This window comes from Entomomonas moraniae, assembly GCF_003991975.1.
GTDB classification, from domain to species: domain Bacteria; phylum Pseudomonadota; class Gammaproteobacteria; order Pseudomonadales; family Pseudomonadaceae; genus Entomomonas; species Entomomonas moraniae.
On sequence record NZ_CP029822.1, the window covers coordinates 1,955,816 to 2,071,158 of the forward strand.

The following is a 115,343-nucleotide window of genomic DNA, read 5'->3' on the forward strand; positions in this document are numbered from 1 at the left end:
AATATTAATACACCGCCCATCGTTGGCGTACCTGTTTTGGATAAATGCTCTTTAACGCCCTCTTCTCGCACAACCTGCCCAATTTGTAATTTTTTTAATGTCGTGATCATTTTAGGGCCTAAAAATAGGGCAAATAACAATGCTGTTAATACCGCCATAATTGCCCTAGTTGACTGGTACAAAAAGGCGCTAAATCCAGAGTGCACATTGTCTTGTAAAAAATTAAATAACCAAACGAGCATTAATGTATTCCTTCTTCAGAACCACAAAGACTACCAATAAGTGTTTCCATACTCATACTACGTGATCCTTTCAATAAAATAACGTTATTAACATCATCATGTCCAGCTAACGCCTTAGCTAATTCTTCTTTATTTTCAAAGTGATAAGCTTTTCTACCAAACGACTGAACCGTAAACTTTGTCAATGGTCCAATTGCATATAAAAAGTCAATTTTACCCTTGGCATATTGCCCTATCTCTGCATGTACTTCTTCAGCCCACTCACCCAACTCTCCCATATCACCTAAGACCAATATCTTACTACCTGAGAACTCAGATAGAACATTAATTGCCGCTTTTACAGAGGCAGGACTCGCGTTATAACTATCATCAATAACCCTTGCCCCACCTAGCGCTAAAAAGGTGTTGGTACGCCCTTTAACTGAGAGTAAAGCACTTAACCCATTAGCAATATTCTCTAAGGTACAGCCTAACGCATAACAAGCAGCTGCCGCAGCTGATGCATTACTGATGTTATGCCGTCCTAACAAGTTCAACTTTATATTGGTCGCCCCTATAGGCGTATGTAAAGTAAAAGACTGGCAACCGTTTCTATTTCGCTCAAATGCGGAACTATAAAAATCAGCTTGAGAATTTTCTTGGGAAAAACTAAGAACAGAACGAGCACCGGCACGCTTTTTCCATAAATCAAACGAAGAGTCGTCTAAATTTAAAACAGCAATTCCTTGCTCACTTAAGCCATCAATTATTTCACCTTTGGCTTGAATAATATTATCTAAACCACCAAATTTTCCCACATGCGCATTACTGGCATTGGTTAAAACACTCACATCTGGTTTTACCAAATTTACACTATAATCAATTTCACCAACGGCTGAGGCCCCCATCTCGATAACGGCAAACTCATGATCAGCATTAATTTTTAGCAACGTCAATGGAACACCAAGTTCATTATTTAAGTTCCCTTGAGTGGCATAAACCTTACCCTGATTACTTAAAATATTCGCAATAAACTCTTTAGTTGTTGTCTTTCCGCTAGAACCTGTAATAGCAACAACCTTGCCCTTAAAAGCTTGGCGGTTTAATGCACCTAACTGCCCTAATACTAAACGCGTATTCCCCACAACCAGTTGTGGAATACTCACCTGTGGCGATGCTAGTTCAACTAATGCAGCAATAGCACCTTTCTCTTGAGCAGCAAATATATAATCATGCCCATCAAAGTTTTCACCTGAAATAGCAACAAATAGCTCACCTTTATTAAGGGTGCGGGTATCAATAGACACCGCATCGAACTCTACCTCTACATTATCACCAACTAATGTAGCATCTAAGTGTTCTGCTAATGCTACCAGGGACATTGGTTTTATCATTTATTATTCTCCCATGCCTGTAGTGCTTTACTTACTTCTTCAAAATCTGAAAAATGGGTACGTTTCCCCATTACCTCTTGATAGTCTTCATGGCCTTTACCAGCCACCAATATTACATCGTTCGCAGCTGCTCGCTCCACCGTTTGCCAAATAGCCTGTTTTCTATCTGCCATGACATCCACTGCTTGCGGTATATTAAAACCCTGCAAAATATCTTCTATGATGCTAGCACTTGACTCTTCTCTTGGATTATCATCTGTAATCACAATATTGTCTGCTAGCCTTTCCGCTATTTCGGCCATTGCAACTCTTTTACCTTTGTCTCGACTACCACCACAACCAAAAACACACCATAGTTTATTTTTCACATGAGGTCTTAAGGCAGTTAATACTTGTTCCAAGGCATCGGGCGTATGAGCATAATCAATTACGACAGTTGGCTTACCATCGCCGCCTTCACGTTGCATTCTACCAGCAGGAGCACTGAGTTTTGGGATGGTCATTAATACTGTTGATAAGTCATAGCCTAACCCCAACAAGCTACCCACAACAGCCAATAGATTACTTAAATTAAAACGACCAACTAATTTAGATTGCAATAAGCCCTTACCTTGAGGGGAAACTAGACTCGCTTTTATGCCATACTCACTAAACTCTATATTTTCACAATACAAATCAGCGGTTTCATCTTCTAAACTAAATGTTAATAAGTCTTGCCCTTGGTTAAGTTGGATTAATTGTTGTCCAAAGGGGTCATCTTGATTAATTATTTTTCTATCTAAACTATCCCATGCAAATAATTGAGCTTTTGCTGCACCATAGTTTTCTAAGGTATGGTGATAATCTAAATGGTCTCTCGTTAAATTAGTAAACACAGCCACTTTGAAAGGAAGCGCTTCAACACGCCCTTGATCCAATCCATGAGAGGAAACTTCTAATGCAACTGCACGTGCTCCTTTCGCCAACAAATCCGCTAAGCTTTCTTGGGTCGTAATAGCATCAGGCGTGGTTTGTTTTGCTTGTTGTAAATCACTCCAAAATCCTGTACCCAAAGTACCTATAATGCCACAATGCTCTGATAACAAATCCAGCGCTTGTGCAATCAGCTGGGTCACCGTTGTTTTACCATTCGTTCCTGTGACACCAATCAAACGTAGGGAGTTGGCAGGCTCTTGATAAAAATGACCTGCAATACTGGATAATTGATGTTGTAAGTGTTCAACCGCTATAAACTCAGCACAAGGATGCTGACTAACTATTGTATCTGCTAACTGATAATCTTCAGGATCATACACAATAGCAAACGCACCTTGTTGTAGAGCTTGTTCAATGTAGTCTCTACCGTCTTGCTGAGAACCTTTAAACGCGAAAAACAAATCACCGTTGACCACTTTTCGGCTATCTATCTTTAGCCCCTTAATATCTAGGAAGCTTTGATTTTTTGGAAACAGTTGATTTAATAGCATCATTATCTCCCCTTAATTTGTTGTTCTTGCGATAGAACCATCTGCTGTCAGCAAGTTATCAGGGACTATATTCATCATACGCAAGGTCTCCGACATCACCTTACTAAAAACGGGAGCAGCTAAAAGTCCGCCGAAATAGCCAACTTTCGTTGGATCATCTATAACGACAACCATCACAAGCCGTGGATTACTCGCAGGCGCCATACCAGCAAAAAAAGCACGATAATGGTTTTCACCGTAGCCTTTATTCACAATCGTCTTTCTTGCAGTACCACTTTTACCTGCAATCAAATAGCCACTTACGCGGGCACGAAATACACCACCCTCATCTTCAACAACAGACTGTAACATTCGACGAACTGTTTTAGAAACTTCAGGATCAATAGCTTGTGTACCGTTTGGAACATCATTACGTTTAATAAGCGATAGCGGTAAACTCACTCCATTATTGGCTAGCGTCGCATAGGCATGCGCCAATTGTGTTGGCGTGACTGATATACCATAGCCATAAGATAAAGTTGCTGTTTCTGCAGCGCCCCACTTACGGTGTACAGGTAAGAAACCTGCACCTTCGCCGGGAAAACCTAAGCCCGTACTATCACCAAAGCCAACCTTTTTCATTACGTCATAAATAGGTTCAGCACCAATATCAAAGGCGATTTTACTCATACCGATATTACTCGATTTTTTTAAAACACCGGTTAAATCCAATATAGTCGCACGCGATACGTCGCTGATTGTATAATGACCTATTCTTAACTTCCCACCACGGACATCCACTGTATCAGTTGGCTTCCAACGCCCTGTTGCCAAAGCGGCAGACATTGAAAATGGTTTAACAGTTGATCCTGGTTCAAATGCATCTAACAAGGCTCTATTACGGATTTCCTCTGGCTTTAAAGCGGCACGATTATTGGGGTTATATGTGGGTTGATTTGCCATGGCTAAAATTTCGCCTGTTTTAACATCAATTAAAACGAGACTTGCAGACTTAGCGCCATACTCTTCAATAGCATTATGCAACTCACGACTAGCCAAATATTGTAACCGCAAATCAATTGATAATTGTATATCTTTACCGGGTTTGGCAGGTCTAATGACCTGAATATCTTTGATGAGGTGTCCACGTCTGTCTTTTAAAACTTCGCGTCTACCGGGGACTCCCGTTAACCAATTATTATAGGCAAGCTCAATCCCTTCTCTACCTTTATCATCAATATCAGTAAAACCAATCACTTGCGAGACACTATCACCGGCGGGATAAAAACGACGATACTCCTCAAGGGAGTATACGCCAATAATCTTTTGTTTTAAGATGCTTTCGCCCTTATCGGGATCAAGCCCTCGTGCTAAATAAATAAATTCTTTATCTTTATTGTTTTTTATTCTATCTGACAATACGCCAATGTCTTGCTCCAATGCCGTAGCTAACTTTGGCCACTCTTCTGGAATATTGATAAGTTCCTTAGGATTGCCCCATAGGCTAATAACAGGAGTGCTAACCGCTAAGTATCGACCATTACGGTCAGTAATCATGCCTCTATGAGCAGGAATAGGCATGTAACGTACGGATCTTAAATCTCCCTGCTCTTTTAAAAAAGTATTATTAAGTACATGACGATCAAACAACATCCAGACAATAACGCCCACCACCAGTGCTAAAAGTAATATCACAAATTTAAAGCGACCTGGATAATGCTCAATCTTACTACTCATTCTCCTATCATCCTCACTTCTTTAGGAGTAGGAACATGCATACCTAAATGATCAATAGCAATTTTTTCAACACGCCCATAAGCAGTCCACGTGCTATGTTCAAGGATTAAACGTCCCCAATCTGACTGTCCTTTGTTATAAACAGCCAAGTTCTGGTAAAGCTCGTTAAGTAATAACCTATTCTTATGACTTGTATAAATCACCATCACTGCTGAACAAAGCACAGCAATAAACAGCATCAACATCAATAGGCTGCCCTTAGGCATTGTTATTTGATTCTTTTCCATCATCTTAACTTCTCTGCAACCCTCAAAACGGCACTACGTGAGCGTGGGTTTAGTTTAACTTCTTGCTCACTAGCATAAATTGGTTTTCCAATCACTCGCAATCTGGGATCAAATGGCGTAACTTGAATCGGTAAATCTCTAGGTAGTTGATCGGCCTCACCTTTTACTTGCTTACGCATAAACTGCTTCACAATTCGATCTTCAAGTGAGTGAAAACTAATAACAACCAAACGCCCACCCACTGCTAACACATCAACAGCTGCTTCTAAACCTTTCTCTAAATCACCTAATTCATTATTGATGTGAATACGAATTGCTTGAAAAGCGCGTGTTGCAGGATTTTTACCTTTTTCCCATGCTGGATTAGCCACTGCAATCACTTCAGCTAAATCAAGCGTAGTTTCAAAAGGCTTTATTTCTCTTCTCGCAACAATGGCTTGTGCCATTCTTCTTGCAAAACGTTCTTCACCATACTCTTTCAAAACTCTGCTAATCTCATCGACTGTTGCTGTAGCAATCCAATCTTTAGCACTCATACCAATATCTGGATTCATCCGCATATCTAGAGGGCCTTCATGGGTAAAGCTAAATCCTCGACTGGCATCATCTAGCTGTGGAGAAGAAACACCTAAATCCAGTAAAACCCCAGAAACACAACCTTCCAAATTACGCTTCTCAAGCTCTGCTTTCATATTAGCAAATGAATTTTGTATAATAGAGAAGCGCGTATTCTCTTTTGCCAATAATAGGCCGGTATTGATTGCCAGAGGATCTTTATCAAAACCTATCAACTGACCTTTAGCCCCTAACTGGCTAAGTATTAATTGGCTATGACCACCACGCCCAAAAGTGCCATCGACGTAACAACCTTCATCAATCAATGCTAATTGTTCAACAGCTTCATTCAGTAATACTGTTGTATGCGCAAAATCTTGTCTTTTCATGGTTGCTATAAAATTAAATCGCGTAACTCTTCTGATAACCCACCGGTCTCTTTAATCGCTGCTATATCATCTAGCTCAACAGCGTTCCACGTATCCTCATCCCAGAGCTGAAACTTATTAAGTTGTCCAACTAACACAACTTTTTTATCTAAGCCAGCCCTTGTTCTTAAACGAGGTGGTATTAAAAAACGACCATTACTGTCTAACTCAATATCTTGAGCACTGCCTATTAAGGTGCGATATAAGCGACGTGTTTCTTCACGTAAGGAGGGCATTTGGCGTAACTTATTTTCTATCAACTCCCACTCAGGTAGCGGATAGATATTTAAACAAGGATCAACCGCATCGACGGTCACAATCATTTTTCCAGCGCAACGAACACTCAGTTCGTCACGATACCGACTAGGCATCGCTACACGACCTTTTGCATCCAAACTAACTGCACTAGCGCCACGAAACAATTGAAATGTCCTATCTATAAGTTATTAACTACTTAAAAACAATAAAGTACCACTTTTAGCCCTTTTTTACCACTTTCTACCACTTAGACACACTATAGAAACCATTGCAACATCAGTCAAGTAAAATCTAATTAAACACCAATAAATTCATCGTTTTTTTATAAATAATAATCATACCTATTATTTAGTTATAACCACTATTTATAGCTCATCTTAATCACGGTATTTCTTATAAGAAAAATGCACCAAAAAGACAAAACAATAAGACTTAATTTTATTTGCCCATCTCACTTTGAAAAACCTTGTGTTACAATGATAAAAATTGAGAGGAAAATAGAAGATGCGTAAGCTCTTAGTATTAGTATTTTTTTTAACATCAACACAAGTATTTGCATTTGGCGCTATTACCAATGCATTTAACAATATTGCCACTTCTGCTTCATCAGCGGGTGCCTCTGGGTCATCAGCCTCTACCGATACAACAAAGCGAGATAAAATTATTAAGCAAGCTCAAAATGATGCTGCAAGTTTTGTAGGAAGCGATGGAAAAATTAGAGGGATTTATCTAGAACAAGCACTAGAGCATCTCAGAGTACAATACCCTGATATAAGAAAAGCTTCTGATTTGGCACTAGCACAAGCTATTTTAGCCTATTAGTATTGTTTCTATAACTCTTCAAAATAATGACTTAACGCCATGCCCAAAGATACAAAAGCACTTAATTCAACACCATTAAGCCTTATTGCCCGACCGCTTGTAACAGTCGATATTGCAATATTTACTGTAAAGAATGAAAAACTGCAGGTACTTTTAGTTAAACGACCCAATAATGAACAAGAACACTTTACTGAAAAATGGGCTTTACCCGGTGGTTTTTTAGATATTGATATCGATAAAGATTTAAATAGTTGTGCTCTGCGCAAATTAAAAGAAAAAACAAATGTAAACAGCCCTTATCTTGAGCAAGTAGGCGCATGGGGAAGTAAAGATCGCGCACCTACAGAATGGTCGATTACTCATGTCTACTTTGCACTATTAAATTCTGATAAAGTTATCCTACAAAAAGGCGGTAACGCGGCTGAAGTAGCATGGTTTCCACTTATTGATAATCAAGTAAAAAAACAGCTCGCTTTTGATCATAATGAATTACTAGACCTCGCAACTCAAAGACTCCATGCGAAAGTAGAGTATACATCTCTACCTGCTTACTTATTACCCGATGAGTTTACATTACCGGACTTACAAAAAGTTTACGAAATAGTACTTAACCGCCCACTCGATAAAAGCTCATTTAGAACACGTATCTTATCAACAAATCTAATTGCCCCTATCCCTAATAAAATGAGGCCTGCTACGCACCGCCCTGCACAACTTTATCGCCTGACAAATCCTGATACATTAACGTATTTTCCACGTAGTTTTAAATACAATGAAAAAGCGTTAAAGTCTTAACTTTACTTTTTGCAAATAACTGACAAAAGACAAATGATCATGACTTCTCTTTTAGAACTTCTAAAGCTTACTGGCTTAGGGCTTATTATTATACTCCCGTTAGCCAACCCGATCACGACGGTAGCACTATTACTGGGGCTCTCGCAAGGAATGACAACCAAACAAATTAATCGTGAAGCACGCATGGCTTCTATCTATGTTTTTATCATTATGATGGTTGCTTTTTTCGGTGGACAGCTGGTTATGAATACCTTTGGTATTTCAATTCCTGGTTTACGTATTGCTGGGGGACTGATTGTAGCCTTGATTGGTTTTAAAATGCTCTTCCCTGTGAAAGAGCTCGTCCATGACATCACTAAAACAACAAATGATGACTTGCAAAATCAAAACAAAGAAAGCATTGCTTTTATCCCCTTAGCAATGCCAAGTACAGCGGGCCCTGGAACAATTGCACTCATCATCAGTACCGCATCGACAATACGTGACAATACTGAATACTCTGCACTTTTACTAAAAATAGCACCGGTCCTAACATTCTTTTTTGTTTCTCTTATTTTGTGGGGATGTTTACGCAGTGCTAATGCCATTATGAAACTATTAGGAAAAGGAGGCGTAGAAGCCCTTTCCAGACTCATGGGCTTCTTACTTATCTGTATGGGTGTGCAATTTATTATTAATGGTATTTTAGAAATTATTGCTACGCAAATCCATTAAAACTAAAAGACTCCATCCCAACGCTTCAAACTAATATCCTGCTGCTACACCATCCCCTCTAGGATCTGTAGCACCATACATCATGCCACTTTTAGGATCTATTAAAATGGCGGCAGCATGCCCCATTGTATCAGTATAATCTTCAACCTTTTTGATGGGCTGTCCTCGCCTTGCTAACTCATCAAACACTGATTGTGCAATACGCCCTTCCATTTTCAGATCATTTGATGATGCCCCCCAAGTTCGCCCCAATAGCCATCTCGGAGCATTAATCGCAGCTTGTGGAGAAAACCCAAAGTCAACAATACGTGTAACAATCGCAGCTTGTGTTTGAGGTTGCCCCTCCCCTCCCATTGTCCCATAGACCAAATAAGGCTTATTATTCTTTAATAACATCGCGGGGTTTAATGTATGAAAAGTACGCTTATTAGGCTCTAGTCGATTAACATGAGTCGGATCGAGTGAGAAAAAGCTTCCTCGATTTTGCAATAAAACCCCCGTACCCTTAGCGACAATCCCTGATCCAAAATCATAGTAAATACTTTGAATAATAGACACTGCATTGCCTTCAGCATCAACCACACCAAACCAAACAGTATCACCTTTTGGATCCAATGGCTTGATGTTGATGCTAGCCTTAGTCATATCAATTTGCGCTGCTTGATCTTTCCCATGCTGCTTTGATAATAGAAATTTTAAAGGTATTTTATTAAACTGTGGGTCAGTCAAATACTTATCACGATCAGCAAAAGACTGTTTCGTTGCTTCAACCAATAAATGATAATAATCTGCGCTACCTTCATCTAATTTTTTAATATCAAAATTGTTTAGAATATTTAAAATCTCTAAAGAAGCCATCCCTTGTGTATTCGGTGGTAAATTATAAGCAACATACTCACGATAGTTAACATGTATTGGCGCGACCCACGTCGCTTTATGTCTAGCAAAATCATCTAGTGTTAATACTCCACCATTGGCCTGTAAATCATTAACAATTTTTTTAGCAATTGATCCTTTATAAAAACCTGTTGCACCTTGATTAGCTATTGTTGCTAATGTTTTAGCTAAATCAGGTTGCTTCATCAGCTCACCGACCGGATAAACACTACCATCTGCCTTCAAAAATACTCGCTTAAACTCAGGAAATCGCTGCAGATTACGAAACTCTTGGTCACTCGTATCGATGTTTACGCTAGACCAATAGTTTAAACTTGGAGTAACAGGAAAACCTTTCTCAGCATAAAAGACAGCTCGTAAAAACAAATCTTTCCATGGGACAGAGTTCCCCATCGATCTAAACGCATAACGATAAGCCTCATCCCAACCAGAAACAACCCCAGGAACGGTATTCGCTGACAAATAACCTCGACTTGGTATTTTAGAAAATCCTTTTGTTTTATAAAATGCTCGCGTTACTTTCCCACCAGAATGCCCACTCGCATTTAACCCTGTAATAGTTCTTGTCTTTGCATTATAAATAATCCAAAAATTATCACCCCCTATGGTATTCATTTGGGGATACACAACCGATAAAGTAGAAGCGACAGCAATGGCTGCATCAACTGCATTACCCCCTTTTTGAAGAATTTCTACTCCAGCCTGTGTCGCCAAATAATTAGGCGAAACTACCATTCCATTTTGAGCTATTGGATTCAAACAACGCGAGGGTGTATCACAATATTTTCCTGTTACTTTGGGAGGTGTTTGAAAGCTATTTGCTTGCGCATTAACAAATAGCACACCTAAAAGGAGAGAAAGAAAAGAAACTAACTGTATTCGATACATTATGATGCCTCATTATAGCTATGTGGAAAACCATAATAAGCAAGTAATATACCAATTTTTTACAACATAAAAATAAGAAGCAAAAAGCTCTCCTTATTTAACCCCGATGTAAATTACGAAAATAATTAATTAGCCCTTGTGTTGAAGCATCTTCAGCTTTATCTGGCTGATACTCCGTTAGCCCTTTATAAACAGATACCCCTAACTCTTTTCCTAATTCAACGCCCCATTGATCAAATGCATTAATACCCCATATCACACTTTGTACAAATACCTTGTGCTCATATAGAGCAACCAATGCACCTAAACTACGCGGGCTAACACGATCAAGTACAATCGTATTTGAAGGACGATTCCCAGGAATTACCTTATGAGGAGCTAATCTTTCTATCTCATCAACCGAATACCCCTTGATGGCGAGCTCCTCTTCAACTTGTTGTCTAGTTTTTCCTAACATCAAGGCCTGGCTTTGACTCAAACAGTTTGCATAGAGCCATTGGTGATGATCATTAAGCGGGTTAGCACTTACCACTGGAACAATAAAATCAGCCGAAATAAAACGGGTTCCTTGATGTAATAATTGATGATAAGCATGCTGCCCATTACACCCAACACCACCCCATAAAACAGGACCGCTATTGATATCTAACACTGAACCATCTTGTCTAACTCTTTTACCATTAGACTCCATATCCAACTGCTGCAAATGACGCACAAAATCTCTTAAGTTATGGTCGTAAGGTAATACCGCATGGGTTTGTGCATTAAAAAAGTTACTATACCACACTCCTAGCAATGCCATTAACACGGGCATATTCTTCTCAAAAGGCGCCGTTAGAAAATGTTGATCCATCATATAAGCGCCAGCTAACAACTCTTTAAAATTAGACATTCCCACGCTTAAGGCAATGGGCAGGCCAATAGCAGACCATAAAGAGTAACGCCCTCCTACCCAATCCCAGATAGGGAAGATATTTTCCTCTGCGATACCAAACTCAACAGCAGCTTTCACATTAGAGGAAACCGCAATAAAATGCCTTGCCAAATCTTTCTCTTCACCACCTTTAGCTAAAAACCAGCCTCGGGCCGCTTGTGCATTTTTGAGTGTTTCTAATGTTCCAAATGATTTACTGGATACGATAAAAAGTGTGGTTTCTGCATTTAACTTATTAACTAACCCTTTAAACTCACTACCATCAATATTTGCTAAATAATGGCAAGTAACACCTTTCTGAGCAAAGGGAAGAAGCCCTTCAGAAACAAGCATAGGCCCTAAGAATGAGCCACCAATACCGATATTAACCACATCCGTAATGGCCTTTTCTGTATAGCCTCGCCACAGGTTATTATGAATACGGTTAACTAACTCTGTCATCTGATGTAAGACTTTATGCACCTCTGGCATAATATCAACACCGTCCATAAACACTTTATCACCATACGGCCGTCTCAAGGCAGTATGAAGCGCCGCTCTTTTTTCTGACGCATTAACTAATTTTCCAGAAAAAAGATCAGTTCTCGCCGCAGTAAGACCTACCTCTTTAGCTAATTCAACCAAAAGCTTTATCGTTTTATCAGTAATTAAATTTTTAGAATAATCAAAGAGTAAGCCGCACCCCTCTAATGAAAATGCATCAAAACGATTAGTATCATCAGCAAATGCTTGGCGCATATCAAAGCGCTGCATTTCCTGAAAATGGTCAGTCAATGCACTCCAACTGATTAATTGTGTGACATCTTTAGGCTTTAAATAATAAGGCTGCGACATGAAAATTCCTTGCCAACAAATAATTGAATGACCAATTATAATAAAACTTCTATCGACTTGTCTTAATAACTCTTTAATAAAAATTAAAAATATCTATAATAAAAATATTCAACAATCATTTTATTGTTGAATCCAATGAGGAGAACTATCATGCAACCATTCAATAATACAGGCTTTTTTCGAGCCAACTAGTAAACGCCGTAAAGGCTTCCCATCAGAAACACAAGTTAAACGAGGCCTTGTTCGCACCGTTAATGGCAAGGTTTTAGAAGAAAAACTCGGCAGAAATGATCCTTGCCCTTGTGGCTCGACACTAAGCTTTCAAGAAGTGCTGTCTTAAAACAGGTCGTTTTCGATGGAGCTAACCGTCATGATTACTACCGAGAATAAACTCAATCAATCTGTAACGCTTTAACAAAGCGTTACTTTTATTATATTTTTATCTACGATACTGGTTTACAATGATTCCATGACTAAACCTATGCTAAGAAAAATTATTCATGTTGATTGCGATTGCTTTTATGCGTCGATAGAAATGCGTGATGATCCATCGTTGCTAGGAAAACCTATTGCCGTAGGGGGAGCACCAAACAAACGTGGCGTTGTCGCCACTTGTAACTACGAGGCAAGAGCTTATGGGGTTCATTCAGCAATGTCCTCTCAAAGGGCTCAAAAACTTTGTCCAGATTTACTATTTATTCGACCTCGATTTGATGTCTATCGCGCTGTATCTAAAGAGATCCAACAAATATTTCAAGACTACACTTCACATATCGAACCACTTTCATTGGATGAAGCCTATTTAGATGTTACTGATAGTCCTTTATATAATAATAGTGCAACTTACATCGCTAAAATCATTCAACAACGTATCCATCAAGAAATAGGCATTACCGCTTCTGCGGGGGTTGCTCCTAATAAATTTCTGGCTAAGATTGCCAGTGACTGGAAAAAGCCAAGTGGCTTATTTGTTATAACTCCAGAACAAATAGATAGTTTTATTACCCATCTGCCCGTTCATAAACTGCATGGTGTGGGAAAAATAACAGCCTATAAATTAAATCGACTCGGCATTTATACTGGTTATGATTTAAAACAATGGGGGCGTGCTGAATTACTAAGAGCCTTTGGTAACTTTGGAGAAAAACTATGGCATCTTGCACGTGGCATTGATGAGCGCCCAGTAAAAACTCAAAGGCGTCAATCTGTTAGCGTAGAACGCACTTTCCAAGAGGATTTACCTAGCCTACAACATTGTCTTACAAAACTACCCGAGCTCATTGATGAGTTAAATAATAGAATAGCTCGCTTAGATGAAAACTATAAGACAGGAAAGCCCTTTGTAAAAGTTAAGTTTCACGACTTTACACAAACCACCATAGAACAACAAGGAGCCCCCCTTGATCTTGATAGTTATCAGACATTACTTAAGCAAGCCTTTGAGCGAGGTAATAAACCTGTTAGATTATTAGGTATCGGAACACGCGTTATTGATTTACAAGATATCATTGAACAACTCACCCTTTTTAACTAATCAAACCTCGCCATTCCCCTTAGCTACCCCTTAAATAAAACAATTCATTCACCGTGATTTTTGAGAAACATAATGAAAAATTTACAACTAAGCCGCTATAGCTTTTTTATTTTTTGTATTTTATTTACTGTTATTACAGCGCCTTTTACAATGACTTATCATTGGCTATGGATTTTTACTATTGCCACTGCAATCTTGTCACTAATTGGCATATATGATCTTACACAAACCAAACATTCTGTTTGTCGTAACTATCCTATCTTAGGTCATCTGCGTTTTCTCATCGAATATATTCGCCCTGAAATACGTCAATATTTAATCGAATCAGATACAGAAGCATTACCTTTTAGCCGACAAGAACGCTCCCTCGTTTACCGTAGAGCAAAAAATATTGATGCCAATAAAGCCTTCGGTACAGTGGAGGACATTTATAAAACAGGGTTTGAATTTATCAGCCACTCCATTCGACCAGCACCAATCCAAGACCCCGAATCATTTCGTGTTCAAATTGGAACTGAGCAGTGCTCACAACCCTATTCAGCATCCCTTCTAAATATCTCAGCGATGAGCTTTGGAGCATTAAGTGCTAATGCTATTCGTGCACTCAACAAAGGAGCCCAAAAAGGAAACTTTGCTCATGACTCAGGAGAGGGTGGACTTAGTTCTTACCATAAAGAAAATGGTGGTGATCTTATTTGGCAAATTGCTAGCGGTTACTTTGGCTGTCGTACCGAAGATGGTAAATTTAATCCCCAACGATTTGCAGAACAAGCGGCTAACCCGCAAATTAAAATGATTGAGGTAAAACTAAGCCAAGGAGCAAAACCAGGCCACGGTGGAATGTTACCCAAAGGTAAAGTTACTGCTGAGATTGCCTCTACACGTGAAGTACCCATGGGGCAGGACTGCATATCTCCACCGACTCATAGTGCATTCTCAACCCCTATAGAACTCATGGAGTTCATTGCACAATTAAGGGAACTGAGTGGTGGGAAGCCTGTTGGCTTTAAAATTTGTATTGGGCATCCTTGGGAGTTTGTCGCTATCGTTAAGGCCATGTTAAAAACTAAAATATTACCAGACTTTATTGTGGTTGACGGTAAGGAAGGTGGCACAGGTGATGCTCCTGTAGAGTTTAGTGACCATATTGGTCTCCCTTTGCGTCAAGGACTATTACTCGTACACAATATACTTGTGGGCACTAATTTAAGGGATAAAATTAAGATCGGTGCTAGTGGAAAAATTATTAGTGGGTTTGATATTGTAAGGGCTTTAGCTATGGGGGCTGACTGGGTTAATTCGGCACGTGGATTTATGTTTGCTATAGGCTGTATTCAATCACAAGCTTGCAACACGAACAAATGCCCAACAGGTGTTGCTACACAAGACCCTTTAAGACAATCAGCACTTATTGTGCCAGATAAGGCGGAGCGTGTTTACCATTTCCATAAAAATACATTAAAAGCATTTGCTGAAATGCTTGCTGCCACTGGTTTAAATCATCCAAAAGAATTAAAACCACATCATGTTGCTAGACGAATATCCGATAATGAAATTCGCCTTCTTTCAAATATAGATTACTACTTAAAACAAGGCGAACTACTGTCAGGGGAAATTGCTAGCCCATTTTACTCGGACATCTGGAAGATTGCCCAAGCAGAATCATTTGAATCTAACCACATTGCATAATTATCATTAAACATATCGGCAAATAGATCATACTTTTCACCTATTTGCCGATGATAATAATGGCAAACAACGTTATATTGGGATTGCTTCATAACTCACCTCCTTTAAATGTTTCTTTTTTGTCTTATTAATACGACACCACACTTTCTCATGGAAGTAAAAGCCAACTGCATTACATAAAGGTTCAACCAATGCAACTAAACCACCAACTGCAAGACTACCTGTCAATAAATAAGTTACACTAAACGCAATAATGAAATGCATACAGGTAAATGTAATTGTCTTAATCATTTTTTCACTCCTATTAAGAATGATTCACAATTACAGTATAATCTTACTAATAAATTAATATAGTTTATTGTTACTATAGTCATTATTAAAATAAACTATAAATAAACTAAGGTGTACAATAAAAACAGCCGTAAGAACATCGACCTTACTAGACAGGAAAGCATATAATGAACCCTCCTATTAATTTACTCAACTTAAATATACCGATTATTCAAGCACCCATGGCTGGAGTTCAAGGTAGCCAATTGGCAATTGCCGTCAGCAATACTGGCGCAATGGGTTCGTTACCCTGTGCAATGCTTACGCTTGAACAACTACACCAAGAGCTAATCACTATTGAACACGAGAGTAAAAATCCTATCAATCTAAACTTCTTCTGTCACAAAAAAACACAATTAGATGATTCAGAACAAGTAATTTGGTTCCAAAAACTACAACCCTTCTTTGATGAATACAAAATTGACACACACCATATCAACTTAGAAACTAATCGCCAACCATTTAGTCAAGCTCACGTTGATGTATTAGCTGAATTTAAACCCAAAGTCATTAGCTTTCATTTTGGATTACCTGAGCCCCATCTCATAGAACAACTCAAATCTTGGGGAGCAACTATTTTATCTTCAGCAACAACCTTAGAGGAAGCGCTTTACTTACAAAACCATCAAGTCGATATCATTATTGCACAGGGGTTAGAAGCTGGAGGACATCGCGGTATGTTTTTAACCGAAGATCTCACAACACAAGTAAGTACCTTGGCGTTAGTTCCGCAGATTGTAGAGGCAGTGACTGTTCCTGTTATTGCCGCTGGAGGTATCGCAAATGCACAGGGAATAAAAGCGGCAATGGCCTTAGGTGCATCTGGCGTACAAATAGGCACAAGTTATCTGCTGTGTCCTGAAACAAACACCAGCCTTTTACATCGGCAAGCGCTCCTTTCTGACGAAGCAAAACATACCGCTATTACCAATATCTTTACGGGAAGACCCGCCAGAGGTATCGTTAACAAAGCAATGAGACAGTTAGGTTTTATTAACTCATTTACTCCATCATTCCCTTACGCAACACCCACCATGTCTGCACTTAGAAAAGAGGCAGAAGCAAAAGGAAAAAATGATTTCACTCCGCTTTGGGCAGGCCAAAATACTTCTGGTTGCACTTTAATACCTGCTGCCGAACTAACCAAACTATTGGCTAAAGCGCTATAACTCTTTTAGATGAGTAGTAAATGTTAGTCCTTTTAACTCTTCTAAATATTCGTCCAGTGTGAGCAATCCCATACTGGACATAGCGCCAACACTGGAGAAGCAACCTGTCATCATTTTTCTCACCAACGCAACAGATGCTAAACAAGGAATATTGACACCATCATTATTTAAAGCAATTAACTCCCAACATAGTTGCAAAGGTTTCGCTTCGTGGTCAAGCCCACTTAATGTCACATGCATACCACTACGACCATCCCCAAAGAACTCTACAAGCGATGCTGCTTTATGCATCCATCTCGAATACCGTTGAGGCTTTCGTATAATTCCCAAACGAATAAGCCACGAAAAAAACCATGTCCCATAATGCGTTAGCTTTAAACCAGTACCTGCCGAAAAGCTCACCGTCTCCAGTGTTTTATACTGTCTTGGAAACAATGTTAAATCAGGAATATCGCATGCAGCAAGCGGTCTATAGCCTAAAGGCTCAGTAAATTTATGGTAGACAAGTTTTTGCCAACCGTAGCGTTTAACCCAATGCCCATCAATTAATTGATCAATCGGCTTACCGCAATAATCAAACAGACTATTAATTGTCGCCCGTCCTGGTGCTTTCTCTGATGTACTAATACCAATCATAACTTTTTTCAAAACAGAAAAACGTGGTAAAAACTCATTAACTACCGCACTACTTAATCCCGGTACAGAGCTCGCACCACTACAAACCAATACTCCCACATTTTTAGCTAATTCATTAAGCTGCGTTATACCACAAACAAATGCTTTACCATCAGCTAAGTCAATATAATGACATCCTGCAGCAATAGCTGACTCTGCCACATAATAATCTTGCCCTTGGAATGGCCCAGCCGTTGAAATCAGTACATCTATTTTCTGTTCTTTTAAGGTGCTAGCAATATTTTTTTGCTTCGCATCCAATAACATAGCATCTGCATTGATCTTTGAGGCAAATAGTTTTGCTTTATCAATATTTCTTCCTGCAATCACTAACTCAACAGATGCTATGCTCGACAAACGTTGCGCTATTATTTTCCCAAAATTTCCATAGCCACCTAGAATCAAAACACGCATATTTACTCCCATCTATTAAGTAATACTCGACGTCCCTGTAAACCACCCGTATGAAGCAACACAATTCTTGAACCTTCAGCAATTTCACCATTGATGACTTGCTGTTGTAAAAAATATAGAGTCTTTCCCGTATAAACAGGATCTAAGGGTAGCCCTGCTAACGCTTCAACATCATTAATAAAATGTAGTAAATCAGGATCGGCCTGCCCAAATCCTTCCCTTGCGGCTGGTTTTAATTGATAATTTGTAAAAGAAACAGGAATTTCATCTAACAATTCTTTAATTTGTACATCCACGCCATAACGTTCAGGCACAGCTAAACAACCTACAACTTGGTGATTTCCCCCAAGTCCCCACACTATACCTGCTAGTGTACTCCCAGTACCAACTCCCGTATAAATATAGTCGAAGTCATCCCAACCTATAGTAAATAACTGTTGTTTAATAAGCTCAGGAATCACTCTGCATCCTTTAGCACCTAAAATGCCACCACCGCCTTCAGGCACCAAATAAAAATCAGGGTAGCGCTCTGCCCACTCTTGCCAAAACTCTGCTTGGTAACGACGACGAAACTCTCCATAACTCAACCAATGCAAATGCATTCCCAACTTCTGTAAATCAACTACTGTAGGAGTTTCTATAGGTTGCCCACGTATTAAAGCAACTGTTGGTAACTCTAGTTTTTCCCCTGCTGCGGCAAGAGCATGTAGATGGTTAGAGTGCGCACCTCCGACACTTAATAATCCATTCGACTGTTGTAAATTTGCCTGAACTAAATGATAATGTAGCTTAAACCATTTATTACCTGAAATTAACTGATCTGTTTTATCTAATCTAAGCACAGCTAAACTTATATTTGCCCTATCAAATACGGGCAAAGACAAGGGGGTTAATGTAACTTTATCAGGTATAAAAAACTGTTTATCCATAACCAAAACATCGCAGTAAAAGTTTATACATCATATTATATTGATATATTTAATTTTTAATTATTATACACCCAATATTAATAAACTATTTTTTCTTATAAAATAGTGTTTTTATTCATTAATACGCTATATAGTATGACCATAACTTGAGTGGCAACTCTTAATAGGAAAATTTATGAAAAATACCGATAGCATTATTGTGGTTATTGACCCTAAACATGATAATCATCCTGTCATTAGGCGTGCTAAAGAGTTTGCAAAAGTAACAAACTCATCTTTGTATCTACTTGTTTGTAGCGAATCAAAAAAAGCAGCGAATCTGCTTAACGACGCAGTTAATTCTCTACAAGAAGCAGGTTTACAGGTTTCTTCAGAAATCGCATGGCATGAAAACTATCACAAAACCATTGTTACCGTTCAAAAACAACAAAATAGTATGTTAGTTATCAAGACACATTTACCTGATAATATCCTAAAACGTGCTATTATCACCCCCCAAGACTGGAAACTACTTCGAGTTTGCCCTTGTCCTATTTTAATTGTTAACCAAGACAAACCATGGGCTAACAGACCTGTATTAGCAGCTGTTGACTTAGGTACATCTGATAAAAGCCATATAGAACTGCATAATACCTTAGTTAATGTGGCTGAAACTTTAACTTATGTTGCTAAAGGAACCAGTCTACACCTTGTAAGCGTCTATCCTTCCCCTATTTTTGCAGAAATTCATCCTGACTCAAAAATACATGGGATGACATCAGAAATAAAACAGGTTTATATGAAAGCTCGGGACTCTTTTGAAAAAGATCACCCTCGCTTGAACAAAGAAAATATTCACCTATTAGCAGGTGCTACTGATGTTGTTATTCCTCAGGTTGCTAAAGACCTTGATGCTTCTGTTTGTGTCATTGGCAACATGGGGCGTACTGGGGCATCAGGAGCACTTATGGGGAATACCGCCGAAGCTATTTTAGATGACCTTGACTGTGATCTATTAATTATTAAACCAGACAGTATTACCGTGGCACTTGAAGAATTAATGAAGCAAATACTTGCATAAAAAAACAATTGCAGAGTGCTCTCATTGTACTCTGCAATTATAGACAGTGAAGCCCTACTCTTTATCTATTGAAGTTCTTTGATCTATCCCCCATAATTCAGCTAGCTTATACTTTAATTACTGTGAGGGATACATGACTGCAAAACACAATAAATTAGGCCGTATCTTTATTATATTATCTTTAATTACTTCATATACTTATGCAAATGTGCAAGTTTGTAAAACACAAGATATTATTGATAAAATGGAGCAGCGCTTAGATAAAATTACTGATTATCAAGTAACAATAAAGTCTATTGTAAACAATCAACAACCTGCCGAAATGGTTGTTGCCAGCAAGCGGCCTGACTTATTAAAAGCCACCATAAAAATATCTGATAATGACACATTAACGATTGTTTACGATCAACAATACCAATGGATTGAAGAGGCCAATATGGTTTATAAAGTTGATTTAAGCAAAATTAAACAACGTACCCCTGAGCGCCCCTTCAACACTGATTACTCCTTAGCAGGTGGACTATTAAGTGGTGAAGACTATGTAGGAACAATAAAGACTATCCTCTCTATCTATGATCTCAAAGCTTCTTGTAAAGGCAAAGAAATCACATTGAAAGGCAATATTAATATAGAGAAATTTACTAAGTATACTCAAATACGCCAGCTAAATATCCCACAAGATGACTTTGTTAAACAATTCGCCAATACATTAAAAACTGCAACTCTTTCCGTTAATAAAGACAGTTATTTAGTTAATAAATATAGCCTTGTTGGAACAGACCAATTTAAAGCATACTTTAGCCATTATGACTTTGCTCCACTAACGGCCGAGCAATTAAGCTTTAAACTCCCTAAAGGGCTCACCCCCATTGATATAACCCCAGGGGCTCCTGATGCTTTACCAGTGCCAGCAACAGATAATGACATAGCACCCGATAAAACCACCCCACATAATTAAAGGGTACCCCTATTAATGATATAAGACCTTAATTGCTAAAATTTTTGTCGCCCTTACTGTATCTTTCTGTTTGATAATAAAAAAGCCCCGATAATAAATTATCAGGGCTTTCTATTTGGTGGAGCCGGGGGGATTTGAACCCCCGTCCGCCAGCACTCCGCTATCGGTTCTACATGCTTAGCCTTATCTATTAAATTGACTCATCGCCGCCCGATAGGCAGGGTGCTTTGAGCTAGCTATATAAAGTTTAATCACGCCGTCTATAGCAAACTTTGTGACGATCCTGTTCTATTTGACAGATGTTTTGGGATTACAGGCAGCCCCTAACATCTGTTAGCTGACTAAGCAGCTAAAGCGTAGTTGTCTTCGTTTGCAACTATAATTTGTAGCAACTAATTTACGAGGTTTGCTACCAGCTCGACATGCCCCTCAAGTTTCATCACCAGCGTCGAATCCTAATCGACCCCAAAAGGGAAACTTATTAGGTGGCCGTATTATATGTTATTTTAAATAATAAATCGATAATATCTTTTATAAAAGACCTCTACCACTTTCGTATTTTACTTCTTAGCATATCTATGCTAAAAATTTAAAACCATTATCTTTACTTTATCTATGACTTCAAATAAATTAACCCCCATTTACAATGAAAACTTCATTATAATGATGCCATAATGTTTTCCCCAAACTCCTTTTATTAATAATTTAGACATATTCGATGACGTCTCTCTTCCATAATTTAAAAAATAAGTTAACTTCAACCCATTTATCTACTGTATTGTCAAATATTGGTTGGTTATTATTTGATAGACTGTTTCGTATGTCTATCAACCTGTTCGTTATCAGTTGGATTATACGATATTTAGGACCTGAACAATTTGGTATATTAAACTATGCTCAAGCCATCATTGCTTTTTTCTTTGCATTCATTGTATTTGGATTAAATAGTATTACTGTGAAGAATCTAGTAAGTCATCCCAAACAATCAGATGACATCCTTGGTAGTTGTTTTTTAATACAATCAACCTTAGCCTCTATATCTTTCTTAGTTTTATTACTTATCGCTACCTTTTTATATCAAGAATACACGCCTCAACTAGTTACAATCATTATTGGCCTATCAATTTTACTCAAACCCTCTGATACAATACGCTATTATTTTGAAGCCAATATACAATCAAAATATATTGTATGGTCAGAAAACTGCTCATTTATCATCTGTAGCTCATTAAAAATCATACTGATGCTCTACCAAGCTTCATTTATCGCAATTGTTTGTGTATTTCTACTAGAAGCCATATTATCATCTATATTTCTTTTAATTTTTTATACTTATAAAAAACAAAGTATTCTCAAATGGCGATTTAGTTTAACGCAAATAAAACAAGATCTAAAAGACTCTTGGCCTCTTATGTTTGCCAGTTTTACTATCATTATCTACATGCGTATTGATCAAATAATGCTTGGGCAAATGCTAGATTATAGCGCTGTAGGTATTTATACTGCTGCCATCAGAGTCAGTGAAATTTTTTACTTATTACCTGTTATAGTTGTAAGCTCCACCAACCCACTACTTATAAGGCTTAGAGAAAGTAATAAAGAACTTTATTATAAAAAAATATATCTCATCATGCTTTTCCTTGCATGGATAAGCATTCTTGTCGCGCTGACCATCACATATACCTCACCGTTTATTATCAATATCTTATTTGGATCTCAGTATACAGAAGCAACAGACATACTGATTATTCATATATGGACAGGTATTTTCGTTAGTATTGGCGTAATAAGTGGACAATGGTTTGTGATAGAAAATTTACAGAAGCTTTATATGTATCGATCTGTATTTGGTGCAATAATCAATATCGTGGCAAATATAGTTCTAATTCCTAAGTTAGGGATAAAGGGTGCTGCCATTGCTACGCTCTTTGCACAAATTTCTGCAACATTTTTATTTGATTTATTTAATGTGCAAACCCGTAGAATTTTTTGGTTAAAACTCAATACTATAAATCCATTTTATATTATAAAAAGCTTACAGAAAAATAAGTTATATAAGAATTAACTGGACTCTATCACTCTGGACACTTCATCCACTGTGATATCATTAATATCTAGTTGATTAATATACATGCGATCGTGACTAATTTCTTGATATACGTTTTTATTTTTGGCAATCTCTGGGTGACAAACAACCTTATAACCTTGATGCAATGATTCAGGATAAGGGGTAAATCTTCCAAAGTGACGTCCATTATAAAGAACAATTACTTTACTAACGCCTAATGCTACAGCAAAATGAACTGCGCTGGTTTCATTGCTAATGAGGAATTGGCTCTGTAGAATAACCGACATTAGTTCTAACAGTGTTGTTTTACCCACTAAATCAACATAATCATATTTAAAAAATTTCTTAAATAATTGTGCTTGTTCAATATCAGAGGGAGCACCACAAATAACTATTTCATAATGATATTTTTGCTTTAAAAAAATAGCAACTTCAGCAAAGTTTTTGGCTGACCATTTTCGATAAGGACGACTAGCCCCTAAAAATAATACAATAAAATGGCTTGGTAACATCTGATTAAATACTGGGAGTTTTCTTTTATCTATAGACATGTGTATTGATAGTGGTTTACCCAATAACTGTTCAAAAAACTGCTGATTACGATAAAACTCAAACATAACCTCTTTTGTATTCAAAAATAGCCTTGTATAAAAACTATCGGCTTTTTTCTTATCATGAGCAGAAATATTGCTATGATCCCCTTCACAGGTAATCTTTTCATGTGCTGATAAAGATTTAGTAATACTTTCAGAAATATAATATTCTCGAGAGTACATTGGGTTAAGAACAATATCAAAACCAAATGATGAAAGTTTACGAAGCATCATAAAACGATAGGAATACTTTCTATAAAATTTATTTCTATCCAAAAAGATAAAATCGTCTACATACTCACTATCTAGTGCTTCTGCTAATGCTTTCCATACTCCATTACCAATTAAGGTAATCTTGTAATCTTTATACTGATTAGACACTTTTAGTAAGGGTAAAAAATCTCTAAAAAGAATATAATCTCCAATAGCATCGACCCTAATTATTGCTAGACTTTTTTCTTTAATATTAGCCTTTCGTATTGCTGCCAAATCAATTATATTTAGCAAAAAACAATGAATGATTCGCTTAATTTTACTAATCAATTAAAACCTCTGGTTTTAAGTCTTAAATAAAAAAGGATGCCTAAGCATCCTTCTTCTAATGATGAAAATTAATTATCATGTTCTGTTTTAGAGGCTGATTCTAACGGTAACTGTGAACTTAATTCTTTTTTAGGTTCACTCACCACTTGTACAGGAGCATTGCTTTCTTCTTCGGTCTTCTGGCGACGGCGCATTTCTCTAGGATCGTTAGGTGCACGTCCAATAGTACGAGCAGGTGGCTCTATAGTTTCTTTCTCTTCAACAACATCATTTACGATATTATTAGCTCTATTAACCTCTTGAGAAGTTTTTTTGCTAGCCTCTGGCTTCTCTACTATATCTACATCAGGCTTTGGTTCAAAAACAACCTCAGCAACTTTTTCTAATTGAAAAGATACATGAGACTCTTCTACTGATTTATTTACTACAAGTTCTTTCGATGTACTAACGGACTCAACTACTTTATCCTTTGACTCAGAAAAATCTCTATCAATATCAACTCGTTCTTTTTTAATAGCTTCTGGCTCATTCGCTTTAGCAGGTGTTTGGTTAGCTGTTTCCAACAAATCTTGTTGTCCTACCTCTGCAGAGTCAGTAACTTCATTATTATTACGTGGTTCACGTGGACGGTCATTCCTTGTATTACGACGACGTTGCCCTCGAGTACGACGACGTGGACGCTCATCATTCTCACCGACATTGTTCTCAATACCTTTAACTAGGTCATCTTGTGTCTCAACAATGTCACTGTCAGTAACTTTATCTTTAACCTTTTCTTCAGTATTACGACGGCGATCAGGACGAGCTTGTGTTTTACGCTCCTCATCCTTCTCTCTACTATTTTGCTGATTGTCTCTACGGTTATTATTACGTCTGGGCTGATTACGTTGCTCGTTATTACGGCGATTATTATTACGCGCTATATTCTCAGTAGATCTTTCTGTTTTAGCAGCCTCTTCTGACTCTTCTTTAACAGAAAATAAGCTAACGAGTGATTTTACGAGTCCTCTTAAACCACCTATTTTTTTATCTACCTCTGGAGCTGGTTGCTTAGGAGCAATCGTCTTAACCTTTGCTTCCTGACGAATAAGCGCCTTAGAAGAGTTAGAATGATTAGTATCTTCCTCTACTTCTGCGTGCTGAATTTCATAACTTAATTCGTTAAATTGTGCATCTGGGCTATCTGTACGTAATCGTTGAACTTCAAAATTTGGTGTTTCTAAGTGATCATTTGGAATAATCACAATACGCACTTGGCTTCTTAGTTCTATTTTGGTAATTGCGTTTCTTTTTTCATTGAGCAAGAAAGCTGATACAGGAATTGGCACTTGTGCTCTTACTTCAGCTGTAGATTCTTTTAGTGTTTCTTCCTCAATTAAACGTAAAATAGCCAATGCAATCGACTCAACATCACGAATGGTTCCTTGACCATTACAGCGAGGACAAGTAACACCACTGGTTTCACGTAGAGAAGGTCTCAAACGTTGACGTGACATTTCTAATAGACCAAATTTAGAAATAGAACCCACTTGTATACGCGCTCTGTCTGCTTTTAAAGCTTCCATCACACAGTCTTCTACCGCACGACGATTTTTAGAAGGAGTCATGTCGATAAAATCAATAACAATAAGACCACCGATATCACGCAAACGGAGTTGGCGTGCAATTTCTTCAGCCGCTTCTAAGTTCGTTTGCAAAGCTGTTTCTTCAATATCACTGCCTCGGGTTGAACGAGCTGAGTTAATATCAATAGAAACCAATGCCTCTGTTGGGTCTATAACAATAGAACCGCCTGAAGGTAGACGTACCTCACGTTGGAATGCTGTCTCAATTTGGCTTTCTATTTGATAGCGATTAAATAAAGGAACTGCATCTTGATACAGTTTAACTTTATGTTTGTATTGCGGGATGACTTGGCTAATGAAGTTTAAAGCTTCTTCATAAGCATCCACTGTATCAATTAATACTTCACCAATATCTTGGCGTAAATAGTCGCGGATTGTACGAATAATCACATTACTTTCTTGATAAATCAAGAAAGGCGCGGGACCACTATCAGCCGCTTCTTTAATCGCTGACCATAATTGCAATAAATAATCTAAATCCCACTGCAACTCTTCAATACCACGGCCAAGACCTGCAGTTCTTACTATTAACCCCATATCAGCGGGAGCTTTCAATGCGCTTAATATTTCTTTTAACTCAACGCGTTCATCGCCTTCAATACGGCGTGAAATACCGCCCGCACTAGGATTATTAGGCATTAACACCAAATAACGCCCCGCAAGGCTAATAAATGTGGTTAAAGCTGCGCCTTTATTACCACGCTCTTCTTTTTCTACTTGAACAATAACTTCTTGGCCTTCTTGTATTAAATCTTTAATACTATGGCGACCACTATGGTTCTCTTGTCCATTGACAAAATATTCTCGTGAAATTTCTTTAAGCGGTAAAAAACCTTGTCGACCCGAACCAAAGTCAACAAAAGCGGCTTCTAAACTGGGTTGAATTGCGGCGATACGGCCTTTATAGATATTCGCTTTCTTTTGCTCACGGGCACCAGACTCAATATCTAAATCAAATAAACGTTGCCCATCAACAAGCGCTACACGCAACTCTTCAGGCTGAGTTGCATTTATTAGCATTCTTTTCATACTATACCAACTGTTTCCAAGCAAGCAGAAACAACAAAGCACACTCGATACACACGTTCAGTGTTTGGGGCGCGCCAAAGTGGTATACCACCTTCGTGTCTAGCATAACTAACTGACGAGTTAGTTCGCGACCGCGTCTCCTAGTCTTCTTCATACAAAGACATAAAAGGAGGAGGAATTTCTTTATAGTCGGCGGATGCTCTGGCATCTAATAATACTTACATGATACGCTCTGACTACTCAGTACATCTCCACCCAAAATGCTTCATGGATAATCGGGTGCCGCGTGTTTATCACTCGCGGGTTATAATTTATTAGGAACGACATACATTGTTGCCCTAACTCTACATTTTTTTTAGACTTTTTCCAGTTTTTCCTGAGACGGTAGCCTACACCATACATTTTTTTTACTTTTTACTCACTAATCATATTTCTATCCGTCATTGCTTTACTTTACAGGCAAATCTTATTAGATGTTTTAAATGTAAAAATCAACCTGTAGATCTAATTTTATCAATAGATATTTCTGCAATTGACTTAATGATTATAAATACGCTAGCAACATTATAAATCTAAGAAGTTCTCATATCGTATATTGAGAGGATTAACTTAACTATCCCTTTATAACCAGTTAAACTCATAATGTTGATAAACCTATAAATAGGTGTGCTGAATATAGCAGTTAATACAGACATCTTCAATGAAATAATTGACTGATTCATAACAAAACTTATAATCCATATCAAAGTTTTACTTTTTTACAGTTATTTAAAATAAACCACCCATGAAAATACTAAATTATAATTTTCAGATGTACAACGTACAGCAACCAAAACAACCAGTCTATTTGCATGCACTTAATTATATTATTAAACATCATCATAGCTCTATGAATAATCTAGACTTTTCGCATCAAAACAGCGCTTATTATGTTATTCTTGCTATACATTGGACATGATTTCTTATTCTTTACTATAAAAATAAAAAATAATGTATCGATTTATCCCTAGCCTATATACTGCCAAAATAAGTTATTTAGGTTAAAATATGCAACTTTCATTTATCCATTACTTGAGACTATCTGACAATGTTGACTCTGCGTGGTACTCCTGCTCTTTCTTCCTTCCGCCATGAAAAACTAATTAATCAACTGCAAGCCGCAGTGCCTCAAATTAAAGCAGTGTATGCTGAATATATCCATTTTGTGGATACAACAAATTTAACAAACGAACAACTACAAATATTAAATCGTTTACTTCAATATGGCCCCAATACAAAAACGGAAGAGCCTAAAGGAACACTATTCTTAGTTATACCACGTTTTGGCACTATTTCCCCTTGGTCAAGCAAAGCAACAGATATTGCGCATAACTGTGGGCTTCACGATATCACTCGTATTGAACGAGGTATTGCTTACTATATTGAGGGCAATTTATCAAGTACTGAACAACAAGCTGTCACAGCACTTATCCATGATCGAATGACCCAGCAAGTCTTAGCGGAAATGGAGCAAGCCAATAAATTATTCAATCATGCTAAACCTCAACCATTAACAACCGTTGATATTATCGGGCAAGGGCGTATCGCTTTAGAAAAAGCAAATCAACAGTTAGGTCTGGCATTAGCCGCTGATGAAATTGACTATTTACTCAATGCTTTTACTGAGCTAAAACGTAATCCTAATGATATAGAGCTGATGATGTTTGCCCAAGCAAACTCTGAACATTGCCGCCATAAAATATTCAATGCCAGTTGGGATATTGATGGCGAAGCTCAGCAAAAAAGTTTATTTGGGATGATTAAGAATACCTATGAAATGGGACATAAAGGTGTATTATCAGCTTATAAAGACAACGCATCTGTTATTGAAGGCTTTACCGCTGGTCGTTTTTACCCTAATCCAGAAACTAAAGCCTACCAAGCTAGCCAAGAACCTGTTCATATTTTAATGAAGGTTGAAACTCATAATCACCCAACAGCGATTGCTCCATTCCCGGGTGCAGCAACTGGCTCAGGTGGAGAAATTCGTGACGAAGGCGCAACTGGTCGCGGGGCTAAGCCTAAAGCTGGCCTAACAGGCTTTACCGTTTCAAACTTAAATATCCCCAACTTTATCCAACCTTGGGAAAAACCTTATGGCAAACCTGAGCGCATAGTAAGCGCCCTTGATATTATGATCGAAGGACCTCTTGGAGGTGCAGCATTTAATAATGAATTTGGCCGCCCTGCATTAAATGGTTACTTCCGTACTTTTGAACAAAGCATCAAAACGCCAGAAGGTGAGGAAGTACGTGGCTATCACAAACCTATTATGTTGGCAGGGGGCTTAGGAAATATTCGTGCTGATCACGTACAAAAAGGTGAAATTAGCGTAGGGGCTAAACTAATAGTATTAGGTGGCCCTGCCATGTTAATTGGTCTAGGCGGTGGTGCGGCCTCATCTATGGCAACAGGCGCAAGCTCAGCTGATTTAGATTTTGCGTCAGTACAACGAGATAATCCTGAAATGGAACGCCGCTGCCAAGAAGTGATTGATCGTTGCTGGCAATTAGGTGATGCTAACCCCATTAAATTTATCCATGACGTTGGTGCAGGGGGGCTTTCTAACGCTTTACCTGAACTCATCAATGATGGTGGTCGTGGTGGCCGTTTTGAACTACGTAACGTACCTAATGATGAACCCAACATGACACCCCTTGAAATATGGTGTAATGAATCACAAGAACGCTATGTACTTTCTGTCGATGCTAATGATTTCGAACAATTTAAAGCCATTTGTGAAAGAGAACGTTGCCCATTTGCCGTTGTAGGCGAAGCAATTGAACAAAAACAACTTACAGTGCACGATAAATACTTCAACAACAACCCTGTTGATATGCCTTTACAAGTATTACTAGGCAAACCACCAAAAATGCATCGCACTGCGAAACGCGAGACCATTCAAGGTGATAACTTCACAACCGACGGGATTGAGTTAAAAGAAGCAGTTACCCGTGTTTTACACCATCCAACAGTAGCCAGTAAGAGCTTCTTAATTGCTATTGGCGACCGTACCATTACTGGTTTAGTAGCACGCGACCAATTCGTTGGCCCTTGGCAAGTACCTGTGGCAGACTGCGCCGTAACAGCGACTAGTTTTGACGTTTATACAGGCGAAGCAATGGCAATGGGAGAAAGAACACCAATTGCACTACTCGATGCGCCGGCATCAGGACGCATGGCAGTCGCTGAAAGCATTACCAATATTGCAGCTGCTCGCATTGAAAAGATTTCAGATATTAAACTGTCAGCTAACTGGATGGCAGCAGCGGGTCATGCAGGAGAAGATGCTCGCTTATATGATACTGTACAAGCCGTTGGTATGGAGCTATGCCCTGAACTTGGCATTACCATCCCCGTGGGTAAAGACTCGATGTCGATGAAAACACGCTGGGCTGATAACGGACAAGAGAAGTCTGTAACATCTCCTCTATCACTTGTTATTTCTGCTTTTGCACCCGTGCAAGATATTCGCCAGACTCTAACGCCTGAATTACGCTTAGATCAAGGTAACACTGATCTAATCTTAATCGATCTAGGCCATGGCAAAAATCGTTTAGGTGGCTCAATCCTTACTCAAGTTTATAGCCAATTAGGACAAACAGCGCCTGATTTAGATGATGCAGAAGATCTAAAAGCATTCTTTGCTATCATTCAAGGGTTAAATGCCGATAATAAATTATTAGCCTACCATGACCGTTCAGATGGCGGCTTATTAGCGACCTTATTAGAAATGGCTTTTGCAGGACATTGCGGTTTAAACATTCAACTTGAACTACTTGCTGACAGTGCAGAAACCATTTTACCTGCCCTATTTAACGAAGAACTTGGGGCAGTTATTCAAGTACGTCAACAAGATACGGAAGAAATATTAGCACACTTAACGCAAGTTGGTTTAGGTGAAGCAGTTTCTGTGATTGGCCAACCTGCCCCACAACAAACCATCACCTTTAAATTTGCAGACAGTGTTATTTTTAATGAAACGCGTGCAACTTTACAGCAACAGTGGTCTGCAACCAGTTACCACATTCAACGCTTAAGAAACAACATTGAATGTGCTGACCAAGAATTTGCAAACATCGCAGATGATAATAATCCTGGATTAACGGTTGAGTTAACTTATGACCCTGAACAGCCTATTGTAGCGCCTTATATTAATAAAGGTATTCGCCCTCAAGTCGCTATTTTACGTGAGCAAGGGGTAAATGGCCAAGTTGAGATGGCAGCTGCCTTTGACCGTGCAGGATTCACCTCCATTGACGTCCATATGAGCGATATTTTAGCGGGCCGTGTTGATCTTAACGATTTTAAAGGAATGGCAGCCTGTGGCGGATTCTCTTATGGTGATGTATTGGGTGCAGGTGAAGGCTGGGCTAAATCAATTCTTTTTAATAGCCGAGCTCGCGAAGCTTTTACAGCCTTTTTCAACCGCCAAGACACCTTTACGTTAGGTGTGTGTAATGGTTGCCAGATGCTATCTAACCTTCATGAGCTAATTCCTGGCACAGAACTATGGCCACACTTTGTTCGTAATAAGTCAGAGCAGTTTGAAGCACGTGTCGCCATGGTAGAGGTTCAAAAGTCACCCGCTATCTTCTTGCAAGGAATGGAAGGCAGTAAAATGCCTATCGCGATTGCCCATGGTGAAGGGTATGCAGAGCTTAAAGATCAACAAGCTATTGCAAAAGCCGATCAGTCTGGTCTTGTTGCCTTACGCTACATTGATAATTATGGAAAAATAACTGAGCAATATCCAGCAAACCCCAACAGCTCACCACTTGGTATTACTGCATTAAGTAATACAGATGGTCGAGTGATGATTATGATGCCACACCCTGAGCGTGTTTTTAGAACAGTACAAAACTCTTGGTATACTGATAAATCAAAAGAAAATGCAGGCTGGATCAGAATGTTCCAAAATGCTCGCATTTGGATAGAGTAACTCATTGTAATCTAGTATAAAAAAACCACGTATTAACGTGGTTTTTTTATGTTGATTCAATCAATACAATGAGATTAATTATCAAGCTTAGGCGCATCTATGGATTGAGGTTGTTGTGGCTGAATCTTTGATAATAACTGAATAGCCTCTTGGTCGCCCTGTTTTGCTGCCTTTTGTAATAACTCAATAGCTTGTGTTGGATTCTTCTCTATGCCATCGACCCCTGCCATATAGAGAATAGCTAAGTAGTACTGCGCAGGTGCATAACCTTGATCAGCTGATTTTTTATACCAAACAGAGGCTTCTTTTTCGCTCTCTTTAAGCCCTGCTTTACCCTCTGTGTACATTTGCCCTAAATGATATTGCCCTTTGGCATCACCTAACTCAGCCGCTCTTTTAAACCATACTAATGCCGCCGCATCGTTTCTATTACCACCTAAACCAAAATAATAAACTTTTCCTAGATCCACTTGAGCGGGGGTGTAATCTAACTCTGCTGACTTAGTCAATAAATCCACTATTTTTGCTTGATTGGCTTTTGCATTTTTTGAATCGGTCATGTACTGAATAGCTTGCTCATAAAATGCTTTTGCTTGAGCATTATCGGCAGTTTGTGATTGTGTTGAAACCTTATTTGGCAGAGTTGCATCCATTTCATTTGCAACAGCCGTAGAAGCTACCCCAAAACAAATAAACCCTGTCACTAGGTACCGTACAACTTTCATGAGCAATATAACCTTTAATCATTAGATATAGATAGTTTAGTTTACCTTTTTTTATACTAATTATTTAGATTTTTTTAATAAAATATTTCAAAAAGTATGACTAAATAAATCATATTTAAAATTATTTATCATCATCGCATTTATACTTAAGTTTTTTTTAATTATCTAATTAATCATTGGCTAATGAAAAAGTACAATTTGGTTTATTTGATAGCGACTCGCATACGGTATGAAAAATCTATATTAAAATGATCGTCTTGCTCATAGATTTTTTTAATTTCTTTTTCAAAATCCCTCAAATCATCATCCAATAGGCTTGGGGCTTTCTTTATTATCGTCTGCAAACTTCCCTGACTAAAAATAATTTGTATAAAACGATCAATAGTACAAGGCTCTGTATTAGCAAATGAAATTTCTCTGGCATATCTAAAATAACCACTTTCTTTTATATTATTCAAATGCTTGCCTTTATCATACATTACATATGAATTATTTATTACTGGCAATTCTCTTTCTATTTTTTTTACCTTATCATAAAGTTTACTATAGGCTGCTTCTGCTTGCCATTTTGCGACAGGCGGCCAGTCACAGTCAACAGTAGCAAATACACCATTTTCTTTTAACAAACGATTAACTTCAGATAAAGTGGTTACTGGCTCCATCCAATGAAAAGACTGAGAGCAAATAACAACATCTGCACAATCATCCTCTAATCTCGTATCATAAGCATAACGATGAATAAAAGACATATGATCTGTTGTTTTTAGTTGAGCTACTGCTAGCATATCAATACTAGGCTCAACACCAATAACCTGTTGACAATAGCCTTTCCAAGCATTTGTGGAAAGACCTGTTCCACAGCCAAGATCAATAACTCTATCAGGTTTTTTGCCCAAATAACGGGTAATAATCTCTATGGGATAAGTTGGCATCGCAGGGCGTACATTGTCGTAAATCTCAGCGAATCCAGTGAATCGATCTACATTTTTCTGAATATCAACTTTCATCACTCACCCCTATTACTAAAAATAACAACCGCTATGAATAAAATGGCCTTATCACTAAGCTCACATTATGAAAACTCTTATAAAAAGTCTCTACTGACTATCTCTTGATTCATCAAGGATTTACTATTTATGTAACCAAGGTGGGAATAGAAATGTAAAAAACAATCCTAATAATGCAATGAAAATAAACAACATGCCCCTCAACTTGTAATCAAATAAGTGAAAATGATTCATTGTTAAAAAAGTAACAGATAGCACTAAAACAATGATCATCCCAATCCCCATTAGAGTCTTATATAACTGCTTATACGTTGATACTCGAAAGAACATAAACAATTGTAGAGAAACACAAACAGCAACAGTAGCGATAACTTTAGACTCAATTTGGGCAATTACATCATAAACAAGAATTGGCGACAGCAGTGTCTTCCCTATGGCTGGGAAGATAATCAACAAGCTGATCCAAACTCCCCCTACCCACAGTGATTGTAAAAACACCCACGCAAAACGTTCCGTGGGTGTTAAGTACTTATTAGACATGCCTTACTTCTGCAATTTCATATTCAACCTCACCACTAGGCACACGAATAAGTACTACATCACCTTCTTCTTTACCTACAATTGCTCTAGCAATAGGTGAGCTCACAGAAATCTTACTCAATTTGATATCAGCCTCATCATCACCCACTATCTGATAAGTGGTTGATTCATCATTTTCAAGATTAATTAAATCAACCGTACAACCAAAAATCACTCTACCTGTGTGAGGTAACGTCGTAATATCAATAATATGAGAATTCGATAGTTTCGCTTCAATATCTCTAATACGTGCTTCAACCATACCTTGCTGCTCGCGCGCCGCATGGTATTCGGCATTTTCTTTTAAATCACCTAGCTCTCGAGCTTCACCAATAGCCTTACTTAGCTCAGGGCGGCGGTCATTCTTTAAAAACTTTAATTCTTCTTCAAGAGCTTTCGCTCCTTTGACGGTCATTGGAAACTTTGTCATTTTCAAACTATTCCTGCATGTAAATCCTGCAAACGGCGCACACATTTTTCTGCACCAAATTTAAGTGCCTCACAAACAGCTCTTCCGCCTGCAATAGTAGTTGTAATACATATTTTTTGTTGTAATGCATTACGACGAATTGAATAGGAGTCAGCAATAGATTGACGCCCTTCTGTTGTATTCACAATTAAATTGATTTCGCCATTTTTAATCATGTCTACAATATGTGGTCGCCCTTCGGTCACCTTGTTAACTCGTTTAACAGGTATCCCCGCTTGCTCTATTACCTCGGCAGTACCAGTAGTTGAGACGATTTCAAACCCTAATTGGACTAAATCGCGCGCAACACTGGTCACAATGAGTTTGTCATCATCACGAACACTCAAGAATGCTCGGCCTCCTTTATCTGGAAGTGTTTCATTAGCGCCTGCCTGAGCTTTTGCAAAAGCTTCAGCAAAGCTATTACCTACCCCCATGACCTCTCCTGTCGATTTCATTTCTGGCCCAAGAATAGGATCAACTCCTGGGAATTTTGCAAATGGGAAAACAGCCTCTTTAACACTGTAGTAATTGGGAATTATTTCTTTGGTAAAACCAATCTTATCGAGTGATTTACCAACCATAACACAAGCCGCAATTTTAGCCAAAGAAACACCAATGCATTTTGAAACAAAAGGCACTGTTCGAGAGGCACGTGGATTAACTTCTAAAACGTAAATTTTACCATCTTGTAGGGCTAACTGTACATTCATTAAACCAATAACGCCTAATTCTAGAGCCATCACTTTGATTTGTTTGCGAATTTCATCTTTAACTTCTGGTGATAACGAATAAGGAGGTAAAGAACACGCTGAGTCACCAGAATGAATACCTGCCTGCTCAATATGCTGCATAATGGCACCAATCACCACCTCTTTACCATCACAAATAGCATCTACATCAATTTCAATGGCACTATTCAAGAAATGATCTAATAATACAGGGCTATCATTAGAAACTTTTACAGCCTCACGCATATAGCGTTTTAGTTCTTCCGTATCGTGGACAATTTCCATAGCACGGCCACCTAAAACATAAGAAGGACGAACCACTAGGGGATAACCAATTTTCTCTGCCTTATCGATTGCCTCTTGTTCACTACGAGCAGTTGCATTCGAGGGCTGTAATAAACCAAGTTTCTCAATCATTTTTTGGAAACGTTCACGGTCTTCTGCCAAATCAATAGAATCAGGGCTTGTTCCAATAATGGGGACTCCTTCCGCCTCTAAAGCACGGCAAATTTTTAGAGGTGTTTGCCCGCCATACTGCACAATAACTCCTTTAGGCTTTTCTATACGGACAATTTCCAATACATCTTCAAGAGTAACAGGTTCAAAATATAATCGATCAGACGTATCATAATCAGTAGAGACTGTTTCTGGGTTACAGTTAACCATAATGGTTTCATACCCTTCTTTGCGCATGGCTAAGGCTGCATGAACACAACAGTAATCAAACTCAATACCCTGCCCAATACGATTAGGTCCGCCCCCTAATATCATGATTTTAGGACGCGTTGTCGGACTTGCTTCGCACTCTTCTTCATACGTTGAATACATATACGCCGTATCCGTTGCAAATTCCGCAGCACAAGTATCGACTCGCTTATAAACAGGTAATATCTTTAGCTGATGACGATGCATACGCAGTGTTTTCTCATCAACACCTAATAATGCTGCCAAACGTGCATCGGCAAAGCCCTTACGCTTTAATTGACGTAATTGTTTATAATCCAACTCGGTTAATGTTTGAGACTTAACACGTTCTTCTAATTTTATAATTTCTTCAATTTGAATTAAAAACCAACGATCAATTTTAGTTAACTCAAAGAGCTTATCAATGGAATAACCTGCTCGAATCGCATCGGCAATATACCAAATGCGGTCGGCACTCGGAATAGTCAACTCACGTATTAAGATATTATTCAGCTCAATATCTTGTTGATCCAGTTTAGGATCAAATCCAGCAACCCCCACTTCTAAACCACGCAAAGCCTTTTGTAATGATTCTTGAAATGTACGCCCAATCGCCATCACCTCACCAACAGACTTCATTTGTGTTGTTAAACGTGCATCGGCTTTAGGAAACTTTTCAAATGCAAAGCGAGGAATTTTGGTAACAACATAATCAATTGCAGGCTCGAAAGAGGCAGGTGTTCTACCTCCCGTAATTTCATTTTGTAATTCATCCAAGGTATACCCCACTGCTAATTTCGCTGCCACTTTAGCAATCGGGAAGCCTGTTGCTTTTGAAGCAAGTGCAGAAGAGCGTGAAACCCGAGGGTTCATTTCAATTACGACCATACGGCCTGTATCGGGACAAATCCCAAATTGCACATTAGAACCGCCTGTTTCAACACCAATTTCACGTAATACTGCTAACGAGGCATTACGCATGATTTGATATTCTTTATCGGTTAATGTTTGCGCAGGGGCAACGGTGATCGAGTCCCCTGTATGAATCCCCATCGGATCAAAGTTTTCGATAGAGCAGACAATAATACAGTTATCTTTTTTATCGCGAACCACTTCCATTTCATACTCTTTCCAGCCGATCAATGATTCATCAATCAATAACTCATTAGTCGGTGAAAGGTCTAGTCCGCGAATGCAGATTTCTTCGAACTCTTCACGGTTATAAGCAATCCCACCACCTGTTCCACCCATGGTGAATGAAGGTCGAATAATGCAAGGGAAACCAACCTTATCTAATACCTGATAAGCCTCTTCTAACGTGTGAGCAATACCTGAACGTGGGCACTCTAAGCCAATAGAGCGCATCGCCTGATCAAAACGCGCGCGATCCTCTGCTTTATCAATAGTATCCGCGTTAGCACCAATCATTTCTACATTGTATTTAGCTAAGACACCATGTTTTTCCAAGTCTAAAGCACAATTTAGCGCTGTTTGCCCACCCATTGTGGGTAGTAGCGCATCGGGGCGTTCTTTCTCAATAATTTTTTCAACAGTCCGCCATTGAATAGGCTCAATATAGGTCGCATCTGCCATGGTGGGATCTGTCATAATCGTAGCGGGGTTAGAGTTAACTAAAATAACACGGTATCCCTCTTCTTTTAATGCTTTGCATGCTTGTGCGCCAGAGTAGTCAAACTCACAAGCTTGACCAATAACAATAGGACCAGCACCAAGGATAAGAATATTTTTTATATTTGTACGTTTTGGCATGATGTTCTCGTATCCGATAAGTTAATTGAGTGAGGCTGTGGCAAGTTTTATACCAAAGCCAACAAATAAAACGCCTACGCTCGCTGTAGCTAATGTTTCCAATCGTTTCCTTTTATGAAACCATAGTGCCAGTGATACGCCAGCAAAAATTAAAAAAGTTAAATAGATAAAACTTATGAACTCAAGGGTTAACCCCAAGATGAAAAAAGATAACGAAGGATGTACATAATTAGGGTCAACAAACTGAATAAAAAAGGCAACAAAAAATAAAATGGCTTTAGGGTTTGATAAACTTAAAAACAGAGCCTTTTTAAAAGGATTCTTAATACGTGTTTTACCAACAACCTCAATACCAATATTTTTATCAACAGGCTGTTTACTTTTCAACCATGCCCCTCTCAACAGGGTAAAACCTAAATAACATAAATAAAGTGCCCCGAAACCTTTGACAATCAAAAATAACATTGGCAAAGTTTTAAGTAACGACGCGACACCTAATGCCGATACCATCATCAAAATTGCATCGCCTAAAAATACGGCACAAGCAGCCTGATAACCCTTAACTACACCGCTTTGAGCGGCTGTTGTTAAAACAAATATCGAATTCGGACCAGGCACTAACACAATACCGATTACTGCCAATAAATAAGTCCAATAGTCTAGTACTCCAACACTTTCAAACATAATATTCTCTTAACAGCTTTCCCTAATCATATTTACAAAACGATCAAACAACGGAGCCACGTCATGAGGACCGGGGCTTGCCTCAGGGTGTCCTTGAAAACTGAACGCTTGTCTATCAATACGCTCAATTCCCTGTAATGTGCCATCAAACAATGATTTATGAGTTGCTTTCAAATGACTAGGTAATGTTCCCTCATCTACGGCGAAACCATGATTTTGGCTTGTCATCATCACCTCACCCGTTTTTAAATTTTGTACTGGATGATTTGCCCCATGGTGGCCATGTGGCATCTTCACCGTTTTAGCACCAGAAGCCAACGCCAATAATTGATGCCCTAAGCAAATGCCAAACATAGGGATCTCTTGAGAATGTGTCAATAACTCTTGAATTGTTTGAATAGCATAATCACAGGCAGCAGGATCGCCTGGGCCATTAGAAAGAAAAATACCATCTGGATTTAATGCCAATACTTCGGTGGCCGTTGTTTGTGCTGGTACAACGGTGACGCGACAACCACGAGCAGTCAACATTCTTAAAATATTGTATTTAACCCCATAATCAAAGGCCACAACATGATAAGGCAACTCACTATCGGGTATCTCTGAGCAAGCATCAGTATCTAAAGACCATACACTGCTACGCCACTGATAAGACTCTTTAACACTGACCACTTTAGCTAAGTCTACTCCCTGCAATCCTGGGAAAGAGCGAGCTAATGCTAATGCTTTTTCGGGAGTTGCATCAACGCCAGCTAAAATACAACCATTTTGAGAGCCTTTCTCACGCAAAATACGTGTTAAACGTCGAGTATCAATTTCAGCAATAGCCACCACATGATTTTCTTTTAAATAATCAGGTAACGATTGCTTATTTCTCCAACTACTAGCCAACAAAGGCAAATCACGGATAACTAAGCCAGAAGCCCATACTTGATTAGACTCCGCATCAACGGGGGTAGTACCTGTATTACCTACATGGGGGTAAGTCAGGGTAACAATTTGTTGTGCATAAGAAGGATCAGTTAGGATTTCTTGGTAACCCGTCATGGCTGTATTAAAAACGACTTCACCAATAGTTTGCCCTTCGGCACCTATTGATTCACCATAAAAAATACTACCATCGGAAAGCGCGAGAATAGCGGGGATAGACAATGGAACCTCCATAGAGTGAGGCACATAAAAAAACGAGATGCCAGTGTATACCGTCATCTCGTTTTCTATAAATATGTGCTAGTTTTTAGTGGATACACTAAAAGTACATTGTACGATAACCCGATAAAATAACCAAGTTAAAAAATCATCTAATTACCATTATCTCTATAAATTAGCATAAGCCTAATCCCTTAATCAACGTTCAAAAGTAATCGACATTAACTTATTATCTTTAAAGCGCAATACATGATAGCCTGATCCGACTGGCATAGAGTACACCCATTCCGCCATCAGCATTGTCGAACAAACGCCCAAGTTATAGGATCTAACCTCCCACTCTTTTTTTCTATCAGGCTCACCGCATGTTTTTCTTACTTGATCAAGACTATCCCCTTCAGTAACAAGTGAATTACCGCACCTTAATGCATAAGCATTGAGAGAGAAAAAACAAATGAATACAAAAGAAAAAAGTAACTTAAATACTTTCACTAAAAAATATTTCATTGTTATCTCCTTATAAGCCTTTATATAAGATATAAGATTCAAAAATCAACGGACTAGCTATTTCATTTTTTTTGCTTAATAATGATACCACTGTTTAAACAATAGAGTGACGACGTTTTTATTATGCATATTCATATTCTTGGTATCTGTGGTACATTCATGGGGTCATTAGCTGTACTGGCAAAAGAACTTGGCTACAAAGTAACAGGCAGTGATGCCAATGTCTATCCCCCCATGAGCACACAACTACAAGCACAAGGCATTGAGTTATTACAAGGCTATCTACCAGAAAATCTACAACCAGCACCTGATCTCATCATTGTTGGCAATGCGATGAAAAGAGGTATCCCCGCAGTTGAGTACATGCTTAATCAAAACATCCCCTATACGTCCGGTCCTCAATGGCTTGCTGAGCATATATTACAAAAACGCCATGTCTTGGCTGTCGCGGGGACACACGGCAAAACGACAACCAGCAGTATGCTCGCATGGGTATTAGAAGCAGCGAGATTAAATCCAGGTTTTCTTATTGGCGGTGTTCCACAAAATTTTGCTATTTCAGCACGCTTAGGTGACTCCCCTTACTTTGTGATTGAAGCCGATGAATACGACAGCGCTTTTTTCGATAAGCGTTCAAAATTCGTACACTACCACCCAAGAACAGCCATCTTAAATAATCTAGAATACGATCATGCCGACATTTTCGCCGATTTAGCAGCTATTGAAAAACAATTCCACCATCTCGTACGAACAATCCCCAGTGAAGGGCTTATCGTTTACCCTGCCATTGAAACTGCATTACAACGTGTGATTGAAATGGGTTGTTGGACTCCCACTCAAACCACAGGGCAAGGAGATTGGCAAGCTAAACTACTTGCAGCTGATGGTTCAAGTTTTGAAGTAAGCTTCCACAACAAACCTTGTGGCACAGTAAACTGGACATTAACAGGCATACATAATGTCAACAATGCCCTTGCTTGCATTGCCGCTGCTAATCATATTGGGGTTAACCCAGAAGTTGCTATTAACGCATTAAAACAATTCAAAAATGCAAAACGCCGTATGGAAAAAATTGCTGAGGTTAACGGTATCACTATTTATGATGACTTTGCTCATCACCCAACAGCTATTGCAACAACGATCGATGGTTTACGTAAACACATTGGTAATGATCAACTGATCGCTATTATTGAACCCCGCTCCAACTCTATGAAACTTGGAGCTCACCGTACAGGACTTGCCGAGAGTGTAGCACAAGCCGACCAAGCCATTTGGTATGCGCCTGACAACTTAGGTTGGGATTTAGCAGAGGCAGTTCAACAATCTACAACCCCTTCAACTGTTTGCCATACGCTAGATGCTATTATTGAAAAAGCCATGACTTTAGCAACCCCTAATACCCACATTGTTATTATGAGCAATGGTGGTTTTGGGGGCATTCATCAAAAGCTTGCCCAAGCATTTAGTCAATAATCCTAAAGGCGAGAGAGTCACTGCTTTCTTGCTTTTCTCACCTTCTAAATTTCTTGTTTCAACCAAAATAATAACATATCTCATCCCTTTAAATTACTTGCTCTTATTTAACAAAAAAGGAGCAAAAAATGGCTTATAATTTTAAAAATATAGTTTTTGAAGGCGGTGGTGTAAAAGGAATTGCATACCTTGGCGCGATGGAAGTTTTTAACGAAAAAGGTATTCTTTCCGCCATTGAGCGAGTAGGTGGTACTTCCGCAGGAGCAATCTATGCGGTAGCAACAGGACTAAACTACTCAGTCGAAGAAGTACAAGACATCATTTGGAATATGGATTTTAACAAATTCATGGATGATTCATGGGGTGTTATTCGTAACTCTAACCGACTACTTAATCAATTTGGTTGGTTTAAAGGAGATTTCTTTTTAAACTGGATGAAAGACATCATCAAGAAAAAAACAGGCAGTGCGACCACTACGTTTGCACAACTTGAATCAATGAAAAAAGACAAAGGCTTCAAATCCGTTTATTTGGTCGGCTGTAACCTATCCACAGGATTTTCAGAAGTATACTCTGCCGAAACAACGCCTGATATGGCAATTTGTGATGCCGTTCGAATCTCCATGTCGATTCCTGTTTTTTTTGCTTCTGTTAAGGCTAGCAACGGCGACATCTTAGTTGATGGTGGAACAGTACGTAACTATCCTGTAAAATTATTTGATCGCAAAAAATACCTTAGTAGCGATAATTTTGAAGAAACTGACTACTACAAAGCAGCCAACACAAAAAATGGCCAATATGAAGTGGATTATGTTTTCAATAAAGAAACCCTTGGTTTTAAACTGTCTTCAAAAGAAGAAATCGACGTATTCTGGTACAAACATGAACCTGCACATAGCAAAATCAATGACTTCTTTGACTACACAAAACGCCTTATCAGCACAGTAATTGACATGCAATCCGATGTTCACTTACACAGTGACGATTGGGCAAGAAGCATTTATATTGACTCACTTAACGTATCTGCTACTGATTTTGACTTAACAGATGATACTAAAACAAAGCTCATCAACTCAGGAAAAGAAGGTACATTACGCTATTTTGAATGGTACGATAAACAATAACCCTTAATACCTTATACAGTCACTTGGCTTAAACTTAAACTCCGTAAAGTGGCTGTATACTACAAGAGGTTAACAATAAAATAACTTAATAAGATACCAATTAATTCACCTCTCAGTTCTCGGTAAAACTACCCTTACTATAAAACATCCTCAAACTCGATCGTAATTAAAGTCCATCTCTAATCAACTTCACACGATTTTATACGGATAGAAAACGTTTACTAATAATAATATTGGATACTTGTTTAGCTTTTGTTACTCTTCTTCTAGTTTTCAAAAAGGCAATCAATTCTTTACAACATTACCATATACAAGGCTACACCCTAATGACACTGCACCAAAAATCAGAAACTCGATTGAGTTATTCTTTATGCTGGAGAGCTATAAGAGAAATGTAAATGACTATAAGCGCCAGTACAAGAGCCTCTATCACCAAAATGTATTTGAGCAGAAGAGCTAACACCAACTAAAAATACCGAAAGTAATAAATAATAACATTACTGACAAAATACTTGCTTGCCGATTAGGGTAGAGCTAAACTAAAAAAGTTGTAGCAAAATCTACTGTATGAGCTTGGTGGCTAATTTTAGTGGAAGACCTCAGTTTTAACTAACTTTGGTATTAGTAGGGTTCGTTTTTTATGGCGAACTGTGCATAGAACATTTAATACTACATCACAAAATACTAGTGAATCCGTTATTTACTATGACGCTAATGTCCCTCTATAAAATAACCACCACAAGAACACACGCGCTATTAGTCCACTGAAAAACCTCTACGAACTCAAAGTTTAAAAAAACTCAGTCTATATAGTGTCTAAATGTTTCAGCATTTTTATTAAACGATGGGGTAACTATATTAGATGCTCTTACCCCTATTGCGATTATGCTAAGAGATAAAAAAGCCAGTCATGCTAGTCTTTATTTTTATTTACACATTCCACAGCAACAAACAATATTAACGAGATCAAATGATAAACATTTATCTTTCTGCTCAACAAGATAATAATCAATTAGCTAAACTATCGAACTCTATCTTATACCGATCCCGAGTAATTTTAAATTATTTAAAGTATGTGACTTAAACTTTTAATAATTATTGATGAGTCCGACACTTATCATCCCAATACTCTATCAGTACTGGCATTGAAAAAAACTTTTAATGAGGCTTACCAATCTAAAATATGACTCACGAAAATTACTAAATATAAAGAGCAAAGCTAAACCATAGTATTAACCCCTACAATATTAGTCTGCCCTCTATCTAGGTTAGCTTATAAATAATGTTTTTGATTACAAATAAAAATCTTTATTAATAATCTCTTCAATATTACGCTCAGCCAATGCAGCGATGGTTAAACTAGGGTTAACTAGCCCTGTGCTTCCTGGTATTAATGCGCTATCTATTACATACAATCCCTTATAGCCTTTAACACGACCGTAGTTATCTGTAGCCTTACCAATAACGGCTCCGCCTAACGGATGCGCTGTAAAACTAGTTGTCACATCATTCACCACAAGAGGAACACCGGGAACACTAAGTGATTTCAAAGTAATTTTATTATTTAACTTACGTAATGCCTTTTCGCATTCATCATTACCTGTTTTTGGCCATAACAAATTGACTTTATCTTTCTTAGCATCATAAACAAATTTAGCACGATTTTTAGTATCAAACGCCATACCTAATGAACCAGCAATACCAATATTTACAGGAACACCTGGCGCATACCAGTTCTCTAAGGTTGCAGGAACACTAGACATCGTTTCATCATCTATTTTAGATGCACTTGGTGTAGCCTGCGTCAAACCCTCACTGATAGAAAATGATCTAACAACGATAGCGTCTCCATTAGTACCCCAGCCTTCACCAACATAACTATTGAGTTTAGCTAATTTTTTCAGATGCTTAGCCTTGACAAGTAATTCCGATGTACCAATAGAACCTGCCGCTAAAAATAATGAGTCACACGTTAAGGTATAGCTTTTTAATACTTTTCCTTCAGGATTTATTTTTTTCACATCAATCACATACTGCTTACCATCATGAGATATCGATTGAACCTCATGCCCTGGATATACTTTTGCTAAATTAGTTTCCTGTGCATATTTTAAGTAGTTTTGGGTTAAATCAAATTTGGCACCATTACTATTACCTAAATTAGACTCCCCAATCGTAGCTGACTTTCTAACTTTACAATTGATTTCATCACGGATAACATCCCAATTAAAAATAGAATCGATAGGATAAGGAGTATAACCTGCTTTCTTACTTTGCTCATCCCAAATCCTTGAATGCCCGAATGGTTTAGATTGATAAATATCATCAGGCATAGAGTTTAAATTTAACACCTTTCTGACCAACGGATAATATTTATCATTCATGCTTTTATAATCAACCGTCCCCTTAAACAAGGCGTCAAAATATTTTTGTTCTGGCTGAATCATAACCCCGGTAAAAATAACAGATCCCCCCCCCAACACAAGCTCCTCGCCAAACATCAATATGCTCATAGCTAGTAACATCCATTACCCCACCAAAGTCATCCACACAGGCATTAAATCCGTTCAATAACTTGATCTTTTTGTTATGCCAATAACCCCGGCCATCTGGAATAGTCTCATCTGAAAAAGTAGCTCTATCTTTTGAGATAGGCCAATATGAACCACGCTCTAATATAGTAGAAGGTATACCAGCTTGGGCTAAACGCCATGCACTAATAGCACCACCGAAACCAGAACCAATGATTAATACCTTAGAATGTGTGGGAACATCAGGTATTTCTTTGAAAATCTCTGGAACAATTTTTTTATATTTTATGACTGGATTTAAAAAAGTCATTGCGACCTCCTAATAATTAATAATATGTCCTTTATTCAAGAACATTTCGATATTAGGAAAAAAAAAGGAGTATGTATTTTTGTTATAACAAGAATTAGTAAACACTTTGCATTAACAAAAATAAAATATAAAAGGAATCTAAACTACTACACTTTTAGCTATCTCTACTAAATAAAAAGGCCGCTTAAAGCGACCTTATTTATCTTAAAAAAACAGGCTAACTTCACATCCGCCAGGTGGTTCCGCCCTTACTATCCTCGATAATCACGCTCATGTCTTTTAGTTCATCACGGATACGATCAGACGCAGCCCAATCTTTATTAGCACGGGCTTCTAAGCGTTCATTGATAAGGGCCTCAATTTTTGCCACATCAACTTCACTATTTCTGGCACTACCCTGTAGAAAATCATCGGGGTTTAGTTGTAAAACACCCAGTACACTCGCCAGTTGTTTTAGCTGTGTAGCTAAACCTGCCGCAGCAGTTTGGTCAGTTTCTTTAAGACGGTTAATTTCACGCACCATTTCAAAAAGTACCGCACAGGCCTCAGGCGTATTGAAGTCGTCATTCATTGCATCAGTAAAGCGCGTTACATACTCCTCACCACCTACTGCTTTTGCCTCAGGCAGGCCTTTAAGAGCAAGGTAAAAACGCTCTAATGCACCACGGGCTTCTTTTAGATTGTCTTCTGAGTAGTTAATTGGGCTACGGTAGTGGCTAGCCACTAATAAATAACGCACCACTTCCGCGGGGTACTTTTCTAACACTTCACGAATAGTAAAGAAGTTACCGAGGGATTTTGACATTTTTTCGCCATCAACCCTAACAGCTCCCGCATGCATCCATATTTCAGCATAGGTTTTACCTGTTGCTGCCTCACTTTGGGCAATTTCGTTTTCGTGGTGAGGGAATACTAAATCAGGCCCACCACCGTGAATATCAAAAGTTTCACCTAAGCAGCAGGTAGACATCACAGAACATTCGATATGCCAACCAGGGCGACCATTGCCCCAAGGGGATCTCCAAGAAGGCTCGCCCTCTTTAGCGCCTTTCCAAAGTACAAAGTCCACAGGATCTTGCTTGGCTTCATCTACTTCGACACGTGCGCCACTGCGTAGGTCTTCTACTTTTTTACGCGATAATTTGCCGTAGTCTTTAAATTTACCTACACGGTAGTAAACATCACCATTACCTGGAGCGTAAGCGTAGTCTTTCTCGACCAATGTCCCAATCATTTTGTGCATACCGTCAATATAATCAGTAGCGCGAGGCTCTTGATTAGGTGGTAATACACTAAGCTTGGCTTCGTCTTCGTGCATGGCATCAATCATACGCGCCGTTAACGCTTTGAAGTCTTCGCCATTTTCATTAGCGCGGCGGATAATTTTATCGTCAATATCAGTAATATTACGAATATAGGTGACATCATACCCCACATGACGCAACCAACGGGTGACCACATCAAAAGCAACCATAACGCGAGCATGACCAATATGGCAGTAATCATACACAGTCATACCACACACATACATGCGCACTTGGTTATCTTTTAAAGGTTTAAACCGTTCTTTAGTTTTGCTAAGTGTGTTGTAAATAGTCAGTGCCATTATTGCTCCCATGAGTCACGCAAGGTAATAGTACGGTTAAATACGAGGCTATCTGGCTTACTATCTTTTGAGTCTAGGTAAAAATAACCTTCACGCTCGAATTGGAAACGATCTTCTAATGTAGCGTTCGCAAGCGATGGCTCAGCACGGCAACCTTTGAGCACAACCAATGAGTCAGGATTAATATTTTCTAAGAAACTGCCGTTTTCTTGTTCCGTTTTGTTAGGATTTGGGGTTTTGAATAGACGATCATAAAGTCGTACTTCACACTCAATACTTTGATTAGCAGGTACCCAGTGGATAACACCTTTAACTTTACGCCCTTCTGGATTTTTACCTAACGTATCAGGGTCGTAAGTACAATGTAACTCAACTACGTTGCCGTTAGCATCTTTAATAGCTTTTTCAGCGCGAATAACATAGCTACCGCGTAATCTAACTTCCTCATTAGGTACTAGACGTTTGTAACCCTTGGGTGGGTTTTCATCGTAGTCACCTTGATCGATATAAATTTCACGCGCAAAAGGAAGTTGGCGTTTGCCTAACTCTTCTTTTTTAGGGTGGCGTGATAGCTCTAAGATCTCTTGTTTATCCTCAGGATAGTTGGTGATCACTACTTTTAAAGGCTTTAATACGCACATAGCACGTGGTGCATTAGCATCGAGATCTTCACGAATACAGAACTCTAGAACGCCCATATCAACCACCGCATCAGCACGACCAACGCCGATACGCTCGCAAAAATCACGAATCGCAGCGGCAGTAAAACCACGACGGCGATAGCCTGAAATAGTCGACATACGTGGATCATCCCAACCATCCACATGTTTTTCTTCTACCAATTGTTTTAGTTTACGTTTACTAGTGATGGTGTAGTTGAGATTAAGACGTGCAAACTCGTACTGACGAGGTTTAGTAGGCACAGGTAAATTTTCTAAAAACCAGTTATACAACGGTTGATGATCAGCAAACTCTAGGGTACAAATAGAATGTGTAATGCCTTCAATCGCATCTGACTGACCGTGAGTAAAATCATAGCTTGGGTAAATACACCATTTGTTACCTGTTTGGTGATGCTCTGCATGGCGGATACGGTAAAGAATAGGGTCACGCATATTGATATTAGGTGAGGCCATATCAATTTTTGCTCTTAACGCTTTTTCACCCTCTTTAAATTCGCCTGCTTTCATGCGTTCTAATAAATCAAGATTTTCTTCTATGCTACGCTCACGATAAGGACTATTTTTGCCAGCCTCGTGCAGTGAGCCACGGTAAGCCCTAGCCTCATCGGCTGAAAGGTCACAAACATAGGCTTTACCATGTTTAATAAGATATATAGCCCATGCATAAAGTTGATCAAAATAATCTGATGCATGGCGTACGTCACCTGACCACTTAAAGCCTAACCATTCAACATCATGTTTAATGGCATCAATAAATTCTTGTTCTTCTTTGGTGGGGTTGGTGTCATCAAAGCGTAAATGGCAATCTCCGCCAAACTCTTTGGCTAAGCCAAAATTTAAGCAAATTGCTTTAGCATGGCCGATGTGCAAATAGCCATTAGGCTCAGGAGGGAAACGGGTGATCACTTTCTGGCAACGCCCTGCTTCGATATCCTCTCTTACAATTTGACGAATAAAGTTATTGGCAGATGCGGTTGTTTCTGAATTGCTCATAAGTTCCTAACCATTGCTATAAAATTAAGTGCTAAATAGGCACACGAAAAAAGTTTATTTAACTGTTTATAATACCTAAATTTGTAGGTGTTAAGGTAGTATTATTTAACGAATTGTCTTTAATTTGCTATTTTATAGTATTATATATTCATACTACTCATCGATGTTCCAAAAATACCATTCACAATTAATACAGCTGCCCATCTTGTCAATAAGTTTAAAAAAGCCAGCATAATTGCAAACATTAAAAACTGACTGCTGGGTATTTTTAATACTTTCATAAAAATAGTTATCACAATAACAGTTGTTAATAAACCACCTAAGAATAGAGAGTTATAAAATACAAATAGACTGATCGTGTAGATAACAGAGCTAACAATACCTAATATAAAACATTTTATATAGTTAGAGTCTGCGGCATCAGAATATCCTGCTGCCTAATGTAAAGGAAAGGTATAAAGCACTAAAAAGAATATAAACTCTAACATCGAAAACTCCCTGTAATCATATTTTATTGTTTTCCCTATAAACCATTACCAATATAACGCATCCACTACCACTATAATACTGAATGTAAAACTCCATTAATGACCAAAGCTGCTACACTCGTAATAAGCATATTAAGAAACAGCAACACAAGACAAAAGGTAAAAAAGTTTTCTGAAGGTATCTTTAAAACTTTCATGCAGACAATCACTGAAATAAACGCAGATACAATCATTGGTACCCAAAAACCACCAGAAAAAAGACCACCAACCACAAACTGTATTAAGGTAGAAACAATGGATAAAATAAAACAAGCGCTATAACGCGTATCCTCAGCCTCCGCAAACATAGCAGCCCATCGCAGAGGATAAATATATACAACTAAAAAAACCAAAGCCAATATCAAATTTAACATCTAAAAACCTTTATCTTTTTCCTGACAAAGTAACTGAAACAGAATCTGAATAACGCAATGCATGTGGCTTATCTACTTCAATCTCTACATACTCAACTTCTTCATGAGCCATCACAAGATCAACAAGTTCTTGCGTTAAACGCTCTAATAAAGCAAAACGATTATTCTCAACATGCGCAATAATAGCCTTAGTAATGGTTCGATAATTAAGCGCATATTCTATTTCGTTTTCCTGCACGGCGGCTCTTGCTGAATACAAAATAATTAAGTTAATAATAATATCTTGACGATTATTAATTTCTTCTTCTTTTATCCCAATAAACGTACGTAACCGAAGATTTTTAACGCGAATTCTTGCAGTTCCCACATCAAGCATTGGCATACAGGTTATCCTCTTAAAGTAATTATTATTTGCTAGTATAAAAGCCTTTGTCTATGATGAACAGTAGTCTATCAAGAGATTAATAAATCAGTTCTACAAACTATCCAGTCATCGAGGTTATTATGAACACAAAACCCTTGGTATTAATCGTCGGCAAGCTGTCTAAAACCCTAAAAAAAGCCATTGAAGACAACTACCAAACCCTCTACTTACCAGAAGAGCCCACAGAACAACAAGCGTTTTTAAAAACAAACAGTCAGTCAATCACAACCGTAGCAACCAGCGCTGCCCACGGCATGACAGCAGAGCTTATGGCCGCACTCCCCAACTTAAAACTAGTGGCGAGTCTTGGCGTAGGTTATGACTCGTTGGATGTACAATACGCTAAAACACACGGTATTTGTGTCACCAACACACCCGATGTACTCAATGACTGCGTTGCTGATTTAGCCATGGGGCTGATGATAGATGTTGCACGTAATATAAGCTATGCCGATCGTTTTATTCGTGATGGCTTATGGCAAGACCGCTCAGCTAAACTAGGCCGTAAAGTGAGCCATAAAACCTGTGGTATTGTCGGGTTAGGCCGCATAGGGAAAGCCATTGCTAAACGCGCTGAAGCCTTTGATATGAATATTGCTTACTATGGGCGCCATCAGCAAACAGATGTAAACTATGACTTTTATGATGACCTTAACAAACTTGCTATCACCTCAGACTTCCTAGTTCTAGCCCTACCCGCCACAGGTGATACAACACATATCATCAATGAGCAAATACTGAATGATCTAGGTGAAAAGGGTTTTTTAATCAATATTGCTCGCGGAGCTGTAGTAGACGAAAATGCCTTAGTGAAAGCGTTAAAAGAAGGTAAAATCGCTGGCGCAGGGCTAGATGTATTCGAACACGAACCTAACACACCCAAAGAACTTTGGGAAATGGACAACGTAGTACTCACCAATCATATAGGCAGTGCTACCTATGAAACGCGGGAAGCAATGGCTGAACTAGTTTTCGCCAACATACAAAGCTTTCTGGCTGGCAAGGGTGCCATTACCCCTGTTGTATAACCATCATTGAAAGGGACGACGACCCGCCAACGCGTGGGAAAGCGTCCCCCCATCGACAAGCTCCAACTCGCCACCTAGTGGAACACCATGCGCTATACGAGAAACTACAAGATTTTTAGAAGCCAGTATTTGAGCAATATAATGGGCTGTTGCCTCACCCTCTACCGTTGAGTTAGTGGCCAGAATAATCTCCTCAAACTCGGCCGCTTCAATCCGCTTAACCAAGTCAGGAATACCAATAGATTCAGGGCCTAAGCCATCCAAAGGAGAAAGATGCCCTTTCAACACAAAGTACCGACCATGATAACCCGTCTGCTCGATAGCAAAAACATCCAAAGGGCTTTCCACAATACAAAGCAATTTATCATCACGATTAGGCGCTGCACATTGAGGACAAAGCTCCTCCTCACTTAATGTATGGCAAAGTTTACAATAGCCAACGTTATCCATTGCCTGTTGCAATGCATCAGCCAACTTCAACGCACCTTGACGGTTACGTTCTAACAATTGCAATGCCATGCGTTGCGCGCTCTTCTTACCCACACCGGGTAAAATACGTAACGAATCAATTAATTGGCTAATAAGGGGGCTAAAACTCATAATACTCTTAGAGGCTAGACCAATAACACGTGCCTAGCACTATTGAATTGAAAACACATTAAAAAGGCATTTTAAAGCCAGGAGGTAATTGCATGCCTGATGCAGCGTCAGCCATTTGCTTTTGAGCATTTAGCTCTACTTTACGAACAGCATCATTAATAGCGGCTGCAATCAAATCTTCTAATACTTCTTTTTCTTCACTCATTAAGCTCGCATCAATATTAACACGCTTAACATCGTGACGACCTGTCATAATAAGAGAAACAAGCCCAGCACCAGACTGCCCCGTTACTTCTGCATTAGCAAGCTCTTCTTGCGCTTTTTTAATTTTTTCTTGCATTTCTTGCGCTTGCTTCATTAACTCGTTCATACCGCCTTTAAACATCGTAGACTCCCCTAACTATTAAAACTTTTATGGCTATTATAAAACGTCAAACCTTATAAATACACTACAAACTATATAAGGACAATTTATATTATTACAAGGGTTTAATACTTTCTTTTTCCACACTAGCAGAAAAGACCTCTATCATTTTCTGAACCAGTGGATCATCGGCAATCGCCTGCTCTGCCGCAATTTGCCGCTCAATTTTATTTCGTTTATCACGCAAGGCTGGTGTTTCTTGAGTGGGCTTCTCAATCACAATATCTAACTGAACAGCACTATTAAACAACCCATTAATTGCATCAGTAATGCGTTTTTTCTGATTATCACTAAATAAAGCCTGTTGGCTAGGGTCTAATTGAAAACGCCAACGGTGTTCACCCTTCTCAACCAAACAACAATTGGAAGCAATACTCCCTGTAATACCACTCAACTTTAATTGTGAGAATATATCCAACCACTCAGCAGCTAGTCCTGTTGCATGAGGTGGTAATGCTGTTAATTCATCATCATACCCCGTTTCCTCAACAGGCGGTTCATCGATCTGATCTAAAAAGGCCTGATAATCCTCAGGTGAAGTATAGCTCTCCTCGTCATCCGCCTCATCTTTATCATCCTCAATGACTTCATCAACCTTTATGCTAGGTTCAACAGCTAAAGATACATCCACCTCTGCGACATCGACAGGCTTAAACACCTCTTCAACTTGAGCTTCAGGTTCAGCCACCGCAACGATAGGCTCAGGTATTTCTAAAGGCTCGACAGGTACAGCAGACTCACTCTCTACAACCTTTGCCGCATCTTCAACAACAGGGCTTTCAACGGGTAATTCTTGCGGTTTTTCAAGCGGAACTTCTACGGGTAAAGCCTCGGCATCTACACTATGGAGAGTTTTTTTTTCTGTATTCACCACGCTGGATGCATCAATTTTCTTCAATGGTGTTAAAGGCACACGCTCAACCCCAGCAGGGCGGAACGCTAGCATTCGGAGCAACACCATTTCAAACCCTTGTTGACCATCAGTAGCAAGTGGCAAATCCCTACGCCCCATTAAACCTACTTGGTAATAAAACTGCACATCCTCAGCGGATAGCGCTTGCGCTAATGCAGCAATTTGCTCTTTATCACCCATATTATCATCAAGCGCATCAGGCACAATTTGCGCAATACTGATACGGTGCAAAACATTCAGCAACTCGCCTAGCACATCCAACCAATCAGGACTTTGCTCTGCCAACTGCTTAATGATCGCTAACAACTGCTGAGCATCGCCGTTTAACAATGCAAATAACAACTCATAAACCTGATTCTGATCCAAGGTTCCGAGCATATCCCTCACATCAGCCGTGTTAACCTTTTCACCACCAAACGCAATGGCTTGATCAGTCAAACTCATGGCATCGCGCATAGAACCCTGTGCAGAGCGCCCTAATAGCCACAAAGCTTCCTTCTCATAAGGAATCTTCTCAGAGTCCAATACATGGGCTAAATGCTCTACAATCCGCTCCGCAGGAATATTCTTAAGCGCAAACTGCAAACAACGCGACAAAATAGTCACGGGTAATTTTTGTGGATCAGTGGTAGCTAACAAAAACTTAACATGGGGCGGTGGCTCTTCTAAAGTTTTAAGCAACGCATTAAAACTATGAGATGACAACATATGCACCTCATCGATCAAATAAACCTTAAAACGTCCGCGGGTTGGTGCGTACTGAATGTTCTCCAATAGCTCTCGCGTATCTTCAACCTTGGTTCGGCTTGCACCATCCACCTCAATTAAATCAATAAAACGGCCTTCATCAATTTCCACGCACGTCGAACAAACACCACAAGGTGTCGAACTAATACCCTGCTCACAATTTAAACACTTCGTTAAAATCCGAGAAATCGTGGTTTTACCAACACCACGAGTACCAGTAAACAAATAAGCATGATGAAGACGACCAGTGTCTAGCGCATTAATTAAAGCGCGTAGCACATGGGTTTGCCCCACCATTTCATGGAAATTATGAGGGCGCCATTTACGAGCAAGAACTTGATAATTCATGAGTGATTTAATAACTGCTCAAAAGTGATAACGTTTAATTATAAAGGTTTAATCTTACAAGAGGCAAGCTATAAACACCACAGAAAAAATCAGCATTTCATGCCCTCTCTAAACAAAACCGCTGACTAAAAAACGCTTAAAAAGCCCAAGAATGGTTATCAGGTAAACACACATCACACAACAATTGCCCTTGATAAACAGCACCTATTGATAACTCGCTTATTGGCTTAGGTAACTCCAGCTCGCGATCAGAAACCCAACAACCACAATGCGCACAAAGCCCGCAATTTAATTGCTCGGTATCTAGCTCGAAGCTAATAATCCCTACGCAATCAATAGCAAATACGCCATCGACTTTTTTAGTCTCTCCTAAAAAAGCATGCTTGAACAACTCTAGCAGACTCAACGAGCTAGCATTACACTCAACCACAAAACTGATACGCTTATTTAAACCAACGGACGAAACCCACTCGACCTGTAGACCTGAATAAACAAAACCATGTAACTCAGAAGATAACTTACAAAACTCCTCATCATCAAAAGCATCCTCGCTCACTAACTCAGGAGAGTTAAGATCAAAATAAAAAGAAACCAAAAAGTGTTTTTTATTCATAAGATAACGTGCAGATAAACACGCAAAGAAACAACAAGAGCATTATCATAACGCTTCTGGATAGTTTTTTACAGAACACTTGCTAACGCGCATCAATTAAAAAAATAACCTTATTATTTTTTACGATTGTTATTATAAGCCGCTAGGATCGAACCGCCGAATAGAATAATTAAAAACATAAGCACCGCAAAATCTACCAGTCCAATAGAAAGGAAAACAATGAAAACAACCATTGCATAAGTAAGAGGGTCTTTTAGTAACGCGACCAACAATTCTTTTAAAACCTTCATGAATAAACCCCCATAAATACTCCCTATAACTTATGATGATGAGCATCCTACCCACAGTATAAACAAATACAAAAAAGATACAACTTGCCCTCAATAACCACAAATGCTACATTAAAAGCGTCATAGCAAAATCTATGATATGGACTTGGCGGCCCATTTAATCTACGACCGGAACTAGATTCTAGTTTTCGGTTAACGGTTCTTGCCTATTCTATGGCGGGCTGTGTATGGGACATTCTTCGGAATGTGCCAATTTCGTAGATTATTGGTCCGCCAACCTGTGCACAGTTCCGCCTCCTTAAATAACAAGGAGGCCAGCCATAACAGGAGTGAGCAAATGACCAACCCCACACAAACCAACCAAAAGCTACCCTACACGCCACTCAATAGCGACCCACAAAACGCCACCAACCCCGTTCTCTATTATGACCCTAATGCCTCAATAGATGACATCTACGAATGTGCAGTCTTCAGACTTCAAGCCATCATCAGCCTACTAAAAAACCTCGACTCATACAAAAATGACCCCGAAACCATCAACGCCCTCATATCCATCTCCACCCCACTCATCAACGAAGCCCTCACCCTCCTCGAAGAACTCAACCCCATCGCCCTAAAACTAAGGCTAGAAATCCACCCATAAAAAAAGGCTAGCAAATGCTAGCCTTTTAGATTCAACAGGTTCGATAAAGGTATAGATCTGTGGTTTGTAGTATAATAGTTACCATATATCTTTATAAATAAGCTAGCGGTAATCAATTATGGACGAAAATAATAAGTTACTCGAACAACCTTTTATTTATCTTATTAATATTGAGGATGAAATAAAAAATAAGCTAGTCTCGCTGAAATTTAATTGCAAAAATACCTTTATTGACTCTTATTTAGAACTACCAAACATAAAACAATATGATGAAACCTGCATTAATATAAATCAGGAAATCATTAGCAATTTACATGAATATGATATTGTTGTATTAGACCTGACAGACAACAATATAACTCCTTTTACCTGTGACTACGAACTAAAGAAGAATAATGGACTTTATACAGCATTTCCTAAAAAAATGATTGATTTACAACCAGTTGCTCTTCACATACTAAATAAACAAATTGAAGAACTAGTAAAAAAAGAATCTATTCTTATCACTTTTTATAGCAACTATAGAGAAGAAAAATACTCAATTTGTGATTATGACATAGACGGTAGATCAAGGATAATCGAATCATTAGATATAAATAATATGTGTTTTTATGATAATGGTATACGAGTCATAGCTAAAGCCGGCAAAAAAATAACTATCAATGAAAATATAAAAAATAGCATTATGCGAGACTTTCTTGAAAGGAATAAAGGTCAGATTAGCTATAAATCAGTATTTGCTCCACCATATCATAATGACCATAATGGTGATAAAAACTTTTATGATATTACACCATTAATTTATAATGAAATAGGTGAAATAGTAAGTTATTATCATTTTTATAAAGAAAGCGCACACATATTCTTATTTCCAGAAATTGAAAATAAAGCACAATTTATTTATACACTAATTACAGAAGTACTGCCCAATATTTGCTCAACACTATTTCCTAACCACGGTCAATTCAATTGGCTAAATAATTCTGACTATCTTGTACCTGAACAAAAGCAACTAGATACTGAAAAGCTTACCGTTAAAAAGGAGTATATAGCCAAAATCGCTAAAATTAACGAAAAAATAAGACTCAATTATCAGAAATATCAATTTATACATAATCTATTAACAGAAACAGACCAAAGCTTAGTCTTAGCTATTAAGCAATTCTTAGAATGGTTAGAATTTGAGTCAGTTATCATTATGGACGAATTACAAGAAAACTTATTAGAGGAAGACTTACAAGTCGAATCACCTAAAGGACTACTGATAATCGAAGCAAAAGGGATAGGGGGCACATCAAAAGATAGAGACTGTAATCAAGTAAGTAAAATAAGAAATAGAAGAATGAAGGAAAAACAGAGGTTTGATGTTCATGGATTGTATATAGTTAATCATCAGCGATATATTGATCCTAAACAACGGAAAAACCCACCATTTACAAAAGAACAAATAGACGATGCTATCAATGATGACCGTGGTTTATTAACCACTTACGAACTTTACAAAAGTTATTCCCTAATATAACAAGGACTATTAACTAAAAAGCAAGTTAGAGATAAACTATTTAATTATGGCTTAATAACATTAGAACCTGAACTAATATCACTAGGGAAACCAAAGGAGCTATTCCAAAAAGGAAAAATAGTTATTATTGACTTACAATCCAGCATACATCTGAGCATTGGTGACAATATCTTTTTCAAAAATGAACATAATGATATAGTAAAAACAACTATTTGCTCACTACAATTAAATGAAGTTGAAAAAAACTCTATTGTTGGAAATGGGGATGAAGTAGGAATAAAACTAGATTTAACTATTAAAAATAACACAGAACTATTTATCAAGCCATGATAGCTTATAAAAAAACATATATCACAACAATGTAGTACGGTATAGTTTAACATCAATAAATTTAGTCATAAAAAAAGCCCCACTATTTCTAGCAGGGCTTTTGTGTATGAAGCTTGAGGATGACCTACTCTCACATGGGGAAACCCCACACTACCATTGGCGATGCATCGTTTCACTACTGAGTTCGGGATGGGATCAGGTGGTTCCAATGCTCTATTGTCCTCAAGCAATTCTTTATGGGATAAGGTGTTTGGATAGTTAACCTTACGCCCCAAATCAGATATGCTTGTAAGTATTCACTTACGCGTTGAAGTTGATTAATTAGTTTAAAGTCTATTTCTGTGCTTCGGCAAACGAACTCATTTGCTCACTTTCGACTTATTTGCTTGATTCTTTGAGTCTAACTAAATAACTTGGGGTTATATAGTCAAGCCTCTCGGGCAATTAGTATTGGTTAGCTCAACGCCTCACAGCGCTTACACACCCAACCTATCAACGTTGTAGTCTTCAACGGCCCTTTAGGGGGATTAAATCCCCAGTGAGATCTCATCTTGAGGCAAGTTTCCCGCTTAGATGCTTTCAGCGGTTATCTCTTCCGAACATAGCTACCCGGCAATGCCACTGGCGTGACAACCGGAACACCAGAGGTTCGTCCACTCCGGTCCTCTCGTACTAGGAGCAGCCCCTCTCAAATCTCAAACGTCCACGGCAGATAGGGACCGAACTGTCTCACGACGTTCTAAACCCAGCTCGCGTACCACTTTAAATGGCGAACAGCCATACCCTTGGGACCGGCTTCAGCCCAGGATGTGATGAGCCGACATCGAGGTGCCAAACACCGCCGTCGATATGAACTCTTGGGCGGTATCAGCCTGTTATCCCCGGAGTACCTTTTATCCGTTGAGCGATGGCCCTTCCATACAGAACCACCGGATCACTAAGACCTACTTTCGTACCTGCTCGACTTGTCTGTCTCGCAGTCAAGCGCGCTTTTGCCTTTATACTCTTAGCGTGATTTCCGACCACGCCGAGCGCACCTTCGTACTCCTCCGTTACTCTTTAGGAGGAGACCGCCCCAGTCAAACTGCCCACCATACACTGTCCTCAACCCGGATAACGGGTCAGAGTTAGAACCTCAAAATTGTCAGGGTGGTATTTCAAGGTTGGCTCCACTGAAACTAGCGTCTCAGCTTCAAAGCCTCCCACCTATCCTACACAGACAAGTTCAAAGTCCAGTGCAAAGCTACAGTAAAGGTTCACGGGGTCTTTCCGTCTAGCCGCGGATACACTGCATCTTCACAGCGATTTCAATTTCACTGAGTCTCGGGTGGAGACAGCGCCGCCATCATTACGCCATTCGTGCAGGTCGGAACTTACCCGACAAGGAATTTCGCTACCTTAGGACCGTTATAGTTACGGCCGCCGTTTACCGGGGCTTCGATCAAGAGCTTCGCGTTAGCTAACCCCATCAATTAACCTTCCGGCACCGGGCAGGCGTCACACCCTATACGTCCACTTTCGTGTTTGCAGAGTGCTGTGTTTTTAATAAACAGTTGCAGCGGCCTGGTATCTTCGACTGGCTTCAGCTCCATCCGCAGGGACTTCACCTACACACCAGCGCACCTTCTCCCGAAGTTACGGTGCCATTTTGCCTAGTTCCTTCACCCGAGTTCTCTCAAGCGCCTTGGTATTCTCTACCTGACCACCTGTGTCGGTTTGGGGTACGGTTCCTAGTAACATAAGTTTAGAAGCTTTTCTTGGAAGCATGGCATCTATCACTCCCTAATTCAGAGAATTAGGTCGTCATCAGTTCTCAGTAATAATCTCCCGGATTTACCTAAGAGATCTACCTACAGCCTTTCAAGTGGACAACCAACGCCACTCTGACATAGCCTTCTCCGTCCCTCCATCACTGTTACTAGAAGTATAGGAATATTAACCTATTTTCCATCGACTACGCTTTTCAGCCTCGCCTTAGGAGCCGACTAACCCTGCTTCGATTAACGTATCGCAGGAAACCTTGGTCTTTCGGCGTGGATGTTTTTCACACCCATTATCGTTACTCATGTCAGCATTCGCACTTGTGATATCTCCAGCAAACTTCTCAATTCACCTTCACAGACTTACACAACGCTCCTCTACCGCTCATACATAGTATGAACCCGTAGCTTCGGTGGATAGTTTGAGCCCCGTTACATCTTCCGCGCAGGCCGACTCGACTAGTGAGCTATTACGCTTTCTTTAAAGGATGGCTGCTTCTAAGCCAACCTCCTAGCTGTCTATGCCTTCCCACATCGTTTCCCACTTAACTATCACTTTGGGACCTTAGCTGACGGTCTGGGTTGTTTCCCTTTTCACGACGGACGTTAGCACCCGCCGTGTGTCTCCCGTACTGAAACTTTCTGGTATTCGGAGTTTGCATCGGGTTGGTAAGTCGGGATGACCCCTAGCCGAAACAGTGCTCTACCCCAGAAGTTATATACGAGGCGCTACCTAAATAGCTTTCGAGGAGAACCAGCTATCTCCAAGCTTGATTAGCCTTTCACTCCGATCCACAGGTCATCCGCTAACTTTTCAACGGTAGTCGGTTCGGTCCTCCAGTCAGTGTTACCTAACCTTCAACCTGCCCATGGATAGATCGCTTGGTTTCGGGTCTATACACAGCAACTAAACGCCCTATTAAGACTCGCTTTCGCTACGCCTCCCTATTCGGTTAAGCTTGCTACTGCATATAAGTCGCTGACCCATTATACAAAAGGTACGCAGTCACAGAACAAGTCTGCTCCCACTGCTTGTACGCATACGGTTTCAGGTTCTATTTCACTCCCCTACTCGGGTTCTTTTCGCCTTTCCCTCACGGTACTGGTTCACTATCGGTCAGTCAGTAGTATTTAGCCTTGGAGGATGGTCCCCCATCTTCAGTCAAGGTTTCTCGTGCCCCGACCTACTTTTTGTGCACTTAGATTCATTAATGTATTTTCGTGTACGGGATTATCACCCTCTATGATTGGCTTTCCCACGCCATTCCACTAATATCACTAACTTCTGAGCACTGGCTCCTCCCCGTTCGCTCGCCACTACTTGGGGAATCTCGGTTGATTTCTTTTCCTCAGGGTACTTAGATGTTTCAGTTCCCCTGGTTCGCTTCTCAACACCTATGTATTCAGTGTTGGATAACTGAGGTTCTCTCAGTTGGGTTTCCCCATTCAGACATTTACGGATCATAGCTTTGTACCCAGCTCCCGTAACTTTTCGCAGGTATCACGTCTTTCTTCGCCTCTGACTGCCAAGGCATCCGCCGTATGCGCTTATTCACTTGACTATATAACCCTAAATTATCTAGAGCTACACAACCAAAGAATTAAACTTTTTTCGCCGAAAACTTGCGCTTGAGTTCGCAAGATTTTCACCTTAGCATTAGTAATTAGACCAGTAATTACTAATTAATCTTTACTTCTTTGCATATCTAATTTGTTAAAGAACAGTCTAACTTTAGAAGTTAGAAGGTAACTCTCTTTCTTTCAAAAGAATTAGCTTCTAATCTCTAGATTCTGGTGGAGCCAAGGAGGATCGAACTCCTGACCTCCTGCGTGCAAAGCAGGCGCTCTCCCAGCTGAGCTATGGCCCCATTCATTTGGTGGGTCTGGTAGGACTTGAACCTACGACCCCACGCTTATCAAGCGTGTGCTCTAACCAGCTGAGCTACAGACCCTAATCTGTCGACTTCTCAGGCCTTAGCCCAATCTTGTTCTCTTCAATATAAATCAAGTAATTCGTGTGGGTACTTGCAGTACCAGCTTTCGTTTAAGGAGGTGATCCAGCCGCAGGTTCCCCTACGGCTACCTTGTTACGACTTCACCCCAGTCATGAATCACTCCGTGGTAACCGGCCTCACGAGGTTAGCCTAGCTACTTCTGGAGCAACCCACTCCCATGGTGTGACGGGCGGTGTGTACAAGGCCCGGGAACGTATTCACCGCGACATTCTGATTCGCGATTACTAGCGATTCCGACTTCATGAAGTCGAGTTGCAGACTTCAATCCGGACTACGATTGGTTTTTTGAGATTAGCTCCACTTTACAGTTTGGCGACCCTCTGTACCAACCATTGTAGCACGTGTGTAGCCCTGGCCGTAAGGGCCATGATGACTTGACGTCATCCCCACCTTCCTCCGGTTTGTCACCGGCAGTCTCCTTAAAGTGCCCACCTTTACGTGCTGGTAACTAAGGATAAGGGTTGCGCTCGTTACGGGACTTAACCCAACATCTCACGACACGAGCTGACGACAGCCATGCAGCACCTGTGTTCCGATTCCCGAAGGCACTCTCGCATCTCTGCAAGATTCCGGACATGTCAAGGCCAGGTAAGGTTCTTCGCGTTGCGTCGAATTAAACCACATGCTCCACCGCTTGTGCGGGCCCCCGTCAATTCATTTGAGTTTTAATCTTGCGACCGTACTCCCCAGGCGGTCAACTTAGTGCGTTAGCTACGCTACTAAAATCTCTAGGATTCCAACAGCTAGTTGACATCGTTTACAGCGTGGACTACCAGGGTATCTAATCCTGTTTGCTCCCCACGCTTTCGCACCTCAGTGTCAGTATTAGTCCAGTTAGTCGCCTTCGCCACTGGTGTTCCTTCCTATATCTACGCATTTCACCGCTACACAGGAAATTCCACTAACCTCTACTATACTCTAGTCAATCAGTTTTGGATGCAGTTCCTAGGTTGAGCCCAGGGATTTCACATCCAACTTGATAAACCACCTACGCGCGCTTTACGCCCAGTAATTCCGATTAACGCTTGCACCCTTCGTATTACCGCGGCTGCTGGCACGAAGTTAGCCGGTGCTTATTCTGTTGGTAACGTCAAAGCAGAGTCGTTACTTCTGCCCTTCCTCCCAACTTAAAGTGCTTTACAATCCGAAGACCTTCTTCACACACGCGGCATGGCTGGATCAGGGTTTCCCCATTGTCCAATATTCCCCACTGCTGCCTCCCGTAGGAGTCTGGGCCGTGTCTCAGTCCCAGTGTGGCTGATCATCCTCTCAGACCAGCTACAGATCGTCGCCTTGGTGGGCCTTTACCCCACCAACTAGCTAATCTGATCTAGGCTCATCCAATAGCGGTACAATAAAGCACCTTTCCCCCGTAGGGCGTATGCGGTATTAGCGCGAGTTTCCCCGCGTTGTCCCCCACTACTGGGCAGATTCCTAGACTTTACTCACCCGTCCGCCGCTCGTCAGCAGGAGCAAGCTCCCCTGTTACCGCTCGACTTGCATGTGTTAGGCCTGCCGCCAGCGTTCAATCTGAGCCATGATCAAACTCTTCAGTTTTAAATCTTTTGCTTCATAAGAAGCGAAAACGGCTCAGTAATTAATCGAAAACTCTATTCTATGACGAGTATTTCGTATTACTGATATCTTGTACCAGTACTACAAACACCCACACGATTTACTTGATTTATTTTGTTAAAGAACGGATAGTCAGGAATCAATCTTTTGTTTACTGCCTATCGAGGACGCGCATTATACACCCTCACCAATCCCCGTCAATACCTTTTTTTTATTATTTATTTACTTTATCTCTAGAGAACACTAAAAAATAATGTAACCATATGATATTAAATTATTTTAATATAAACAAGTCGGCGCTTAACGATTTGGTTTTTTTCCTGATTGAATATCTATAAACGGATATACCCTTTGATCCACATGGAATATAGTTTCTCCATCTAATTTAGCTTGATCTACAAGTACTGGAGTTACCTCATAGAACATCAACTCACTCAGTATGTATTTAAGATTCATAAGATTAAAATATCCTGTTTTGCTACGATACTTTTCAATTAGCTGACGAAGTAAATAAGGGTCTTCCTTGTTCTGAAAAAAAATAAAAGGGATTCTATATTGTTTATCTGAGGCAAACTGCAACCCATGGCTTTTATTAATAATCTCCCCATGATCTGAGAAATAAAATACAATCGCTTTATCATCTAACGCTGAAATCTGTTCAATCACCCCGCTAACTAATCGATCTGTATGATGAATAGTCCTATCATAGTCAGTATTTTTTTCGGTTGTAATCAGTTTTTTATCTTTTAGATCATATCGATCTTTGTAATCCTGATGACTCCCTTCTAAATGAAGAATAATAAATTGTTTCTTGTTTTTCTGGAGATATTTCTTAAGAGCATCTAGAAGCACTAAATCCTCCGGACGACCTTTTTGTTTATTACTAATAAATAATGAATTCGAATCTAACATCACTTGACTGCTACTCGACAACAAATCAAGATACGAAGACATTAATCCTTTTTCTGTCGTCGCTGATAACCAAATTGTTTGAAATCCTGAATCTTCAGCCATTTCGATAATATTTTTTTTCTGAAAAAAAGTATCCGGATCAGCAGGCGTTGCAAAAGATAATGTTAACCTCAAAGAGTCACGTGTTATTGCTGCCGGAGAAATTACATAATCAATTATACTTATCTTATTTTGTTGTTGTAGTTTTATTAAGTTAGGGGTTGTTTCAAAAGGATAACCATAGATACTATAGTGGTCATAAACAGATGACTCACCAATCACAATCACAATCTTTGAAATTGTTTCTTTATTATTAGAAGATCTTAATATACCTTTGTATAAATCTAATCGAGGAGGCATATTTCTTATTTTATTCAGCCAATATATGTCAGCTAAGATATATGTGGCATCACCCAATATTAATGGATAACGCATATAGATCATATCTCTAATGAAATCTATAGGACGCTCCATTAGATACATTTTTGTCACCTCTGGATTTATAGAATTTTTTATAACTTTATAAGTGGCAAAAGTTAGGGTTAAACAAGGTATTACTATACATAAAAAAATATATATCATTTTTTTTTTACATTTAACTTTTGCAAATTCTTTACCACTAAAGATAAATAGCATAGAAAATAATAAAAATAACGGAGCAAATACCTTTAAAATGGGTTCAGTTACCTTATATGCCATATCGCCAGTCACTGTTTGTACAGCAGATAACACTGCTGGGGAAACTCGTTCGCCGAATACAATATAATAGGAAACTTCCAGTGCAATAATAGTACTTAAGAGAATACTTAAAATAACTGAAAACAGTCTTAGTTTAGAAAAAATAATAATGGGAATAAAAAGGACTGCTGCTCCTGTAATATAGTGTATCCCTTTTAAAATAGGCCATCCCATAAAAGCATAACAGCCAAAAATAGCTAATACCGTTAATAATGTCCATTTTTTTTGTGTTATGTTTATTTTTAATTTCTCAAGAAAAACCACTATAATATCCCCTTTAACGTGGCCAAAACTTTTTAGCTTCTAAATTCAATCGTTGCAAATGGTTATTTTATTCGCAATTCTCTAGGCATAGAAAATGTTATATTTTCAAGCTGTCCATCTAAATTTTCTATAGTTTTAGCGCCCCACACTTTTAACTGTTCGATAACATCTTGTACTAATACCTCTGGAGCAGAAGCTCCTGCTGTGATTCCGATGCTATTAGTTTGTTTAAACCATGTTTGTTTTAAATCTTGTACACCATCAATTAAATAAGCTTTTGTACCCATTCTTTCTGCTAATTCTTTTAAACGATTTGAGTTTGAGCTATTAGGGCTTCCAACTACTAAAACAAGATCACACTCTTTTGCCAGTTTTTTCACAGCATCTTGACGATTTTGTGTAGCATAGCAAATGTCATTTTTTTTAGGGCCGTTTATAGCAGGAAATTTTGCCCTTAATGCTTCAATAACTTTGCCCGTATCATCCATAGATAAAGTTGTTTGTGTAACATAAGCAAGCTGCTCGGGGTTATGAACTTGCAAGCCTTGTACATCATGCTCATTTTCTACTAAATAGATTGATCCTCCTTGCGAGGTATCATACTGCCCCATCGTCCCTTCAACTTCTGGATGTCCTTGGTGACCAATAAGGATGCACTCTTGGCCTTTTTTACTATAGCGTAAAACTTCCATGTGAACTTTGGTAACCAGTGGACAAGTCGCATCGAAGACTTTTAGTCCTCTATTTTCGGCCTCTTCTCTAACTGCCCTTGAAACACCATGCGCACTAAAAATAACTATATTATCATCTGGCACTTGATCAAGCTCTTCTACAAAAATAGCCCCACGTGCTTTTAGATTTTCGACAACAAATTTATTATGGACGACTTCATGGCGAACATAGATGGGTGGTTCAAATAGATCCAGAGCTCGACTAACAATCTCTATGGCTCGATCAACCCCCGCACAAAAACCACGAGGATTGGCTAATTTTATTTGCATAAGTTTTTACCTGTTTTAATTATTCATCGTCGAATTCATACATACCCGCCGCAAGATTTTCGAAACGAGTATACTTACCTAAAAAGGCTAACCTTACTGTACCTATAGGGCCATTACGCTGTTTACCTATAATAATTTCTGCCACACCTTTGTATTCTGTTTCAGGATGATAAACTTCATCTCGGTAAATAAACATAATCACGTCAGCATCTTGCTCAATCGCACCAGACTCACGCAAGTCCGCATTAACAGGACGCTTATTAGGACGGCTTTCTAGAGAACGATTAAGCTGCGACAAAGCAATAACAGGACAATTAAATTCTTTAGCAAGGGCTTTTAGTGAGCGTGATATCTCAGAAATCTCATTGGTTCTATTGTCGGCCCCCCCACCTAACTGCATAAGTTGAAGATAGTCAACCATAATAAGGCCAATTTCTCCATGTTCTCTTGCAAGACGCCGAGTTCTCGAACGCATTTCGGAGGGGGTAATACCTGCCGTATCATCAATAAATAGTTTACGCTCATTAAGTAAATTAATCGCTGAGGTTAGACGTGGCCAATCATCCTCATCAAGCTGCCCTGTTCGAATTTTCCCCTGCTCAATATGACCTAACGATGAAAGCATTCTCATGGCCAATGATTCAGCGGGCATTTCTAAAGAATAAACAAGTACTGCTTTGTCTGTTCTTAATGCTGCATTCTCTACTAAATTCATAGCAAAGGAAGTTTTCCCCATGGAAGGACGACCAGCAATAATAATAAGATCAGAAGATTGAAGGCCATTTGTTTTTTTATCTAAGTCAGTAAAACCAGTTGTTACACCAGTTAATGCATTATTTGAGTTAAAGAGCTCATCAATACGGTCAATAGTTTTTGCAAGAATGTTATTAATTCCTTCCGGTCCACCTGTTTTTGGCCTACCCTCTGCAATTTGGAAAATCATCCGCTCAGCATCATCAAGTATTTCATCCCCCGTACGTCCTTTAGGCATATAAGCACTGTCAGCAATATCGTTACTGGTACTAATGAGCTGCCTTAATGTAGCTCTTTCTCTAATGATTTGAGCATACGCCCTAATATTGGCTACCGATGGAATATTACGTGCCAACTCTGCCAAATAGGTCAAGCCCCCTACTTGTTCGAGAACCCCTTCTTTATCTAGTTGCTCAGAAAGGGTCACCACATCAAACGGTTGATTTCTTTCGGACAGTTTATTGATTGCTCTAAAAATAAGACGATGATCATGGCGATAAAAATCATTATCTGATATAACATCTTCCACACGCTCCCAGGTGTTATTGTCTAGCATTATGCCACCCAGAACTGCCTGCTCTGCTTCAATAGAGTGAGGAGGAACTTTTAAAGCAACTGTTTCTAGATCATTTTGCGGAGATGTTATATTAGCCATACTTACCTACAATTCAAACCTCTAAAAATAAAAAAGCACGTTATCGCTAATGCGTTAACGTGCCTATTATATTTTATACTGACCTTAAATAAGTAGTATAAATTAACCTGCTACAACAATTAATTTGATTGTTGCATTTACATCTGAATGTAAATGTAAATCAATATTGTATTCACCAACATGACGAATAGTGCCATTAGGCATACGAATTTCACTCTTATGAACTTCAATACCAGCATTATTAGTCAACACTTCAGCAATATCGTGAGTACCGATAGAACCAAATAATTTACCTTCATCTCCTGCATTAGCAGTAATAGAGATTTCTAGTTCATTTAATTTGGCAGCACGAGATTGAGCTGCTGCTAATCTATCAGCAGCAGCTTTTTCTAATTCAGCACGACGCGCTTCAAATATTTTAATATTTTCTGGAGTAGCCATTGTTGCCTTACCTTGTGGAAGTAAGTAGTTACGGCCAAAACCAGATTTAACACTAACCTTGTCACCTAAGTTACCAAGATTTTCAACTTTATCTAATAGGATGACTTCCATTTAAGTCTTACCTCGTCATTTCAATCTTTGCAAGTTTTAATTAAGGTTTAATCCTTAATATAACTTTCAGTATTAGTTAATACCTAACATTAAAGTTACTTATTAACGGTCATGGCCATCAGTATAAGGCAATAAAGCTAAGTAACGTGCACGTTTAATAGCTGTTGCTAATTGGCGTTGATATTTAGCTTTAGTTCCAGTAATACGACTAGGAACAATTTTACCTGTTTCGGTAACATATGCTTTTAATGTATTTAAATCTTTGTAATCGATCTCACGCACGCCTTCAGCAGTGAAGCGGCAGAATTTACGACGACGGAAAAAACGTGCCATAGTAGTGGCTCCTCATTTAATCTGGGAATTAATCTTCGTCTGATGCATCAGCATCGTCTAACATGTCATCATCTTCATCACTATCATCATGATCTTCAAGATTGATATCTTCGCGACGACGATCACGTGAGTTACGATTTTCTTCAGCTTTAACAATATCAGATTGTTCAGTAATCGCTTCATCACGACGAATGATCAAGTTACGAATCACAGCATCGTTGTAACGGAAATTATCTTCAATTTCAGCTAATGCTTTATCACCACACTCAATATTTAATAAAATATAGTGTGCTTTATGAACATTATTAATGGAATACGCTAACTGACGACGACCCCAGTCTTCATGGCGATGAATTTTCCCACCATCTTCTTCAATAATTTTTTTGTAACGCTCAACCATGCCTGGAACTTGTTCGCTTTGGTCTGGATGAACTAAAAACACGATTTCGTAATGACGCATAAACGCTCCTTACGGGTTATTAGCCTGTTACTTGTAATCAGCAAGTAATCAAGCAAGGAGTTAATTTTCTGTTTTCTTACTTACATAGAAGCAAGGGACGCGGATTATACTAGACTTTACTTAAATGAACAAGCAACTTCAATTTAAAATTACACGATTGCATTTCTAATCCAGTTAGGATGAGGTATTCGTTTGCTTCATTCCTTTAAAGCATTTTCAAACCTAAAAACTTTGAGCTTTTATAAAACTGTATTTTTAAAATAAAAGCTCTATCATAAATATTATAAATAATTAGCGAGCTCTGTAAGTAATACGACCTTTAGTAAGATCATAAGGTGTTAACTCAACACGAACTTTATCACCCGTCAAAATACGAATATAATTTTTGCGCATCTTTCCAGAGATATGCGCGGTAACAACATGGCCATTTTCTAACTCAACGCGAAACATTGTGTTAGGAAGGGTATCAAGAATAGTTCCTTCAACTTCAAAGCTGTCTTCTTTAGACATGCAAGCAAACCTCAACTGTAAAAATAAATAAGATGATAACTTAATCGCGGAATTCTAACTAAAAAAAAGCTATCTTTCCAGTTAAAAAGTAGAAAAACACTTTTTTTTTATCATCCATTAAGCTTAATTAATGGAAACTTAACAAATGAGACCTTCGATAATCCATTTTTTTGTAGTGATCGAATATTTTGATGATCAGTACCCAAAGGATTCATCAATACTGAACGATAATGCTCAGCAAAAGCTAATAATGCTTCTTGGTCACTTAACCCCTCCAGTATAGCCAATGCTAAAACTTTGCAAGAGCCTTCATTTTGCCTTGCCTCATTTTCTACCTCACCATTATTAAATGCTGTAGGCTGAAAACTATAATATTGATTAATAAAGGCTAAGGTAGTTGCAAATTTATTTTCCGGACTATTTAACTGCTGGCGAAATTTTTCAATATTCATTGTGCATCTCAATATAGAATTGTACTATTATATTTTTTTTTAGGAGGAAAAATGCAAGAGTAAGATTCTAAATAATCCACTCCTAAATCTCAAATCAATAGACAAGCCCCCCACACACCTCGCCCACTAGAATAAAAGGTTAACTGTTACTTGTTGCCTTTAAAGCCATGCATCCTCTATGCGAGTTATTATAGAATCTTTCTACAGTTTTTATATAATACTTTATAGAAGAAAACTTATAAGAACCTTTAACTAGTCCTACGAGTGAATATTACATCCTTCACTTTAAATGCATCGCTATTTTAGAGTTAACCGTTAATTTTCTGCCAATTTTAGCATGGTTGTAAGTTGGTTTTTTATTTTTTGCAAAAAACGATTATTTAAAAAATTTTATTCTATTATTAGTTATAACCCCTATGGTAATTATGCTTGATGCAACCATTAAAGACGTTGCACTTAATACTATTATGCTAGACTCAGGCACCATAAAACCTGTTGTTCAATCTGTTTTCACCACCATTATTTGGAGTACTTATATAAAATAATAAAAGTCTGTAATGGATACATTTATTCATTAACTAGAATATAATTTTCTCTTTATAAATACACTCCCTTCACTGTAGTGTATTAATCAACAACTCCAATACTAAATATATCTACAAAGCTTTCCGCTATATGATATCCCGTAGTCGATTTAACTTTTTCCACAGGTTTATCTGATAAATACTCTTTAGGCAAGCCTTTATTGTCAAAAAACGCAGCCATAAAGTGGTCAAGAACAATAATAGGTAAACGATGCTCTATTAATGTCTTAGCCCTTAAATATTCTAAACTTGGCCAAATACGTATTTGCTCAAGGTCTAATGGTTGAAATACGCTATCCATTTCATTTAATACTAGTTCTGTATCCGTTAAAGTTACATATTTAATGGCTGAAGCATAGAGAATATCTTTATTTATAAATGCCCTACCTTTCGCCTGCTCCACCTTCCATAATAAAGAAACCCACTCGAACCAATGTCCTGCCTCATAACTCAGGACTGCATTTTGCAACGTTATTTTTTCAGCCAACACATTTTTATCTTTTTGCCAAAAGTTAGAAGCAATTAATATTTCTAACTGCTTAATGGCATCTTTCATATAAATGGCATCCGCTTGATAATAAGCAAAGGTTAATGCTTCGAATAAATGCATCGCTGAATTTTGCTCTAAACATGCATGGGCAGATAATGGCTTAAAGAGATAACTCACGGTAAAACGTGGTTCTATCAAACTATAAGTTTCAGCTAATGCCATCGCATACAAAGGATTTTTCGTTATTTTATATAAATAGCTTTGCGCTAAAATGACAAAGGCATAACTGTATAAATTGGCTTCTTGATCCATTTTTTTCTGTTGCAACCATATGCCATCTTTAAAGTAATTTTCCTCAGATATAGCATAAAGTGATTCTGCCAGATCCACATGTCTAACATCCTTAAAAAGATGAGCAGTTTTGAGAAGAAAAATAATTGTCCGCATTTGGCACAATAACCGAACATTAACATCGACATCCCCTGTTAAATATTCACCAACCATTTCATATTTGCCAAGTTGTTTCACCACCAACTGCTGATAATTAGAAAGCAATGAAACCATAGTTTGTATTGTGGTATTACCCATCATACTTGCAACAACCTTATATACTTATGTTTAAATAATGACTATCTTACAGAAAAAAAGATTATTCTTCTAATTTTGCATTAAACCGTATAATTTATAGCTCCTTAATTGCTATTTAGTTAACTACTACTATGACTCGCTCAGAACGTTTATTAGAACTTCTACAAATACTGTATAAATATCGCAGACCTGTCACAGGTAAGATATTAGCTTCGCAATTAGGCATTAGCTTGCGGACACTTTATCGAGATATAGCCACATTACAACAACAAGGAGCAATGATTACGGGAGAAGCAGGTAGTGGTTATTTACTACAACCTGGCTTTACTCTTCCGCCCCTTATGTTCAAAACGGAAGAAATAGAAGCTTTATTAATTGGATGCCGATGGGTAGTTAACCAAACAGATAGTCAACTGACCGAAGCAGCACAACAGGCGATTGCTAAGCTATGTGCAATTTTACCCAAACACCAGCAGGAAACACTAAACTCTTCGTTATTAATCGGCTATCCAAAACTGATAGAACCTTACGACCAAGAAGTCATCACCATACGAAAGGCCATTAACCAAAACTTGAAAATAATCATCGAATATAGCGATATGCACCAAAAAGCCACTAAGCGGTTAATCTGGCCTTTTGCCATTGGCTTTTTTCATCACACGTTGGTGATTTGTGGTTGGTGTGAGCTACGCGAAGCTTTTCGCCATTTTCGTATTGACCGTATAAAAAATCTGACATTACAAAATGAAACGTTCCCGAGAAAACAAAAGGAATTATTAGAGGCTTGGCATCACTTTCAAAAAATACCAAAACCCCTTTTTTAGTACTGCTGTCAAAAACTGACATACTGACTAAGTAAAATACTCCTTACACTTTATAAGAACCTAAAAGGAGTTTTATCATGTCATTAAATCAAATTATTTTATACGTTGAAAATATTCAGCAAACAGTTTCTCTCTATACAGACCTACTTGATTGCTCCCCTAATGAGTTGCACCCTAGCTATGCTTCATTTCAATTAGAATCAGGTTATACCCTTGCTTTTTGGGATATTAAAGAGGTCAAACCAGAGGCAACAGGAAGTAACCGAGCCTTAGAACTTGTCTTTCAGCTTCCAACTAAGCAAGCGGTCAATCAATGCTTTGTCAATTGGCAGCAAAAACTTACCATTGCACAAAAACCGCAGACACTTGATTTTGGTTATACATTTACTGCATTAGACAATAACAATAATAGATTACGCGTTTATGCTAGTCATGAGTGAGGGTGACAATAATGAGTTTATTTAAACCGAATAGCCCTATACTTTACGTACAAGATATAACGCTAAGCACCCAGTTTTATCAGCAAATTTTGCAACAAAAACCGCTTGAAACCTTTGAAGGCTTTTCTGTCTTCTTATTAGATAACAACTTTATCTTAGGGCTGCAAACAAAAGGGGCTATTACACCAGAGGCAGATGATCACCTTGGAGGACTAGAAATCTGTATGGGTAGTGTCACGCAAGAAGAAGTTAACGAACTTTATAAGCAATGGAAAACACTTAATATTCCAATATTACTAGAACCAACTCATCTTGAATTCGGCTACACGTTTGTGGCACTGGATCCTGATGGCTATAGATTACGTATCTGCGCCACAGATACCTCTAATATTCAATAGCATTGTTATTTAGGTAATTCTCATTTAATTACCTAAATAATCCGATATTATCACTTGAAAAATGTCATCTAACCCCCATCTTGTGAACATAATTTAAATTAATCACACTGGAGATTTTAGATGAGTGTAGAGGCACAAAAAGAAACATTAGGTTTTCAGACAGAAGTTAAACAACTCTTAAACTTGATGATTCATTCTCTTTACTCCAATAAAGAGATTTTTTTACGTGAGCTCATTTCTAATGCTTCTGATGCAACCGACAAGTTACGTTTTGAAGCCATCGCTAAACCTGAGCTATTAGAAAATGACGCTGATTTACGTATCCGTATCAATTTCGATAAAGAAGCAAAAACTATTACCATCGATGATAATGGTATTGGTATGAGTCGCGATGACATTATTTCTAACTTAGGCACTATTGCCAAATCAGGTACTGCGGAATTTATTAAAAATCTTTCTGGCGATCAAAAGAAAGATTCCAAACTGATTGGTCAGTTTGGTGTAGGTTTCTATAGTGCCTTTATTGTCGCTGACCAAGTAGATGTTTATAGCCGTCGTGCTGGTTTACCTGCCGATCAAGGGGTTCATTGGGCATCAAAAGGCGAAGGTGAGTTTGATATAGAAAATATTACTAAAGAAGAACGTGGTACACGCATTGTGCTACATCTAAAAACTGATGAGCTAGAATTCGCTGATGGCTGGCGTTTACGTAATATCATCAAAAAATACTCAGACCATATTGATTTACCTGTTGAGCTGCCTAAACAACAAACGGAAGCAGAAAACGAAGATAAAACCAAAGAAACTGAGTGGGAAGTCGTCAATAGCGCTAGCGCTCTTTGGACTCGTCCCCGTACTGAAGTAACCGATGAAGACTACCAGGAATTTTATAAGCACCTCAGCCATGATTTTGAAAATCCATTAGCATGGAGCCATAATAAAGTTGAAGGAAAGCTTGAATACACCTCTTTACTTTATATCCCTGCACGTGCGCCTTTTGATTTATACCAACGCGATATGAATCATGGATTAAAACTCTATGTCAATCGTGTGTTTATTATGGATCAAGCTGATGAATTCTTACCACTTTATCTACGTTTTGTTAAAGGGATTGTAGACTCTAACGACCTTTCTTTGAATGTATCTCGTGAGATCCTACAAAAAGATCCTATTATCGACAGCATGAAATCAGCACTCACCAAGCGTGTACTAGATATGCTAGAAAAACTAGCCAAGAATGAGCCAGAAAAATACAAAAGTTTCTGGAAAGCTTTTGGTCAAGTACTCAAAGAAGGCCCTGCCGAAGATTATGCTAATCGTGAAAAAATTGCGGGATTATTACGTTTTACATCAACCCATGAAAACAGTAAAGAACAAGCTGTTTCACTGGCTGACTATTTATCACGTGCTAAACCTGATCAAGACAACATTTATTATCTAACAGGCGAAAGCTACGAGCAAATTCAAAATAGCCCACATCTTGAAATATTCCGCAAGAAAGGGATCGAAGTATTGCTATTAACTGATCGTATTGACGAATGGTTAATGAACTATCTTCCTGAGTTTGAAGGTAAAAAATTAACTGATATTGCGCGCGGTGATTTAGACTTAGGAAAACTTGACAGCGAACAAGATAAGCAAGAGCAAGAAAAACTGGCTAAAGAAAAAGAAGAACTTGTTGAACGCATTAAAAAAGCACTCAACGATCAAGTAAGTGAAGTAAGAATATCACACCGTCTTACTGAATCACCTGCTATTTTAGCCATTGGCGACCAAGATTTAGGGTTACAAATGCGACAAATCCTTGAGGCAACAGGCCAAAGCATTCCTGAATCAAAGCCTATTTTTGAGATCAATCCAGAACATCCATTGATTGAAAAACTTGACAAAGAAGCTGATGAAAATCACTTTAACGATTTATCTCATCTACTCTTTGATCAAGCGGCCTTAGCAGCAGGAAACAACCTAAAAGACCCTGCCAGCTATGTAAAACGCTTAAACAAATTGCTTATCGAACTAACCAACTAACCCTATTAGAATAAGGCTCTTTATAAAGAGCCTTTTTTCTATCTACCATATTAACAATGGGTAATTGACGCATGATCAACCAGACCAATATACACTACCAACATAACAACCAAACATTTGAAAGTCTACTACTTTCACCGGCCAATCATAGTGGAAAACTGCCTGCGCTACTCATGACTCCTAACTGGTTAGGTATTACAGAAGAAGCCATCAATCTTGCAAAAAAACAAGTTCAGAAAGGTTATATAGTGCTAATTACCGACCTTTATGGCAAAACAATCCGCCCAAAAAATAACCAAGAGGCGGCTGATGCCATGACACCATTAAAAAATGATCGCCAAGAAATGCGTAAACGCATGAATCTAGCACTCAACAAATTACTAGAGCAACCAAATGTTGATCAACAAAAAATTGCTGCTTTTGGCTTCTGCTTTGGTGGGGGGTGCTGCCTTGAGTTAGCAAGAAGTGGTGCTGATATAAAAGCAGTTATCTCCTTCCATGGCAATTTAGATACCCCTGACACAAAAGATGCTCAACAAATCAAAGCATCAATACTCGCAATGAATGGAGCAAACGATCCCACCATACCCGAGTCACAAATTAACGACTTCTTCAAAGAAATGAAATCAGCCCCTCATATCGATTGGCAATTTATAAACTACGGAAGAGCCGTTCATGGCTTTACCGATGAAACAGCTAATGAACCTGGATTCAAACAATACAATAAAAAAGTTTCAAAACGCTCATTCACAGCAATGAATACTCTCTTAGATGAGTTATTTAAGTGATGACAATAGGAGGACTTGTTCCTCCCTCCCCATACAAATACCAAATAATAAAAAAAATCTTTGATTTTCTATCATTATTCCGTTAAATTACCCCACCTCTTAAGGTTGATTCAAGCATGACAAACCTTACAAAATGGTGAGATGTCCGAGCGGTTGAAGGAGCACGCCTGGAAAGCGTGTATACGAGAAATCGTATCGAGGGTTCGAATCCCTCTCTCACCGCCATATTTTTATTTAAATATGCACTAATTCAATAAGTTAAAGTTTGCGTGCGGCGTATAGTATGCCATCAGGTATGCCATCCACACTTAGCTTAAATTAACATTTGTTTCATCTCATTAGAGTAATTTTATTAGTACTATATTTTTTAGCTTTGGTTTTAGTCTAATAAAAGCACTAATAGTCTCTCGAGTATAACGATACTGTTTGTTTTTCGCTTTTTTTAACAAATGCCTCGAAGTTTACTTGGGCTCATTCCAGTCTACGTCAACTATCTTTTCTACTTCCTATCTTGTGACAGTAAGTTTTCATCGTTAAGGGCGTAGCGTAGTTTGGTGGTGCACTTTCATGGCATTCAAGGGGTCATCGGTTCGATCCCGCTTAGCTCCACCAATTAAATCAATAAGTTACAACCACCCTTCTCTTTTCTTAATTCAAAAAACTTTTCAAGGGGTACACTAAGGGGTACACCAGAAAAAAGCTTTAATTAGTTTTCTTTGTATTATTTTAGAAACAAGCCTATTTTCTTTGCCCATCTCTCTGCATTTGCTCATAAGCCTCTCTAATAATCAAATCTAGCGTATCATGTAACGTGGCATTACGATAATGTTCTCGTAATTGCTCTAACTTATCTTTAGTCTCTTTTTTTAGATAGGTATTTAGCGGCTTTTTACCTTCTTGTTTCTTTCTGAATTTACGTTGGCTATAGGCTTTACTAAGCGCATTTTTGAATATTGCTTTATCGCTTAGTGAGTAGGGACTCCATGTGTCATATAAAGCATAAATAAGATAATAGGTCTCTTCTGTGGTCAATGGGTTGATAGCAAGAGCAAGCTGATTAGGCGTAGGCAAAGGGGCTGGCTCTGTCGCATTTTGAAATGGGTAGTACTTTCCAAGATGGCTTTTAATATACTTGTAATACCATTCTATTTGTTCAATATCTTTTTTGTTTAGTCCTTTGAAAGGGTCACGTCCTAAGCTTTCGTGAACCCTAGATTTTATATTGTCCAAATAAGCAATTTTATTATTTTTACTTGTCCACCATAGATCAAAAAAATTAATGATTACATTGAATCTTTCTTTGTTGCTCGAGCAGATTTTAGGGAGTTGCAGCGTATTATAAATATTTTGGCCAACAATATTATTTGGTGTCGTGAACATTTGTATTTGTATATCTAGCCAAACAAAATAACAAGCCCTCTCATCTTTTAACCAGTCAAAAGCACTCATTGGGATTAGATCACTTTCAGCTAAATTAATTAAGTATTCAAGTTGATTTTCTAAAGCAGCTTCTTTGATAGTGGCATCAAACTGATTACTCCATGCAATAAAGTCTTTTATTTTTTGGAGGAGTACCATTACATTATCATGAATAGAATTAATACTAATGCTATTAAAACCGTAAGTCATCATTTTCTCGATAACTCCACACTTTATTCTTTTTTCGCTTAAGCGATTTAAATAACGATTAATCTCTTCATTTATTATCATGATAACAACTCTCTCATTTAGGACATCAATAGTCTATTGCTACTTGATAAATAATAGTAGCGTTAATTAAATATTTCAATTTATTTTTAGGCGTATAATAGAAGTATTTATGTAGTAGTATTTTATTTGTAATACGTATTATTATTGCTTTTATTAAATTAATTAATGCTAGTATTATTATAAATAAAATAATAACGAAGTATACAGTATTTATAAACGGTATTTGTTGAAGAGGAAAATCCATTTTAAGCGGTGATCGGTCGTTTAGGAGTCGCTATTTGGTTGGTTGATATTCGGCGATAATTAGTAAAAGGTAATGGCAATAATCGTCATTGTTTGTGGTTTAATGTTTTTAGAGTTATTATTGTTTATGAATATATTTCATTTTAAAGGAGTATGAGTATCGTAGTTCCATAGGGCTGTTGTTGGTTTGTATAGCTCATTTTTTATGTAGTCATTGTAATAGCCGTATGGGTAATTGGTGTAGTTAACATTAGATGATTTAAGATGAGATGAGTAAAAAAATATATAACCACTCCATGGTATAGAGATATCACCCGTTGTTTATTTTAAGCGTGTTGTTAATGAATAAGCTTTTAATAAACATGGCATAATCTCATTTAAGTTATCAATAATACATTGGCCACCTTCGGGTGTTTTTTTTATGGGAGTCTACCATGGACATGCATTCATCTTTATCTCATTCAACGCATCAAACTCACCTTGAACTTGATGTAATAAGCCAAGTAAACCAAGAACGCCAAGAAAATGCAGTTTCTGTTGATCATTCGTTACGGGTATTACGGATTCAACAAGTGGCTGAGAAGCTGAGTATTGGTAAGTCGACTATTTATGACTGGTTAAATCCTAAATCGCCTCGTTATGATGCGAGTTTCCCTAAACCGATTAAGCTTAGTGCTAAATCCATTGGTTGGTTATCATCAGAGGTGGATGCTTGGCTGCTTAAGAGAGTTGCTTTGACACGAATAACAGATCTAACTGAAGTGGAGATGGAGAGTGATATCCATTGATATAAGCTGTATAAGCATCTAACGCATTTTAGTTGTTAGTATATTTTCACTGTCATTTCGTATTGATCGGATGTCCAGTTACTTGAATCTTGCCTTAGAAACTGCCTCTTAGTTTAGCTAAATGTCGTTTTATCTTTTAGCGTGTTTTATTGAGTATTTGTAAAGCACTATCCAGGCTATTGCTGGTTATTTTATTACTAGGAATGTTGGATCTTATATTATTAGTTTATTTAATAGTATTACTAATATGGGTACTATAGCTAATACTATTAGTTTAATTAACTAATTTATTAATCTATTAACAATCCTTTCCTTACATAAGGATATTAGTTTATCAGTATAGTTAAGCTATTAGCATAGGCCTATTATTCCTAATTTAATAGTTATTATTTATTGATAACAGTCGTTATTACTTTAATGAGTTTATTAATATCCTTATGCAAAAAATGCTTAATATAGTTAGTATCAGTATTAGTTTAGGTAGTATTCATCTATTAGTGTATTTATTCAATATTCATAGTTTATGAAAGATATTAGCCTAATCATATAAGATCGCTACCAAAACAAGTAACTGTTCAAGAGAATATCTGATCAATACCTACTTTATAGGTATTATCTATGTCCATTCATTTTGATTTATCGTTTATAGATTCAACGTCTATAAACACTATGTCACAAGATTTATTTCATCAACAAGCAAACGCTATGGGAGGAATCAGTAAAGCTATCTACAAGCTGTTAAACAATAATAATGATACAACGTCTTATCCGCAGTTAGTTTTAAATAATGCAGCCTATAATAGCAATTCTGATAGAGTGTATTTAAATCCTTTTCATCCCTGTCATTTATTACTAGATGCTTATCATAACTGGAATAGTGATTATTCATTACAATGCTTTGCGGATAAAGGCTTATCGCCTTATTGTCGATTACTGTTACAGGTTGATCAGTTTATTAATATTCGGGCTAGGATTAACTTACTGTGTGATAGAGAGCTAGATAGCAAAGGTTATAAACGACTGAGTATAGATTCTTCTAGCTTAGAGAGCCTATATCTATTATTGGATAATATAACTCATCAGGCTAACAATCCTGCTTTTAGCAGTGCCTTAAACCAATATCAACATCAAACAGGCTATACGGAAAACTTAAAGGAGTATCAGTATTACATTGATCAGCTGTTTGCACATTATTCTAGGCTATTAATAGTCCGTGTTGATTTGAGTTATGCTCAAGGTAATAGTATCGATTATGAGAGCTTTAATGAGCACGCTACAGGCTTTTTAAAGCGTATCCATAGCAACCCTGCCTTCGATAATTTGGTAGGTTATATCGCTAAACGAGAACATGGTTTTGAACGGGGTTATCATATCCATCTACTAATGGTTTATAACAGTGCTAAGCGCATGGCTGATGCTTATTTAGGGCAACAAGTAGGAGAGCTATGGCAACGTATAACAGAAGGACAAGGCAGTTATTTTAACTGTAATACGGATCAGCATAAACAAACTTATCCTGTTTGCTTCTTAGGGCAAGTCCATCGTAATGACAGCAATAAGATAACTACTTTAAAAGAAACAGGCATCAGCTACCTAGTCAAGCCTGATGAGTATTTTAGGTTAACTAAGCCTTATGGTAGGAATTTGTTATCAAGGGGGAGAATAAAATAATAGTATTTACTTGAATGATATGAGGGATAGGTAATGATTGTTTTGGTAGTTATTGCCTATTCCATTTGTTTTGTTATGGCGCATATGTGTCAATAGTAGATTTTTCGAAAATTGTATTTATCAAAGTGTCAAAACTTTAAGTGTATAGCCCAAAATAATTGTGAGCATTACCTAGGTAATATAATACTATTCCACTGCACTATAATCTAATAAAATAGGAATCATACTCATCATCAGATTACAGTATGCTTAGAACATCAGGTCGAAGGTCTTTGCATTTCATGTACACCTGCTATTTTTTGGCACGCTTCATCATGAAAAAGATCTGTAGTCATTATAATAGAGTACACATCGTAGTCATTCACCAATTTATTCGCATTAAAACTGACGTCATCTTCCGATTTAAAGAACGCTTCATCTGTATCAACAATGAATGCTAGATCCGTACATTGAATTATCTGATTTACGAGATACCCAGCAATTTCTGTCTCCGACGTAATCTCAAGCCATACACGGCCAGGTATTTGAACAATTCTGACTGATACAATATCAGGACGTAGGTACTCAGGGTATTTTTCTCGCAGTCGTTGCGTAACATCTTCAGCCACATATTGCTCCGCAAATTTTTTGACTGGCTTCGCTAACTGGAGTAGTAGTGCAATGGCTTTATCTAGCGGATAACGAAAGAACTCGCGTGCTGTATTAACACGATAATCTGTCAACTCATAATGTATCCTGGCCTCTAGATCTTCATGTTGTTCATCAAATAACTCAAAAACCACTTGAAATGGTGTTGGAACACCTGTCGTGCTGAGTTCTCGCGCCCGCATACGCGAGTCACGTAGCGTGCAACCGATCCTGGCATGCTAGGATTGACCAAAATATACACATAACCTGGAACCATGGATGTTCTCCTTTTTTTAAAACACCTTAGCACATCAACAAATTTGTTGGAGTACTGTTAACCAAGCTTTGCTAGTTAGAATAAATATACAGCTTATAACATAAAGAAAACCATGTTTAACAAGTTTAGATAAGAGGCGCCACTAATATAATGGTCTTGTTAAATATGATAATATCTACCTTTCACTCTAAAACTGTGATAAACCTTCCTCTCGACGAGCATCCCAAGTATCCTCACGAATAGCATCTGCATCATATCTGTCAGCAATAGTTTTCAATAACTCGGCTGTAAGTGGATGCGTTAATTGCCATTTTTGTGCAAAATCTCTATATTTTTTAGCAAGTACTCTTTCTTGTTTTCCACCCTCACCGAAACCTCTAGAATGGACACCCCTATTATTATAAACCCCTATACAAAAACCATGTCTAATCTCCTCTGAACCTGATTCATCTAGAAGATCACATATAGTTTCTGCAGGCCAAGAATCATCAAGGTTAGAAGGACTACCAGATAATAGCTCTCCCAATTTCTGATCGAAAAGTCTTAAAATATCTTCATCAGAAGTATGTTCTTTCACCTTATCTCTGGCATACTCAATCCAAGAATTAAAAAATTGGCTACCTATTGAGTCATCTTCTCTTAATCCAGGTATAAATCTTGATTGATTAATTAGCCTGTATGCTACTTTAGATGTTTCTACTGATGGGCTTGAAAGTATTTTATAAGCTAAACAAAAAAAATGGATATAATAACTTGGTTGCTCTTTAATCAAAGCTAATAAATGGGGAGTTCCGTATTCATTATGCTCTAATAATGAAAAATAAGTAAACTCTACACTAGCCAATTTACTAATAGGAATATCCCTATTTCCCAATGTTTTAATAGCTTCAATAATTGCATAGCTATTTAAATCAATCTCATTTTCATGTCCTGCTGATATCCCATCAACAACTTGTAGTAGTCGCTCACTTGAACTGTTCTGAAGTTGATACTGTAATATATTTAATATTGTTCTAAATCTTTTGACAGATACTAATTTTTTAATAACATACTCTTGAAGGTCTATGTCGTTTAGAAATCCAATATTATCTGCATAGATATTTTTCCAATAATACTCTTGTTCTGCTAATGGTAAGGCTTCAATAAATTGTTGAGCATTTCCATTACAAGGTACATTTAATAAAAAAAGAACAAATTGTTTTGGATCTGTTATTTTCTTATGTACCGCATCTAACAGTTCATTTAAATTATCATTTTGCCAAGAAATAATATTTTGTAGTAATAAGTTATCAATAGGAAGATTTAATTTAATAAAATATTGCACTAGCCATTGATAAAATTCACCTTTAGGAAGGTTAGCAGTCTTGATAACTCGACCGAGGATACCATTATTTTTACAAAGGCTTATAAGCTCTTCTATACCATCCCATTTTTTTTTATTGTAAATTTCTTCTAATGTACTTAGTTGAATTTTTTGAATTTTCCTTTCCTGCCCTTGATAATCCTGATCTTTAGTATTACCTTCAGGAAGATTTATGAGGGTTGACTCAAAAATCCAACAATGCTTTTTTACAATATCTTTTGGAGCCAATAAATCGAAATAAGGATAAAGCACATCAGCAAAATACCTATCTCCTTTTTCTCCAACTTTATTGTATGAGTTATGCCAACTTAAGTATCCACGCAAATTAGAACGGATATTTATAAGCCCATCATCATCTAAGTTTTTAATATCATCCAGCAGGGATTTAATGATTGCTTCATCTTCTTGATGAAATAGTGACATGATTGGAACAGTGAGTAAATCGGCAATCCTTTGAGAGTTTTTTTTGGCTAATTCCAGTAATTTATTTTTTATATAACCAACATATATATTAACCTCATCTGGAGTTACTACTAAATTTGCATTTGAGCAATAATCTCTCCAACGGGGTTGTTCGTTAACTATATGAAAACTAGGCAGTGTTAATTCTTTAGCTAAACTTTTTAACAATCTCCACACGATCTCTTCATGTTTTTTAGAAATTTGGTCAATTACAATATTTCTTTCACTAATTTTGGCTGAAGTAAGAGGAATAAGATAAAATAAAGAAGTTAAAGTTTGAAAGGGATTATTTCCAAAATTACCTTTAGATTTAAAGGAGTCAAGTTGACAGCAAATATTAGCCACCCTTGTAAGGTAATTAATATCCCATGCTAATATCTCTAATGCCCATAGTAAGGCCACATAATAACATTGACCAAAACCTGAACTATCACTTTCAGTAAACAAAGCAGAAACTATTTTATTTTTGTTTAAATCTTTTTCCAACATCTCAAGAAATTTACTGGGAGCTGCTTCTGCTAATGAAGGTAAAAAAGAAGATAATGATAACCACCTAGTAGCATCTGCATCATTTAAAACATCACTTATAAGTTTATCTATCCCATTAATAATATGAATACTAATATATAATTCTCTATGAGATTCTGCATAGACTCTAAGCTTCATTAGCGTATTACTGATTGAATCAGTAAAAATAATTGACTCTTTTCGTCGCTTATCATAAACAGCAGCAGCACCTCTTTGATCTATTGCTAATTCCAATGCTGGATCATTTTGTTGAAAAATATCTTTTACAATTGCAAAAAACTTTTCTAACTCTTTTAATGTGATATGAGTTATAAATAAATACAATAGTTCAATAGGAGCTTTATCTTTCCAAACATTACTAATCCTTATAATAGGTGCATCATCTAGCTGTACTATATTGTGTAATTTTTTTTCCAAATCTTGATAAGAATAACCACAAAACTGCTCTAAATAAGCTATATCTGCCTGATTGCTTGAGTCCCAAGCACCAAACAATACTAGAGTTGTTAAACAATTAATATTAAGATCTTTTAGCCATAAGGGGCTGCTAATTGCAGAGTTTTTAGCTTTAATACGCCTATAAACTGTCCATGACCTTCCTGTAGAAGAGGCTAATCGCTCAGCTTCTAATTTTGGTTCGCCAAGAAACTTAAGTGCTTCTTGATATTTTTCTGAATTAGCTCTGCCTAAATTAACTAAATTATTTTTATTTTCTATATTGGTTCCTAAATTTAGAGGAGCAATTAAAATAGAACCATTTTTTGGTGCTTGTTGTTTAGCTATCTCAGTAGTTGTTGCAATAATTACTTTAATTTCATTGTTTTTATCAATAAATCTCCAACCTTCATTATTAGTTATGCAAACACAGCTATTAGCTAATCTATGCTCTAATAGTTGAGAGCATACAAAAGCTACAGCTTCCTCTTGACTATCGGCCTTTATATTGATTATTGATTGAGAAGTTTCAATGTATTTTAAAAGCTGTTCTTTTGAGTTTTCACGTCCTAAAGTAAATGCATCAATTGTAATTGGTAATGATGTTTGGTTTCGCCAATTATCCCAATACTTATCTATAGACTCTATTCCCCCCCCCGATAGTCCTAATAACTCTCCAAACCATAATCTTGTAGATGGCGCTGTTTCTAGCCATGTTTCTAAATCACTAGAGTCATATACTTTAATTTCTCTCCAGTTAGAGCCTTCGGAAATTTCTTTTTGCCATTCATCTTTTTTTAACCAAACTCTAGGCGTTATAAAAATAAAACTAGTATCTTTCTTAGCTTTACGTTTTTCAAAGTCTTCATTGGCTTTTTTTTGAGGATTTTTATTACAACCTATTTCCCATTCAGATTTACCTATAGGCACCCAAGCATTTCCTGCTGATGTTTCAACAGTACCATCTAATCCTGGTCTATACGTCTCATCACCGACTGGAAAATTTAAATTAATAACAGTAGATGTCTCTAGTATTAATTTACGAATAAGTAGAGGTAAAGAAAATTGGGATTCCTTCTCGTTTGTTTCAGCCCAATCTTCGATTTGTGATGCTGTAATACGCAAAGTTCTTTCCTTGCAACTAAGAGATATTGCCTGTAGTATAAAGCCTTAACCTAAAATAATACAAGCTACCAACACTTACGGTGTTATGTATTTCTTCACAGTTTGAAATATTTATCTATTTAGGTCTGAGCTACTTTTTTCAGTTCAAATCGATTTCACATCAAATAATAATTAACAATATAGCTTACACTAGTTTTAGTGGAGAGTACTATATCTGCTAATCGCTCATTTGTGTCTAAGACACATTTTTGTACCAATGGCGAAAACCTACATCTATAATCATACGTTGATTTTATTCACCTTTAACTAAGTAGACTGTCATCTAATTTATTTATTGCGTTGATAGCTGAATACATATCAGATTGTAGTAATTTATCCCATATATCTAAGCAGGTATTAATAGCCTCTTTATCCATATCCTCTGTAGCTTCATCATAAAGTCTTTGAAGAACAGCAAGTAGACTTGATTCTTGAACATCTATTCTTAGTGGTTGGTTATTTGCATTGTAATTACCCGTAATATTTTCTACTAATTGTAAAATAGGATCACTTAAATTGGATAAACTTCTAGGGTATTTTTCCAATGAATCAAATAGTTGGAATAAACAGTACACAGCTGCCTTTGACGTGACAAATAGGCTGAATAATTTATCAGCGTTAGGTTTTAACCAATAGTTTTCATGCCCAACACATATTCCTACTTTCCTTAGTATTTCATCATTATCATCATTGATTAATAATTGATAGGCATATTCTATTTTATATATCTTATCGTGATATTTATCCTCTTGAAGAAACTGACTAATAACAGATGCGCAACCTTCTTTTAGAATATTATCCCCTTGAAGCACCGTGTTAAGTTGCTCCTCAAATAAACCATTAAAAAACCAACGTGCGTATATTTGTTTTGCTGCTTGTTTTTTTATTTCATCGTAGGTTGACGTTAACATTGACAGTACCAAATCTACATATTGTTGTTGATGTTTTTTTTCAAAACCTTGATTAAAGAAACGATAAGCATTAAACCCACGCGTCATACGTGGATCTTTATGACACAATTCAATAAATTTTTCGTGCGCATAATCATTTTGATAATTAAGTAGTGGTGTTAAAAGAAAAATGGCAGCGATTTTAACTGAGGGGTGTTCATCATTAATTGCACAATCGACTAGTTCAAGGTTTTCCAATGCAAATGTCTCGTTACTCCAAAAAATGTCAGAAATTCCTCGATAAGCGATACCTCGAATACTATTAATCGTTGTACTCAGCAATGATTCAGCATCTGCACAATCTGTTGACTTTCCCTTTTTGTGGCTCCAAACAGTTAATTGATTTGATTCAGGGTTAGTTGAATATTTTGCGAGGTTTATCAATATATCAATGATCTGCTTAGACCAGCTATCAGCTCTGCTTGCTAATAATCTAGCTAGCGAATATTCACAAGCTTCATTATTAAAATGAAGAATCACTTGCTCTATTAATACCGCAGGGCAAGCTTCCCATTGCTCTTTATAATTATCACTAGCTCGTGTGTTATCAGTTTCGGCTAAGCCATAGAAGAAAGCATCAATGTATTCTGTATGAATGGTCTGAGGGAGTGAAAGAGCCAATTGAGCAAAACGAATAGGCTCGTTTATCACAGACGATTGTAAATCTCGAGCAAACTGCTCAATATCCGCTTTTGAAACAGCATCATCACTTACTTGGGTTAACTTATGAGACGAAAATGCAGATGCAGGTGTTAGTATTAACTTTCGCCATGCTTTGTTAGACAGCTTATTTCCTTCAGGTAAGGGGGAGGTAACAATCCCTCCGATACTGTTATCGGCTTGGCAGAAATCAGAGTTAGAATATGAGCTAAATTTGCGCTCTAGCACTGGAATTAAATTTTTTGATTTACACGATATGCGATGCTGATCCAATGTCGGCAATAAAAAATATTGGAGTTCACCCCAATAACTACAATATACGTTATTTCTTCTAACTTTTAATCGTCTCTTTATCTGTTCAACTTCTTTTGAGGGGGGAAAAAAATAAATTGCTTTCTCCAGTTGCAAAAATAACGCATCAGAACAATGTGGGGAGAATTTAGTGATGAGTTTTCCTGATAAAATCCAAGCAGGTTCAATATACTCATTACCGCAGGCTAAACGTGTCTCAGGAGCAGCCAATAGCCAGTTAATGACCAGATCTGCATGTTGATTTGATAAGTTTAATAAAAGTGTTGCAACCAAATGTGTTATCACGGCATTTGATTTTTCCATATAAGGTGCAATAATGCTTAACAATATGTCTGGATAGGCTTCTAGCTGTTGACCAGCCGTCTCAATAAGTGTAAATAGCCCATGTCGAATACTACTTACATCATGATAATTGCTATGCCTATATCGATAAAACCATTCATGAGTAGAGCATTCATCTTGTTCTGAGTTAAAAATACTGTCTATATATTTGAACAAAAGCTCAATAGTTTCTGTGGGTATCGCTTTTGCTAATTGCTTAATTTCTTTGAGCTCATCGTCAGTCCAACCATCTCGATGAGTTATCTGGTTAACGTTTTTTTTACTTGTGGAGTATGGTGATTCACAAATGACGTTTCTATAATGTTCTAATATTAATTCAATTAAAGATAGCGCTCGTAATGGGTGTGTTTTGCTCAGTGACTTCCAATTAATATAATTTCCCGTACAACCTAAATTAAGTAATCTCTTTCGAAGCTCAAAAATATCATCTGTATCATCTTCAATTTTCCAAGGTAGTGCAGAATATACTCTTTGATTCCATTGTTTTGATTGGCCAACGAAAGTAGATAGTTCTTTGGTAATTAATTCTGGTTCATTTGCCGCTATAGAACTGAGTAAATTAATAGCTATATTAATTAGACTATCATCGCTACTGTGTAGCCAGTTTGAAATATGCTGGTTTTCACTTAAGTAGTGAATAATAGCAATATTTGAACCACAACTTATCGTTAAGAACTTTTTACAAAGCGCAGGGGAAGCGATGATTTTATCAATGAGTGATTTTGCTGGTTTTTTGATACCTTTGATTTCTTTAATTGAGTTTAAAACTAAGTATTTTAGATGGAACCTAATATTATCATTGAATAAGATTGCTTCAACGCAGTTACAAAAGAGATCTTGCCCTGAGTCCAATAGTAAATTTAGCGCATATTTTAGGTGCTCTCTTTTGGCTAGGGTTTGCGTTTCATAAGGGCCAATTTCAAATAAGAGGCTTTCAGGTGATTCACTTCCTGCTTTAAAAAGTTTGGTGCCCACTTGGTAATCAAATAATGCTTGATGTCGAAAGCTAATTCTTTGGTTTTGCTTACTGAGTAACCCAACAGAAATTAATGCCTCTAACTGTTTTTTTGTCCCTGTTGATAATGCATTTTCAGAAATTGATAATTGTGATTGATTAATCATCAATGTCACAATATCATCAATAAAAACTGTTGCCTCTTGCTCTGTTACCCCACACAGGCTAATTTGTTTTAGTCTATCTTCCCAAAACTTTCTTACTAGCTCTAATTTATTATTAAATTGAGGAGCTGTTTGGGTGCGTTTTGCAATAGATAAGTAGATGCCCAACCATAAAGGAATTTTAAGTATCTCTTTTTTTTCTTCTGCTAAAGAAGAATAAGCTTCATAAGGTGAAACTAATGGGATTATTGTGTTTTCATCTAAAAGAGTTAATTTGATATCTAAACGATTATCGTTAATGCATTGTAACCAACTGGATAAGGCAATATCTTCATTTAAGTCAAAATCTCTCGATGCTAGAACAATACTGATATCTTTTCCTTGTTTTCTTAAGCTAATAATTTGCTTAACTATTTCTCGGCAGATGTCCAGCGCATTATTTGAGTGTGAGGCAGTCCATCTTATGGCATCCAGTTGATCAAGAATAAATACGATTTTTTGTTGTGATGCAAACTTAACCAAGCTATGTACAGGAGAATAAGGAAAACCTAAAGACTTTCCAAACTTATCTGCATTGTGTTCGGGACGTCTTCGATCTAACCTAATAGGAACCGAAATGATATTGTTTGCTTTTAAATGGTTATGCAGCTCCAAAAGTAAAGCACTTTTTCCTGTTCCTGCCTCGGCTTTAATTAAGGTTACTGCGTTATCTTGAATTGAATCAATGATAGAACTTAATTCATTCCTCGGAATTAATGTATTACAAATGAGATATGGTTTGATTGATTCTTCAAATTCTGTAGAGAGAGTATCTAGTACAGGCGATATTCTTGTATCATCGGGAACAATTTTTTGCTCAAAATCACTATTTTTTAGATCTACTAATAACTCTGATAATGTTATTTTCTTCCTTAGTTTATTAAACTCTACTGGATAGTTCTTAAGAAAACTTAATAGTTTTATTGGATTATCTAAAAATAATGCAGAAGCCTTATCTTCAAGCTCACTTTGAGTATAACGATTAATAATATAAGGCGTAACTTTGAATTTTTGAAGAAAGTAAATAGCTCTTTTTATATCTGATTGGACATTAATATTTAATCCCAAATAATTACAAATAGCAGTAAAATCTTTTTCACGCTCTTGACTAGCCTTGACTTGGTACTCCATAAAATCATCGGGGATCATGTTGCTATTAAGCGCACTATCGCTGAGATCACTCATTTTTTTACTGGGTAAGGGTGATATAAGATGAAACTCGGTAGCTCCACGTTCAATTTGAAATAGAGCGTTGTAAAAAATTTTGGATTCATTGAGTTGAGATAGTGTCCAATGCTCATTAGTACCTACACCAACTTTACATTGATGATGCTCTGTTTGGTCTTGAGCTGTACCAATTATTATATCAACACCAACCTCATCATCCCCAATAGGTTCGATGGTAATCCAATTGATTTTTTCTTCAAGTAGGCGAAGTAATTGGTAGGCAACCCAATTAGCTTCATATCTATTGCCAAATTTTTCAGCATAGCCACCTGCTTCTAAAGCCATCTTATATTCCTTGAGATACACTTACTGGTTATGATATATGCTTGATTAGTTTAATCTCAAGATGATAATTATTAAAGTTTATATGGAACCTTTTTCTATTAAATATATTACTATTAAAAAACTAATGACCGCTAATCACTCACAGCAGAAGGATGCCTGTTAAATATTATGTTGAAAAAAGCTTGTTCACAAAAAAAATAATACTCAACCGTAAAAGTTATAGGCGGCTTGCCCTAAAAGCCAAGCCGCCTATAACCATTAAATGTATTAAATAATTCACTCACCACCAAGCGCTGAAGAATAATATTTCTTCCTCAAAATCAAAGTGAGCTAGCGTTTCATCCACCCAAGCTTTAACGCCAGCCACATCCTCCCAATAATGCTCATCATACTCCGTACTGCCATAAAAGAACCCTTCTTGGGTCGGAAACAGCTCCTGACAATTATCGGTAGTTAATTGATTAAGTATACCTTGTAGTTTCTCCAAATCTTCTTTGGAAATAGGAATATACGCACAATTTGCAACAGCCATCACATGCGTATTAACCCACTGCAATAACGCATTCACCTTACGAAACTCACCCTTCTCCATTATCTCATCACGTGGACACGCAACAAACGAAATATCTAAACCCATAACAACTCCTTGGCTACATTAAATAACCAGCCATTAAAAATGATAGAAAATAAATACGTTAAAAATAAGAAACAAAAAGAAATACAGCAATAAAAACGAGAAGCACAGCCATGAAATGAAAATACAGATTGAAATAAAACCAAGAAAAACCAAATAGAAATAAACACTGATAAATAAAAAATTACTCAGCGACCTATTACTATGGCTATATAAAACTACAGAGTTTTTACCCTAATCACCTGCCAAGCAAAATCATCAATAGCCTCTGCTAGTCTTAACCCCAACTCATCAAAGTAGATATTATCGACTTCTGTTGGTTGGTTATCTGTTGCAGGATATAGCCTCAAACTGTAAGTATCACTACCACGGTCATACACAATAGCGACCTTGCCTTTAAACTTCTGATTGCTGACTGTAAAACCAATACCCGGTGGTGTATCGGTATTAAGCGTACCAGCATCATTAATGGTAAAATCAGTAGTTCCTGCATCCACCAACAAATGACTAATCAACCTAAAACCATCCGGTGCCGGTATGTTTTCCAGCTGCTCAATTAAAGCTAATAACTCTGGTGATTGCAGTTGTTCTTTTGAGATAGGTAATGGTAGCGTAATACTTTTACCGCCCAGCATCATCTTAGTTACCGTATACTGCGTGCCATCGGGCAAGGTTTGTATTTCTTTTTCAGGCTCATCCACCCGTCTACCGTTAAAATCATGGCGGGCATACGGCGTGATCTCCACTTGATCATTTAACTTAGGCATCACATCCACATAAGCCACATCCACAATCACAAACTGATTTCTGGTTTGAGAGCGCTTAACTAAAATAAACACCTCATTCAAAAATACTACCTTACCCGTAAAAGGCTGTGGATCACTGCAAAATCCTAACACATTCGGTTGTGGCAACAACTCACAAAAGCGGTACTGATAGCGAGAACAATTACGTGGAATAAGTGATCTAATAATCTGAGCTAACGACGATTGAACCTGATCTCTATCCAACTTATTTAAACAGCCCGAACCTGAGTGAGAATCTGTATTGTCTGTGCTACCTGTATTGCTTTTATTCAATGATGACATACTAAAAAACTCCTAAGTAAAATCACTTCCTCCTTTAATCAATCCATAAACCACAGACGTGACAAAGCCTTCTGCTAGACAGAAAACAGTGTCATTCATTATTGATTGAAAGCATCTATGATCGTCTGATTATGACGAGCGATAAAAGAAGAAGTGAATAAAAAATGAAAAGAGAAAAATGAAGGGATGAACAACTAATAGAAAATAACAATAAAATGAAAAGATTTAAAAATCCAAATAAATAAAAACTACCAGCTAGCCTGCAAAAACAAGCGCTGCGCTGTAAAATCAGTTTCAGCTAACTGCACAATACACCACTGCCTTAACTGATATACCTGCTGCCAATAGGTTTCATCGTATTCATCAAAACCATGCACAAAATTCCTAATGGTTGGAAATACCTCTGTACAATTAGCGGCTGACAAGCCATTTAAATCACAAGATAATTTAACTAATGTTTCTTTTGTCAGCTCAATAATCCCGCTACTGTGTAACTCTACACAATGATGATCAAACCAATTCAGTAACGCATTACAGTGCTTTATCTCCCCACAAGGCTCAATCGCTTCAACAGGACAACGATAAGTAGCAAACACTAATTTATCGGCCATAAACAAATACCTCCTTTAAATAAAGTGAATTAAGCAATCAATTTTAAAGCAGACGACAGAGCTTGCTGTTTTAACTGAGCCCCTTGCCCAAACCAAGCACTGTCCAAACGATTCTCCTGATTCTTAGCCCGACGTTTATGATCCACAAACTCCGTCACGGCATTAAGCAATCCCCATGCAGTACCTTTAGCTGAAGCAAATTCAGAGCCACGACCCTCACCTTCGTACAGTTGCTGCACTTGTTTGATGGCACGACCATTAGGTAATTTGCTCCAATCAATAGCATCAACAGAAGCTTGTACAATAGCTACAGGCATATTGCCGGTATTACGGACAATACGCTCTAGTAATGAAATCCCTCCAACTTCTGAGGAGTCATGACCAACTTCGGTAATACGATTATCAATAACCCCCTTATCTTCATTCATTATGATATCCGTGGATAAAGCATCTTCTAAAGAAGCTGTAGGACTTAACACCTCCACCAAAAACTGCTCTGCCTCCTTATCCGATACCTTACGTTTCGTTAGTTCTGCCATCATTAACCGAAATTCATCCCAATGCCCCGTGGTTAAATTCAACCGACGCTTTACCTCGGTGGCATTAAAATGCGTATTATGGGGCACCTTGATGGTATTCACCGTACGATTTACGGCAATCGACAACGTGTTTTGACACACCACCCGTACTGTCGTAGGCGTAACCGTAGTAGCTAACGAACCATCACAAGAAGTAGCCAATAACACATACCCATTCACCTCGTCTTGCCTGCCTAACACACACGATTGTCCGGTACGGGCCAAGGCCCAAAACTTACGGCCTTGCTTTAATACTCCCGCGGTTTCCAGCTCAAAGCCAAACTGCTCGGTTAAATCACGGTAAAACTCCAATACCTCCAGTGGTTGCACCACCTTATAACGACTACTTACTACTGATAATGGCAACTGACTGTCACTGCGATACAACACCTTCTGATCGGCAAAATCCACTAATGAGCGCGATAAATCAATGATGCCTGCATTATTAGTGTCGGTTGTATCAGACGCCACAAAACACACTGGTGCTTGCTTAATCTGCCAATCCATTCCGGCCTTATCGGCCCACACCTCAATCGGTTGTCCTGAAGGCAAGCTACTACCCAAGCCATGCCAAGGGGTTTCACCCACATACGCCATACTCGATACCTGATGTGCCATACTAAAATCCTCATCCTTTTTTATTACTTCAAATAAGCCAACAAAACAAACGTAATAACAATAAATCAATAAAAATAACTAAACCAATATCAATAAAATCAACTCATACAAAACTCAACACAACAAAAAGCCCCTTGGATTACCCCAAAGGGCTTCTTATACTGTATAAATACGTGATTAAATTAACCACGCTTAAAAAAATACTTAATGATCTAATCGTGTGTAGAGAACATTACTTCAACTGATCTCTGACCCACTCAGACAATGAACTTGCGCTCTCGACAGCCAGTTCAGCGGCTTTAACTGCTACCACTTTCAATAAAATCTCCACTAAGGAACCCATACATCACACTCCTTTACTGTTAATTATTGTAAAACCTTTAGTTAAATAGATAAAATCTTGCTGTTTCACTTCAGTGGCAACGCTTTATCTCAATAAACTCAGATAACGAAGTCAACTAACAAGATTAAATAAACAATAGGACTGTCTATTCAAAGAAATAATATATAACTGAAATTTTTTGCAGTCGGTATAAAGCTATATAACTGAGAACCTTATTAGCATTTAATTATTTATTTAAACTTATAGGAACAGTTTAAATGACACACTACCAAAAAATTGTAATGTTACCTGTAAAAAACAAACGGCTACATTTATTAAAAATTTTGATAAAAATAATTAGATATAATTGCTAGTAGCTGCTATAGCTGTATTTAATTTCTCAGCAAAGTGTGAATTTTCCCCATGAGTCATCACTAAATGCTTAGTAGCTCGAGTCATGGCGACATAAAGTAGTCTAGCCTCATCTTCATGTGATCCTTCATATTTAGCCGGTAAACCTACAGCAGGAATGCAAACCAGTGGGTATTCTAGTCCCTTACTGGCATGCATGGTCATTAAATTGATACCGATTTGGTCTTTTCTTTCTTTAATGGGAATACCACGTTTTTGACAACTTTTTTTAATCTCTTCCGCTATATATTTCCAACGATAGATAATGCCCATCTCTTGCCAAGGCATACCTGCTTGATTGTGTTCTATTAAGATATCCGCTATTCGTTCACACTCTTGATAGAGTTTAGGAAGTTTAATTAATAAAGGTAAAGAACCATGATTACCTGCGCCTATCGGTTCTATCGTGGGTGGTTGATCTTCATCTCTGCTTTCTGCATGAAGCAGCTCTTCAGCAAAGGCTTTAGCCACGGTGAGTATCTCTACGGTATTACGGTAGTTAAGTTTTAGAATAGTGGTACGTCCACGAGCCTGAATGCCTAGTTGTGAGAAGACGATTTTCTTTTTCTTTTGATAAATGGATTGTGCATCGTCGTAAAGTACTAGTAATGCGTTCGTTTCAGGATTGATCATTTGTACAATGAGCTTGTACCATTCATCTCTAAAATCATGGCCTTCATCGATTAAAATAGCATCGTATTGTCCACTGGGAATAAGCTTTCTATCAACATGTTCAATCACTTGTTGAACACAAACTGCATGAAACTTTTCTTTTTCTGCTGATGTTTGATCTTTTTGCTTAGGGATGGAAATATTGTAAGTGGTCAGTTGACGGCGACACCACTCATGAAAGTTCATGGCATTTACTTTTTCATGCAATCCTTTTTTGAGCATATTCTGCTCCAGTGTTTCAGCTAGTTTGCGATTAAAGCAAAGGATCAATATCGGTCTTTTGACCAGTGACGCTAGATACTCTGCACGATAACCTAATATCATGGTTTTACCTGAACCCGCGACGCCATGAATGATGCGATGTCCTTCGCCTAAGCTGCGAGCAAGCTGTTCTTGTTGGATATCCATGATTTTTAATATATCGGGTAATTCTGCTGTTGGATTATTAGTATCTTCTGCAAATAAATCTCGTTGTTCTGGTAGCCGTATTTCAGGAAAGATATGCCAGCGGATACGATCTATTTGCGGCAAAGTGATCAAACCACGCATTTTATACTGAAACATTGCCCAAAGGCGTTGTTGAAATGCTTCAGCATCGATGCTTTCTACCATTTCATCTCGACAAATAACAAGGTGTTCAGGAATTGCTTCCGCTAATTGCCCTTCATTAAACTGTTTACGTGTGATATTGGTAAGTACTACGCCTATAGCATAGGGCAGCATGAGTTTGCCTTTTCTAGGACCACCAGAAAACACTAATTGAGGATCTCGTTCCAATAACTTAACAATAGCATGGCTATAATCTCTAGCTTGTTCTAAAGGATTTTTGACACTGCATTCACCTTTATCAGTCAGCAGTGTGGCATGGTCTTTATCTAGAGCGATTAATGTATCTATTTTCCAGTCTTTAACTTCAAAGACCAATAAACCCCGACAGGGATGAAAGATAATATAATCAGGATGTAGTGTTTTATTACCAATAGCTACATCGTACCAACATAAATAATCTTCTTCGAGTTTGCCCTCTAATAACCTAGCAAAACGTTTCTCGCCTGAAGTCATGCGAGCTAGGCAGCTATTAAGAGTAGGGATTAAGGTAGCCATCATTCTTCTTCCTTGAAAAAAACACGACACAAGAGGAAGTGAGTCATTAATTATTAAAAAATACTTACCATGGGCAAACAAGCAAAGTAAAAGCACAACAATAAGCAATGTATATACTTAATATTAAACTAAACTAGAAATTCATAGCTATTTAAAATATTAGACTTTAGTCTAAAGAATTAATTGTTTTTAGTGAGTTCAGATAGGCGTATTAATGAATTATTATTTAAGCTTCTGCGCCCACGCCTCAATCTGCTCCATTAACCATTGTTTATTTGCAGAAGACAGTGAAGACAATAACTGATGTAAATATACCACCTCATCGCTGGGACGAGGGCTAGTTTGAGAGAGCAATTCCGTCACTGGACAACCCACGATCTCAGCTATCTCAATCAAGCGATCTACGGTTGGAATCACCACACCACGCTCCATCCGTGAAACTGCTTCATAGCCAATACCCAACGCCTCAGCTAACTGCTCTTGTGACAGATTCGCTTGTTTGCGGTACTTAGCAATTGCTTTACCAATGACATGGTTTAATGCCATCTCATTGGATGTATTTGATTGCTTATTAGCTACAACTTGTTTTGTCTTTTTTGATAATTTTATTGATTTTACTGCTTTAACCACGGTATACCCTCCACTCAACCTCCATGATCGGGTATTCATCGCTTATTTTGAATTGCATTATAGGATGTGTATGCACCCTATATAGTTGAATAATGATTTGCTTTATGTTCAAATAGGCATGTAAATATATTGACTATTTCACTTATAAGGATACGGATGATGACTATTGATGATGGTATTGACGAATACAAAGCCAATGATCTTAGTGCAGATAAATTAGATGAGTTAATTGTTCAAGGTAAAAGTTTCAAGGTGATTCATATCAAGGATATGGCGTCAGTGGTCAAACAACTTGAAAAAGCCATTGAGGATAAGAATTTAACCTGCCGTATTTATACAGAATATCGTTCAACGACATTAGCAAGTGCATTAATACCTACGGGTATTACACAAGCTATTGGCTTATCATCTGCTATTGGCATTGGCATACATAATTTAGCAACGTATAATCCACACTATGAAATAGGCAAGAATAAGCTTAATAATACTCTCACCATTATCAGAAAACGGGCTTAATGGTATTTGTAATAGATGATATTGAACCAGTCATTAGGTTGAGTAAATAACCTTTCAATTCAGCCATCATAAAAAATGATGATTACGATGAAAAAAAGGAGATTTACTCAATCTTATATTCTGTTTGCGAAGCAATCAGCGTTGCCCCACAAGCCGTTTTCATGCCATCCACAGCAGGTTGTTTGCCATCAATGGTAAAGGTAGCGACACCCTCCACAATAGGATAGGTACCCAAACACAAAGGACAACTCACCATGTGTCCAACACAGGACACGGGAATCCCCTGTACAGGATAGGAGTCGATTCCCTCTAACACCACACCACCATGAGAAGTAGTATCCCCTTTACGAATCACAGGTTTTAATGCCATTACACAATTCCTTTAAGGTTATTAAATAGACTAAATAGCATTATACATAAGTCGTAATTTATGGCAGAATTATTTTAATTATCAGGTTATGAAGTACAAAAAAGTTGTACAAGGATTTATGATGTTTAATCATGCTAATGAAACCATATTCTCCCTTGATGTCGAAGGAATGCCCACCACCGGATTACAAGTTCTCGCTTTTGATGGGGTCGAAAGCTTAAATGCCGAATATGCTTTTGAAATCACATTGGTTAATAAAAACCTCCGCTTTGATGTCACCAAGCTGTTAAGCCAAGCCGCTTACCTAGCCTTTACCCCCGACAAAAAGCAAGGAGTGCACGGCGTTATTCAAGCCGTCAAGCGCAATGCCATTGGCAACGACTATGCAGCCTTTAAAGTTCTATTAATGCCGTCCTTTACTCATCTACGTAAACGCGTTAACAACCGTGCCTTTGTGGGTAAAACGGTGCCTGAAATCATTACAACCATCTTCAAAGAACACGGCCTACTCGAAACCCAACACTTTGAGTTCAAATTCAAAGACAAAACCGTCTATACCCCGCGTGAATTCTGTTGTCAGTATAACGAATCTGATGCCCACTATATCCTGCGTCTTTGCGAAGAGTGCGGAATTGCTATTCATTATGAATTTACCCAAACCAGTCATAAAATGATCTTAAGCGATGCGCAACCCTTCTTTAAAGACCTACCCAGTCCCTTAACCTATCGTGCTGATACCGGCTTTGTCGCCGATGAACCGGTGTTAAAGCGTTTTGACCTTGGCTTAGCGTCTACAGCCACCTTCGCCTCAGAACGCAATTACAATTTCAAAAACACCCACAAACCAGAAAAAACCAACCAAGGCAATCAACACACCAAAGCCAATCAAGCGATAGAACCTACTTTAGAGCATTACCACTTCCCTGGGCGCCTAATCGATGAATCGACGGCCAGTTACCAAGCCAAACTCTCCATGGAGCGTATAAAGGCTAACCATGTCCTTGCAGAAGCCTATGGCGATATACCCACCCTACACAGTGGGCTTTGCTTTACCCTAGAAGATTATCCAAGATTAGACACCCTATCCAGTGATGAACCGTGGCTTATCCAACAAATCAAACACCAAGGCCGACAACCCCAAGTATTAGAAGCATTAGGAAGTAGCGATTCATCTAAGCAAAGCCTAGAACTTACCTTACTGCCTAAATATTTTAAACATCCTCTTGCTGAAGAACTGCAATTTCCCTCTGAAGATATTAACCAAGGCTACCGTAATTGCCTAGTCGCGACCCCAAAAAATGTACCCTATCGTCCTGAGCGTTTACACTTCAAACACAAAGTACTGGGTGCACAAACTGCCGTAGTGACGGGCCCTGCCGATGAGGAAATCTATTGTGATGAGTACGGCCGCGTAAAGGTACAATTTCATTGGGATCGTTTGGGGCAATATAACGAGCATTCTAGTCACTGGATACGCGTCGCTAATATCTGGGCCCATGACCGTTACGGCGGTATCGAAATTCCTCGTATAGGAATGGAAGTCATGATCGACTTTATAGAAGGCGACATTGATAACCCTATCATCCGTGGTGCAGTACACAATGGCGTGAACAAAGTGCCTTATGATCTTCCTGGCATCAAAACCCAAAGCACCTTAAAAAGTAAAGAATACAAAGGCGGTGGTTACAACGAAGTGCTACTCGATGACACCACCGGAGAAGTCAAAACCCAAATTCACAGTACTCCTGGTACCAGCCAATTAAACCTCGGCTATCTTACCCACCCAAGAAAATCAGATGGTGGTGGTGAAGCACGGGGCAAAGGCTTTGAACTGCGAACTGACGAACACGGCGCGATTCGTGCTGGTAAAGGCATCTATGTCAGTGCCAATGAGCGTGGCGGTGCTAAAGAAACCCAACTAGACCTGAAAGAAGCCATTGAACAACTCGAGTTTGCCCTTAACCTCGCCAGAAACTTAGCCACCGCGGCCAAATCCTCCGAAGTTAATCCAACGGATATCGACAAACAACAAGAACAATTCCAACAAGTCTACAAAGACCTGGCCAAACCCGGCATACTCACCAGTGCACCGGAAGGTATCGCCATGGTGACCCCAAAAACCGCGCAAATGAGTGCCCAAGAAAACCTCACCTTCACCTCGGGTGAACATACCGACTTTACTGCCCAAAAAGAACTGCGAGTCTCCGCCGGTAAAGCCATTAACATCTTTAGTAACGACGAAGAAATCAAACTCGCCACCAACAAAGGCCCGATTAAAGTCCAAGCCCAAAACAACAACATCGAACTGTTTGCCAACAAAAACTTCAAGATCCTTTCCAGTAATGACCGGATTGAAGTGGCGGCAGAAAAAGAAATCCTCCTTACCTCAGGCGGTGCTTACATAAAAATATCTGGGGGCAATATCTATCTGCATGCTCCGGGTATGATAGAACATAAAGCGGCTGAACATCCTCATTCAGGGCCTGCGAGTATGGATTATAGCTTTAAAAGTTACGACCCTGGCAATGGTGAAATGTTTGTACTCAAGGATGACGAAGGAAATCCTGTGTCGAACTATGCTTATAAAGTAGTTCGTGAGGATGGTCAAATATTTAGAGGAGTTACCAATGCCAAAGGTGAAACGGTACGTGTTCAATCAGGGCCACAAAAACTAAAATTAAACCTATTTGAAGACGATGGTCAGTAAGGATAAGGAGTAAATAATGTCAAATACAGCAGATGGAGCATTTGGTGATGCTCGCAAAGGACAACGTAAAAATGAGAACGATGAACAAACAGGCCCAAATCCAACATCACAGGTTCAACTCAACCTTAACTATCTTAGATTGAATGTATTCTTTGATGGTACCGGTAATAATATGTTTAATACCGAGCATAGACTGGAGGATGATAAAAAAATAGCAGAAGAATATGATGCTGTTGATAGGAACTTAGATCCTGATGACTGGAATGATCGTATAAAGATAAAGGAAACTAAAGACGAAATTCATAGAAAGAGAGGGGATTATTATAATCTTAATGGAAGTCTAAGTTATGATAATGATTACTCTAATCCTGCTATTCTTTATATGGCGGCAGAAGTAACAGAAAAAAGGAAACGTGTCTATATAGAGGGTTCAGGAACTATACGGGAAGAAATGGAGGATCAGGGGGGATTAGCAGCCTCTACAGGGGTGAGTGGTATTGTAGATCGAGTCTTTCAAGCATATATGTTTTGTGCCACTGAACTCAAAGAAACCAAAACTGATGGTCTTATTTTTAATGTATTTGGCTTTAGTAGGGGAGCTTTTTACGGACGTTATTTTACTGCCTTATTAAAGGAAGACAGTCGAGATGATCCCGAAGCGACCGCTAAAGAGGCGCAACAAAAAGAGCAATATGCCAAAGATAAAGCCGCTAGGGATCAAGCTGCCTTGGAGAAGCGTAAACAACAACATGCTAAGCAGGACAATGCTCCGACCCCTACGTGGGATGGCCCTAGTTGGTATGAAGCACCTTTAAGATGGGCTAAAAATACAGTGCAGTATGCGGTTGTAGAGCCAGTTATGTTGTTGTGGAAGCTAGCTCATAATATTGTGCCAGGTACAGAAAGTATTCCGATTTATACAGGAACTTATAAATATCAAAATACTGGGCGAACGTTATTGCTATATCCTCCTGAAAAAATAGTCATTAATCTAGTGGGTATTTACGATACGGTGGCTGCTCATGGCTGGAATCACCATAACGATAGCGTGCCGTTTAAATTAGGTATTGGTGCCAGACAAGGGATTAAAAAGGTTATTCATATTACTGCTGAAAATGAATATCGGAATCATTTTGCATTAGTATCAATTAATACCGCACTTATAGGTTCTAACAAAGATGGTCATCCCGTTGGCTTTCAGTGTCGGATGCCTGGGGCTCATGCTGATATTGGAGGCGGATATATCAAAAACTTTGAAGAAAAAGGGAAATACTTAAGTGTTTATGAGCCCCCTGGTGAGGCTTCTAGTTGGGAAAAACAATCGGGAGAGATTGATTGGCGATGGTTTTATAAAAAAGGCTTTTATGCCACTGAACAAACGAAACCAGACTATGACCAGTTGAGAAAGAGCCAACGACAAATAGAGCATCTGGATAATCAAATTGCGGCTAAGAAAAAGCAAGGGCTAGATACAATAGCGGATGAAAAAGAAAGAGAATCATTAGTTAGGCAGCTAGATGATTCACGTGCGCAAGTCAGCATGGATCAACAAACCTATCATGAGTATAAAACCCAGCAGCTTAATCAACAAATAGCTGATAAACAACTAGCAGGCCTTGATACAAAAGCAGAACAAGCTAAATTGAAAGCATTACAAGAGTCCAATGAGAGTAAAGAACCATCTAAAGGGATCTCCGTCATCCCTGCTAAAGAAGGTGATTATGGCGATCTAGGTGTCAGAAAACATACTTCTCTTGCTTTACACACTTATTATAAAGTTCGAGGGTGGCGTATTTTTAATGAAAATGCTTATCAGTATGTGCCATTAAAATTAATGTATACCTTGGCTACGGATGACTACTTAAAAGCCTTGGAGTTTATTAATCCAAATGGAGAGGCTTTATTAATAGAATCTTTTAATAAAATTGAAGCTAACCCTGTTTTAAAAAAATACAGTGATCAAGCTATTAGCTTAGCGCAAGCGAATTTTAAAACTAGTAATAAAGAGTTTTTCTATTTGCCGTTTAAGGATATGTTAACGGCGAAAGAATCTCAATATTTGTACCATGATTTTATCCATAACTCCTTATCCCCTGAATTTGGTTTTGACAGGATCCCAGACTATATGACCAATGGTAGTCAAGACTATAATAAAGATAAAGACTATAACCCTATTCGAGTGATGGTTTATGATGATAGGGATGGGCCAGAAAATACCAAAAAAAATAATCCTTATACTCAAGGCCAGCAGAAATCTTATGATGAAATTAATGTAGAGCCATTAACAGTGGATGAGAATACTTTGGATGCAGAGATTTACCCTGAACTTCTGAAAAAAGCTGTCAAGGAACCACTTAAATCATGAGTTATTTTAATTATAAAATAATCATTATCTCTATTGTTTGTCTATTAGGAAGCTATAACATGTCTAGTTCAGCAAAATCTTACCCCTATATTATTGAAGCAGGTAGCCCTAATAGTTACCCAATGGTGTATAGTTTTGAGGGTAATTATTTTTTTGATGCCCAAGGTAAAGCCTTTTTAAACTTTACCACGCCAGGCGGGGGTAGTAATGTTTTTTGGGGATATGGAACACAAGCCACCCAACTTTCTGAAATCAACCCATTACCCTACGGGATTAATGTTAGATGGTTTTCGGCTTTGGAGGATCAGTTTTGGGAAGGGCGATATATTTTTAAGCAAGATATGTTGCAAAAGTTACCAGACCATATAGTGGATAATTTACTATTTAGAACCAAAGTACCTTTTGCGCGTTTTTTTAAATTTAAAGTTTATGTAGTGACGGGTGGACTAGTAACTGTTTGGGCTGCGGCAGAAGGGGAACAGTATTTAGTAGGACAGTTTTATGCTAAAAAGATGATAAATAAGCCAGATTGGGATGATTTTTATAAGCAATCTATTAATCCCATGGCCTCCATAGCCAAACCAAAGCAAGATTATATCGATGAGATAACTCAGCGATCTAATGAGTTCATAAAAAAACTACTCAATGGAAAAGCGGAGAAATTTAATATTGAGCAACAAGAGCCTTATACAGCACAGCCATGGCTAAGAACCATGAAAGGTTATTATTGGAAATTGGAATTAAATAACTCTTTTGAGCTAAAGGATTATTTAGCATGGTACGTTAATGGTGAAAAGATTTTTACCTACTTTGGCGATGACCAATTAGCAGTAAAGCGTGCAGTGCCTTATGATTTTACGATGTATTTTGAAGATAAAAATAATAACAATGAGCTAGAACGAGCAGATTTTATTCTAGATCCTGATGAGGTAATGCAAGCATTTCAAGAATTTGAATTAATTCCTCCATTAGACACACCCATTACGTTATTTGTCGATATTCAGCCAGACTACAAAAAGATCTTCTTTTATGTAGTTAAAGGCAATAAACGAGTGAAGTTAAATAAAATATTAAAAGCTCAGAGGCATGATTTATACAATAATTAGGGGCTATTGATATTTTATTTTAAATCTTTGAAAGGAAAGAATCACTGCTGAATCTTAATTCTACTTTTTAAGTTGTTAAATTAATAGATTAGTTTAAAAGTGTCAACGCAACTTAATAAAATTTAATTAATATTAGCTATTGTCTATGGAAGACGATCAGTTCCAGGACTTTTGACCCCGTAGGGATCCATGGCAGATATGCAGCCGGATAATGAAGTACAGATGAAAAGAGCAATAAGTATTTTATACATTTTTATTTCCCTGATTAAAAATGACATTAGATTCAATTGTACCAGAATAAAATAAACTTATCTGCTATGCAACGTTAGTACTTATATTTTTTGTGTTCGGATTAAACTGCCTTCGTTTTAGTGGATTGTTATATTTACGAAAATGAGAGGTGCTTTCTCAAAAACGATCGTTTTTGAGAATAACTTCTATGGTAAAGCCAACCACCTAAAATCAACCATTTAGAGTTCTAAAAAATCATTCTCGAAATTAAACTCTCACTAATTAGCTAAAAAATAAGATTTGAGAATGAAAGGTTGTATTATTGTAGACATCCAGTAAATGGCACCTATTAATAGTTAATCTTTAGACTATATAAAATGTAATAATATAACATATCTTTTATCTGTTTATTATTTCCTCAAGCTTCCTACCCAACTTCGCCCAAGCCTGCTGCTTCTCATCACTACACTCATACCTCAAATAATGCCATCTCACTTTAGTGCCAGCTAATACATGGTTCTGACAATGATCAATAATAAACTTAATTACTATTTTTTATCTCGGCCGTACAAAACACAGCCCAAGCCTCCATCATAGGCCTACGCTGTTCCAGTAAGTCGGTACGATGGTAAGCCGCTTCCACCTTATTCTGAACAGTATGCGCTAATGCTCGTTCTGCCAAATCCCTAGCATACCCATTCTCACTACACCAATCCCTAAAGCTAGAGCGAAAACCATGTGCAGTAGCTACTCTTCCTGAGACATTGCTGTGTGCATTATGCTGACGTAAAAAACTGGTTAATGCCATATCCGATAAAGGCTTTTGTCCTCTGGGAGAGGGGAATACCCATTCATCACTCAAACCTTTCACATTTTCTAATATTTCTAAAGCTCTTTGAGATAAGGCTACTCTATGTTCAACTTTGGCTTTCATCCTTTCAGCAGGAATAGTCCAAACAGCTTTCGCACTGTTCACTTCTTCCCACCTCATGCCCCTGACCTCACCTGAGCGCGCCGCGGTTAAAATCAAAAACTCCAAAATAGCTCGTGTTACATCATAACGACTATTACTGCGCAAGTGCTCAGCAATAAACAAAGGAATATCACGCCAAGGCATAGCGGGTTGATGCTCTGTCCTAGCCGCTTTACTGGGTTGCTTAGGTAATAAAAAATGCACCACATCAATTGGATTAGAACTACAAAAACCTTGAGCCCATCCCCACGCCATGACTGCATGAATACGTTGCTTCACTCGGCTTGCCGTCTCTGCCTTATCCAACCAAATAGGACGTAATACCTCAGCCAACAACTTAGGATCAATGCAATCTAAACGAATACCACCTAATACAGGAAATACATACTGAACTAACGTGTTGATCCACTGTTGGCCATGCTTAAAATTCTTCCAGCTTGGTAATAACTCCTGATGCAAGAGTCGAGCAGCCTCCTCAAACGTTGGAATAACAACAGCATTTTCAGCGCTAATAGAAATTTTCTTCTTTTCATCTAAAGGATCAAATCCTTTGGCTAACTGCTCTCGCATCCCAGTAGCTAACCTAGCGGCATCAGCAATACCCACTTCAGGATAACTGCCTAATCCAGCATTACGACGTTTGCCCGAAACAGGACTAACATATCGTAGCACCCATTTGCCACGTCCCTTAGTTTTAGAAGAATGCAAAGCCAAACCAACCACACCGCCATGAGGGATTGCTTTCTCATCAGGTTTAATATTACGCGCTTTAGTATCCGTTAGAACTGCCATCTATAAATCCTATTAAGTATGCCATCTAGTATGCCATTAATTTACAGATTAAATTATACTTGATTAAGGTTGTTTAGATAGATATATTTATAGTACATTGATAAATATACGTTTATAATCAGCACAATGAACAATATAAGATATTATTAGAGTATATAATGGCGGTCTCTCTCACCGCCATTTTAATTCGCAAGCTTTAGCAAAAATCATATCAAAACCCCACAAAATCAACACTTACAATAGAAAAAATTAGCATACACTAGCAAGCTTTAGAATGTACTTGCATTGTTTTTTTGTATACCCCTGTGTATACTTATCAAAAGAACACAATCCGATATACAAGACAATCAAAGAATTGCATCATGAAACGTTCAGAAATTAAGCGTAGGCCTTTAGCAGATACTGTTCTTGCTGCACTAGAACCAGAAAAAAAAGAGTATCGTGAAAACTACGGTATGGATGGTATTTATTTTGCTGTAAAACCCAATGGTCATAAAAGATGGAATCTAAGATATAAAGATAGTGATGGAAAATGGCGCTGGGCTGGATTAGGTGCTTACCCCTCAACCTCTGCTAAAATGGCAAGACAAAATGCTCAGGACTTTATAACTAAGCTACAAGAAACGGGCAGTAGTCCTGTTGATACAAAAAAGGAAAGCAAACAAGATAATACCCTGCTCGCTGTTTTTGAATTGTTCTATGATAAGAAAAAGCTTGATGGTGTAGCTGCTAAAACATTAAAAGAAATGCGATCTGCATTTACTATTCATGTATTTCCGAGCATAGGTAAAAAACCTGTTGATGACATTACTATTCAAGATTGTGTCGCTATTCAAAAGAAACTTCAAGATGCTGGTACTTTTAGCACAGCTGATAAACTAAGATCGTGGTTGAATCGTACCTTTAGGTATGCTATTGCTGCTGGACTAGCTAATAACAATCCAGCCAGCTATTTAATCGATGTATCAGTTAAAAAACCAAAGGTACAAAACTTTCCTTACTTGCTTGAAGATGAATTACCTGATTTTTTAAAAACATTACATGAATCAAAGTACAGCACATTTACAACACTTACTGCAGCATGGTTAGTTATTTATACTGCATCACGTCCTGGCATGGTTAGATGGGCTGAATGGGATGAGTTCAATTTTGAGGAAAAGACTTGGACTATTTCAGCCGAAAAGATGAAAACTCGTAAAGAGCATATTATTCCACTAACAAAACAAGTCATTGAACTAATAGAGAAACTAAAACCATATACCTCTTATTCAAAGTATCTGTTCCCTACAGAGTACGGCGTGCGCCAGCCTGTCATGTCTGATGCAACCATCAATAAAGCTTTTTCGTTGATTGGGTATAAAAGAAAGATGACAGGTCATGGATCGCGTCATACATTTAAGACGCTCGTCACTGAGCATGGATGGAATAGAGACTGGTCAGAACTACAATTGGCTCATATCAAGAAAGGTATTGAAGAAGTTTATAACAAAGCTCAATACTTAAAACCTAGAGCTATCATGATGCAGTGGTACAATGATTATCTTGATGCGATCGAGAAAGGAATAACAGAAGATCAAAAGAAAGTATTTTCAAATAAAGTAAATATGATTGACTAAATAGCCTAACATTCTTCAGTAACAAATTTTATAGATAGCTTCTCTAATATTTATGTTTATAACTATTTAGTCTAATCGACTTTAATCTTAATAAAACCTGATAATTAAAACATATTTCAAGGAACGTTATACAATGAAAAGTTTTCTAGCTCTCTTATTCTGCTGCTCTTTCATTCCTTTAGCTATAGCTGAGAATAATGATTGTATAGTTCCGTCAATAAAACCTGTCTCACTTTTACCTAACAATACCACTAATGGATTTACACTACTTATCAATAAGTATGTTTTTCAATTAAAAGAAAAGCCTGTAGCCGCCTCACCTATGCCTGATCTTTCTGTCTATTATTTTGATAAATTAGCGGGTAAAAAGGCTTTGTCTATTACTGAGGACTATGAAAGTTTTGAAGAAAATACGCCTCAAGAACGAACCTATAAAATTTTTGGATCAACAAAGCCATCTAATGAAGAATTAAAAAATATTATCATTGGCAGAGAAATGCTAGGAATTGAATGCGGCTCTGCTAATAATGTTTCTATTTATAAGATGCCTTCTGATGGCGATTTAGCTTTTGTGGTTAATTCACAAAAATTCAAAGGGAATATTTTTGTTAAGGTTGTCTACCCTAATTCAAAACTTGGAAATGTAACAGAGATACTGTTCGAGAACTTTACACAAGAAGAAGTAAAAGACTTTCTATCATCGGCTAAGGATCCAAGAAAAAAAGGAGGTTAACAGTGGCTTTAGATTTAGATGCGTCGGATAAGGAAGCTGTTAGAAGGGCATTATACACATGGTATAAACAGCCACAAATGCTGAGCTGGACTATCAATGATGATGTCGTAGCGGTGTTTCTCAGAATGGTTTTAACAATGGAGAAATGCGGTAAAACTTATCAATATGTACCTTCTACTGTGACCTATGGTAATCCTTTGAAACAACTGAGCAAGCAAGCCATTAAAAAAATTCTTAAACAAGTAGGGAACAATCCTGAATCATATTTACCCTGTATAAAAGGAACTATGTGGCAATATAGAAGGTATCTTGAGAATGCCACCAATGGCTTTGGATACTTCGAGTAGTATTAATAAAAAACCCTCTAAACATTAGAGGGGTTGCTTAATCTTAACTTATATTAGTTTACTTTGAAACTCATGCCTTTTTGTATAGCTAGTGAGTATTGAGTTGGCCTGCAATTAGATCGATGCATCCAAAAGCTCCGACTTCTCAAAATCGCTCAATTTGATAGTAGTCTGCTCCCCCTGAACAATCTTATTTTTAATACGGTTGAGATAGTTTTTATAGTTCGCACTGCTTTCTGTATTACTTTATTCACCTCATAGAGATTTACAGAGCAATATTTTTATTTTCTTCCCTTTTATCTATGATGATGACTGTTTTAAAATAGTAATGGCTTAACCGCCATCCCTAACAAATTTATATCTCTCAATTCTAAGCGGTCGTCATTTATACCTCTATTGATTGCCCCACAGTTACAGCTAAAAAAGCAGGTTATCTTACTAGCGAACTAAAAAGGCTCAATATTCTTTACTCACGTATCAACGGTTTCTCTACACCAGCAGATGCAGGACAAATAGCAAAAGAACAGTAGCAAGCATTTATTAAGAATAATTAATGAATTATTAAACCAGTCAGAACCAAAAATTTTTATAAAAAAAAACTTAAAGTCGATCCAGCGCTAGCCGAAATTATCAGTGAATATGATAGTGCTAACTAAGTGATCAAACTGCATGATAATAGGTATCGATGTTTTTAGAGCCATCTATATTGGATAGTGAGGATAAAATAATACTATTTGCTAGAATGGCATGAAGGATAGACAACGACTTTATAAACTATTGCCTATTCCATTTGTTTATTTTGTTATGAAGCTTATGTGCCAATACCAGAAGTTTAATAAGAATCTGGGATTATATATCTGATCATTAGTTGCTCAAGTGAATTGTAAAATATCTCGAAATCTTAAGGTATATCAAAGCCTACTATAATCGAGCAAGAAGACACTCACGTTTAAATTATTTATTGTCTGTTGAATTTAGAAATAAATGAACTGGGCAGATCATTTATAACTTATCAAGTTTTGAAGGCTTATTTTGTAGAGATAGTGCGTTACCTAGACGAGCACAACGAACAAACTCTATAAGATACTATTATTTAGGTAGGACATTTGCTTAAACAGAAGAAATAGCCTCAACTGTAGCCTTTTTAGGCTTAAAGGATACTGGCTATGGTATTGATTCAGATATTGTTAATTAATGGCCGCTTTTCACATTAGAGCTACGGAGTATGGCACAGTTTGTCGAAAGGTTTGATCACTACTTAATACTAAATGAATAACTTCTTGTCAGTGCGTGGATCGTATTTAGTGCTCATTGGAGGCTCTTTTTAAAGTTAAAAAGCCTCCAATAAACTAGGGATAGATCAGTCTCAATCAATAATGTAATAAAATACTAGAATTGGAAACGATAGCCAACACTTGCTTGCATTTTATCAAAGCGTTGTCCTGCAGTACAGCCTAGTTCCCCATAGATGGTATGGCGATCATTAATTTTAGCATTTAGCCCTATACCATTATCAAACCAAGCACCGCTGAAAGAGTATTTTCCTTTATTACCGTTCAGACGATAGCTAGTATCCCCTGCAAACTCTTGAACAATACCTGTTTTAACATATAAGTTTAGTTGTAAGCTTTTTGATTCAGCCATTTTGTAGCCAACTATTCCGCTGGCACGACCTAGTAGGGAGTCATAACTATCCATTTTAATTTCTAAGCCGTTGGTAGCATTGGACTTGTCGCCGTCTTGGTATTGGTAGGCTAGCTGAAATTGTGGTTCAATATAAAAATGGCTATCGCCTAGTTTAAATTGTTTACCAAATTCAAATGACAAACCATAACCCTTGCTTTTGGTACGCCCCTGTACAGCATTATTTTGGGTGTCTTTAACAGAGAATTTATTGCGAACATTGGTGTATTTTAGGACAGTATCAAAATAAAAACCGCTATAATCTAAATAAGTTAAATTAGCACCGGCTCCGAAACTTTTAGCTGTGCCGGAACCTACTTTGTAATCAGGATCAGTTTGGCATAGCTTGCCATCAAACAAAGGTAAAAGTCACCTGAATTTAAGCGCATTTTTTTGTCAACACCTAACTGCGTTCCGCTGTAAGTCATGTCAAAACCATCAAGTTTTTGACCACCAAAGGAGTTTAATTTACCGACATAAGCACGCATCCAGAAATCACCTTCATGTTTGCCATCGCTATCTCTCAGTTCTCCCATACGTTGTAATAATGTTTGGTTATCAATAGAGGAAAAAGGTAAGCCACATTAAAATAGCTGTTTACAGCAGCTTTAGCTGTTGTTGATGTTTTACCTGTACCGAAAAGCTCCCACCCATTTTTTAAAGGAATGGTGGATTGCCTTAACCCATACTGGTATCCGCCTGCTTCAACCACAGAAACTAATGTGAAATTGCCATCATTGCCTGATGTAGTAGATACAACTTGTAATACCTCGTTACCTTGGGTATTGGCAAATCCATTGTTTGTGATTGATAATTTATTTATGCATAAACTTTTTTTGTACTAGGATCGCATCTTGAGTAGTTAAAAAGTATTGTTTATGGTAGGGATTTGATAAATGGGTCTACCAATCAACTTAAAGGTGATATTTAAACTTAAAAGTTCGCACAGTACTTCGTCAACGTGGACTAGCTAGGTATGATTTTATAAAAAAGAATAATTAGCGCTACCTAAACAATAACTATAAAAAAAATAGAAACACATTCCGTTACTTAGCATTGAAGTAGATAATACTTTAGAAATATCAGAATCTATTGGCATAAAGATTATTTACAAAGCTTCTCTAGCAGCCATGTGCCAAGGTAATAATTGTTGTTTTTAGCTTTTAGTAATACTGTGAATTTATGATTAGATTCTTCATATCAAAACGCGTTATGACCACGCTCAAAGTGAGATACCTAATCTGTTCTGAACTTATTCATATAAATAGAGCAAGATTAAAAAAGCCAGCAAAGGCTGGCTTTTTCCTATTATTTATAGTGCGGTTGTTGATTTTGCTCTCCTGGCTTGAGGCTTTTAATAACTCGATCAGCAGTTTCTTCACCTGATCGAATAGCACCATCACAATAGCCGTTCCATTGAGCAGCCAGCTCAGTACCTGCCCAATAAAGTGGGCCAATATTTTTATTGAGTTCTTTACCTAAGGTATACCAGCCATTTGTACTAAAATGACCGCTAAAACAACCTCGCGTATATACTTGCGTACTCCAATCGTATTCGATGTACTCTTTAAACTGAGCCGCTTTTTCGCCAAACAATTCTACTAATTCGTCAGTGATAATTTGTTGTCTTTCTTGTTTTGTTTTACTCCGTAGTTCATTTGCCTCATTGCCATAGCTAAACAAACTTATAATGCCATCTCGACTATCATCCACTGTATTATTATAGGTTTCATAAACATAACCTTCACTTTTAGTCGTATTGCCTGATAAGCCTTGCTCATACCAGAAAGGTTTATCATAAATGAAATGCATCTTATAGGCCAGCGGGGCTAATACATGTTCAAGGCATTTATGTTTTAACACAGGTAACTCAGGTGTAAATTTAACCTCTGGCATAACAGCTGAAGGGATAGTGATAATAGCTCGACTAGCATGAAACGTTTCGTTTTCAGTAACCACTTGAACACAGTCACCACTATATTTTATTTGTGTTACAGGATGATTGTAGTAGATATTTTGTTGTCCAAAATCATCTGCCAGTTTTTCTACAATATATTCTAATCCACCTATAGCCCTATCTTGTTGAGCACCACCTTCAACGCCCGAGAGAGAGTCAATGCCATTACCACTTTTGACATAGAATAAAAGTTGTAACAGAGAAACGTCTGACGCATCAGCGGCCAGAAAGTTACCTGCTAAGTAGCGACTGGTAAATTCAGCAATCTCTGATGAAACTGCTTCTCTATTTAACCAACTACGGAAAGTTTCACCATCTAGCTCCTTAGCATTTGGTGTTTCCCAAGGTTTTTCTAAATTGACAGTTTGTGCTAACTTATCTAATTTTTCACATAAGCCAAGCACTTCTTGAGGCATCTCTGATTGTATTTTACCTTGAAACTTTACAATGGAGTTGCCTTGATCTTTAGTTGGAAAAATTTCAATACCATATTTTTTAACTAACTCATACATTTTGTCTTGTGTAGGACCAATCCACTGACCGCCCAAAGGAATTTGCGTGCCGTTAGCGGTATAATGTGTTTTAACACGCCCACCAACCCTCTCTCTAGCTTCTAATATGATAGCTTGAACACCTTCCTTTTTAAGTTTTAGTGCCGCTGACAATCCTGCAAATCCAGCACCAATAACAACAATACGTGTATTATTACATTTCATTTTTATATCCTCTTATCTATTTATTTGTTTTGTTGCAAGCTAGAAATTAGCATAGAGGATAGTTCTATTCACAAACACTAAGGGAGGTTTTCTGTTTATTATACTAATAGCCAGTATCTTTTTTTTAGCTGTAATTCTTATATTTAAAATCTAAAATAGATTACTCTTAAAAAGTAATAATAGAGCCAAAAAATATTTTCATGAAAGGCGACTATTAGTACTTATGCGTTAATTTCTTTAGGTAGCATAATTGAGGAGGGATAAATGTTTTTCTCACATAAAGAAATTAAACAGACCAAAATCAACTTTCAGTCACTACGTCATTACCGTCACCTAGTGTAGTATTTTTTGATACAGCACCCTCTAATCAATGGGTAGGTAAGCATCTTTTCCAGTAACAAAACACACATCTAAATCGTAGCGATAAAGCTCAACTTAATCTGGCCCCATTTTAATGGGCACTTATATTTTAAAAACTCTACATTAAGTTGGGAAAAGATCAATTTGACACCATTTAAAGCCATAAACTAGAATATAAAAACTGATTTATACCATTTATTTAAAAAAGCTTTACTTGATATTTTATCCATCTTGTATTTATTCATCATCTAAAGCTAAAGGAAAAACTATGAGCAATAACAAGGTACTGATATTAGGCGCAGGTGGTATTGGTGGTTATTTTGGAGGACGTTTAGCTGAGTCAGGGAAAAATGTGACCTTCCTTGTGCGAGAACAACGACAAAAGCGGTTACAACAAAATGGTTTAACTATTAAAAGCACATTTGGCGATGCACATATATCAGTTAACACAATTACATCAAATCATTTAAAAGACTACTATGACTTTATCGTTATTGCTTGTAAATCTTATGACTTAGAGTCAGCAATGAATAGTATTATACCTGCTGTTGGTCCTTCAACCACAATTATTCCTTTACTCAATGGAGTTGCACATATTGACCAACTCAATGCTAGATTTGGTCTGGAAAGAGTATTAGGAGGAAGTGCAAAAATTCAAGTGACTGCAAATGAGCAAGGCGATATTTTGCATTTAAATGATTGGTGCGAATTGACTTTTGGAGAGCAATCATCTGAGATAACTCAAAGAGTTCAGTCGTTTGCTCGTTTATTTGAACAGGCAAAAGGTGTAAAAATACAGCCAGTAAATGATATTATGCAACAAATGTGGCAGAAGCTCGTTCACTTATCTACAGCCGCAGCAATGACTTGCATGATGCGTGCTAACGTTGGTGAAATTGTGAGAACTCCTGATGGGAAAAAACAATTTTTACAATTACTTGATAAAAATGCTCAAGTCGCAAGCCAAAATGGCTATGCACCAAGTTATAGCTTTATGGAGATGTATCAAGGTATTTTTTCTGATCCTAATTCAAAATATACTACCTCAATGCTTCGTGATATCGAGCACAACAATCGCATTGAAGCTGACCATATTGTTGGTTTTATGCTAGATAAGTCCATATCGGCAAATATTGAATGCCAAATATTACAACTTGCATATACTCATTTAAAAGCTTACGAGCAAAGGTTATTATCTTCCCAGAGTTGATGATTTATTATGGGATACGTTTAGATCTATCCAAAAGAGGGTGTTTAACCCTCATCGATTTGAGACCATCTCAGTTATAAATTATTTATTTCTACTTAGTACATAGCAGAGCTAAGCAGAAATTGTTTTACCGTCAGATGTTACAAAAATCAGGTACTTGCTCTGCTTTAAGCCCCGTGGCTAGAGTCTCTAATTGCAAGTTAATCCAAGCTAAGTAATTATAAGCATCATAGAGATTATAAAGCCTTTCTTTAGCAAAACTATCTCTATCGCCAGCATCCATATCACTATACTGATTGTCTTTACAATCCCCTTATAACACTATTTTCATCTTGATCTAATTTACAAGTTTTAAAATGACCAATAAACGAATTAGTTAAATAAATATTGCACTTCTCGGGTAATGTTAATATAAGATTCATTTACAAGGTATGCCTTAATCAGCGTCTTATTCTGGTTATAAGTTAAATGAAAGGTATCTACATCCCACTTGCAACTATCATCAGATGTGATCCTAATAATCTCATTGGAACGGTTACTTGACATAACTCCTTTGAGACCAAGATTGTGATCAGGAAGAGGAGTTAGTAAAACTCTTAGTTATGCTAAGTTACGTTCTTCGACTAAATTTGAATAAGCATTTAAAAGCTCACTGATATAGTATTAACCAAAACCCCGTATCAAATTTTACTTAAGTATCTATTTTATAATTTACGTGCTCGAACCGGCTTACTTTTAATTTTTCCATGCTGAAAATAAGATAAGGCTTGTTTTATTATGGTGCGATCAATGGCAATGTAAGTATAAAATTCTGTGATATTAATTTTTCCAATATATTTACTTTCTAGATTGGCATCTTTAGTTAATGCCCCAAGTACATCACCAGGTCTCACTTTATTTTTGCGGCCAATCGTCAAACATAATGTTTGCATTTTGGGTATTACAATATTTGTGGGATCAATAGTTAAATTAGGTAATAATTTCCAGTTGAGTTCAAAATTTAATTCATTTTCAATGG

General features: G+C 37.8%; 91 protein-coding genes, 3 tRNA genes, 3 rRNA genes, 1 other RNA gene and 2 pseudogenes (2 of these 100 running past the window's edge). 33 read left to right on the top strand and 67 right to left on the bottom strand.

What is annotated here, in order from left to right; all coding sequences use genetic code 11:
- The 7 genes in view from mraY to mraZ are tightly spaced (at most 6 nt apart) and all read right to left on the bottom strand, a layout consistent with a single transcriptional unit that may run on beyond the window.
- Positions 1-242, bottom strand: the 5' portion of a protein-coding gene (gene mraY / locus DM558_RS09285) for a phospho-N-acetylmuramoyl-pentapeptide-transferase (protein ID WP_109701982.1). It extends 847 nt beyond the left edge of the window; only the first 242 of its 1,089 coding nucleotides appear in the window; the start codon lies at positions 240-242; the stop codon falls past the left edge of the window.
- Positions 242-1,615 (bottom strand): UDP-N-acetylmuramoyl-tripeptide--D-alanyl-D-alanine ligase, encoded by a 1,374-nt coding sequence (locus DM558_RS09290; protein ID WP_127163701.1) that lies wholly within the window; start codon positions 1,613-1,615, stop codon positions 242-244. Before DM558_RS09290 ends, mraY begins: the two co-directional genes overlap by 1 nt.
- Positions 1,612-3,087 (bottom strand): UDP-N-acetylmuramoyl-L-alanyl-D-glutamate--2,6-diaminopimelate ligase, encoded by a 1,476-nt coding sequence (gene murE / locus DM558_RS09295; protein WP_127163703.1) that lies wholly within the window; start codon positions 3,085-3,087, stop codon positions 1,612-1,614. The genes DM558_RS09290 and murE overlap by 4 nt, the downstream gene beginning before the upstream one ends.
- Before the next feature lie 6 nt (positions 3,088-3,093).
- Positions 3,094-4,797, bottom strand: a complete 1,704-nt coding sequence (locus DM558_RS09300; RefSeq protein ID WP_127163705.1) for a peptidoglycan D,D-transpeptidase FtsI family protein — start codon at positions 4,795-4,797, stop codon at positions 3,094-3,096.
- Positions 4,794-5,084, bottom strand: a complete 291-nt coding sequence (ftsL, locus tag DM558_RS09305; protein ID WP_109704283.1) for a cell division protein FtsL — start codon at positions 5,082-5,084, stop codon at positions 4,794-4,796. The genes DM558_RS09300 and ftsL overlap by 4 nt, the downstream gene beginning before the upstream one ends.
- On the bottom strand, positions 5,084-6,028 hold the full coding sequence (gene rsmH, locus DM558_RS09310) for a 16S rRNA (cytosine(1402)-N(4))-methyltransferase RsmH (RefSeq protein WP_127163706.1): 945 nt from the start codon (positions 6,026-6,028) through the stop codon (positions 5,084-5,086). The genes ftsL and rsmH overlap by 1 nt, the downstream gene beginning before the upstream one ends.
- A gap of 5 nt (positions 6,029-6,033) precedes the next feature.
- Positions 6,034-6,489, bottom strand: a complete 456-nt coding sequence (gene mraZ, locus DM558_RS09315) for a division/cell wall cluster transcriptional repressor MraZ (RefSeq protein ID WP_127163708.1) — start codon at positions 6,487-6,489, stop codon at positions 6,034-6,036.
- A 340-nt stretch (positions 6,490-6,829) separates the two neighbouring features.
- Between mraZ and DM558_RS09320 the strand changes: the two genes are divergently transcribed.
- Genes DM558_RS09320 through DM558_RS09330 form a run of 3 tightly spaced genes read left to right on the top strand, consistent with a single transcriptional unit; the run spans position 6,830 to position 8,656 of the window.
- Complete coding sequence (locus tag DM558_RS09320; protein ID WP_127163710.1) at positions 6,830-7,147, top strand: DUF2388 domain-containing protein; 318 nt, start codon at positions 6,830-6,832, stop codon at positions 7,145-7,147.
- A 39-nt stretch (positions 7,148-7,186) separates the two neighbouring features.
- Entirely contained in the window at positions 7,187-7,942 is a 756-nt protein-coding gene (locus tag DM558_RS09325; protein ID WP_127163712.1) for an NUDIX hydrolase, read from the top strand.
- Between the two features lie 39 nt (positions 7,943-7,981).
- Positions 7,982-8,656, top strand: coding sequence for a MarC family NAAT transporter (locus DM558_RS09330; protein ID WP_109701975.1), 675 nt, complete (start codon positions 7,982-7,984; stop codon positions 8,654-8,656).
- Positions 8,657-8,686: 30 nt separating this feature from the next.
- Here DM558_RS09330 and ggt read toward each other — a convergent pair whose 3' ends face one another.
- Positions 8,687-10,441, bottom strand: a complete 1,755-nt coding sequence (gene ggt, locus DM558_RS09335) for a gamma-glutamyltransferase (RefSeq protein ID WP_127163714.1) — start codon at positions 10,439-10,441, stop codon at positions 8,687-8,689.
- A 97-nt stretch (positions 10,442-10,538) separates the two neighbouring features.
- The gene (gene pgi, locus DM558_RS09340; protein ID WP_127163716.1) at positions 10,539-12,209 is read right to left on the bottom strand and encodes a glucose-6-phosphate isomerase; all 1,671 of its coding nucleotides are present in this window, start codon (positions 12,207-12,209) and stop codon (positions 10,539-10,541) included.
- Between the two features lie 166 nt (positions 12,210-12,375).
- On the opposite strand from pgi, the gene DM558_RS16045 reads away from it, so the two are divergent.
- From DM558_RS16045 to DM558_RS09355, 3 genes are all read left to right on the top strand, one after another.
- A complete protein-coding gene (locus DM558_RS16045; RefSeq protein ID WP_407644316.1) occupies positions 12,376-12,549 on the top strand; it encodes an SEC-C metal-binding domain-containing protein in 174 nt (57 codons plus the stop codon).
- A 129-nt stretch (positions 12,550-12,678) separates the two neighbouring features.
- Complete coding sequence (gene dinB, locus DM558_RS09350) at positions 12,679-13,743, top strand: DNA polymerase IV (RefSeq protein ID WP_127163718.1); 1,065 nt, start codon at positions 12,679-12,681, stop codon at positions 13,741-13,743.
- 72 nt (positions 13,744-13,815) lie between these two features.
- Complete coding sequence (locus DM558_RS09355) at positions 13,816-15,432, top strand: FMN-binding glutamate synthase family protein (RefSeq protein WP_127163720.1); 1,617 nt, start codon at positions 13,816-13,818, stop codon at positions 15,430-15,432.
- Positions 15,433-15,504: 72 nt separating this feature from the next.
- Here the strand turns inward: DM558_RS09355 and DM558_RS09360 are convergent, their stop codons facing one another.
- Positions 15,505-15,723, bottom strand: a complete 219-nt coding sequence (locus DM558_RS09360; protein ID WP_109701970.1) for a DUF2061 domain-containing protein — start codon at positions 15,721-15,723, stop codon at positions 15,505-15,507.
- 167 nt (positions 15,724-15,890) lie between these two features.
- Here DM558_RS09360 and DM558_RS09365 point away from each other — a divergent pair, with 167 nt between their 5' ends.
- Complete coding sequence (locus DM558_RS09365) at positions 15,891-16,931, top strand: NAD(P)H-dependent flavin oxidoreductase (protein WP_127163722.1); 1,041 nt, start codon at positions 15,891-15,893, stop codon at positions 16,929-16,931.
- On the opposite strand, the gene DM558_RS09370 is transcribed toward DM558_RS09365, so the two are convergent.
- Together DM558_RS09370 and DM558_RS09375 are read right to left on the bottom strand one after the other, a co-directional pair.
- Positions 16,926-18,020, bottom strand: coding sequence for a saccharopine dehydrogenase family protein (locus DM558_RS09370; protein WP_228411726.1), 1,095 nt, complete (start codon positions 18,018-18,020; stop codon positions 16,926-16,928). The two genes, DM558_RS09365 and DM558_RS09370, sit on opposite strands and share 6 nt — an antisense overlap.
- A 2-nt stretch (positions 18,021-18,022) precedes the next feature.
- Positions 18,023-18,949: a 1-aminocyclopropane-1-carboxylate deaminase/D-cysteine desulfhydrase gene (locus DM558_RS09375; RefSeq protein ID WP_127163726.1), complete on the bottom strand. Its 927-nt coding sequence runs from the start codon at positions 18,947-18,949 to the stop codon at positions 18,023-18,025.
- A gap of 175 nt (positions 18,950-19,124) precedes the next feature.
- On the opposite strand from DM558_RS09375, the gene DM558_RS09380 reads away from it, so the two are divergent.
- Positions 19,125-20,009, top strand: coding sequence for a universal stress protein (locus DM558_RS09380; protein ID WP_127163728.1), 885 nt, complete (start codon positions 19,125-19,127; stop codon positions 20,007-20,009).
- Between the two features lie 133 nt (positions 20,010-20,142).
- Positions 20,143-20,967, top strand: a complete 825-nt coding sequence (locus DM558_RS09385; protein WP_127163730.1) for a hypothetical protein — start codon at positions 20,143-20,145, stop codon at positions 20,965-20,967.
- Between the two features lie 116 nt (positions 20,968-21,083).
- Here the strand turns inward: DM558_RS09385 and ssrA are convergent.
- Positions 21,084-21,434: a transfer-messenger RNA gene (gene ssrA / locus DM558_RS09390) on the bottom strand.
- Positions 21,435-21,685: 251 nt separating this feature from the next.
- On the opposite strand from ssrA, the gene DM558_RS09395 reads away from it, so the two are divergent.
- Entirely contained in the window at positions 21,686-23,032 is a 1,347-nt protein-coding gene (locus tag DM558_RS09395) for a flippase (RefSeq protein ID WP_127163732.1), read from the top strand.
- Here DM558_RS09395 and DM558_RS09400 read toward each other — a convergent pair.
- Together DM558_RS09400 and DM558_RS09405 are read right to left on the bottom strand one after the other, a co-directional pair.
- A complete protein-coding gene (locus tag DM558_RS09400; RefSeq protein WP_127163734.1) occupies positions 23,029-24,171 on the bottom strand; it encodes a glycosyltransferase family 9 protein in 1,143 nt (380 codons plus the stop codon). The genes DM558_RS09395 and DM558_RS09400 overlap by 4 nt on opposite strands.
- 68 nt (positions 24,172-24,239) lie before the next feature.
- The gene (locus DM558_RS09405) at positions 24,240-26,825 is read right to left on the bottom strand and encodes an Rne/Rng family ribonuclease (RefSeq protein ID WP_188110964.1); all 2,586 of its coding nucleotides are present in this window, start codon (positions 26,823-26,825) and stop codon (positions 24,240-24,242) included.
- Positions 26,826-27,912: 1,087 nt separating this feature from the next.
- On the opposite strand from DM558_RS09405, the gene purL reads away from it, so the two are divergent.
- A complete protein-coding gene (purL, locus tag DM558_RS09410) occupies positions 27,913-31,806 on the top strand; it encodes a phosphoribosylformylglycinamidine synthase (protein WP_127163736.1) in 3,894 nt (1,297 codons plus the stop codon).
- Between the two features lie 74 nt (positions 31,807-31,880).
- Here purL and DM558_RS09415 read toward each other — a convergent pair whose 3' ends face one another.
- The 8 genes from DM558_RS09415 to DM558_RS09450 form a co-directional block, all read right to left on the bottom strand.
- Positions 31,881-32,531, bottom strand: coding sequence for a tetratricopeptide repeat protein (locus tag DM558_RS09415; RefSeq protein WP_109701960.1), 651 nt, complete (start codon positions 32,529-32,531; stop codon positions 31,881-31,883).
- A 203-nt stretch (positions 32,532-32,734) separates the two neighbouring features.
- Positions 32,735-33,538 (bottom strand): class I SAM-dependent methyltransferase, encoded by an 804-nt coding sequence (locus tag DM558_RS09420; protein ID WP_127163738.1) that lies wholly within the window; start codon positions 33,536-33,538, stop codon positions 32,735-32,737.
- 123 nt (positions 33,539-33,661) lie between these two features.
- Positions 33,662-34,078: a hypothetical protein gene (locus DM558_RS09425; RefSeq protein WP_127163740.1), complete on the bottom strand. Its 417-nt coding sequence runs from the start codon at positions 34,076-34,078 to the stop codon at positions 33,662-33,664.
- The gene (gene greA / locus DM558_RS09430) at positions 34,071-34,547 is read right to left on the bottom strand and encodes a transcription elongation factor GreA (protein WP_127163742.1); all 477 of its coding nucleotides are present in this window, start codon (positions 34,545-34,547) and stop codon (positions 34,071-34,073) included. The genes DM558_RS09425 and greA overlap by 8 nt, the downstream gene beginning before the upstream one ends.
- Positions 34,548-34,549: 2 nt before the next feature.
- The gene (gene carB, locus DM558_RS09435; protein WP_127163744.1) at positions 34,550-37,771 is read right to left on the bottom strand and encodes a carbamoyl-phosphate synthase large subunit; all 3,222 of its coding nucleotides are present in this window, start codon (positions 37,769-37,771) and stop codon (positions 34,550-34,552) included.
- Between the two features lie 21 nt (positions 37,772-37,792).
- Entirely contained in the window at positions 37,793-38,455 is a 663-nt protein-coding gene (leuE, locus tag DM558_RS09440) for a leucine efflux protein LeuE (RefSeq protein WP_127163746.1), read from the bottom strand.
- A gap of 9 nt (positions 38,456-38,464) precedes the next feature.
- Positions 38,465-39,619 (bottom strand): glutamine-hydrolyzing carbamoyl-phosphate synthase small subunit, encoded by a 1,155-nt coding sequence (carA, locus tag DM558_RS09445; RefSeq protein WP_407644317.1) that lies wholly within the window; start codon positions 39,617-39,619, stop codon positions 38,465-38,467.
- Between the two features lie 183 nt (positions 39,620-39,802).
- Entirely contained in the window at positions 39,803-40,111 is a 309-nt protein-coding gene (locus DM558_RS09450; RefSeq protein WP_127163748.1) for a DUF2845 domain-containing protein, read from the bottom strand.
- A gap of 123 nt (positions 40,112-40,234) precedes the next feature.
- On the opposite strand from DM558_RS09450, the gene mpl reads away from it, so the two are divergent.
- Together mpl and DM558_RS09460 are read left to right on the top strand one after the other, a co-directional pair.
- Positions 40,235-41,584: a UDP-N-acetylmuramate:L-alanyl-gamma-D-glutamyl-meso-diaminopimelate ligase gene (gene mpl, locus DM558_RS09455; protein WP_127163750.1), complete on the top strand. Its 1,350-nt coding sequence runs from the start codon at positions 40,235-40,237 to the stop codon at positions 41,582-41,584.
- Between the two features lie 128 nt (positions 41,585-41,712).
- Positions 41,713-42,708 carry a patatin-like phospholipase family protein gene (locus DM558_RS09460; protein WP_127163752.1) on the top strand — a complete coding sequence of 332 codons (996 nt, stop codon included), beginning with the start codon at positions 41,713-41,715 and terminating at the stop codon, positions 42,706-42,708.
- A 1,292-nt stretch (positions 42,709-44,000) separates the two neighbouring features.
- On the opposite strand, the gene DM558_RS09465 is transcribed toward DM558_RS09460, so the two are convergent.
- From DM558_RS09465 to folX, 6 genes are all read right to left on the bottom strand, one after another.
- Positions 44,001-45,221, bottom strand: coding sequence for a GMC oxidoreductase (locus tag DM558_RS09465; RefSeq protein WP_164731432.1), 1,221 nt, complete (start codon positions 45,219-45,221; stop codon positions 44,001-44,003).
- Positions 45,127-45,549, bottom strand: a complete 423-nt coding sequence (locus DM558_RS09470) for an NAD(P)-binding protein (protein ID WP_127163755.1) — start codon at positions 45,547-45,549, stop codon at positions 45,127-45,129. The genes DM558_RS09465 and DM558_RS09470 overlap by 95 nt, the downstream gene beginning before the upstream one ends.
- A gap of 223 nt (positions 45,550-45,772) precedes the next feature.
- The gene (gene cysS / locus DM558_RS09475) at positions 45,773-47,155 is read right to left on the bottom strand and encodes a cysteine--tRNA ligase (RefSeq protein WP_127163757.1); all 1,383 of its coding nucleotides are present in this window, start codon (positions 47,153-47,155) and stop codon (positions 45,773-45,775) included.
- Positions 47,155-48,831, bottom strand: a complete 1,677-nt coding sequence (locus DM558_RS09480) for a glutamine--tRNA ligase/YqeY domain fusion protein (protein WP_127163759.1) — start codon at positions 48,829-48,831, stop codon at positions 47,155-47,157. The genes cysS and DM558_RS09480 overlap by 1 nt, the downstream gene beginning before the upstream one ends.
- 559 nt (positions 48,832-49,390) lie before the next feature.
- The gene (locus tag DM558_RS09485) at positions 49,391-49,732 is read right to left on the bottom strand and encodes a hypothetical protein (protein ID WP_127163761.1); all 342 of its coding nucleotides are present in this window, start codon (positions 49,730-49,732) and stop codon (positions 49,391-49,393) included.
- Positions 49,733-49,742: 10 nt separating this feature from the next.
- Positions 49,743-50,114: a dihydroneopterin triphosphate 2'-epimerase gene (gene folX / locus DM558_RS09490; protein ID WP_127163762.1), complete on the bottom strand. Its 372-nt coding sequence runs from the start codon at positions 50,112-50,114 to the stop codon at positions 49,743-49,745.
- 122 nt (positions 50,115-50,236) lie between these two features.
- Between folX and DM558_RS09495 the strand changes: the two genes are divergently transcribed.
- Positions 50,237-51,184, top strand: coding sequence for a 2-hydroxyacid dehydrogenase (locus DM558_RS09495; protein ID WP_127163764.1), 948 nt, complete (start codon positions 50,237-50,239; stop codon positions 51,182-51,184).
- A 3-nt stretch (positions 51,185-51,187) separates the two neighbouring features.
- Here DM558_RS09495 and recR read toward each other — a convergent pair whose 3' ends face one another.
- The 5 genes from recR to DM558_RS15655 all read right to left on the bottom strand — a co-directional run bounded on the left by recR (position 51,188) and on the right by DM558_RS15655 (position 55,119).
- Positions 51,188-51,784, bottom strand: a complete 597-nt coding sequence (gene recR / locus DM558_RS09500) for a recombination mediator RecR (protein WP_127163766.1) — start codon at positions 51,782-51,784, stop codon at positions 51,188-51,190.
- A gap of 58 nt (positions 51,785-51,842) precedes the next feature.
- Positions 51,843-52,169 (bottom strand): YbaB/EbfC family nucleoid-associated protein, encoded by a 327-nt coding sequence (locus DM558_RS09505; protein ID WP_127163768.1) that lies wholly within the window; start codon positions 52,167-52,169, stop codon positions 51,843-51,845.
- A 94-nt stretch (positions 52,170-52,263) separates the two neighbouring features.
- On the bottom strand, positions 52,264-54,216 hold the full coding sequence (dnaX, locus tag DM558_RS09510) for a DNA polymerase III subunit gamma/tau (RefSeq protein WP_127163770.1): 1,953 nt from the start codon (positions 54,214-54,216) through the stop codon (positions 52,264-52,266).
- A 136-nt stretch (positions 54,217-54,352) separates the two neighbouring features.
- Positions 54,353-54,829 (bottom strand): hypothetical protein, encoded by a 477-nt coding sequence (locus tag DM558_RS09515; RefSeq protein ID WP_127163772.1) that lies wholly within the window; start codon positions 54,827-54,829, stop codon positions 54,353-54,355.
- Positions 54,830-54,942: 113 nt separating this feature from the next.
- Entirely contained in the window at positions 54,943-55,119 is a 177-nt protein-coding gene (locus DM558_RS15655) for a hypothetical protein (RefSeq protein WP_164731433.1), read from the bottom strand.
- 337 nt (positions 55,120-55,456) lie between these two features.
- Here DM558_RS15655 and DM558_RS09520 point away from each other — a divergent pair, with 337 nt between their 5' ends.
- Together DM558_RS09520 and DM558_RS09525 are read left to right on the top strand one after the other, a co-directional pair.
- Positions 55,457-55,762, top strand: a complete 306-nt coding sequence (locus tag DM558_RS09520) for a hypothetical protein (protein ID WP_127163774.1) — start codon at positions 55,457-55,459, stop codon at positions 55,760-55,762.
- A 118-nt stretch (positions 55,763-55,880) separates the two neighbouring features.
- Entirely contained in the window at positions 55,881-57,284 is a 1,404-nt protein-coding gene (locus tag DM558_RS09525; RefSeq protein WP_127163776.1) for a hypothetical protein, read from the top strand.
- A 441-nt stretch (positions 57,285-57,725) separates the two neighbouring features.
- Here DM558_RS09525 and rrf read toward each other — a convergent pair.
- From rrf to DM558_RS09595, 14 genes are all read right to left on the bottom strand, one after another.
- Positions 57,726-57,841 (bottom strand): 5S ribosomal RNA (gene rrf, locus DM558_RS09530).
- Between the two features lie 196 nt (positions 57,842-58,037).
- A 23S ribosomal RNA gene (locus tag DM558_RS09535) occupies positions 58,038-60,936 on the bottom strand.
- A 230-nt stretch (positions 60,937-61,166) separates the two neighbouring features.
- Positions 61,167-61,242, bottom strand: a tRNA-Ala gene (locus tag DM558_RS09540).
- A 7-nt stretch (positions 61,243-61,249) separates the two neighbouring features.
- Positions 61,250-61,326 (bottom strand) — tRNA-Ile (locus DM558_RS09545).
- A gap of 93 nt (positions 61,327-61,419) precedes the next feature.
- Positions 61,420-62,946 (bottom strand): 16S ribosomal RNA (locus DM558_RS09550).
- Together the 16S, 23S and 5S rRNA genes with 2 tRNA genes alongside form the textbook arrangement of a ribosomal RNA operon.
- Positions 62,947-63,264: 318 nt before the next feature.
- The gene (locus DM558_RS09555) at positions 63,265-64,917 is read right to left on the bottom strand and encodes a phosphoethanolamine transferase (protein WP_127163778.1); all 1,653 of its coding nucleotides are present in this window, start codon (positions 64,915-64,917) and stop codon (positions 63,265-63,267) included.
- 62 nt (positions 64,918-64,979) lie between these two features.
- Entirely contained in the window at positions 64,980-65,918 is a 939-nt protein-coding gene (gene ispH / locus DM558_RS09560; protein WP_127163780.1) for a 4-hydroxy-3-methylbut-2-enyl diphosphate reductase, read from the bottom strand.
- Between the two features lie 19 nt (positions 65,919-65,937).
- Complete coding sequence (gene dnaB, locus DM558_RS09565; protein ID WP_127163782.1) at positions 65,938-67,326, bottom strand: replicative DNA helicase; 1,389 nt, start codon at positions 67,324-67,326, stop codon at positions 65,938-65,940.
- Positions 67,327-67,428: 102 nt separating this feature from the next.
- Complete coding sequence (gene rplI / locus DM558_RS09570) at positions 67,429-67,878, bottom strand: 50S ribosomal protein L9 (protein ID WP_127163784.1); 450 nt, start codon at positions 67,876-67,878, stop codon at positions 67,429-67,431.
- Between the two features lie 102 nt (positions 67,879-67,980).
- Positions 67,981-68,211, bottom strand: a complete 231-nt coding sequence (rpsR, locus tag DM558_RS09575; protein ID WP_109701930.1) for a 30S ribosomal protein S18 — start codon at positions 68,209-68,211, stop codon at positions 67,981-67,983.
- A gap of 28 nt (positions 68,212-68,239) precedes the next feature.
- Positions 68,240-68,671: a 30S ribosomal protein S6 gene (gene rpsF, locus DM558_RS09580; protein ID WP_109701929.1), complete on the bottom strand. Its 432-nt coding sequence runs from the start codon at positions 68,669-68,671 to the stop codon at positions 68,240-68,242.
- 291 nt (positions 68,672-68,962) lie between these two features.
- A complete protein-coding gene (infA, locus tag DM558_RS09585; protein WP_109701928.1) occupies positions 68,963-69,181 on the bottom strand; it encodes a translation initiation factor IF-1 in 219 nt (72 codons plus the stop codon).
- 110 nt (positions 69,182-69,291) lie between these two features.
- A complete protein-coding gene (locus DM558_RS09590; RefSeq protein WP_127163786.1) occupies positions 69,292-69,633 on the bottom strand; it encodes a HopJ type III effector protein in 342 nt (113 codons plus the stop codon).
- Positions 69,634-70,260: 627 nt separating this feature from the next.
- On the bottom strand, positions 70,261-71,298 hold the full coding sequence (locus tag DM558_RS09595) for an AGE family epimerase/isomerase (protein ID WP_127163788.1): 1,038 nt from the start codon (positions 71,296-71,298) through the stop codon (positions 70,261-70,263).
- A 128-nt stretch (positions 71,299-71,426) separates the two neighbouring features.
- Here DM558_RS09595 and DM558_RS09600 point away from each other — a divergent pair, with 128 nt between their 5' ends.
- The 6 genes from DM558_RS09600 (at position 71,427) to DM558_RS09625 (ending at position 75,998) form a co-directional block, all read left to right on the top strand.
- Positions 71,427-72,119, top strand: a complete 693-nt coding sequence (locus DM558_RS09600; protein WP_127163790.1) for a helix-turn-helix transcriptional regulator — start codon at positions 71,427-71,429, stop codon at positions 72,117-72,119.
- Between the two features lie 77 nt (positions 72,120-72,196).
- Positions 72,197-72,559: a VOC family protein gene (locus DM558_RS09605; protein ID WP_127163792.1), complete on the top strand. Its 363-nt coding sequence runs from the start codon at positions 72,197-72,199 to the stop codon at positions 72,557-72,559.
- 11 nt (positions 72,560-72,570) lie between these two features.
- Complete coding sequence (locus DM558_RS09610) at positions 72,571-72,957, top strand: VOC family protein (protein WP_127163794.1); 387 nt, start codon at positions 72,571-72,573, stop codon at positions 72,955-72,957.
- 120 nt (positions 72,958-73,077) lie between these two features.
- Positions 73,078-74,985 (top strand): molecular chaperone HtpG, encoded by a 1,908-nt coding sequence (htpG, locus tag DM558_RS09615; protein WP_127163796.1) that lies wholly within the window; start codon positions 73,078-73,080, stop codon positions 74,983-74,985.
- 71 nt (positions 74,986-75,056) lie between these two features.
- Positions 75,057-75,773 (top strand): dienelactone hydrolase family protein, encoded by a 717-nt coding sequence (locus DM558_RS09620; protein WP_127163797.1) that lies wholly within the window; start codon positions 75,057-75,059, stop codon positions 75,771-75,773.
- 135 nt (positions 75,774-75,908) lie between these two features.
- Positions 75,909-75,998 (top strand) — tRNA-Ser (locus tag DM558_RS09625).
- A 513-nt stretch (positions 75,999-76,511) separates the two neighbouring features.
- Here DM558_RS09625 and DM558_RS09630 read toward each other — a convergent pair.
- Positions 76,512-77,483: a hypothetical protein gene (locus DM558_RS09630; RefSeq protein WP_127163799.1), complete on the bottom strand. Its 972-nt coding sequence runs from the start codon at positions 77,481-77,483 to the stop codon at positions 76,512-76,514.
- A gap of 677 nt (positions 77,484-78,160) precedes the next feature.
- Here DM558_RS09630 and DM558_RS09635 point away from each other — a divergent pair.
- Positions 78,161-78,514 (top strand): helix-turn-helix transcriptional regulator, encoded by a 354-nt coding sequence (locus tag DM558_RS09635; protein ID WP_228411727.1) that lies wholly within the window; start codon positions 78,161-78,163, stop codon positions 78,512-78,514.
- Between the two features lie 618 nt (positions 78,515-79,132).
- On the top strand, positions 79,133-80,185 hold the full coding sequence (locus tag DM558_RS09640; RefSeq protein ID WP_127163801.1) for a YagK/YfjJ domain-containing protein: 1,053 nt from the start codon (positions 79,133-79,135) through the stop codon (positions 80,183-80,185).
- A 257-nt stretch (positions 80,186-80,442) separates the two neighbouring features.
- Here DM558_RS09640 and DM558_RS09645 read toward each other — a convergent pair whose 3' ends face one another.
- From DM558_RS09645 to DM558_RS09685, 10 genes and pseudogenes are all read right to left on the bottom strand, one after another.
- Positions 80,443-81,042, bottom strand: a complete 600-nt coding sequence (locus tag DM558_RS09645; RefSeq protein ID WP_228411861.1) for a GIY-YIG nuclease family protein — start codon at positions 81,040-81,042, stop codon at positions 80,443-80,445.
- Positions 81,043-81,276: 234 nt separating this feature from the next.
- Positions 81,277-85,002 carry a hypothetical protein gene (locus tag DM558_RS09650; RefSeq protein ID WP_127163803.1) on the bottom strand — a complete coding sequence of 1,242 codons (3,726 nt, stop codon included), beginning with the start codon at positions 85,000-85,002 and terminating at the stop codon, positions 81,277-81,279.
- A gap of 302 nt (positions 85,003-85,304) precedes the next feature.
- Positions 85,305-89,975: an NACHT domain-containing protein gene (locus DM558_RS09655; protein ID WP_127163805.1), complete on the bottom strand. Its 4,671-nt coding sequence runs from the start codon at positions 89,973-89,975 to the stop codon at positions 85,305-85,307.
- Positions 89,976-90,255: 280 nt separating this feature from the next.
- Complete coding sequence (locus tag DM558_RS09660) at positions 90,256-90,612, bottom strand: hypothetical protein (RefSeq protein ID WP_127163807.1); 357 nt, start codon at positions 90,610-90,612, stop codon at positions 90,256-90,258.
- A gap of 215 nt (positions 90,613-90,827) precedes the next feature.
- Positions 90,828-91,697, bottom strand: a complete 870-nt coding sequence (locus DM558_RS09665) for a GTPase (protein WP_127163809.1) — start codon at positions 91,695-91,697, stop codon at positions 90,828-90,830.
- Positions 91,698-91,945: 248 nt separating this feature from the next.
- Positions 91,946-92,308 carry a hypothetical protein gene (locus DM558_RS09670; protein ID WP_127163811.1) on the bottom strand — a complete coding sequence of 121 codons (363 nt, stop codon included), beginning with the start codon at positions 92,306-92,308 and terminating at the stop codon, positions 91,946-91,948.
- A gap of 29 nt (positions 92,309-92,337) precedes the next feature.
- A pseudogene (locus DM558_RS16120) lies at positions 92,338-92,577 on the bottom strand (DUF932 domain-containing protein); the annotation flags it as partial.
- A gap of 198 nt (positions 92,578-92,775) precedes the next feature.
- Positions 92,776-93,504: pseudogene (locus DM558_RS16125) on the bottom strand (DUF932 domain-containing protein); the annotation flags it as partial.
- A gap of 679 nt (positions 93,505-94,183) precedes the next feature.
- Positions 94,184-96,016, bottom strand: a complete 1,833-nt coding sequence (locus DM558_RS09680) for a DEAD/DEAH box helicase (protein WP_228411728.1) — start codon at positions 96,014-96,016, stop codon at positions 94,184-94,186.
- Between the two features lie 219 nt (positions 96,017-96,235).
- Positions 96,236-96,643: a helix-turn-helix domain-containing protein gene (locus DM558_RS09685; RefSeq protein ID WP_228411729.1), complete on the bottom strand. Its 408-nt coding sequence runs from the start codon at positions 96,641-96,643 to the stop codon at positions 96,236-96,238.
- A 156-nt stretch (positions 96,644-96,799) separates the two neighbouring features.
- On the opposite strand from DM558_RS09685, the gene DM558_RS09690 reads away from it, so the two are divergent.
- A complete protein-coding gene (locus DM558_RS09690) occupies positions 96,800-97,159 on the top strand; it encodes a hypothetical protein (protein WP_228411730.1) in 360 nt (119 codons plus the stop codon).
- A 103-nt stretch (positions 97,160-97,262) separates the two neighbouring features.
- On the opposite strand, the gene DM558_RS09695 is transcribed toward DM558_RS09690, so the two are convergent.
- On the bottom strand, positions 97,263-97,529 hold the full coding sequence (locus tag DM558_RS09695; RefSeq protein ID WP_127163815.1) for a PAAR domain-containing protein: 267 nt from the start codon (positions 97,527-97,529) through the stop codon (positions 97,263-97,265).
- An 88-nt stretch (positions 97,530-97,617) separates the two neighbouring features.
- On the opposite strand from DM558_RS09695, the gene DM558_RS09700 reads away from it, so the two are divergent.
- Genes DM558_RS09700 through DM558_RS09710 form a run of 3 tightly spaced genes read left to right on the top strand, consistent with a single transcriptional unit; the run spans position 97,618 to position 103,707 of the window.
- Positions 97,618-100,236 (top strand): type VI secretion system Vgr family protein, encoded by a 2,619-nt coding sequence (locus tag DM558_RS09700; protein WP_127163816.1) that lies wholly within the window; start codon positions 97,618-97,620, stop codon positions 100,234-100,236.
- Positions 100,237-100,252: 16 nt separating this feature from the next.
- On the top strand, positions 100,253-102,601 hold the full coding sequence (locus DM558_RS09705; RefSeq protein WP_127163818.1) for a phospholipase effector Tle1 domain-containing protein: 2,349 nt from the start codon (positions 100,253-100,255) through the stop codon (positions 102,599-102,601).
- Positions 102,602-102,660: 59 nt separating this feature from the next.
- Positions 102,661-103,707 (top strand): DUF2931 family protein, encoded by a 1,047-nt coding sequence (locus DM558_RS09710; protein ID WP_164731434.1) that lies wholly within the window; start codon positions 102,661-102,663, stop codon positions 103,705-103,707.
- 772 nt (positions 103,708-104,479) lie between these two features.
- Here DM558_RS09710 and DM558_RS09715 read toward each other — a convergent pair.
- Positions 104,480-105,703 (bottom strand): tyrosine-type recombinase/integrase, encoded by a 1,224-nt coding sequence (locus tag DM558_RS09715; protein WP_127163822.1) that lies wholly within the window; start codon positions 105,701-105,703, stop codon positions 104,480-104,482.
- Positions 105,704-106,065: 362 nt separating this feature from the next.
- Here DM558_RS09715 and DM558_RS09720 point away from each other — a divergent pair, with 362 nt between their 5' ends.
- The 4 genes from DM558_RS09720 (at position 106,066) to DM558_RS16050 (ending at position 109,387) form a co-directional block, all read left to right on the top strand.
- Positions 106,066-107,319, top strand: coding sequence for a tyrosine-type recombinase/integrase (locus DM558_RS09720; RefSeq protein WP_127163824.1), 1,254 nt, complete (start codon positions 106,066-106,068; stop codon positions 107,317-107,319).
- A gap of 133 nt (positions 107,320-107,452) precedes the next feature.
- Entirely contained in the window at positions 107,453-108,052 is a 600-nt protein-coding gene (locus DM558_RS09725) for a hypothetical protein (protein WP_127163825.1), read from the top strand.
- Between the two features lie 2 nt (positions 108,053-108,054).
- Positions 108,055-108,399, top strand: a complete 345-nt coding sequence (locus DM558_RS09730; protein WP_127163827.1) for a hypothetical protein — start codon at positions 108,055-108,057, stop codon at positions 108,397-108,399.
- A gap of 898 nt (positions 108,400-109,297) precedes the next feature.
- On the top strand, positions 109,298-109,387 hold the full coding sequence (locus tag DM558_RS16050) for an IS3 family transposase (protein WP_407644318.1): 90 nt from the start codon (positions 109,298-109,300) through the stop codon (positions 109,385-109,387).
- A gap of 401 nt (positions 109,388-109,788) precedes the next feature.
- Here DM558_RS16050 and DM558_RS15930 read toward each other — a convergent pair whose 3' ends face one another.
- From DM558_RS15930 to DM558_RS09750, 4 genes are all read right to left on the bottom strand, one after another.
- Entirely contained in the window at positions 109,789-110,442 is a 654-nt protein-coding gene (locus DM558_RS15930) for an autotransporter outer membrane beta-barrel domain-containing protein (RefSeq protein ID WP_127163829.1), read from the bottom strand.
- Positions 110,397-110,618, bottom strand: coding sequence for an autotransporter outer membrane beta-barrel domain-containing protein (locus DM558_RS15935; RefSeq protein ID WP_127163831.1), 222 nt, complete (start codon positions 110,616-110,618; stop codon positions 110,397-110,399). Before DM558_RS15935 ends, DM558_RS15930 begins: the two co-directional genes overlap by 46 nt.
- Complete coding sequence (locus tag DM558_RS16055) at positions 110,606-110,905, bottom strand: autotransporter outer membrane beta-barrel domain-containing protein (RefSeq protein WP_127164868.1); 300 nt, start codon at positions 110,903-110,905, stop codon at positions 110,606-110,608. Before DM558_RS16055 ends, DM558_RS15935 begins: the two co-directional genes overlap by 13 nt.
- A gap of 485 nt (positions 110,906-111,390) precedes the next feature.
- Positions 111,391-112,755: a flavin monoamine oxidase family protein gene (locus DM558_RS09750; RefSeq protein WP_127163833.1), complete on the bottom strand. Its 1,365-nt coding sequence runs from the start codon at positions 112,753-112,755 to the stop codon at positions 111,391-111,393.
- Between the two features lie 628 nt (positions 112,756-113,383).
- Between DM558_RS09750 and DM558_RS09755 the strand changes: the two genes are divergently transcribed.
- Positions 113,384-114,325 carry a ketopantoate reductase family protein gene (locus DM558_RS09755; RefSeq protein WP_127163835.1) on the top strand — a complete coding sequence of 314 codons (942 nt, stop codon included), beginning with the start codon at positions 113,384-113,386 and terminating at the stop codon, positions 114,323-114,325.
- Between the two features lie 133 nt (positions 114,326-114,458).
- On the opposite strand, the gene DM558_RS15660 is transcribed toward DM558_RS09755, so the two are convergent.
- Both DM558_RS15660 and dbpA read right to left on the bottom strand, forming a co-directional pair.
- The gene (locus DM558_RS15660) at positions 114,459-114,608 is read right to left on the bottom strand and encodes a hypothetical protein (RefSeq protein ID WP_164731435.1); all 150 of its coding nucleotides are present in this window, start codon (positions 114,606-114,608) and stop codon (positions 114,459-114,461) included.
- Between the two features lie 421 nt (positions 114,609-115,029).
- On the bottom strand, positions 115,030-115,343 hold the 3' portion of the coding sequence (gene dbpA, locus DM558_RS09760; RefSeq protein WP_127163837.1) for an ATP-dependent RNA helicase DbpA. The gene runs 1,054 nt beyond the window's last position; only the last 314 of its 1,368 coding nucleotides appear in the window; its start codon lies off the right edge, out of view; its stop codon occupies positions 115,030-115,032.

Coding starts and splice junctions, on each gene's coding strand:
- DM558_RS09380 (WP_127163728.1), top strand. CDS start 19,125: ATGAAAAATACCGATAGCATTATTGTGGTTATTGACCCTAAACATGAT.
- DM558_RS09600 (WP_127163790.1), top strand. CDS start 71,427: ATGACTCGCTCAGAACGTTTATTAGAACTTCTACAAATACTGTATAAA.
- DM558_RS09725 (WP_127163825.1), top strand. CDS start 107,453: ATGAAAAGTTTTCTAGCTCTCTTATTCTGCTGCTCTTTCATTCCTTTA.
- DM558_RS09630 (WP_127163799.1), bottom strand. CDS start 77,483: ATGATAATAAATGAAGAGATTAATCGTTATTTAAATCGCTTAAGCGAA.
- DM558_RS09405 (WP_188110964.1), bottom strand. CDS start 26,825: ATGAAAAGAATGCTAATAAATGCAACTCAGCCTGAAGAGTTGCGTGTA.
- DM558_RS15655 (WP_164731433.1), bottom strand. CDS start 55,119: ATGAAGGTTTTAAAAGAATTGTTGGTCGCGTTACTAAAAGACCCTCTT.
- leuE (WP_127163746.1), bottom strand. CDS start 38,455: ATGTTTGAAAGTGTTGGAGTACTAGACTATTGGACTTATTTATTGGCA.
- rpsR (WP_109701930.1), bottom strand. CDS start 68,211: ATGGCACGTTTTTTCCGTCGTCGTAAATTCTGCCGCTTCACTGCTGAA.
- DM558_RS09755 (WP_127163835.1), top strand. CDS start 113,384: ATGAGCAATAACAAGGTACTGATATTAGGCGCAGGTGGTATTGGTGGT.
- DM558_RS09700 (WP_127163816.1), top strand. CDS start 97,618: ATGAAGTACAAAAAAGTTGTACAAGGATTTATGATGTTTAATCATGCT.
- purL (WP_127163736.1), top strand. CDS start 27,913: ATGTTGACTCTGCGTGGTACTCCTGCTCTTTCTTCCTTCCGCCATGAA.
- DM558_RS09385 (WP_127163730.1), top strand. CDS start 20,143: ATGACTGCAAAACACAATAAATTAGGCCGTATCTTTATTATATTATCT.
- DM558_RS09595 (WP_127163788.1), bottom strand. CDS start 71,298: ATGATGGGTAATACCACAATACAAACTATGGTTTCATTGCTTTCTAAT.
- DM558_RS15935 (WP_127163831.1), bottom strand. CDS start 110,618: ATGGGAGAACTGAGAGATAGCGATGGCAAACATGAAGGTGATTTCTGG.
- DM558_RS09520 (WP_127163774.1), top strand. CDS start 55,457: ATGACCAACCCCACACAAACCAACCAAAAGCTACCCTACACGCCACTC.
- dnaB (WP_127163782.1), bottom strand. CDS start 67,326: ATGGCTAATATAACATCTCCGCAAAATGATCTAGAAACAGTTGCTTTA.
- DM558_RS09705 (WP_127163818.1), top strand. CDS start 100,253: ATGTCAAATACAGCAGATGGAGCATTTGGTGATGCTCGCAAAGGACAA.
- DM558_RS09495 (WP_127163764.1), top strand. CDS start 50,237: ATGAACACAAAACCCTTGGTATTAATCGTCGGCAAGCTGTCTAAAACC.
- DM558_RS09665 (WP_127163809.1), bottom strand. CDS start 91,697: ATGTCATCATTGAATAAAAGCAATACAGGTAGCACAGACAATACAGAT.
- ggt (WP_127163714.1), bottom strand. CDS start 10,441: ATGTATCGAATACAGTTAGTTTCTTTTCTTTCTCTCCTTTTAGGTGTG.
- DM558_RS09355 (WP_127163720.1), top strand. CDS start 13,816: ATGAAAAATTTACAACTAAGCCGCTATAGCTTTTTTATTTTTTGTATT.
- DM558_RS09480 (WP_127163759.1), bottom strand. CDS start 48,831: ATGAGCAATTCAGAAACAACCGCATCTGCCAATAACTTTATTCGTCAA.
- DM558_RS09415 (WP_109701960.1), bottom strand. CDS start 32,531: ATGAAAGTTGTACGGTACCTAGTGACAGGGTTTATTTGTTTTGGGGTA.
- DM558_RS09460 (WP_127163752.1), top strand. CDS start 41,713: ATGGCTTATAATTTTAAAAATATAGTTTTTGAAGGCGGTGGTGTAAAA.
- DM558_RS09680 (WP_228411728.1), bottom strand. CDS start 96,016: ATGATGGCTACCTTAATCCCTACTCTTAATAGCTGCCTAGCTCGCATG.
- DM558_RS15660 (WP_164731435.1), bottom strand. CDS start 114,608: ATGGATGCTGGCGATAGAGATAGTTTTGCTAAAGAAAGGCTTTATAAT.
- DM558_RS09610 (WP_127163794.1), top strand. CDS start 72,571: ATGAGTTTATTTAAACCGAATAGCCCTATACTTTACGTACAAGATATA.
- DM558_RS09330 (WP_109701975.1), top strand. CDS start 7,982: ATGACTTCTCTTTTAGAACTTCTAAAGCTTACTGGCTTAGGGCTTATT.
- DM558_RS09640 (WP_127163801.1), top strand. CDS start 79,133: ATGTCCATTCATTTTGATTTATCGTTTATAGATTCAACGTCTATAAAC.
- DM558_RS09365 (WP_127163722.1), top strand. CDS start 15,891: ATGAACCCTCCTATTAATTTACTCAACTTAAATATACCGATTATTCAA.
- DM558_RS09525 (WP_127163776.1), top strand. CDS start 55,881: ATGGACGAAAATAATAAGTTACTCGAACAACCTTTTATTTATCTTATT.
- ispH (WP_127163780.1), bottom strand. CDS start 65,918: ATGCAAATAAAATTAGCCAATCCTCGTGGTTTTTGTGCGGGGGTTGAT.
- dnaX (WP_127163770.1), bottom strand. CDS start 54,216: ATGAATTATCAAGTTCTTGCTCGTAAATGGCGCCCTCATAATTTCCAT.
- DM558_RS09590 (WP_127163786.1), bottom strand. CDS start 69,633: ATGAATATTGAAAAATTTCGCCAGCAGTTAAATAGTCCGGAAAATAAA.
- cysS (WP_127163757.1), bottom strand. CDS start 47,155: ATGGCACTGACTATTTACAACACACTTAGCAAAACTAAAGAACGGTTT.
- DM558_RS09300 (WP_127163705.1), bottom strand. CDS start 4,797: ATGAGTAGTAAGATTGAGCATTATCCAGGTCGCTTTAAATTTGTGATA.
- DM558_RS09715 (WP_127163822.1), bottom strand. CDS start 105,703: ATGGCAGTTCTAACGGATACTAAAGCGCGTAATATTAAACCTGATGAG.
- pgi (WP_127163716.1), bottom strand. CDS start 12,209: ATGTCGCAGCCTTATTATTTAAAGCCTAAAGATGTCACACAATTAATC.
- DM558_RS09370 (WP_228411726.1), bottom strand. CDS start 18,020: ATGCGTGTTTTGATTCTAGGTGGCTATGGAAATTTTGGGAAAATAATA.
- DM558_RS09695 (WP_127163815.1), bottom strand. CDS start 97,529: ATGGCATTAAAACCTGTGATTCGTAAAGGGGATACTACTTCTCATGGT.
- DM558_RS09655 (WP_127163805.1), bottom strand. CDS start 89,975: ATGGCTTTAGAAGCAGGTGGCTATGCTGAAAAATTTGGCAATAGATAT.
- mpl (WP_127163750.1), top strand. CDS start 40,235: ATGCATATTCATATTCTTGGTATCTGTGGTACATTCATGGGGTCATTA.
- DM558_RS09485 (WP_127163761.1), bottom strand. CDS start 49,732: ATGTTAAATTTGATATTGGCTTTGGTTTTTTTAGTTGTATATATTTAT.
- greA (WP_127163742.1), bottom strand. CDS start 34,547: ATGACAAAGTTTCCAATGACCGTCAAAGGAGCGAAAGCTCTTGAAGAA.
- recR (WP_127163766.1), bottom strand. CDS start 51,784: ATGAGTTTTAGCCCCCTTATTAGCCAATTAATTGATTCGTTACGTATT.
- rpsF (WP_109701929.1), bottom strand. CDS start 68,671: ATGCGTCATTACGAAATCGTGTTTTTAGTTCATCCAGACCAAAGCGAA.
- DM558_RS09635 (WP_228411727.1), top strand. CDS start 78,161: ATGGACATGCATTCATCTTTATCTCATTCAACGCATCAAACTCACCTT.
- DM558_RS09320 (WP_127163710.1), top strand. CDS start 6,830: ATGCGTAAGCTCTTAGTATTAGTATTTTTTTTAACATCAACACAAGTA.
- ftsL (WP_109704283.1), bottom strand. CDS start 5,084: ATGGAAAAGAATCAAATAACAATGCCTAAGGGCAGCCTATTGATGTTG.
- DM558_RS09420 (WP_127163738.1), bottom strand. CDS start 33,538: ATGAAAGTTGATATTCAGAAAAATGTAGATCGATTCACTGGATTCGCT.
- DM558_RS09750 (WP_127163833.1), bottom strand. CDS start 112,755: ATGAAATGTAATAATACACGTATTGTTGTTATTGGTGCTGGATTTGCA.
- DM558_RS09360 (WP_109701970.1), bottom strand. CDS start 15,723: ATGATTAAGACAATTACATTTACCTGTATGCATTTCATTATTGCGTTT.
- DM558_RS09395 (WP_127163732.1), top strand. CDS start 21,686: ATGACGTCTCTCTTCCATAATTTAAAAAATAAGTTAACTTCAACCCAT.
- DM558_RS09465 (WP_164731432.1), bottom strand. CDS start 45,221: ATGAGCATATTGATGTTTGGCGAGGAGCTTGTGTTGGGGGGGGGATCT.
- DM558_RS09375 (WP_127163726.1), bottom strand. CDS start 18,949: ATGGATAAACAGTTTTTTATACCTGATAAAGTTACATTAACCCCCTTG.
- DM558_RS09505 (WP_127163768.1), bottom strand. CDS start 52,169: ATGTTTAAAGGCGGTATGAACGAGTTAATGAAGCAAGCGCAAGAAATG.
- DM558_RS09470 (WP_127163755.1), bottom strand. CDS start 45,549: ATGACTTTTTTAAATCCAGTCATAAAATATAAAAAAATTGTTCCAGAG.
- rsmH (WP_127163706.1), bottom strand. CDS start 6,028: ATGAAAAGACAAGATTTTGCGCATACAACAGTATTACTGAATGAAGCT.
- carB (WP_127163744.1), bottom strand. CDS start 37,771: ATGCCAAAACGTACAAATATAAAAAATATTCTTATCCTTGGTGCTGGT.
- carA (WP_407644317.1), bottom strand. CDS start 39,619: ATGGAGGTTCCATTGTCTATCCCCGCTATTCTCGCGCTTTCCGATGGT.
- rplI (WP_127163784.1), bottom strand. CDS start 67,878: ATGGAAGTCATCCTATTAGATAAAGTTGAAAATCTTGGTAACTTAGGT.
- DM558_RS09720 (WP_127163824.1), top strand. CDS start 106,066: ATGAAACGTTCAGAAATTAAGCGTAGGCCTTTAGCAGATACTGTTCTT.
- htpG (WP_127163796.1), top strand. CDS start 73,078: ATGAGTGTAGAGGCACAAAAAGAAACATTAGGTTTTCAGACAGAAGTT.
- DM558_RS09325 (WP_127163712.1), top strand. CDS start 7,187: ATGCCCAAAGATACAAAAGCACTTAATTCAACACCATTAAGCCTTATT.
- infA (WP_109701928.1), bottom strand. CDS start 69,181: ATGTCTAAAGAAGACAGCTTTGAAGTTGAAGGAACTATTCTTGATACC.
- folX (WP_127163762.1), bottom strand. CDS start 50,114: ATGCCAATGCTTGATGTGGGAACTGCAAGAATTCGCGTTAAAAATCTT.
- DM558_RS09450 (WP_127163748.1), bottom strand. CDS start 40,111: ATGAAATATTTTTTAGTGAAAGTATTTAAGTTACTTTTTTCTTTTGTA.
- DM558_RS09690 (WP_228411730.1), top strand. CDS start 96,800: ATGATGACTATTGATGATGGTATTGACGAATACAAAGCCAATGATCTT.
- DM558_RS09670 (WP_127163811.1), bottom strand. CDS start 92,308: ATGGCCGATAAATTAGTGTTTGCTACTTATCGTTGTCCTGTTGAAGCG.
- DM558_RS09605 (WP_127163792.1), top strand. CDS start 72,197: ATGTCATTAAATCAAATTATTTTATACGTTGAAAATATTCAGCAAACA.
- DM558_RS09710 (WP_164731434.1), top strand. CDS start 102,661: ATGTCTAGTTCAGCAAAATCTTACCCCTATATTATTGAAGCAGGTAGC.
- DM558_RS09425 (WP_127163740.1), bottom strand. CDS start 34,078: ATGTCTAATAAGTACTTAACACCCACGGAACGTTTTGCGTGGGTGTTT.
- DM558_RS09660 (WP_127163807.1), bottom strand. CDS start 90,612: ATGGGTTTAGATATTTCGTTTGTTGCGTGTCCACGTGATGAGATAATG.
- DM558_RS09620 (WP_127163797.1), top strand. CDS start 75,057: ATGATCAACCAGACCAATATACACTACCAACATAACAACCAAACATTT.
- dinB (WP_127163718.1), top strand. CDS start 12,679: ATGACTAAACCTATGCTAAGAAAAATTATTCATGTTGATTGCGATTGC.
- DM558_RS09290 (WP_127163701.1), bottom strand. CDS start 1,615: ATGATAAAACCAATGTCCCTGGTAGCATTAGCAGAACACTTAGATGCT.
- DM558_RS09515 (WP_127163772.1), bottom strand. CDS start 54,829: ATGAATAAAAAACACTTTTTGGTTTCTTTTTATTTTGATCTTAACTCT.